106 protein-coding genes and 1 tRNA gene (2 of these 107 cut by a window edge) are annotated in these 113209 nt (G+C 63.0%); 66 read left to right on the forward strand and 41 right to left on the reverse strand.

Annotated features, from left to right (window positions below):
• The 5 genes from ACQKRQ_RS23360 to ACQKRQ_RS23380 form a co-directional block, all read left to right on the forward strand.
• Positions 1–7938: the 3' portion of a hemagglutinin repeat-containing protein gene (locus ACQKRQ_RS23360; RefSeq protein WP_427479698.1), read on the forward strand. The gene continues 1419 nt to the left of window position 1, outside the view; only the last 7938 of its 9357 coding nucleotides appear in the window; the start codon falls outside the window, past its left edge; it ends in the stop codon at positions 7936–7938.
• Positions 7939–8121: 183 nt separating this feature from the next.
• A complete protein-coding gene (locus tag ACQKRQ_RS23365; protein WP_427479700.1) occupies positions 8122–9876 on the forward strand; it encodes a ShlB/FhaC/HecB family hemolysin secretion/activation protein in 1755 nt (584 codons plus the stop codon).
• Positions 9877–9917: 41 nt separating this feature from the next.
• On the forward strand, positions 9918–10415 hold the full coding sequence (locus ACQKRQ_RS23370) for a hypothetical protein (RefSeq protein WP_427479702.1): 498 nt from the start codon (positions 9918–9920) through the stop codon (positions 10413–10415).
• Between the two features lie 623 nt (positions 10416–11038).
• Positions 11039–11962 carry a transglutaminase family protein gene (locus ACQKRQ_RS23375; RefSeq protein WP_132375322.1) on the forward strand — a complete coding sequence of 308 codons (924 nt, stop codon included), beginning with the start codon at positions 11039–11041 and terminating at the stop codon, positions 11960–11962.
• A gap of 143 nt (positions 11963–12105) precedes the next feature.
• Positions 12106–12909, forward strand: a complete 804-nt coding sequence (locus ACQKRQ_RS23380; protein WP_132375320.1) for a transglutaminase-like domain-containing protein — start codon at positions 12106–12108, stop codon at positions 12907–12909.
• Positions 12910–12999: 90 nt separating this feature from the next.
• On the opposite strand, the gene ACQKRQ_RS23385 is transcribed toward ACQKRQ_RS23380, so the two are convergent.
• The 4 genes from ACQKRQ_RS23385 to ACQKRQ_RS23400 all read right to left on the reverse strand — a co-directional run bounded on the left by ACQKRQ_RS23385 (position 13000) and on the right by ACQKRQ_RS23400 (position 17099).
• Positions 13000–14208: an MFS transporter gene (locus ACQKRQ_RS23385; RefSeq protein WP_427479705.1), complete on the reverse strand. Its 1209-nt coding sequence runs from the start codon at positions 14206–14208 to the stop codon at positions 13000–13002.
• 146 nt (positions 14209–14354) lie between these two features.
• Positions 14355–14828, reverse strand: coding sequence for a VOC family protein (locus ACQKRQ_RS23390; RefSeq protein ID WP_427479707.1), 474 nt, complete (start codon positions 14826–14828; stop codon positions 14355–14357).
• A gap of 36 nt (positions 14829–14864) precedes the next feature.
• Entirely contained in the window at positions 14865–15329 is a 465-nt protein-coding gene (locus ACQKRQ_RS23395) for a VOC family protein (RefSeq protein ID WP_132375317.1), read from the reverse strand.
• A 153-nt stretch (positions 15330–15482) separates the two neighbouring features.
• Positions 15483–17099 (reverse strand): SH3 domain-containing protein, encoded by a 1617-nt coding sequence (locus tag ACQKRQ_RS23400; protein ID WP_427479709.1) that lies wholly within the window; start codon positions 17097–17099, stop codon positions 15483–15485.
• A 264-nt stretch (positions 17100–17363) separates the two neighbouring features.
• Here ACQKRQ_RS23400 and ACQKRQ_RS23405 point away from each other — a divergent pair, with 264 nt between their 5' ends.
• The 5 genes from ACQKRQ_RS23405 to ACQKRQ_RS23425 all read left to right on the forward strand — a co-directional run bounded on the left by ACQKRQ_RS23405 (position 17364) and on the right by ACQKRQ_RS23425 (position 21463).
• Complete coding sequence (locus tag ACQKRQ_RS23405) at positions 17364–17789, forward strand: TOBE domain-containing protein (protein ID WP_408177998.1); 426 nt, start codon at positions 17364–17366, stop codon at positions 17787–17789.
• 181 nt (positions 17790–17970) lie between these two features.
• Entirely contained in the window at positions 17971–18471 is a 501-nt protein-coding gene (locus tag ACQKRQ_RS23410; RefSeq protein WP_132375312.1) for a GAF domain-containing protein, read from the forward strand.
• A 161-nt stretch (positions 18472–18632) separates the two neighbouring features.
• On the forward strand, positions 18633–19118 hold the full coding sequence (locus tag ACQKRQ_RS23415; RefSeq protein ID WP_427479712.1) for a Rieske 2Fe-2S domain-containing protein: 486 nt from the start codon (positions 18633–18635) through the stop codon (positions 19116–19118).
• On the forward strand, positions 19084–19374 hold the full coding sequence (locus ACQKRQ_RS23420; protein WP_427479714.1) for a hypothetical protein: 291 nt from the start codon (positions 19084–19086) through the stop codon (positions 19372–19374). The genes ACQKRQ_RS23415 and ACQKRQ_RS23420 overlap by 35 nt, the downstream gene beginning before the upstream one ends.
• 379 nt (positions 19375–19753) lie before the next feature.
• Positions 19754–21463 (forward strand): putative bifunctional diguanylate cyclase/phosphodiesterase, encoded by a 1710-nt coding sequence (locus ACQKRQ_RS23425; RefSeq protein WP_427479716.1) that lies wholly within the window; start codon positions 19754–19756, stop codon positions 21461–21463.
• 57 nt (positions 21464–21520) lie between these two features.
• Here the strand turns inward: ACQKRQ_RS23425 and ACQKRQ_RS23430 are convergent, their stop codons facing one another.
• Positions 21521–21736 (reverse strand): DUF2945 domain-containing protein, encoded by a 216-nt coding sequence (locus tag ACQKRQ_RS23430; protein WP_132375307.1) that lies wholly within the window; start codon positions 21734–21736, stop codon positions 21521–21523.
• A gap of 187 nt (positions 21737–21923) precedes the next feature.
• Here ACQKRQ_RS23430 and ACQKRQ_RS23435 point away from each other — a divergent pair, with 187 nt between their 5' ends.
• Positions 21924–22733, forward strand: a complete 810-nt coding sequence (locus ACQKRQ_RS23435) for a mechanosensitive ion channel family protein (protein ID WP_427479718.1) — start codon at positions 21924–21926, stop codon at positions 22731–22733.
• A 162-nt stretch (positions 22734–22895) separates the two neighbouring features.
• Here the strand turns inward: ACQKRQ_RS23435 and ACQKRQ_RS23440 are convergent, their stop codons facing one another.
• From ACQKRQ_RS23440 to upp, 11 genes are all read right to left on the reverse strand, one after another.
• On the reverse strand, positions 22896–23996 hold the full coding sequence (locus ACQKRQ_RS23440; protein ID WP_427479720.1) for an extracellular catalytic domain type 1 short-chain-length polyhydroxyalkanoate depolymerase: 1101 nt from the start codon (positions 23994–23996) through the stop codon (positions 22896–22898).
• 88 nt (positions 23997–24084) lie between these two features.
• Positions 24085–24510, reverse strand: coding sequence for a CopG family transcriptional regulator (locus ACQKRQ_RS23445; protein ID WP_408178002.1), 426 nt, complete (start codon positions 24508–24510; stop codon positions 24085–24087).
• Between the two features lie 1022 nt (positions 24511–25532).
• On the reverse strand, positions 25533–27002 hold the full coding sequence (gene rng, locus ACQKRQ_RS23450; RefSeq protein ID WP_012432329.1) for a ribonuclease G: 1470 nt from the start codon (positions 27000–27002) through the stop codon (positions 25533–25535).
• Between the two features lie 9 nt (positions 27003–27011).
• Positions 27012–27641, reverse strand: a complete 630-nt coding sequence (locus ACQKRQ_RS23455; protein WP_408315311.1) for a Maf family protein — start codon at positions 27639–27641, stop codon at positions 27012–27014.
• Positions 27642–27853: 212 nt separating this feature from the next.
• A complete protein-coding gene (gene rlmH, locus ACQKRQ_RS23460; protein WP_091795971.1) occupies positions 27854–28324 on the reverse strand; it encodes a 23S rRNA (pseudouridine(1915)-N(3))-methyltransferase RlmH in 471 nt (156 codons plus the stop codon).
• A 46-nt stretch (positions 28325–28370) separates the two neighbouring features.
• Entirely contained in the window at positions 28371–28829 is a 459-nt protein-coding gene (gene rsfS, locus ACQKRQ_RS23465; RefSeq protein WP_132375298.1) for a ribosome silencing factor, read from the reverse strand.
• A 4-nt stretch (positions 28830–28833) separates the two neighbouring features.
• Positions 28834–29583 carry a nicotinate-nucleotide adenylyltransferase gene (locus ACQKRQ_RS23470; RefSeq protein WP_427479815.1) on the reverse strand — a complete coding sequence of 250 codons (750 nt, stop codon included), beginning with the start codon at positions 29581–29583 and terminating at the stop codon, positions 28834–28836.
• A gap of 16 nt (positions 29584–29599) precedes the next feature.
• Positions 29600–30523: an oxygen-dependent coproporphyrinogen oxidase gene (gene hemF, locus ACQKRQ_RS23475; RefSeq protein WP_408178027.1), complete on the reverse strand. Its 924-nt coding sequence runs from the start codon at positions 30521–30523 to the stop codon at positions 29600–29602.
• Positions 30524–30794: 271 nt separating this feature from the next.
• Positions 30795–32093: a phosphoribosylamine--glycine ligase gene (gene purD, locus ACQKRQ_RS23480; protein WP_408287231.1), complete on the reverse strand. Its 1299-nt coding sequence runs from the start codon at positions 32091–32093 to the stop codon at positions 30795–30797.
• A 236-nt stretch (positions 32094–32329) separates the two neighbouring features.
• Positions 32330–33058 carry a YebC/PmpR family DNA-binding transcriptional regulator gene (locus ACQKRQ_RS23485; RefSeq protein ID WP_408178029.1) on the reverse strand — a complete coding sequence of 243 codons (729 nt, stop codon included), beginning with the start codon at positions 33056–33058 and terminating at the stop codon, positions 32330–32332.
• Positions 33059–33522: 464 nt separating this feature from the next.
• Positions 33523–34173 (reverse strand): uracil phosphoribosyltransferase, encoded by a 651-nt coding sequence (gene upp / locus ACQKRQ_RS23490; RefSeq protein WP_011487457.1) that lies wholly within the window; start codon positions 34171–34173, stop codon positions 33523–33525.
• A 288-nt stretch (positions 34174–34461) separates the two neighbouring features.
• Here upp and ACQKRQ_RS23495 point away from each other — a divergent pair, with 288 nt between their 5' ends.
• The 15 genes from ACQKRQ_RS23495 to ACQKRQ_RS23565 all read left to right on the forward strand — a co-directional run bounded on the left by ACQKRQ_RS23495 (position 34462) and on the right by ACQKRQ_RS23565 (position 50430).
• Positions 34462–35241, forward strand: coding sequence for an SDR family oxidoreductase (locus ACQKRQ_RS23495; protein WP_132376945.1), 780 nt, complete (start codon positions 34462–34464; stop codon positions 35239–35241).
• A gap of 63 nt (positions 35242–35304) precedes the next feature.
• Positions 35305–35694 (forward strand): methylglyoxal synthase, encoded by a 390-nt coding sequence (locus ACQKRQ_RS23500; protein WP_132375292.1) that lies wholly within the window; start codon positions 35305–35307, stop codon positions 35692–35694.
• Between the two features lie 49 nt (positions 35695–35743).
• Positions 35744–36718, forward strand: a complete 975-nt coding sequence (locus ACQKRQ_RS23505) for a quinone oxidoreductase family protein (protein ID WP_427479817.1) — start codon at positions 35744–35746, stop codon at positions 36716–36718.
• Positions 36719–36971: 253 nt separating this feature from the next.
• On the forward strand, positions 36972–37085 hold the full coding sequence (locus ACQKRQ_RS23510) for a potassium ABC transporter ATPase (protein ID WP_132375289.1): 114 nt from the start codon (positions 36972–36974) through the stop codon (positions 37083–37085).
• Positions 37082–37174: a K(+)-transporting ATPase subunit F gene (gene kdpF / locus ACQKRQ_RS23515; protein ID WP_011487462.1), complete on the forward strand. Its 93-nt coding sequence runs from the start codon at positions 37082–37084 to the stop codon at positions 37172–37174. Before ACQKRQ_RS23510 ends, kdpF begins: the two co-directional genes overlap by 4 nt.
• Positions 37171–38976 (forward strand): potassium-transporting ATPase subunit KdpA, encoded by a 1806-nt coding sequence (gene kdpA, locus ACQKRQ_RS23520; protein WP_132375287.1) that lies wholly within the window; start codon positions 37171–37173, stop codon positions 38974–38976. The genes kdpF and kdpA overlap by 4 nt, the downstream gene beginning before the upstream one ends.
• 56 nt (positions 38977–39032) lie before the next feature.
• A complete protein-coding gene (gene kdpB, locus ACQKRQ_RS23525; RefSeq protein WP_132375286.1) occupies positions 39033–41117 on the forward strand; it encodes a potassium-transporting ATPase subunit KdpB in 2085 nt (694 codons plus the stop codon).
• Between the two features lie 27 nt (positions 41118–41144).
• Complete coding sequence (gene kdpC, locus ACQKRQ_RS23530) at positions 41145–41723, forward strand: potassium-transporting ATPase subunit KdpC (protein WP_427479728.1); 579 nt, start codon at positions 41145–41147, stop codon at positions 41721–41723.
• 183 nt (positions 41724–41906) lie between these two features.
• The gene (locus ACQKRQ_RS23535; protein ID WP_408315305.1) at positions 41907–44741 is read left to right on the forward strand and encodes a DUF4118 domain-containing protein; all 2835 of its coding nucleotides are present in this window, start codon (positions 41907–41909) and stop codon (positions 44739–44741) included.
• Complete coding sequence (gene kdpE / locus ACQKRQ_RS23540; RefSeq protein WP_132375283.1) at positions 44734–45432, forward strand: two-component system response regulator KdpE; 699 nt, start codon at positions 44734–44736, stop codon at positions 45430–45432. The genes ACQKRQ_RS23535 and kdpE overlap by 8 nt, the downstream gene beginning before the upstream one ends.
• Before the next feature lie 153 nt (positions 45433–45585).
• On the forward strand, positions 45586–45906 hold the full coding sequence (sugE, locus tag ACQKRQ_RS23545; protein WP_132375282.1) for a quaternary ammonium compound efflux SMR transporter SugE: 321 nt from the start codon (positions 45586–45588) through the stop codon (positions 45904–45906).
• 256 nt (positions 45907–46162) lie between these two features.
• Complete coding sequence (locus ACQKRQ_RS23550) at positions 46163–46774, forward strand: DUF4126 domain-containing protein (RefSeq protein WP_007175644.1); 612 nt, start codon at positions 46163–46165, stop codon at positions 46772–46774.
• On the forward strand, positions 46771–49356 hold the full coding sequence (locus tag ACQKRQ_RS23555) for an ABC transporter permease (RefSeq protein WP_427479731.1): 2586 nt from the start codon (positions 46771–46773) through the stop codon (positions 49354–49356). Before ACQKRQ_RS23550 ends, ACQKRQ_RS23555 begins: the two co-directional genes overlap by 4 nt.
• Positions 49357–49382: 26 nt before the next feature.
• Complete coding sequence (locus ACQKRQ_RS23560; protein WP_310812467.1) at positions 49383–49796, forward strand: group II truncated hemoglobin; 414 nt, start codon at positions 49383–49385, stop codon at positions 49794–49796.
• Positions 49789–50430: a DUF924 family protein gene (locus ACQKRQ_RS23565; RefSeq protein WP_427479734.1), complete on the forward strand. Its 642-nt coding sequence runs from the start codon at positions 49789–49791 to the stop codon at positions 50428–50430. Before ACQKRQ_RS23560 ends, ACQKRQ_RS23565 begins: the two co-directional genes overlap by 8 nt.
• A 62-nt stretch (positions 50431–50492) precedes the next feature.
• Here the strand turns inward: ACQKRQ_RS23565 and ACQKRQ_RS23570 are convergent, their stop codons facing one another.
• From ACQKRQ_RS23570 to ACQKRQ_RS23615, 10 genes are all read right to left on the reverse strand, one after another.
• Positions 50493–51239, reverse strand: a complete 747-nt coding sequence (locus ACQKRQ_RS23570; RefSeq protein WP_408178034.1) for an SDR family oxidoreductase — start codon at positions 51237–51239, stop codon at positions 50493–50495.
• 24 nt (positions 51240–51263) lie between these two features.
• Positions 51264–51848 carry a TIGR00730 family Rossman fold protein gene (locus ACQKRQ_RS23575; protein ID WP_427479736.1) on the reverse strand — a complete coding sequence of 195 codons (585 nt, stop codon included), beginning with the start codon at positions 51846–51848 and terminating at the stop codon, positions 51264–51266.
• Between the two features lie 2 nt (positions 51849–51850).
• A complete protein-coding gene (locus tag ACQKRQ_RS23580; RefSeq protein ID WP_132375276.1) occupies positions 51851–52576 on the reverse strand; it encodes a TetR/AcrR family transcriptional regulator in 726 nt (241 codons plus the stop codon).
• Positions 52577–52920: 344 nt separating this feature from the next.
• Complete coding sequence (locus ACQKRQ_RS23585) at positions 52921–53583, reverse strand: diacylglycerol kinase (RefSeq protein WP_132375275.1); 663 nt, start codon at positions 53581–53583, stop codon at positions 52921–52923.
• Between the two features lie 20 nt (positions 53584–53603).
• Entirely contained in the window at positions 53604–54635 is a 1032-nt protein-coding gene (locus ACQKRQ_RS23590; RefSeq protein WP_427479739.1) for a glycosyltransferase family 4 protein, read from the reverse strand.
• A 30-nt stretch (positions 54636–54665) separates the two neighbouring features.
• Positions 54666–55607: a UDP-2,3-diacylglucosamine diphosphatase gene (locus ACQKRQ_RS23595; RefSeq protein WP_408178037.1), complete on the reverse strand. Its 942-nt coding sequence runs from the start codon at positions 55605–55607 to the stop codon at positions 54666–54668.
• A 364-nt stretch (positions 55608–55971) separates the two neighbouring features.
• Complete coding sequence (locus tag ACQKRQ_RS23600) at positions 55972–56493, reverse strand: RDD family protein (RefSeq protein ID WP_132375272.1); 522 nt, start codon at positions 56491–56493, stop codon at positions 55972–55974.
• A gap of 13 nt (positions 56494–56506) precedes the next feature.
• Positions 56507–57265, reverse strand: a complete 759-nt coding sequence (locus tag ACQKRQ_RS23605) for a DUF3106 domain-containing protein (protein ID WP_408315295.1) — start codon at positions 57263–57265, stop codon at positions 56507–56509.
• Positions 57266–57281: 16 nt separating this feature from the next.
• The gene (locus ACQKRQ_RS23610) at positions 57282–57710 is read right to left on the reverse strand and encodes a DUF3619 family protein (protein WP_132375269.1); all 429 of its coding nucleotides are present in this window, start codon (positions 57708–57710) and stop codon (positions 57282–57284) included.
• Complete coding sequence (locus ACQKRQ_RS23615) at positions 57707–58270, reverse strand: RNA polymerase sigma factor (protein WP_012432361.1); 564 nt, start codon at positions 58268–58270, stop codon at positions 57707–57709. Before ACQKRQ_RS23615 ends, ACQKRQ_RS23610 begins: the two co-directional genes overlap by 4 nt.
• A gap of 351 nt (positions 58271–58621) precedes the next feature.
• On the opposite strand from ACQKRQ_RS23615, the gene ACQKRQ_RS23620 reads away from it, so the two are divergent.
• The 6 genes from ACQKRQ_RS23620 to ACQKRQ_RS23645 all read left to right on the forward strand — a co-directional run bounded on the left by ACQKRQ_RS23620 (position 58622) and on the right by ACQKRQ_RS23645 (position 65725).
• A complete protein-coding gene (locus ACQKRQ_RS23620; RefSeq protein WP_427479743.1) occupies positions 58622–60385 on the forward strand; it encodes an acetolactate synthase 3 catalytic subunit in 1764 nt (587 codons plus the stop codon).
• Between the two features lie 111 nt (positions 60386–60496).
• The gene (ilvN, locus tag ACQKRQ_RS23625; RefSeq protein WP_007175629.1) at positions 60497–60988 is read left to right on the forward strand and encodes an acetolactate synthase small subunit; all 492 of its coding nucleotides are present in this window, start codon (positions 60497–60499) and stop codon (positions 60986–60988) included.
• 121 nt (positions 60989–61109) lie between these two features.
• Positions 61110–62126, forward strand: a complete 1017-nt coding sequence (ilvC, locus tag ACQKRQ_RS23630) for a ketol-acid reductoisomerase (protein ID WP_132375266.1) — start codon at positions 61110–61112, stop codon at positions 62124–62126.
• 130 nt (positions 62127–62256) lie between these two features.
• Positions 62257–62895: a phosphatidylserine decarboxylase gene (locus ACQKRQ_RS23635; protein WP_012432365.1), complete on the forward strand. Its 639-nt coding sequence runs from the start codon at positions 62257–62259 to the stop codon at positions 62893–62895.
• Between the two features lie 24 nt (positions 62896–62919).
• Positions 62920–63786 carry a CDP-diacylglycerol--serine O-phosphatidyltransferase gene (gene pssA, locus ACQKRQ_RS23640; RefSeq protein WP_132375262.1) on the forward strand — a complete coding sequence of 289 codons (867 nt, stop codon included), beginning with the start codon at positions 62920–62922 and terminating at the stop codon, positions 63784–63786.
• A 391-nt stretch (positions 63787–64177) separates the two neighbouring features.
• Positions 64178–65725, forward strand: coding sequence for a 2-isopropylmalate synthase (locus ACQKRQ_RS23645; RefSeq protein ID WP_427479746.1), 1548 nt, complete (start codon positions 64178–64180; stop codon positions 65723–65725).
• A 110-nt stretch (positions 65726–65835) separates the two neighbouring features.
• Here the strand turns inward: ACQKRQ_RS23645 and ACQKRQ_RS23650 are convergent, their stop codons facing one another.
• The 3 genes from ACQKRQ_RS23650 to ACQKRQ_RS23660 form a co-directional block, all read right to left on the reverse strand.
• Positions 65836–67416, reverse strand: coding sequence for a SulP family inorganic anion transporter (locus ACQKRQ_RS23650; RefSeq protein WP_427479748.1), 1581 nt, complete (start codon positions 67414–67416; stop codon positions 65836–65838).
• 87 nt (positions 67417–67503) lie between these two features.
• Positions 67504–68142 (reverse strand): carbonic anhydrase, encoded by a 639-nt coding sequence (locus ACQKRQ_RS23655; RefSeq protein ID WP_427479750.1) that lies wholly within the window; start codon positions 68140–68142, stop codon positions 67504–67506.
• 225 nt (positions 68143–68367) lie between these two features.
• Positions 68368–68919 carry a hypothetical protein gene (locus ACQKRQ_RS23660; RefSeq protein ID WP_427479752.1) on the reverse strand — a complete coding sequence of 184 codons (552 nt, stop codon included), beginning with the start codon at positions 68917–68919 and terminating at the stop codon, positions 68368–68370.
• A 184-nt stretch (positions 68920–69103) separates the two neighbouring features.
• Between ACQKRQ_RS23660 and ACQKRQ_RS23665 the strand changes: the two genes are divergently transcribed.
• The 30 genes from ACQKRQ_RS23665 (at position 69104) to ACQKRQ_RS23810 (ending at position 97421) form a co-directional block, all read left to right on the forward strand.
• Entirely contained in the window at positions 69104–70435 is a 1332-nt protein-coding gene (locus ACQKRQ_RS23665) for a branched-chain amino acid ABC transporter substrate-binding protein (RefSeq protein WP_427479754.1), read from the forward strand.
• A gap of 186 nt (positions 70436–70621) precedes the next feature.
• A complete protein-coding gene (gene rpsO / locus ACQKRQ_RS23670; RefSeq protein WP_011487489.1) occupies positions 70622–70894 on the forward strand; it encodes a 30S ribosomal protein S15 in 273 nt (90 codons plus the stop codon).
• A gap of 345 nt (positions 70895–71239) precedes the next feature.
• Positions 71240–73396 (forward strand): polyribonucleotide nucleotidyltransferase, encoded by a 2157-nt coding sequence (pnp, locus tag ACQKRQ_RS23675; RefSeq protein ID WP_207915644.1) that lies wholly within the window; start codon positions 71240–71242, stop codon positions 73394–73396.
• A 151-nt stretch (positions 73397–73547) separates the two neighbouring features.
• Positions 73548–74564 carry an NAD(P)H-quinone oxidoreductase gene (locus tag ACQKRQ_RS23680; protein WP_427479756.1) on the forward strand — a complete coding sequence of 339 codons (1017 nt, stop codon included), beginning with the start codon at positions 73548–73550 and terminating at the stop codon, positions 74562–74564.
• Positions 74565–74685: 121 nt separating this feature from the next.
• Positions 74686–75465, forward strand: a complete 780-nt coding sequence (gene tpiA / locus ACQKRQ_RS23685; RefSeq protein ID WP_427479758.1) for a triose-phosphate isomerase — start codon at positions 74686–74688, stop codon at positions 75463–75465.
• A gap of 82 nt (positions 75466–75547) precedes the next feature.
• Complete coding sequence (gene secG, locus ACQKRQ_RS23690) at positions 75548–75925, forward strand: preprotein translocase subunit SecG (protein WP_095419939.1); 378 nt, start codon at positions 75548–75550, stop codon at positions 75923–75925.
• A gap of 113 nt (positions 75926–76038) precedes the next feature.
• Positions 76039–76123, forward strand: a tRNA-Leu gene (locus ACQKRQ_RS23695).
• 162 nt (positions 76124–76285) lie between these two features.
• Positions 76286–76645 (forward strand): NADH-quinone oxidoreductase subunit A, encoded by a 360-nt coding sequence (locus tag ACQKRQ_RS23700; protein ID WP_013339872.1) that lies wholly within the window; start codon positions 76286–76288, stop codon positions 76643–76645.
• A 63-nt stretch (positions 76646–76708) separates the two neighbouring features.
• Positions 76709–77188 carry a NuoB/complex I 20 kDa subunit family protein gene (locus tag ACQKRQ_RS23705; RefSeq protein ID WP_006052903.1) on the forward strand — a complete coding sequence of 160 codons (480 nt, stop codon included), beginning with the start codon at positions 76709–76711 and terminating at the stop codon, positions 77186–77188.
• Positions 77189–77209: 21 nt separating this feature from the next.
• On the forward strand, positions 77210–77812 hold the full coding sequence (locus ACQKRQ_RS23710) for an NADH-quinone oxidoreductase subunit C (RefSeq protein ID WP_132375255.1): 603 nt from the start codon (positions 77210–77212) through the stop codon (positions 77810–77812).
• 9 nt (positions 77813–77821) lie between these two features.
• Positions 77822–79075: an NADH-quinone oxidoreductase subunit D gene (locus ACQKRQ_RS23715; protein WP_132375254.1), complete on the forward strand. Its 1254-nt coding sequence runs from the start codon at positions 77822–77824 to the stop codon at positions 79073–79075.
• Positions 79076–79206: 131 nt separating this feature from the next.
• Positions 79207–79692: an NADH-quinone oxidoreductase subunit NuoE gene (gene nuoE, locus ACQKRQ_RS23720; RefSeq protein ID WP_106280364.1), complete on the forward strand. Its 486-nt coding sequence runs from the start codon at positions 79207–79209 to the stop codon at positions 79690–79692.
• Positions 79689–81017 carry an NADH-quinone oxidoreductase subunit NuoF gene (nuoF, locus tag ACQKRQ_RS23725; protein WP_427479762.1) on the forward strand — a complete coding sequence of 443 codons (1329 nt, stop codon included), beginning with the start codon at positions 79689–79691 and terminating at the stop codon, positions 81015–81017. The genes nuoE and nuoF overlap by 4 nt, the downstream gene beginning before the upstream one ends.
• Before the next feature lie 123 nt (positions 81018–81140).
• Positions 81141–83474 (forward strand): NADH-quinone oxidoreductase subunit NuoG, encoded by a 2334-nt coding sequence (gene nuoG / locus ACQKRQ_RS23730; protein ID WP_427479764.1) that lies wholly within the window; start codon positions 81141–81143, stop codon positions 83472–83474.
• Positions 83475–84539 (forward strand): NADH-quinone oxidoreductase subunit NuoH, encoded by a 1065-nt coding sequence (gene nuoH / locus ACQKRQ_RS23735; protein ID WP_106280370.1) that lies wholly within the window; start codon positions 83475–83477, stop codon positions 84537–84539. It begins immediately after the preceding gene.
• Positions 84540–84554: 15 nt separating this feature from the next.
• The gene (gene nuoI, locus ACQKRQ_RS23740) at positions 84555–85043 is read left to right on the forward strand and encodes an NADH-quinone oxidoreductase subunit NuoI (RefSeq protein ID WP_012432383.1); all 489 of its coding nucleotides are present in this window, start codon (positions 84555–84557) and stop codon (positions 85041–85043) included.
• 168 nt (positions 85044–85211) lie between these two features.
• Entirely contained in the window at positions 85212–85901 is a 690-nt protein-coding gene (locus tag ACQKRQ_RS23745; RefSeq protein WP_028196947.1) for an NADH-quinone oxidoreductase subunit J, read from the forward strand.
• A 20-nt stretch (positions 85902–85921) separates the two neighbouring features.
• Positions 85922–86227, forward strand: coding sequence for an NADH-quinone oxidoreductase subunit NuoK (gene nuoK / locus ACQKRQ_RS23750; RefSeq protein ID WP_006052894.1), 306 nt, complete (start codon positions 85922–85924; stop codon positions 86225–86227).
• Positions 86228–86244: 17 nt separating this feature from the next.
• Positions 86245–88338, forward strand: a complete 2094-nt coding sequence (gene nuoL, locus ACQKRQ_RS23755) for an NADH-quinone oxidoreductase subunit L (RefSeq protein ID WP_427479768.1) — start codon at positions 86245–86247, stop codon at positions 88336–88338.
• 14 nt (positions 88339–88352) lie between these two features.
• Entirely contained in the window at positions 88353–89843 is a 1491-nt protein-coding gene (locus tag ACQKRQ_RS23760; protein WP_132375250.1) for an NADH-quinone oxidoreductase subunit M, read from the forward strand.
• A gap of 23 nt (positions 89844–89866) precedes the next feature.
• A complete protein-coding gene (gene nuoN, locus ACQKRQ_RS23765) occupies positions 89867–91339 on the forward strand; it encodes an NADH-quinone oxidoreductase subunit NuoN (RefSeq protein ID WP_132375249.1) in 1473 nt (490 codons plus the stop codon).
• A complete protein-coding gene (locus ACQKRQ_RS23770; RefSeq protein ID WP_427479769.1) occupies positions 91339–91635 on the forward strand; it encodes a DUF2818 family protein in 297 nt (98 codons plus the stop codon). The genes nuoN and ACQKRQ_RS23770 overlap by 1 nt, the downstream gene beginning before the upstream one ends.
• A gap of 42 nt (positions 91636–91677) precedes the next feature.
• Positions 91678–92262, forward strand: coding sequence for an NUDIX domain-containing protein (locus ACQKRQ_RS23775; protein WP_132375247.1), 585 nt, complete (start codon positions 91678–91680; stop codon positions 92260–92262).
• 328 nt (positions 92263–92590) lie between these two features.
• The gene (locus tag ACQKRQ_RS23780; protein ID WP_408214587.1) at positions 92591–92836 is read left to right on the forward strand and encodes a hypothetical protein; all 246 of its coding nucleotides are present in this window, start codon (positions 92591–92593) and stop codon (positions 92834–92836) included.
• 53 nt (positions 92837–92889) lie between these two features.
• Positions 92890–93414: a helix-turn-helix transcriptional regulator gene (locus tag ACQKRQ_RS23785; RefSeq protein ID WP_427479772.1), complete on the forward strand. Its 525-nt coding sequence runs from the start codon at positions 92890–92892 to the stop codon at positions 93412–93414.
• 228 nt (positions 93415–93642) lie between these two features.
• Positions 93643–94068, forward strand: coding sequence for a DUF1178 family protein (locus ACQKRQ_RS23790; protein WP_132375244.1), 426 nt, complete (start codon positions 93643–93645; stop codon positions 94066–94068).
• A gap of 48 nt (positions 94069–94116) precedes the next feature.
• On the forward strand, positions 94117–95313 hold the full coding sequence (locus ACQKRQ_RS23795) for an acyl-CoA dehydrogenase family protein (protein ID WP_427479773.1): 1197 nt from the start codon (positions 94117–94119) through the stop codon (positions 95311–95313).
• A gap of 10 nt (positions 95314–95323) precedes the next feature.
• Positions 95324–96451: an acyl-CoA dehydrogenase family protein gene (locus ACQKRQ_RS23800; RefSeq protein ID WP_427479775.1), complete on the forward strand. Its 1128-nt coding sequence runs from the start codon at positions 95324–95326 to the stop codon at positions 96449–96451.
• Between the two features lie 35 nt (positions 96452–96486).
• Positions 96487–96945: a MaoC family dehydratase gene (locus tag ACQKRQ_RS23805; protein WP_132375241.1), complete on the forward strand. Its 459-nt coding sequence runs from the start codon at positions 96487–96489 to the stop codon at positions 96943–96945.
• Positions 96942–97421, forward strand: coding sequence for a MaoC family dehydratase (locus ACQKRQ_RS23810; RefSeq protein ID WP_408315283.1), 480 nt, complete (start codon positions 96942–96944; stop codon positions 97419–97421). The genes ACQKRQ_RS23805 and ACQKRQ_RS23810 overlap by 4 nt, the downstream gene beginning before the upstream one ends.
• A gap of 97 nt (positions 97422–97518) precedes the next feature.
• On the opposite strand, the gene ACQKRQ_RS23815 is transcribed toward ACQKRQ_RS23810, so the two are convergent.
• The 6 genes from ACQKRQ_RS23815 to ACQKRQ_RS23840 form a co-directional block, all read right to left on the reverse strand.
• Positions 97519–98220, reverse strand: a complete 702-nt coding sequence (locus ACQKRQ_RS23815; protein ID WP_132375239.1) for a glutathione binding-like protein — start codon at positions 98218–98220, stop codon at positions 97519–97521.
• 143 nt (positions 98221–98363) lie between these two features.
• Complete coding sequence (locus ACQKRQ_RS23820) at positions 98364–99623, reverse strand: acyl-CoA dehydrogenase family protein (protein ID WP_132375238.1); 1260 nt, start codon at positions 99621–99623, stop codon at positions 98364–98366.
• 92 nt (positions 99624–99715) lie between these two features.
• Positions 99716–100822, reverse strand: coding sequence for a phosphotransferase (locus ACQKRQ_RS23825; protein WP_427479778.1), 1107 nt, complete (start codon positions 100820–100822; stop codon positions 99716–99718).
• Between the two features lie 21 nt (positions 100823–100843).
• Positions 100844–101560: a histidine phosphatase family protein gene (locus tag ACQKRQ_RS23830; RefSeq protein ID WP_427479779.1), complete on the reverse strand. Its 717-nt coding sequence runs from the start codon at positions 101558–101560 to the stop codon at positions 100844–100846.
• A gap of 11 nt (positions 101561–101571) precedes the next feature.
• Positions 101572–102360, reverse strand: a complete 789-nt coding sequence (locus ACQKRQ_RS23835; RefSeq protein ID WP_427479780.1) for an oxepin-CoA hydrolase, alternative type — start codon at positions 102358–102360, stop codon at positions 101572–101574.
• On the reverse strand, positions 102357–103922 hold the full coding sequence (locus ACQKRQ_RS23840; protein WP_427479782.1) for a 3-hydroxyacyl-CoA dehydrogenase: 1566 nt from the start codon (positions 103920–103922) through the stop codon (positions 102357–102359). The genes ACQKRQ_RS23835 and ACQKRQ_RS23840 overlap by 4 nt, the downstream gene beginning before the upstream one ends.
• Positions 103923–104048: 126 nt before the next feature.
• Here ACQKRQ_RS23840 and ACQKRQ_RS23845 point away from each other — a divergent pair, with 126 nt between their 5' ends.
• Positions 104049–104696, forward strand: coding sequence for a glutathione S-transferase family protein (locus ACQKRQ_RS23845; protein WP_132375233.1), 648 nt, complete (start codon positions 104049–104051; stop codon positions 104694–104696).
• 106 nt (positions 104697–104802) lie between these two features.
• Here ACQKRQ_RS23845 and ACQKRQ_RS23850 read toward each other — a convergent pair whose 3' ends face one another.
• A complete protein-coding gene (locus ACQKRQ_RS23850) occupies positions 104803–105975 on the reverse strand; it encodes a pyridoxal phosphate-dependent aminotransferase (RefSeq protein WP_132375232.1) in 1173 nt (390 codons plus the stop codon).
• A gap of 142 nt (positions 105976–106117) precedes the next feature.
• Complete coding sequence (locus ACQKRQ_RS23855; protein WP_427479783.1) at positions 106118–106615, reverse strand: putative toxin-antitoxin system toxin component, PIN family; 498 nt, start codon at positions 106613–106615, stop codon at positions 106118–106120.
• 57 nt (positions 106616–106672) lie between these two features.
• Here ACQKRQ_RS23855 and yaaA point away from each other — a divergent pair, with 57 nt between their 5' ends.
• Together yaaA and ACQKRQ_RS23865 are read left to right on the forward strand one after the other, a co-directional pair.
• A complete protein-coding gene (yaaA, locus tag ACQKRQ_RS23860; protein ID WP_132375230.1) occupies positions 106673–107455 on the forward strand; it encodes a peroxide stress protein YaaA in 783 nt (260 codons plus the stop codon).
• 35 nt (positions 107456–107490) lie between these two features.
• On the forward strand, positions 107491–108645 hold the full coding sequence (locus tag ACQKRQ_RS23865) for a M14 family metallopeptidase (RefSeq protein ID WP_427479785.1): 1155 nt from the start codon (positions 107491–107493) through the stop codon (positions 108643–108645).
• Between the two features lie 114 nt (positions 108646–108759).
• Here the strand turns inward: ACQKRQ_RS23865 and ACQKRQ_RS23870 are convergent, their stop codons facing one another.
• The 4 genes from ACQKRQ_RS23870 to ACQKRQ_RS23885 all read right to left on the reverse strand — a co-directional run bounded on the left by ACQKRQ_RS23870 (position 108760) and on the right by ACQKRQ_RS23885 (position 112696).
• On the reverse strand, positions 108760–109416 hold the full coding sequence (locus tag ACQKRQ_RS23870; protein ID WP_408432472.1) for a BspC domain-containing protein: 657 nt from the start codon (positions 109414–109416) through the stop codon (positions 108760–108762).
• Positions 109417–109582: 166 nt separating this feature from the next.
• The gene (locus ACQKRQ_RS23875) at positions 109583–110257 is read right to left on the reverse strand and encodes an energy-coupling factor ABC transporter permease (protein ID WP_132375227.1); all 675 of its coding nucleotides are present in this window, start codon (positions 110255–110257) and stop codon (positions 109583–109585) included.
• A 112-nt stretch (positions 110258–110369) separates the two neighbouring features.
• The gene (locus ACQKRQ_RS23880) at positions 110370–111248 is read right to left on the reverse strand and encodes a LuxR C-terminal-related transcriptional regulator (protein WP_427479787.1); all 879 of its coding nucleotides are present in this window, start codon (positions 111246–111248) and stop codon (positions 110370–110372) included.
• Between the two features lie 233 nt (positions 111249–111481).
• The gene (locus tag ACQKRQ_RS23885; protein ID WP_132375225.1) at positions 111482–112696 is read right to left on the reverse strand and encodes a DUF2863 family protein; all 1215 of its coding nucleotides are present in this window, start codon (positions 112694–112696) and stop codon (positions 111482–111484) included.
• Between the two features lie 270 nt (positions 112697–112966).
• Here ACQKRQ_RS23885 and ACQKRQ_RS23890 point away from each other — a divergent pair, with 270 nt between their 5' ends.
• Positions 112967–113209 carry the 5' portion of an AI-2E family transporter gene (locus ACQKRQ_RS23890; RefSeq protein ID WP_427479789.1) on the forward strand. 873 nt of this gene lie beyond the right edge of the window, so 243 of the gene's 1116 nt are visible here — the first part of the coding sequence; the start codon lies at positions 112967–112969; its stop codon lies beyond the right edge, outside the window.

The following is a 113209-nucleotide window of genomic DNA, read 5'->3' on the forward strand; positions in this document are numbered from 1 at the left end:
ACGGGCACGCTCGTCAACGACAGTGGCAACCTGTCGGGCGGTGGCGCGATGCGGGTATCGGCGGCGAACGTTTCGAACGCGGGCGGCCAGATCGTTTCCGGTTCGACGCTCGGGCTGGACACGGCGGGTGCGCTCGTCAACCGCCAGGGCGTCGTCCAGTCAGCCGCGCTCGCCGGTATCAGCGCTGCCACGCTCGACAACACGGCGGGCCGCATCGTCTCGCTGAACGGCGACGGCATGACGCTGACGACCACGGGCGCGCTCGTCAATGGCGCGGACGGCACCGGGGCGGGCACCATTGGCACGAACGGCGCGCTGAACGTGAGCGCGGGCGCACTCGCAAATCAAGGGCACATCAACGCCTCAAGCAGTGCAACCGTTCGCGCGCAGCTCATCGACAACCACGCGGGCAGCATCGTCGCGGGCAATGCACTCAATGCAACATCGGCCGGCGTACTGAACAACGCGGGCGGCACGCTGTCGGGATCGGCCACCACCGTCTCCGCTTCCGCGATCGACAACACGAACGGCGACATCAACGGCGACTCACTGGCCTTATCGACAACCGGCAACCTGGTCAATCGCGGCGGCAGGCTCACGCAGTACGGCGCAGGCAACCAGACCATCGTCACGGGCGGCACGCTCGACAACACGGGCGGTACGATCGCATCAAATGCGAACCGCCTGACTGTGACGGCGCAGGCGATTACGAACGACGGCGGCATGCTCCAGCATGCGGGCATGGCGGCGCTGGCGCTCAACAGCGGGAGCGCGGTGTCGAACGTCTCGGGCCAGATCGCCACCAACGGCGCGCTGGCGATGTCGGGCACCGCGCTGAACAACCGCCAGGGCGCGATCCAGGCTGCCGCGCGCGCAGTCTTCACGCTCGCGTCGCTCGACAACACGGCAGGCCGCATCGTCTCGCTGAACGGCGACGGGATGGCGCTCACGACCACGGGCGCGCTCGTCAACGGCGCAGGCGGCACCATCGGGACGAACGGCGCGCTGAACGTGAGCGCAGGCGCACTCGCGAATCAAGGGCACATCAACGCCTCAACCAATGCAACCGTTCAGGCGCAGGTCTTCGACAACCACGCGGGCAGCATCAGCGCAGGCGGCGCATTGAACGCGTCCACCACCGGGGCGCTGAATAACGCTGGCGGCACGCTGTCAGGATCGGCCACGACCGTGTCCGCTTCCTCGATCGACAACACGAACGGCGACATCGACGGCGATGCACTTGCCGTCTCGACAACCGGCAACCTGGTGAATCGCGGCGGCAGGCTCACGCAATACGGCACGGCGGACCAGACCGTCAGCGCGGGCGGCACGCTGGACAACACGGGCGGCACGATTGCATCGGACGCGTCGAACCTGAGCGTATCGGCGCAGACGGTCACGAACGACAGCGGCACGCTCCAGCACGCGGGCACGGGCACGCTCGCACTTAATGCAACCGGCGCGATATCGAACGCATCGGGCAAGATGCTCACGAATGGCGCGCTGGGCGCAACCGGCGCGAGCCTCGACAATACGGGCGGCACGCTGTCCGCGCAACGGGCCGCGCAGGTGAATGCGGCCTCGGGCATCGTGAACCGCAGCGGCACGCTGTACGGCGGCACTGGCCTGTCAGTCACCACGCAGGGCGACATCGACAACACGGGCGGCTCCGCGCAGACGGCGGGCGATCTGTCCGTCGCAGCGGGCGGTGCCCTGGCGAACGCACAGGGGACGATTGCGGCCAACGGCGCTCACGGTGCGGTGAAAGTATCGGCAGCGGCCATTGACAACACCGGCGGCAAGCTGACCAACACAGGCGACGGCGCGACGACCGTCACCGCGAACAGCGTCACCAACACGAACGGCACGCTCGGCGGCAACGGTGACGTGACGGTGAACGCACAGACGCTGGCCAACGACGCGGGCGGGAACCTCGTTGCGGGTGGCGCGGGCAACCTGAACGTCACGCAGAATGTGAACAACGCGGGCGGCACGATCTTCGGCGGCACGGCGCTGACCCTGAACCAGGCGAACGCGGCGGTCATCAACGACGGCGGCGCGATCCTCGGCGGGCTGGACGTGTCGGTGAACGTCGCGTCGCTGTCGAACGCGGGCGGCGCGATCCGCGCGAACCGTGACCTGTCGGCGGCGGCCGTCGTGAGCGGTGACGGCGACATGATCGCGGGCCGCAACCTGTCGCTCGCCGTTCTCGGCGACTATACGAACGATGCGGCGAACAACCTGCACGCGGACGGCGACATGACCGTCAGCGCGACGGGCACGCTCACCAATACGGGCGCACTTGCCGCAAATGGTGCGCTGACTGCGACCGGCGCGAACGTCGTGAACACGGCAACCGGCGACATCAATTCGGCCACGACGACCGTCAACGCTTCTGGCACGCTCACCAATGATGGCCGCATCGAAGGTGACACCGTCACGACGAACAGCGCGACGCTCGCCAACACCGGGACGGTGATCGGCAACGACGTGACGGTCAACGCGGCTGACGCGCAGAACACTGGCGCCACAGCGTTGATCGCGGGCGCGAACAGCGTCCACGTCTACGCGCAGAACTCCGTCACCAATGCCGATGGCGCGCTGATCTACAGTGCGGGCAATCTGGAGGTCGCGAAGGACGGCACGCGCGACGCGTCCGGCATGCTCGCGAACCAGACCGGCACGCTCACCAACAGCGCCGCGACCATCGAGGCGGACGGCGATATCGACATTGCCGCGCACACGGTCAGCAACGTGCGGACCGGTGTGCAGACCCAGGCGGGCACGCCACAAGACGCGGGCTCGACCACGCTGACCCTGTGGACAGCGGGCCTGCCTCCCGGCGACATGGGAAGCTACTACAGCCTCGACCATCCCGAATGGCGCTGGAGTGACGGAGGACTCGGTTACGGCGTGATCGGCCACCTGATGCATCCGATCACCGTGCAGGTGCCGACCTCAGAGATCACCAACCTCGACCCGAAAGCACAGAGCTTCTCGCTCACCTCGCCGCTGACGGACACGTATACAAGTGGAGCGTTGATCGGCGGAGGCGACCCGTCCACCCGCACCATCACGAACAACCCGGTGCAGTACTACCAGAGCCTCACTGACAACGGTAACGGCACCTACTCGATCACCTTCTGGCCGGACTACGACCCGGGCAAAAATATCCGCCCCGACCAGGTGGACACGCGCTCAGACCTGAACGGCACCCACGACTACGTCGAACTCTCGCGCACAGCCAGCACTACGACGACCACTGACCAGCTCCTGAGCGCGGGCAACGCAGCGACCATCCAGGCGCAGGGCGCAATCCGCATCAACGCGGACAACGGCAGCATCAACAACGAATCGTCCACCATGGCCGCGGGCGGTGACCTTGTGCGCCGTGCCAATGGCGGCAGCGTCACCGACACAGGCACGGTGCTCCAGCAAACGGTCATGCAGGACACGGCCTCGGTCTACTACTGGCACCAGAAGACGGGCGGCAGCAACGACACGACGCAGCCGAGAGAGGACGGCCAGTACGACGGTATCTCGCAGACGACCACGACCGTCGATGCCCTGCCCGCGATTGCCACGTCGAACCAGAACGTTCAGACCAGCGCGCAGACCATCAGCATCAATTCGGTGAACCGCCAGGGGCAGACCGTGAATGGCTCGGGCGTGACGGGCGGCAGCGCGGACGGCACGCAGGCCGGCACGATCAGCGGACAGAGCGGCGGCACGGCCGTGAGTGGCAACCAGATTGGCAGCGTGAGCGGCCAGAGCAGCAATCCGCAGACGGTCGGCGGCGCGACGGGTGGCATTCCGAACCTGAAGCTGCCGGTCAATGGGCTTTACACGTACAACACCGCGCCCGGTGCCACGTACCTGGTTGTGACCGATCCGCGTTTCACGCAGTACACGAAGTTCATTTCGAGCGATTACATGCTGGGTCAGCTCGGCCTCGATCCGTCGAAGATCGAGAAACGGCTTGGTGACGGGCTGTATGAGGAAACGCTGATCCGCAACCAGGTCACGCAACTGACCGGGCGTACGTTCCTCGCAGGCTACTCGGACAACCTGGACGAGTACACGGCGCTGATGAACAGCGGTGTCGCGTATGCGAAGGAATTCGGACTGGAACCGGGTATCGCGCTGACGGCATCGCAGATGCAGCAACTGACCACCGACATGGTGTGGCTCGTGTCCCAGGACGTGACGCTACCGGACGGCTCACACCAGACGGTACTTGTACCGCAGGTGTATCTCGCGCAGTCGGGTACGGTCGACCTGACGCACAGCGGCGCGCTCGTCGCGGGTAACGCGGTGAATCTGAACGCGAGCGGCGACGTAAACAATAGCGGTCACGTCTCCAGCAATCTCGCGACGACGATCATCGGCAACAACGTCGTCAACAGCGGCATCATCGGCAGCGCGGGGACGACGGCCGTGGCAGCGGTCCAGGACGTGCGCAACGTGAGTGGCCGCATTGGCGGTGGCGATGTCGTCGTGCAGGCGGGTCGCGATGTCATCAACGAGACGCAGACCTATGGCGTGTCGAAGACGTTCACCGACCGCGCCTCGACGGGTAGCGTCAGTACGACAGGCGTCGATGCGGTCGGCACGATCTCCGCGACGGGAAGTGCGACCATCATCGCGGGCCGTGACGTGAACCTGAACGGCGCACTGGTCCAGGCGGGCGGTAACGCGGCCATTGCCGCCGGTCGCGATCTGAACGTTGGTACGACGACGCTCACCGCCACGAAGGATTCGGGCGAACATGACGGGCAGAACTTCCTGCATGACTCGGTGACGCAGAACCTGGGCAGCGCGGTTGTCGCGGGTGGATCGCTCGCGACGGTATCCGGGCGCGATACGACGCTCACGGACGCGACGTTGCGCGCGGGCAGCGATGCGACGTTGATCGCGGGCGGCAATCTGACGGTCACTGCGGCGAGGGATACACACTCGCATAGCGAGCAGTCGCTGAACGACAGCACGAGCCGGTACACGAAATCATCCTACGATGAAACGGTCAAGGGTTCGGACGTCGGTGCGGGCGGGAATGTGTCGCTGGCAGCGGGACAGAACGGCAGCGGCAATCTTGCGGTGCTTGGCTCGTCAGTCGCAGCCGACGCGGGCGGCGTCAGAATGATTTCTACGGGTGACGTGACCATCGGCAGCGTGAGCGAAACGCACGACGCGCAGAGCTGGTCACATGACGAACATTCCGGCCTCCTGTCGAAAGAGAAGACCACGGACACGACCAGTTCACACCAGGTCATCGCGAACGGCTCGACCGTATCGGGCGACACGGTCACGGGTGCGGCGGGTCACGACATGACGATCAGCGGCTCGACGGTCGCGGCAACGCATGACGTGAGCCTCGCGGCGGCGAATAACCTGAGCATCAACACCACGCAGGACACGAGCGAGAGCAGCCACTTCCATCAGGACGTGAAGACGGGGCTAGGGAGTTCGGGCGGCATTGGCGTGTCTTACGGCACGGTCGATACGAAGGACACGGCGCACGACAGGTCGGTGACGAATAACGGCAGCCTGGTCGGCAGCACGGACGGTAGTGTGAACCTGTCGGCGGGTGCGGACCTTCGTGTCACCGGCAGCGCCCTGATTGCGGGGCAGAACGTCACGGGGACCGGCGCGAATGTGACGATTGATTCAGCCATCGACACGATGCACCACGACGAGACGCACGAAGTCAGCAAGAGCGGCTTCACGCTGGCGGTCAAGTCATCCGTCATCGACGCAATCACGAACGTGATCGATCAGACGCATGCCGCGAGCCACAGCCAGGACGATCGTACGGCGGCGTTGCACGGGATGGCAGCGGCAAGCAGCGCAGTGGATGCCCTCGGCGCGGGAGGCGAAGCAATGGGCGCGCTCGCAAACGGTCAGAAGCCGGACGCGAAGATTGAACTGAGTTACGGTTCGAGCCATTCGAAAGACACCTTCGCGGAAGATTCGACCACGAACAAGGAGGCGACCGTGACGGCGGGCGGCACGGCTGCGTTTGTCGCAACCGGCAACGGCACGCCGGGTAGCGGCAACGTCACCATTGCAGGGTCGAATGTCAACGCGAACGACGTGATTCTCGCGGCGAAGAATCAGGTGAATCTTCTGAACACGACCGATACCGACTCGACGCGCAGCACGAACCAGTCGAGCAGCGCGAGCGTCGGAGTGTCATATGGTACGCAGGGGTGGGGTGTGGATGCGGCGATGTCGAAGGCGCACGGCGATGCGAACAGCGACGCCGCCATGCAGAACAACACGCATGTGAGCGCCGCGAACACCGCGACGATCATTTCGGGGGGCGACACCAACATCATTGGGGCAAACGTCAATGGCCGTCAGGTGAACGCGGACGTGGGCGGCAACCTGAACATCGCGAGCGTGCAGGACACGATGTCGAGCAGCGCCCATCAGGAAAGCACGGGCGGCGGCTTCAGCATCAGCCAGGGCGGCGGCAGCGCGAGCTTCAGCCACACGAACGCGAACGTGAGCGGCAGCTATGCAGGCGTGAATGAACAGGCAGGTATCCAGGCCGGTGACGGTGGATTCAACATCAGCGTCAAGGGGAACACGGACCTCAAGGGTGCGGTGATTGCGAGCGATGCGGACGCGTCGAAGAACACGCTTTCGACCGGCACACTCACGTATAGCGACATACAGAACTCGTCGAGCTACAGCGCACATACGGGCGGGATCAGCGGCGGCGTGACAGCAGGCGACGGCGGCTCGAACTACACCACACATGGCAATACGTCGGGCAAGAACACAGGCGGCGGTGCGCCGATGCTGAGCCAGAACGACAGCGGCAGCGATAGTGCGACCACGCGTAGCGGCATCAGCGCGGGCACCGTCAGCGTGACCGACGCGGCTCACCAGACGCAGGACATCGCGAGCCTGAACCGGGACACGTCGAACACCAATGGCACGGTGGCAAAGTTGCCGGACGTGAATAATCTGCTCGACCGGCAGGCCGACATGATGGCGGCGGCAAGCGCGGCCGGTGAAGCGGTGTCGCGGCGCATCGGTGACTTTGCAAACTCGAAATTTAAGGAGGCGAGGGACAATGGCGACCAGGTAGGAATGGACGCGTGGAAAGAAGGTGGCACCGCTCGCGCCGAGATGCAGGCTGCGGGCGCGGCGCTTGTGACCGGACTAGCAGGCGGCAACGCGATCGGCGGGGCGGCGGGCGCTGGCATCGCGTCAATTGCAGGCGGCAGGCTGAATGAACTGAGCGGCGCGATTGCAGGTTCGAATCCGACAGGTAACGCCGACATGAATATGGCGCTGGGTAACATCGTGGCTAACGCGATTGCTACCAGCGCGGGCGCGGCGGTTGGCGGCGACGCAGGCGCATTCGAGGGCTACAACACCGACCGCTTTAATCGCCAGCTGAATGTCGATGGCAAGCCGGAGAAGCAGAGAGATTTGGTGTCGCAAGCGTGCCCCCCTGGTGCACAGTGCAGCGATGCGGTCTATCAGGCCGCGATCCAGGCGCAGATGGCTAATGGTGACGCTGCTACCGGTAGTCTGCAGCCAAACTACGCGACAGTGAGTGCCACTAGTCTGTCCGGCACTGGAAGCGTTGCCGTAAATTTATATGATGGGTCCACGTATTTGTCCGGTGGAGTCACACAATCAAATCCATCGTCAGTTTCATGGAAGCCTGGGGTTGCCGGTACAGTCGGTTGGGTATTTGGTGTCAATGGGGCGAAAGGAACGAGCAACTATCTCAACGGAGATGCCACGCAAGCATATATTTCCGTTCCTACATGGCTCGGATTCAATGCAAATGCCGCGATAACTCACGGATACGGCGGGGCGACTGGCATTGAACTGGGCATAGGAGCGCCTGGAGGATTGTCCTATGGGGTAGCGCCATGGTCGCATGCAACGCAAGTGAGTAAGCCTATCTATTAAGGAGGATTTATGGTCGCGGGTGGTGGACCTACCCAGGAGCAATGGGAAAAAATGAGCCGTAAGTCAAAAACTGCTTACTGGCTCGCAGTTGCGATAGTTTTTTTAATTTTGGGTGTAGCTATCGCAAAAAGATTCTTCTTCTAAAATAACCCCGGCCATGCGGCCGGGTTCGCTTCGAATCCTATGAAACTCCGAAAGAGGCTGGCGGCGCTGCCGCTCACAGCCCTGGTATCGCTCGCGTCGAACGCCCAGCACGCGTCGACGCCAGCCGATGAAGCTGCCGCAGCGCGGGCCAATGCCGAGCAGAACCAGCAGATAAAGCAACAACGCGATGCACAGCAGCGCGACGCAACCGTGCAGGCACCCGCCGTGCGTTCGACCCTCCCGACATTCGAGGGCTATCCGCTGCTGCCGGTCGAAACACCATGCTTCCGCATCGGCAAATTCGCGCTCGATGTCCCAACAACGCTGCCCGCTGGCGTGCGCAGCAAGGGCGCGTCGGCCCTATCACTGGACCCGTTCGCCTTTGCGCGCGAATGGCTCGATCACTACAGGGGCCAATGCATCGGCAAGGCCGGCATTGACACACTGACGAAGGGGCTGCAGCAGGCCATCCTGAGCCGTGGCTATGTCACGACGCGCGTACTCGTCCCGGAGCAGGACCTGTCCAGCGGCACGCTGGACCTTGCGCTTGTTCCTGGCGTCGTCCACCAGCTCCGTTTTGCGGACGCTGAGACACGAGGCACCCTTAAATCTGCATTCCCGGCCCGTGATGGCGACCTGCTGGACCTGCGCGACCTTGAGCAGGGCCTGGAGCAGATGAAGCGCGTCGCGTCGCAGGACGTGGACATGAAGATCGAACCGACCAATACACCCGGCGAAAGCGATGTCGTGGTGAGCGTGAAGCGCGCGAAACCGTGGAGCTTCGTCGCATCGGTTGATAACTCGGGTACGGATGCGACCGGCAAGTGGCAGGGCAACGTGAGCCTCGGCATCGACAATCCGCTGGGACTCAACGACATTTTCACGGTCGGCGCAAATCAGGACCTGTCGTTCGGCAACAAGGCGCTCGGCTCGCACGGCTTCAACGGCTCTTACTCGCTGCCGTGGGGATACTGGACGGCCACGCTGTCTGGCAACACGAACACCTACTACCAGAACATCGCGGGCGTGAACCAGACGTTCGTGTCCAGCGGTAACTCGCAGACAGCCGCACTGAGGCTCGCGCGCGTACTAAGCCGCAGCCAGACCGGCGTATTCGGCGTGGAGTTCCAGCTATCGAAGCGTTTCGGTGAGAGCTTCATTGATGACACGGACATACCGCAGCAGCGGCGCAACAACACGTTCATCGAAGCGGGCCTGACCGACCGGCATTACTTTGGCGCATCCCAGTTCGACGGTACGCTTGCGTACCGTCAAGGCATCGGCGGCCTGGGCGCGACGCCTGACCCGTATCCCGAGGGTCCGACCTACCGTTACCACATGGCGGTACTGGATGCGAACCTGTCGGTGCCGTTCGCGGTCGCGCAACAGAGCTTGCGCTACGTGACGGCCGTTCACGCGCAGTTCACCAACGATACGCTGTTCTATCTGGACGACCTGACCATCGGCAGCCGCTACACCGTGCGCGGCTTTGACGGCGAAACCATGCTGGCGGCAGAGAAAGGTTTCTATTGGCGCAATGAGTTGCAATGGCCCATTGGCCAGACGGGACAGGCGCTGTACGCGGGGATCGACTATGGCCGCGTGTTCGGGCCGAACACGGCGTTTCTGGCCGGGACACAACTGGCGGGTGCGGTGATCGGCATACGCGGTGGTCTGCCTTCCCGCTTTGTCGGTCTCTCCTACGACCTGTTCGCCGGGACGCCGGTCTACAAACCCAGCGGTTTCCCGGCCTCGCGCGTGACGGTGGGAGTGCAGGCTATGGCTCAGTTCTGAGTGGGACCAAATTTTTATTCATGCTCTTTTGCGAGCCAACCATGTTAAGTAAATTTGCGATTGCGGCGTTGTGCGTCTCGTTGTCGGCGTGCGCGATTGACTATTCAAAATTTCCCATACTCGATACGAAAATGTCGGGAAATCTAGAGGAGATGCCAAGACTGTACGGTAACTACAAGGTGACGGATGCGAGCAATTTCCAGAACAGAATTGGCCGCGTAGAGATTTATGCGAGCGACAAGAACAAACCTCTTTTTAAGCTCTATGACAAGAGCGGAAAGCTGCTCGGTGGCTTCAGTCCACGATCGTGCACACTAGCATCCGACGAACTTTCTTGTGGAAAAAGTGCGTTCGTCTTAGGCGACTACCCTTACGTTTCGTTGAAGGAACTTCCCAATGGCGAAAATTATCCGCCTCCGCCCACTGGCTTGTTCAAACCGGCGCGGACGATGTCCGTCCTGCCGGGCGCTTATCGGATGGCTTTTCGATGGCATTACCAGGATCGGCTTGGCTATCTTGCCCTTCAGAAACTCGAATAGATCGCGGCTGCATTGCATGTTCCCGCGTCACAGCCGGAGTGTAGGCTACGGCGCAGTTCTAGTGTGCCGTGGGGGAACGCGGGGACCATTCCCCGCCCGATGTGCACCGCAGCATCGACAACTCACATGTATAGACTTTAGACAAGTCACTTGTCTTGTTGATCGGCGTTAGCTTGAATCTCAAACGAGACACATGTCTAATATGTAGGGCAGTCCCCCGGTGGGGGACGAAGGTTTCCCCGCACCGCAGCGTATGGGGAAACGTGGGGGAATGGATGTTTGAGGGTGCGCGGGGGACGGAATTTTCCCCGTCCCTCGCCTGCAAAGCCTTGTGGGGCGGTGCTGTTTATCAGAGTGTGATTTGTCCACAGCCTTGCGAACAGATTCTGTTGATAACTTCTCCCGCGCGACGCCGCGGCCAAATGAGTGCTTTCAACCAATATGGCGGGTGTATGCTGAACCCGTCAGTTTGTCGTGCAGAGCACTCGACCACACCGCAAGCCGGCCGTGGCTCATTAGGATCAAAACCGCGTCGCGCGCTTTTCGCCTGCGGCGGCCGCGGCTTTTTAAAAGCGTGAACGCGATGGACAGGATGAACCCGGCGGCATCCATCGGGCGGTCGGATGAATGAGCCGCAGCGCTTCACGGTGCGCCACGTCAGTGTCTACCGCTACTCGGAACCCGTGCGTTTCGGCGAACATCGCATGATGTTCAGGCCACGCGCGAGCCACGATTTGCGACTCGTCACGAACAAGCTGGTGATCACGCCCGCGCCGTCGCGGCTGCATTGGCTGCACGACGTGTTCGACAACTCGGTGGCGGTCGCGAGTTTCGCGGAGAAGGCGAGCGAATTGCGCTTCGACAGCGAAGTGACGCTCGAGCACTTCGAAGCGCCCATGCCCGACTACGCGCTCGAACCGTACGCGGTGAACTGGCCGTTCGCGTACACCAACGAGGAGGCTTCCGATCTCGTGAACGCGCGCAGCCGCCAGTATCCGGACAGCGACGTGGACGAGTGGGCGCGCCGTTTCGTACCGACATCGGGTGTCGCTGCAAAGAGCGGCGAAGGCGGCAAGAACGGCAAAAGCGGCGGCACGGGCAGCGGCACGATGGCGCTCCTGCGCGCCATGACGCTCGAAATCAAGAGCTCGTTTTTCTATGTGCGCCGCACGGAAAAAGGCGTGAACCGTCCCGGCGACACCTTGCGCAGCCGCAGCGGCAGTTGCCGAGATTTTGCCGTGCTCATGATGGACGCGGTGCGCTCGCTCGGCCTCGCGGCGCGCTTCGTGAGCGGCTATATATTCGTGCCCGAGCATGACGCCACCCAGGGCGGCGGCGCGACGCACGCATGGTTGCAGATCTATTTGCCGGGCGCCGGCTGGGTCGATTTCGATCCGACCAACAGCATCGTCGGCAACCGCCATCTGATTCGCGTGGCGGTGGCGTGGAACGCCTATCAGGCGCTGCCGTTGTGGGGCACGTGGCACGGCGCGCCGCATTCGTTTCGCGGCTTGCAGGTGGACGTGAGCGTGACCGAAGGCGAATGACGGCGAAGCAAGGCGGATAAGAACGAATGAACGCGCGCCGAAGATCGCGGCGTGTCGAATTAAAACGCGTATGCGGGGAGTGCCGTTTCGGGCGGCTCGCCGTGCGCGTCAACTGAACGTTTCAACTGGAAGAGGGCGTTGCGATGAAATTGCGCGTTGGCTACGAGCTGGTCTATGAGTGCGTGCAACCGACGCCGATGATGCTGATGTTGAACACCCACTATTCGCATGCGAAAGAGGTGCTGAACCCCGATCTGCTGGTGGTCGATCCACCGGTGCCGATCAGCCAGTATCGCGATTCGTTCGGCAATCTGTGCAGCCGGCTGGTGGCGCCGCCGGGAAAAATCGCCTTTTCGACGAGCGCGGTGCTGGAGGTGTCGTCCGAGCCGGAGATGCGCCCGCCCTACACTGAACAGCATCCGGTGGAAATGCTGCCTGACGATACGCTGGTGTTTCTGCTCGGCAGCCGCTATTGCGAAACCGATCTGCTCTCCGAATTCGCGTGGCAGACCTTTGGCAAGTTGCCGCTCGGCCGTGGGCGCGTGGATGCGATCTGCAATTACGTGCACAACCACATCGTGTTCGGCTACGACTTTGCGCGGCCGACCAAGACCGCATGGCAGGCGTGGCAGGAGCGCAAAGGCGTGTGCCGGGACTTCGCGCATCTGGCGGTGGCGCTATGCCGGGCCATGAATATTCCGGCGCGTTATTGCACAGGCTATATCAGCGATGTCGGCTTGCCACCGCCGTACGCGGCGATGGATTTCGCCGCATGGTTCGAGGCGTATATCGGCGGATGCTGGCAGACCTTCGACCCGCGCAACAACGCGCCGCGCACGGGGCGCGTGCTGATGGCGCGCGGGCGCGACGCGGCCGACGTGGCGCTCAGTAACGCGTTCGGGCCGACGCAGTTGCTAAAGTTCGCGGTGGTGTGCGAGGCTGTCTAGCTGCGTTGCGGATAAAGACCTAAAGCTGCCCGAGCGCTGCGCAACCCGCACTCGATATTAACAACGGCATTCAGGCATGCCGGCGCGGCGTCATTCCCCGAGCGCCAGCGCGCGCTTCCTTCGCACCAGCGCCGCACCGATCGACACGGCCGCGCCGATGCCGCCCATCGTCAGCGACAGGGTCACGATCAGCGGGCCGGTTTGCGTGCGCGCCGAGAACACGCTGACCAGCAGGCCGGCGAGCGGCTGTGTCATGTTGTTGAGAAGGATCACCACGCCGGTTGTCTTGCCGTAGTCCTGCGGCGGAATGATTTGCTGCCGCGCGCTGCGGATGTAGACGTTGAACATCTTGTCGAAGCCGACGATCAGCAGGAAGCCGAGCGCATAACCCCACGGCGCCGCGCTCGCGCCGGCGATCACGCCGCCCGCGCAGATCGAGACGAAGGCGACCAGGCCCAGGGCGCGCGCCGGCCATGCGGCGCGTGCGATCGTCAGCAGAATCAGCACCGTCGCCACGGCTCCGGCTGTTTGCAGTCCGGCATAGTAGTGATTCGATTGCGCGTGAAGGCCGGTCACCATGGCGGCGGACGTGGCGAGCGTCACGCCGATCACCAGATTTTCGGCGGCGGCGAGCAGCACGACTTTCTTTAGGCCAGGCAGCACCAGCACATGACGCAGCGCGATGCGCAGCGGCAACGTCCAGTGACCCGGAGCCAAGGCCGGCGGCTCGGCGGCGCGAAAGCCGCTCGCGCGTTGCCACAGCAGTAGCGCGCCATCGGCGAGGAGAAACAGCACGCCGGTTGCACCGACAACCCATTCCCAACGCCACAGGCCAAGTAGCAGCGCGGCGAACATCGGACCGAGCACGAACCCCAACTGGTCGGCCAATTGCGAGTAGGCGAGCACGCGCTGAAACTGCTGCGTGCTGAAGATTTGCGGCAGCATGACTTCACGCGCGACGAGACCCTGGCTCGTCAACACGCCGCACACGGCAGAGAGTGCGATCAACCAGCCGATGCCGCCGAACAGCGCGTAAGCGAGTACACCGCCGAAGCACGCCAGCGCCCGCACGGTCTGGCTCACGCGCATCAATCTGAGCGGCGAGATGCGGTCGCACAAGGCGCCGAAGAAGGGAAACACCAGATAGCGGGGCAGCGTTTCGATAAAGAACGCGAGCCCCGACCACGAGACCTGGTGCGTGGTCTGGAAGACGACGAGCGGTACGAGAAACAGCAGGATCTGATCGGCGAGACGCGCGACAAACAGCGAGCAGAAGAAAGCCTGATAATTGACGCGCACCGTTCATGTCCCGCCGATTATGGGTCGAGACCGATCCTATCAAAGATAGCGCTCTCGCGCCCCTTGCCTGCTTGCCGCGCCGTGAATTCTCAATGCAACGGCAAGCAGGCCGCGCGCCGCCGGCAGCGCGCGTTCAGGGTTGCACTTCAATCGCCGCGATAAGCCGCTTCGAGCGGCGCGATTTCCAGCTTGACCATATTCATCATGGCCTTCATCACGCGGCTCGCCTTGGCCTCGTCCGGGTCGCGCAGCATGTCGCCGAGCACGTCGGGCGCGATCTGCCACGAGACGCCGAACCGGTCCTGAAGCCAGCCGCATTGCCACTCCTTGCCGCCGTCCAGAAGTTTCGTCCAGTAACGGTCGATTTCCTCCTGCGACTTGCAGTGCACGAACAGCGAAATGGCCGGCGTGAAGGGGAACTGTGGGCCGCCGTTCAGCGCCATGAACTCCTGGCCTTCGATCTCGAACGTGATGGCCAACACGCCGCCCTTCGGTCCGGGTCCGGCGTCCGTGTAATGCAACGTGGTGGCGATGCGGGAATCGGAAAACACGGACGTGTAGAAGCGGGCCGCATCTTCCGCATTACCGTCGAACCACAGGCACGGCGCAATCTTTTGCATGACGTTTCTCCTCCTTCTCACCGGACGGACCGCGCCTTACTTCATGCAGTCCATGGCTTTCTGGATTTCTTCCGGGCTCAGGTCGCGCTTGTGCGTGGCCAACGACCAGCTATGCCCGAACGGGTCTTTCACCTGACCGTAGCGATCGCCCCAGAACATGTCGGTGACGGGCATCACGACGGTCGCGCCGGCGTCGACGGCCTGCTTGAAGCTGGCGTCGACATCTTCCACATAGTAGTGAATCGTGACCGGTGTGCCTTTCAGCGAATTCGGGCCGAACGACTGGTGCTCGGGCCATTCGTCGGTCAGCATCAGCATGGAATCGCCGATCTTCAGCGTGGCGTGCATGACCTTGCCGCCGGGGCCGGGCAGGCGGACCTGCTCGACGGCGTTGAAGGCCTTGGTGTAGAACGCGATGGCGTCCGCGGCGTTGGCGCAGATCAGATACGGGGTGAGCGAGTGCATCCCGTCCGGGATCGGTTTGACAGCGTTGCTGGACATGACGGCGACTCCTTGAAGTAACAGGTTCGTGAGGTGAAAGACCGACTCGTCGAGTCAGGTCTTCAACGTTACGACGAGTACATGACCGTTGAATCGACACTCCGGAAAAAATATTTTTGGTCCGGGCGTCCGGCGACCACCCGGGCGCCTGTTTCAACCGGCCGGATTGTCCTCGTCCGGCGGCGGGGCGGACGGCGCCGGGGCGCCGCCACGTGGTGCGCCGAGGATGCTGATCTGGAACGTCGGCGTCGCCGCGAGCGATTGCAGCGTGGCGTCTTCGGGAATGTGTTCGAACAGCGGCAGAATCACCGAGCCGCCGATCACCGCGCGTCGGCTATCGTCGGCGGGCCGCAAGCCCCATACGTCCTGATAGACGACCGGCACCGCGCTGCCGTTGCGGGTGGTGTTGCCGATATACAGCATCACATGGCCGCCGATGTAGACCAGCGTGCGCAATGGCTCGCCGTGCTGCGCCAGATAGTCGAGCCGCTGGGCGGGCGTGGACGACGACAGGTCGATCATGCGGCCGGCGTTCATCTGCGTGGACGAATGGCGCGGCAGCCAGACGCCGAACGCGGCGAAGATGCTTTGCAGTTCCGACGAGCAATCGTTGTAGAGGCCGCTATTGCCCCAGCCGTAGGGGCGGCCGATCAGCGTTTTCATCAGCATCGCCAGATGGCGCGGCGTCGCGGCGAGCGGCATCGGCGCGATTTGCGCGTCGTTCAGGGCGGCGGTGCGGATCAGTGCCTGGCCTTCGGCGTCGCGCGCCGGGACGAGCACCTGACGCGCAACGGCCGGCTCGGCTGTGTTGCCGGTGTTGCCGGGGTCGCTCGCCACGGGTTTTGCTTGCGCCGGCCGCGCGGCGCTGGCTGGGACGATCGGCAGCAGTGTGCCGGCCGGCGCGTCGAAGCGGAACACGCCGCGGCTGTCGCGCACCGGCGCAGACGCCACGATCACCGCACCGAGCGATTTGCCCGCCGCGGCGCGCCATGTATCGACGAAGCGGTCGTCGGCCATGCCGACACCCTCGCTGCGCACCCAGCCCTGCACGTCGGGCGTCTGCACGTAATGCCACGCGCCGTCGAGGCTGCTGCCGAGCACATACAGCGGCGTGCCGGGCCGCGCGGCCGAGATCTGCAGGTTGTCGAACGGATAGCCTTCGCCGGCCAGATGATGGTCGTAGAACGATGGGTCGGTGGTCGGCAACTCGCGCACCATCAGGTTGCCGGTCGCGATTGCGCGGCGCTGCGGCTGATAAACGGCGATCTGCGTGAACTGCGCGACGTTCATGTTTTGCGCGATGGCGTCGATCCATGCCTTGTCGTGCGGCCGGAAATTTTCTCCGTAACCGATGTCCGCGCCGCTCTTGCCGGTATTGTCGAACTTGCCGATGCGCCGCTGCTGCAGTGCCGCAATGTCCGCGCCTTGCTGGCGATATACCAGCATTGTCACGAAGTTGACATTCCACGGCGAGGGCGCCGCGGTGCCAGTGCCGAAGTAGCGCGCGTAAAGGGCCTTGAAGTGCGCCTGCTGGTCCGCAGGACTCAGGAACGGCTGGTCGTAGCCGGGGCTGTCCGGTTCGAGCCAGTGATCGACGTCCTGATCGTAATGTGCGATGGGGAAGAGCGTGACGGTGTCGACCGGCGCGTGCGCGTCGTGCGTCGGCGACGGATTGCTGCAGGCAGTGATCGCCGCGAGCGCGGCACACAACGCGGCGGCGCGGCAGGCGTTCGGCCAGGCGGCGAGGCGGGATTGAACGGCAACGGGCATGAGGTTCGGCGAAGAAGGTCCAGGGCACGATGATACGGTGTCGGCGCATTGTGCAGCATGTCGTACCGGCGCCGCGTTTGCACTCCCAAACACAACGCTTATGTGGTTTCATTGGGGTTCGCGTCGTCCATAGCGGCTGCGCGATACCGCGCTTCACGCGCAGGCTGCCGCAGCCGGCGAGCGTTCCACCACGCTCACTGCTTAATCCCAACGGATGGCCTCGAAAGAACGCTCGCTCGAGGCCGCCCAACCAAGGAGAACAACATGCAAACCAGCGCACGCAATCAATTCGCCGGCGAAGTCACCGAGCTCAAACATGGCGCCGTCAACGACGAAGTCACGCTGCGCACCCAGGAAGGTCTCGAGATCGTGTCGATCATCACCCACGGCAGCGCGACGTCGCTCGGCCTCGCGGTGGGCAAGAAAGCCTTTGCGCTGGTCAAGGCGTCGTCGGTGATCCTGATGGTCGACATCACGAAGGACCAGGTGTCGGCGCGCAATTGCATCGCCGGTACGGTATCGGCGGTCACGAAGGGCGCGGTGAATTCCGAAGTGTTGATCAGCGCCGGCGGCGCGCAGATTGCGGCGATCATCACCAATGAGAGCGTCGATCGCCTCGGCCTCGCAAACGGCAAAGCGGCGACGGCGATTTTCAAGGCATCGAGCGTGATTATCGGCGTCGATCAGTAATCGTCGTGTGGTTTTGCCCGTTGGCTTCATGTCCGCGTGGACGCCGACGGGTCTGACGGAACCGCAGGGAAAGAGGGCTTTGCTTCGTGCACGTTGCGCCGCGCGCCGTGAAGGAAACGGCGGCTTGCTTTAAACTGCACGACTCGCTGTTCCTCTTTCCGCTTTCATCACGGACGCCGTCATGTTCGAAGTCTCCTCCGCCTCGCATCTGCCCAAAGCCGCGCACTACGAAGAACTGGTCGCCCAGGCGCGCTCGCTGCTCGCCGACGAAACCGACTGGATCGCCAACGCCGCGAATTTTTCCGCCTTCGTGTTTCATTCCCTCAGTGATCTGAACTGGGCTGGCTTCTATTTCCACGACGGCCGCGAACTGGTCGTCGGACCGTTTCAGGGCAAGCCCGCGTGTGTGCGCATCGCGCTCGGCAAGGGCGTCTGCGGCACGGCCGCGCAAACTCGGCAGACGCAAGTGGTGCGCGACGTGCACGAGTTTCCCGGCCATATCGCCTGCGATTCGGCGTCGCAATCGGAAGTCGTCGTGCCGCTCGTCGCGCCGGACGGCACGCTGATCGGCGTGTGGGATGTGGACAGCCCGATCGTCGCGCGCTTTGACGAAGAAGACGCGAAGGGCATGGAAGCGCTGTGCGCGGTGTTCATCGAAGCGGCGTTGCCGCGCGCCGCGTAAAAAGCGCGGTCGCGGTGCGGCGGCTCGCTATGCTTTTCCGTACATAGAGTCAATGCATTTCAGGGGATGGGTCGGCGGACCTCATCCCGCTATCGTTCTCTCCAACGCGCTCGAGACAGCTCATGAGCGCGACGAACCCCCACCAGGTTCTGGAGACACGCATGAGTTCCGCCACTGCTTTTGCGAACGCTTCGGCCACCACCAGTCCGCTGACATTTCAACGTTCACCCGCGTTACCCCGCAATTGCACGTTCGATAGCCACGCCTGGGAGATTCTCAGCCGCTACTGGCATCCGGTGGCGTTTGCCGCCGAAGTCACCGACAAACCCATCAGCGTGACGCTGCTCGACGAACCGCTCGTGGTGTTCCGCTCGAACGGCCAACTGGTGAGCGCGCGCGATATCTGTCCGCATCGCGGCGCGCCGCTCAGCCAGGGATGGGTCGATAACGGCAACATCGTGTGCCCGTACCACGGCCTTGCCTATAACAGCGAAGGCAAGTGCAAGCACATTCCATCGCAAACGGACGGCCCGATTCCCGAGCGGCTGCATCTCGTCACTTATGCGACGCAGGAAGCGTACGGACTCGTGTGGGTGTCGCTGGGGTGGCGGCATGGAAGCCTTGCCCGCGTTTCCGAACTGGAATGATCCCGACTTCCAGCAGATCCTGCCGCCTTCGATCGACATCAACGCATCGGCGGGACGGCAGACCGAAGGCTTCATCGACGTCGCGCATTTTGCGTGGATTCACCACGACAGTTTCGCCGACCGGCACAACCCGGTGGTGCCGCAGTATGGCCGTGGGAGGCGTGAACTAGCCCATAACAATCTTCCGTCTGACCGACCTCACTTTGTGATCGCTCGGTGTCTGAAAGGGGCCGGTCACCTCGAAGGTATCCGATGATTGCATTCGCGCCGCAAGCTTTCTCGCTCGCTGCTTTTTTTGCCGACAAGGATAGTACGGCGTAGGCTGGAAAAGTTTGCTTAGGAAGCCAGATATTTGGCGACGCTCATGAAGAATCGAATATCCCGGCAATAGCGAGGCTCGTATGGCGCGCGCAAGCGCGAGCGAGCCGGTCGGGAGGATTGGGGATTACACCAAGGGAAACGAGTGGCGCGAAGAATGGGGGGCTCGCGAATTCGGCGAGGGCACGAAAGCCCGTTATCATACGCACGGTTGCCCGAAACATCGGACCGGAACTCGGGGTTTCACTATTTGCGCCCGCGCGCAAGAATACGTCCGATCGCTTTCACTACTCAGGAAAAAACAAAAGGCCGGCGCGATGCAAGTCCCCCTCTACGCCGACATGCGTACGCGCGATGCCGCGCTTGCCTCGGCGCCTTACGGCATGTTCATCTGCACCACGGACGGCACGTTCGAGACCGTCAACGCCGCTTTCGAAAAGCTGACTGGATTTGCAGCGGAAGAACTGATTGGCCGGCGGACTTTCGAGTCTTTGTTCGATCCCGCCGAACTCGCCAAGCGCCGCGGAGAACTGTCGCCGCTTGCCACGGTGACTTCGCGCTATGAAGCCGAATGGAGTTTTTTGCGGCGCAATGGCACGCCGGTTCGCGTGGTGCTGGCGTTGGCGCCGCTCATCGCCGAGCCCGCGCATCCGGGTGGCCTCGCCAGCAGGCCGGCGCGCTACGTGGGCATCGCCATCGACATGACGCGTTACGCGCAATCGGAAGCGCGTCTCTGGTACGTCGCGCATCACGACGGCGTGACCCGTCTGCCCAACCAAACGCTATTTACTGAGCGCCTGGAACTGACGATCGCGCGTTGCCAGCGTAGCGGCAGCGGTTTTACCGTGCTGATCGCCGAGCTCGATCATCTGCGCAAACTGCGCGATGCGCTCGGGTTGCATGCGGCCGAACTCGTGCTGCAGATTGTCGGTGAACGGTTGCGCGGTCTCTTTCCGAACGACGGCACGATCGCCTCGATCGGCGGCACGCAGTTCGCCTTGCTGGTCAACGAAACCGGCGCGGCCGCCGATGCCTTCGCCGCCGAAGCACTGGGCCGAATCGCCGAGCCGATCGACTACGCCGGCACTGCCTTGAACATTACCGCGAGCATCGGCATCGTGGCTTATCCGGCCGACGGCGGCGATGCGCCTACGCTGATGCGTCGCGCGGGCGTGGCGTTGTCGGCGGCTTCGACGGTGAACGGCAATGCGGTGCGGCGGTTTTCCACCGCGCTGGAAGGTCAGGCGGCGCGCCGCTTCGAGCTGCAAACCATGCTGCGCGATGCGATCGAGCGTCAGCAATTGCATCTCGTGTATCAACCGCAGGTGACGCTCTCCAACGGCCGCATCGCGCAAGTGGAGACGCTGCTGCGCTGGAACCATCCGCAGCGCGGCTTGATCAGTCCCGTCGAATTCGTGCCGGTCGCGGAGGAGGCGGGGTTGATCGAGCAGATCGGCGAATGGGTGATTCGAACCGCGTGCCGCGATGCAGGCAAATTATTGAGGCTGACCGGCACGTTGCCGCGCTTCGCGGTGAACGTGTCACCGCAACAGTTCCAGCGGCATAATCTGTTCGAGACGATCCGCGAGGCGTTGGAAGATGCCGCGCTCGACCCTTCATACCTCGAGGTGGAAATCACCGAGGGCGTTTTGCTCGGCGACACCGAACAGGCTGCGCAGACACTTTTTGCGTTGCGCGATCTGGGCGTGGAAGTCGCTGTGGACGACTTCGGCACCGGCTATTCGAGCCTTGCGTATCTGACGCGCTTTCCGCTGAATCGCCTGAAAATCGACCGCTCGTTTGTGATGCGCATGAGCACCGATCCGCAATGCGCGGCGCTGGTGGGCGCCATCATCGCGATGGCGCATGCGCTCAAACTGCGCGTGACGGCCGAAGGCGTCGAAACGGCCGAGCAGGCCGCGCAACTGGAAGCGCTCGGCTGCGACGAAGCGCAAGGCTTCTGGTTTTCGCGTCCGATCACCGTCGCGGCACTGCGTAATTTGCTGAGGCCGTTGGGCACTCTTTGACGCGCAGGTTTGCCGGCGCCATGGATGCATGCTCACGCGCATGCTTAGCCATCCCTATCAATTCTTGACCCGATGCAATGCATCGCCGCGATGAACGGCATGCTTGCCGCTCTTCTCGCTTTGTACTTCGTAATGTGGATCGGATGTCGACGCATCGATGGTTCTGCCGTCCATAGTCGTATGGGTAGAAATGACTCGCACGATCTTGCCGTGCGTGACGCCTTGCGGCGTGTTCCAACTGACACGGTCGCCAGTCTTCAAATGTTGGGACATGAGGTCCTCCTTTGCCTGTACTAATGACAGCGTAAACTCCCTTGCTGTAAGGCTTTGCATGATTGCACTGCCCCTGTTCGCATGTTCGAGCAAGCAGCGTGCCTCTGTGCATGAAATGTAGAGGGCGGGAACGTATCCTGCTTCGTTGCGTCAAGACTCCTATACCGTAACGGAACGAAGACTCAAGATGAACGATCTCCTCACGCGACTCTTTCACTTCCAGCCGTCGTTGCTCGTCACGCTGACGCACGACGCCCTTCATATCGTGCTGGCCGTGCTGATCCTCATGGTTGGCTGGTGGCTCTCGAATCGCGTCGGCGCGATGTTCGCCCGCGCGCTCGCGCGCACGCACGCGGATCCGACGCTCGCGCCGATGCTGGCGGCGATGAGCACCTGGGCCGTGCGAGTGCTCGTGTTCATCGCGGCGCTCAGCGAAGTCGGCATCGCGACCGCGAGCGTGCTGGCGGTGCTCGGCGCCGCCGGCCTCGCGATCGGACTCGCGTTGCAAGGCACGCTGCAGAATATCGCGGCCGGCATGATGCTGTTGATGTTGCGGCCGTTTCGCGTCGGCGACGTGATCGAAGGCAGTGGCGCGGCGGCCGGCATCGTGCGCGAAGTGGGACTCTTCACCACGCGCATCGAGCGCGGCGACGGCAACGCCGTGTTCGTGCCGAATAGCCAGATCTGGAGCAATCCGGTGATCAACTACAGCAGCGGCGGCACGCAGCGCATCGAGGTCGAAGTGGGCCTCGCGCAGCGCAAGGACGTCGACGCCGCGATCGGCGAATTGAAGAAGCTGGTCGCAGACGAACCGCGCGTGCTGAGCGGCGCCACGCTCGCACCGATCGTCACGGTAGCGGACTATCCGGACGATGGCGGCGCGACGCTGCGCATCGCGGCGTGGGTGCGCACACCGGACGCGTCGCTCGCCAGCGGGGACCTGCACGAGCACGCGCAGGCCGCGCTTGAACAGGCGGGTTGCCCGGTCGCGGCGTAGGCCGCCGCGCGGCATTTACCGGGGCCTTTTATCGTTCGCCCGCGCTGCTATAGCGCACGAGGCGCCTCGTGCAGAACGCGTCTCGCCCAAGCGGCTGTATAACCCGCAGTCCGGTCATTCATATTCAACCAAACTTGCCTGGTCCGGCGCCGATGTGCCGACTCAGTGCAGGCGCGGATGAGCGAGGAAGAATCGCACCATTTCCGCGGCGGCGTCGGGACCGGACGGGTCCGTGTACGAACCGTGCTGACTGCCGCCGGACCACGCGTGACCCGCGCCGTGAATCGACCAGGACTCCGCTTCGACGCCGTTGGCCGCCATGTGCCGTTGCTGTGTATAGGTGCGCCGTCCGCTTGCAGCGCCGGATTGCGTGCTGACGGTGGTGGTGCCGGCGTCGAAGGGCGCAACGATCTGCGCCGCGTTCGACGGATGGACTGTCGTGTCAGCGTCGCCATGAAACACGATCAGCGGACGTTGCGGCGCGGCATGTGTGCGATTGCGTGGCGCCTTGCCGCCTTTCATCGCGGCGAGCGCCGAAGGCAGGCCTTTTGCGCATCCATAGGCGAGGCCCGAGTGCACACCCGCTGCCGCGTAAAGATCGGGCGACGTTTTCAGCATGACGTCCGCCATCGCACCGCCCGCCGACAGACCCGCCACATACACGCGCGCCGGATCGACGCGATAGCGCGCCATCACCTCGCGCGTAATGCCGGCGATCAAGGACGGCTCGCCTTGATCGCGCAGCTGATCGGCAGGTTTGAACCAGTTCCAGCACTTCGAATGATTGGCCGCTTGCGCCTGATTCGGATACACGACGATGAAGCCGTGACGCTCGGCCATTTCGTTCATGCGCGTGCCGGCGGCGAAGTCGTCGGCGTTCTGCGTGCAGCCGTGCAGCATCACGATCAGCGGCAATGGTTCGGTCTTGTAGACAGCGGGCACGTAGAGCTTGTACTGGCGTTGTCCGGCTGCGTTGCTGAACGTGTGCGTGCTGAAGGTGCCCGGTGTGTCGGCGTCGAAAGTCGGCGCGGCAGGGGCGTGCGGAGCGGGGCTCGCTGGCGTTTGTGGCTGCGTCCACGCTTGCGCCCATTCGCTGGCATTCGAAGGCGTGTGCGGTGTTTGCACCGGGTCCACGTGGACATTGTTCGCGTTGTGGCCCGAGAGCGCGCGCTGAACCGCCGCCGTGGCTTCTTTGGGACCCTTCGTGCGCAATAGCTCGAAGGCGTCTTTCATCGATTTCAGGAAGTCTTCGTTCATTTTCATGATGGTTTGTATTGACCTGTGTGGGGCGTGGTTGGGAGTCGACTGATGGGTCGCCCGTTCAGCCACGGTAATGAGTCGAGCGTCGCGCCTAGCTGATGCGGCCGGCGAGCGCCGCCTTGACCGCGGGCGACGCATGAAAGGCACCGAGCACCACCACCGATGCAATCGTGGCCGCCGCGAGTTCGGGCGGCACATCGGCTGCGATGCTGGCGAGGCCGAGCACGTGAATGTCGAGCTGTTCGTGCGCGGCCTGAGCGGCTTCGAGATCCTGTCGCGAGAAGTGCTGCAGGCCGAGCACCATGGCACGCCGGGTCACCGTTTCCGTGACGACCTGGGCGTGCACCGCGAGCTGGTTGCGGATTGCCGTGCGGATCAGGTCGGTGCGGTTCGAGTAAAAGCCTTCTTCGACCAATAGATCGATCTGGCCGAGGTCGATCGGGCCCAGGTTGATGGTGATTTTTTCGGTCTCGCCGCCTTTGGGGCGCGAGGTGTTGATGAGGTTGAGTTTGGGCATTTGCACTCCGGGAGGCATCTAGGTGCCATCCAATTAACATCCAGTGGGATGGTTATACGCCTCTCGATGGGGTGCGGTCAATGAGGAAATTGGGGGTTCGTTCGGGAGTGGGTGTGGGCGCTGGGCTCGGTGGCGAGGCCTATTGCTTCAATGCTGGGTTGGGTTTGGTCACCGGATTACTCCCGGTGAGCTTTGCGGACCCCGCGGCTGGATGGCTGGCGCGGGACGTCGGCTAGGGCAGTTTGGCTAGCAGCCGGTCGTATAGCGATGACGGCAGACGAATCGTTCCCAAGTCGGCACCGCTCTCGTCTCCGCCCTCGTAACGCAGTGCATCGCGTTCCCAATAAAGCCTGGCGGCGTCGTCGGTGTAGCTTCTATATGTTCTCTCAGCCAGAAGTTGCTGGCTTGGCTGCTCATAGAGCCGCAAGACAATTTGCGATCCAAGGTAACAGACGCGTGCCGTATAGCGGCCATCGGCCGATTGCGCATCGTCGCAGTCTGTCGGCTTAACGATCGAACGTAGTCTCGCGCCGTCCCAATAGCTCCAAGCGGAAACGAATGCCGCCACAACGCAGATACCGACAAGGGTTCGTTTGACCGAAGTCATTGCAATCAGTTTGGCCCGCTCATTGCGTCCGTCGCTGCTGGTAAGGCTCGGGTGCGGGCGGAATCGATAAGCCCGGCGGAGCTTTGTTCATCGAGATAATCAGATCTGGGACGGGAAGGCACCCGTTCTCAGCGTCACACCGGCGCCAGCGCCATAGAATCTTGTTGATTCTGTAATACGGGATTTTTCGTAATCAGCGGTCGACATGTTTGTTATTGCCGGGCAATTTTCGAGTTCCGATTAGTGGCCGTTCTCTCGTTTCCGTCATATCGGGAAAGCCATCCTAATCGGTAACCGCGTCTCGAAAAACTGCTTTATGTCGTTTCGCCTAGCACAAACCAATGGAACCGCCAGCCGCGCACGATACCTTGGGCGACATCAATAAAAAGCCGGCCATTGCGCGACGTCAACCAACCTACATCAGCACAATATCGTACTGCTCCTGACTCAAATTCGACTCGACCTGCAGCGACACCGGCTTCCCAATAAAATCAATCAGCATCGCCAGATGCTGCGACTCTTCCTCGAGAAACAGATCGATCACCTGCTGCGACGCCACCACGCGGAACTCGCGCGGATTGAACTGGCGCGACTCACGCAGAATCTCGCGCAGCACGTCGTAACACACCGTTCGCGGCGTCTTGACCTGCCCCTTCCCCTGGCAAACCGGACAAGGCTCACACAACACATGCGCGAGAGATTCACGCGTACGCTTGCGCGTCATCTCGACAAGCCCGAGCTGCGAGAACCCATTCACCGTCACACGCGTGCGATCGCGCGACAACGCCTTCTTCAATTCGCCCAGCACCTGATCACGATGCTCGACATTCTCCATATCGATGAAGTCGATGATGATCACGCCACCCAGATTGCGCAGACGTAACTGCCGCGCAATGGTGTGCGCGGCTTCGAGGTTGGTCTTGAAGATCGTATCGTCGAAGTTGCGCGCGCCGACATAGCCGCCGGTATTCACGTCGATGGTCGTCATCGCTTCAGTCTGGTCGATCACGAGATAACCGCCTGACTTCAGATCCACCCGGCGCGACAACGCGCGCTGGATTTCCGCCTCGATGTTGTATAGATCGAAGAGCGGCCGCTCGCCGGTGTAGTGGTGCAGCTTCGACGACACTGCCGGCGTGAACTCGGCCGCGAAATCGGCCAGCATCTGATACGTCTCGCGCGAGTCCACCTGAATGCGCGACGATTCGTCGTTGACGAAATCGCGCAGCACGCGTTGCGCGAGATTCAGATCCTGATACAGCAGGCTCGTCGGCGGCATGCGCTGCCCTTGAGACAGAATCGTCGCCCACGTCTTGCGCAGATACGCGACGTCGCCGGCCAGCTCTTCGCTGGTCGCATCTTCCGCGATGGTGCGCACGATGTAGCCGCCTTTCTCGTCGGCGGGCAGCACGGCGGTCAGACGCGCACGCACGGCTTCACGTTCGGCTTCGCTCTCGATCTTCTGCGAGATGCCGATATGCGGCTCCTGCGGCAGATACACGAGCGTGCGCCCGGCAATGCTCACTTGCGTGGACAGGCGCGCGCCCTTGGTGCCGATCGGATCCTTCACGACCTGCACCATCAGCGTCTGCCCTTCGAAGACGATTTTCTCGATCGGTTGATGCGGCGTCTGATGCTGCGGTTCGCCGGCAATGCGCGGATGCCAGATGTCGGCGACGTGAAGGAATGCGGCGCGTTCGAGACCGATGTCGATGAAGGCGGATTGCATGCCCGGCAACACGCGTACGACCTTGCCGAGATAGACGTTGCCGACGCGGCCACGCGACAGAGTTCGCTCGACGTGAAGTTCCTGGACGGCGCCTTGCTGGACCAGCGCGACGCGCGTTTCCTGCGGCGTGACATTGATCAGGATTTCTTCATTCATGGTGTTATTTTAGAAGTCGATGCGCGCTGCACGCAGGAGGGCAGCACATTCAAAAAGCGGCAAACCCATGATACCTGAATAGGACCCGTCGATATGCTCGATAAACTCCGCGGCGCGCCCCTGCACTCCATACGCGCCCGCCTTGCCGAGCGGCTCGCCGCTCGCCGCATAGCGGCGAATCGCGTCTGCGTGCAGTGCAGCAAAACGCACCTTCGACACGGATAGCGCGGCCGGCAGCAATGCGCCCTCGGCATCGACAACGGCCACGGCCGTCAGCACTTCGTGGTCGCGGCCGGCGAGGCGCTTGAGCATCGCGACGGCGTCGTCGGCATCGACGGGCTTGCCGAGAATCGCGTCGTCGATCGTGACGGTTGTATCCGCAACCAGAATTGGCCGCGCCGCATGGCCGCCGGCCACGAGGCGCGCGCGTGCCGCATGCGCCTTGGCGACGCACACCCGCTGCACATAGTCGTGCGCGCGCTCGCCGGGCAGCTCGGCTTCGAGCGCTTCCGCGTCTTCATCGGGACGCGGCAGCAGCAGTTCGAAACGCACGCCGAGCTGTTGCAACAGCTCCTGGCGGCGCGGACTCTGCGAAGCGAGATAGACGAACGGATGCAGCGAAGCGGCGGACGTTGACATGAACAGGTCTCGATGAAGCGGATTGTATGAGGGTTCGGCGAGCGTGCCGGTCGAGCGTCGATCAGCGTGTCGTGAACGCTATCGCCGCGCGCACAAAAACACGTGCGTCGACATGCGATTCACTCAGCGCAGGCGATGCGGCGGAAAGCGCCCGGAAAGCGCGCGCGGCAACACGCGACAAAGCCGCGTGCTACACACGCCGCCTCGTTCGCTCACACGCGATGATAGGGGTGATTTTGCGTGATGGTCCACGCGCGGTAAAGCTGCTCGGCAAGCAGCACGCGGACCATCGCGTGCGGCAAAGTCAGGCTGGAGACGCGCAGCAGCATATCGGCGCGCGCTTTCAGATCGGGATCGAGCCCGTCGGCGCCGCCGATCAGGAACGCCACGTCGCGGCCGTCCTGCTGCCAGCCGGGCAGGGCGCCGGCGAGCTGCATGGTGGTCCAGTCCTTGCCGCGTTCGTCGAGCGCGACGATCCGCGCGTTCTTCGGCAACGCGGCTTCGATCTTGAGCCGCTCGGCGGCCATCACGCTTTCCGCCGGCCGTCCCGACGAACGCTGCTCGGGTTTGATTTCGCGCAGTTCGATGCGCAGCTCGGGCGGCATGCGCTTCGCGTATTCGTCGAAGCCTGTGGCGATCCAGTCCGGCATCTTGTGGCCGACGGCGAGGATATGCAGTTTCATGACGAAGAGAGTCGCGGACGACTACCGTAAGCCGGCCAAAGCCCGCTTACTTGCGGCGCACGGCCGTCTTGCGCGCGGGCTTCTTTACGGCCGGCGCTGCTTCGTCTTCGTCCTCGTCTTCATCGGGCTCACTCGAGCGCGCGCCACCGAACGGGTCCGGCGTGGACAGCTTGATGCGCACCGGCTTGTCGCCCCAGATTTCTTCGAGGTTGTAGTACTGGCGCAGGGCCGGCTGCAGGATGTGCACGATGGCGTCGCCGCAATCCACCAGCACCCATTCGCCGATGTCCTCGCCCTCGGTGCTGATGATGTCGCCGCCGGCCTCCTTGACGCTCTCGCGCACGCTCGAAGCGAGCGCCTTGGTTTGCCGGTTCGAGGTGCCGCTCGCGACGATCACGCGATCGAACAGCGCGGTCAGGTGGCTGGTGTTGAACACCTTGATGTCTTGCGCCTTGACGTCTTCGAGAGCGTCGACGATCACGCGTTGCAGTTTGCGAATATCCATGAGGTTACCGGTGGTACAGATGATGTTGAAGAATATAGTCCCACACCGCGGTGGGGACATGGCTCGCCGCCTGGTCTTGCTGTTCGCCGCCCGCGAGGGCAAGCCGCCGGTTCACCTGCTCGCGCAGATGCGCGCGAATGTCGGTGGCCGAAACGTTGAACGCAAGCGTCGTATCGATCAGCAAGTGGCCGCAGGGCGTGGCTTGCAGAACGTCGGCGCGGGCACGGCGCGCGTCGATTTCTTGAGCGACCACCGGCGGAATCGAAGCGAGGTCGAATCCGGGCCGGGTGGCCGCGCAGATATGGGCGAACTCGAACAGGCGCCGCCAGTCGCGCCATGTGTCGAGATGCACCAGTTGATCCGCGCCGATCAGGAGCGCAATCGATGCGTCCTCACCTTCGCGTTCACGCCAGCGTTGCAGCGTGTCGAGCGTGTAAGTCGGGCCTTCGTGATCGATTTCGTCAGTCGCGACACGCACGGTCGCGCCCGGCAGCACCAGTTCGCTCGCCGCCGCGCGCGTCATGGCAAGGCGATGCACGGCCGGCGAAACGTCCGATTTTTGCCAGGGCTGGCCGGCCGGCAGCAGCACGAGTTCGGTCAGTTTCAGCACATGCGCGAAACGCCGCGCGAGCGCGAGGTGGCCGTCGTGGATCGGATCGAAAGTGCCGCCGAGCAGTCCGATCCGGCGAGGCAGGGCAACAGGATGAGCGTTCGGCTTCAGGTGAAGATCCTTTGTCGTGACGATTCGAGTGATGCGCGGGCGCGGCCCGTCACAGCCACTCGCGCGGCACGAGAAAATCGCTATAAAGACGCGCTTCCGGCGTGCCCGGTTCGGGCTGCCAGTTGTAGCGCCAGTTCACCACAGGCGGCATCGACATCAGGATCGATTCCGTGCGTCCGCCGCTCTGCAGCCCAAACAGTGTGCCACGGTCGAAGACCAGATTGAACTCGACGTAGCGCCCGCGCCGGTAAGCCTGGAAATCGCGCTCGGCTTGACCGTACGGAATGTTGCGGCGCTTTTCGATGATCGGCAGGTACGCTTTGAGGAACGCGTCGCCGACACTCTTGAGCATCGCGAACGATTGGTCGAAGCCCGGCGCCGAGAAATCGTCGAAGAAAATCCCGCCAATGCCACGCGCTTCGTTGCGGTGCTTGAGGAAGAAATATTCGTCGCACCAGCGCTTGAAACTCGGGTACAGGTCCTCGCCATAAGGCAGCAGCGCGTCGCGGCAGGTGCGATGGAAATGCTGCGCGTCTTCCTCGTAGCCGTAGTACGGCGTGAGGTCCATGCCGCCGCCGAACCAGAACACCGGCTCTTCGCCGGCCTTGGTCGCGATCAGCAGACGCACGTTCATATGCACGGTCGGACAGTGCGGATTGTGCGGGTGCAGCACGAGCGACACGCCCATCGCTTCGAAACCCCGCCCGGCCAGTTGCGGCCGCGCCGCGCTCGCCGAACCCGGCAAGGCGTCGCCCGCGACATCCGAGAAACCGATGCCGGCCCGCTCGAAGAAATTGCCGCCTTCCAGAATCCGCGTGCAGCCGCCGCCGCGCAGCTTCTCGCCGGGGACGCGCTGCCATGCGTCGGTTGCGAACGGCGTGCCGTCGAACGCGCCGAGCGTGTCCGCGATATGCGTTTGCAGGCCTTGCAGCCAGCTGCGCACGGCCTGTGCGTCGTAGCTCGAATCGGTCATGAATGCAGATGCTGAGGGCGGCACGCTCGTCGTGCCGCGGGTTCTTCGTGAAGGGCGACGGCCGGGCCCGCGTCAGGGTGGAACCTGCGAAGGCGCGGCCATTCAGTTTTTCGCGCGGGGCGGGATACTGCCGCCCTGGTCAGGCCACGTCGGGCCTGCATCGGCCCATATCGGCCCACATGCTGCGGTGGGCGCGGTGACCGGGGTCAAACCGGCCGAAACCCGCAGTGTAGCGCCGTTGGCGCCGCACGCGGGCGAGTGGGGTCATGGCTTAATGCTTGCCTTCGGTCTTGGCGTCGTGCTTGCGGTTCAACGCACGGTAGCCGATGTCGCGACGATACTGCATGCCGTCGAACGAGATCTGGTTGATCGTTTCGTACGCGACCGACTGCGCGCTGCGCACCGAATCCGCCAGACCGACCACGCACAGCACGCGGCCACCCGAGGTGGTCAACTTGCCGTCCGCCAACGTGGTGCCGGCGTGAAACGTGACCGAATCCGCGGTTTCAGCCGGAATGTCGTTGATGCGGTCGCCCTTGCGCGGCGTGTCCGGATAGTTGTACGCGGCGAGCACGACACCGAGCGCGGTGCGGCGATCCCACTCCAGTTCCACCGTGTCGAGCGTACCGGCGATGGCCTGCTCGACCACCTTCGAATAGTCGCCCTTCAGACGCGCCATGATCGGCTGCGTTTCCGGGTCGCCCATGCGGCAGTTGAATTCGAGCGTTTTCGGGTTGCCTTGCGCGTCGATCATCAGACCAGCGTACAGGAAGCCGGTGTAGCGGATGCCTTCCTTCTCCATGCCGCGCACCGTCGGCAGGATGATTTCGCGCATCACGCGGGCATGCAGTTGCGGCGTGACGATCGGCGCGGGCGAATAGGCGCCCATGCCGCCCGTGTTCGGCCCCTGGTCGCCGTCGAGCAGGCGCTTGTGATCCTGGCTCGAAGCGAGCGGCAGCACATGCTTGCCGTCGACCATCACGATGAAGCTCGCTTCCTCGCCGGCGAGGAATTCCTCGATCACGACACGCGCGCCGGCATCGCCGAGCTTGTTGTCCGACAGCATCATGTCGACCGCGGCGTGCGCTTCTTCCAGCGTTTGCGCGACCACCACGCCCTTGCCCGCGGCGAGGCCGTCGGCCTTGATGACGATCGGCGCGCCCTTGGCGTCGAGATACGCGTGCGCGGCGGCGACGTCGGCGAAGGTTTCGTATTCGGCCGTCGGGATCGCGTGGCGCTTCATGAACGCCTTGGCGAAGTCTTTCGAGCTTTCGAGCTGAGCGGCTTCTTTGGTCGGCCCGAAAATCTTCAGGCCGCGCGAGCGGAACAGATTGACGATGCCGGCCGCCAGCGGCGCTTCCGGCCCGACCAGCGTGAAGGCGATCTGTTCTCTTTCGACGAAATCGGCGAGCGCAGCCGGCTCGGTGATGTCGACGTTGCGCAGACGCTCGTCCTGGGCGGTGCCGCCGTTGCCAGGAGCCACGTAGACGAGCTGAACCCGCGGCGATTGCGCGAGCTTCCATGCGAGTGCATGTTCGCGACCGCCGGAACCGACGACGAGTAACTTCATGTGAATCCCCGAGACTTAAAAACCATAAACGGCTGACGCAGCACGCTCAGCCGTGGAATAACAACGAGGTTCGCATTGGGCCCGCAGCCGGTGGTGGCGCAGGGCATAGTGCGAACCCGGGTGGAAGCGCGGTGCAAAACCACACGCACGTCCGCTCAGCAACGACGCGAGGGTCAACCGGCAGAGGGTGGCGCGGCTCGACACGAGCCCGCGCGCCACGCGCCGCCGTGGCGCGCTCATTCGTCGGCGATCGCGGCGTTTGTATAGACTTCCTGCACGTCGTCCAGATTCTCCAGCGCGTCGAGCAGCTTCTGCATTTTCACCGCGTCGTCGCCGGTGAACTCGACTTCCGTCTGAGGTTTCATCGTCACCTCGGCCAGCTCGGCCTTGAAGCCCGCGGCTTCCAGCGCGGACTTCACCTTCGGGAAATCGTTCGGCGGGCACAGCACTTCGATACTGCCGTCTTCGTTCGTGACGACGTCGTCGGCGCCGGCTTCGAGCGCGGCTTCCATCAGCTTGTCTTCCGGCGTGCCGGGCGCGAACAGGAACTGGCCGACGTGATCGAACATGAAGGACACCGAGCCGTCCGTGCCCATGTTGCCGCCGTTCTTCGAGAACGCGTGACGCACTTCCGCCACCGTACGCGTGCGGTTGTCGGTCATGGTGTCGACGATCACCGCCGCGCCGCCGATGCCGTAGCCTTCGTAGCGGATTTCTTCGTAGCTTGCGCCATCAACACCGCCCACGCCACGCTGGATCGCGCGGTTGACGTTATCTTTCGGCATGTTGGCGTCGTACGCCTTTTCGACGGCGAGCCGCAGGCGCGGGTTCGAGTCGATGTCGCCGCCGCCCATGCGAGCCGCGACCTGGATTTCCTTGATGAGCCGCGTCCAGACCTTGCCGCGCTTGGCGTCGGCCGCTGCTTTCTTATGCTTGATGTTGGCCCATTTCGAATGACCCGCCATACCTTTCTCCATCGCGCGCGCCAGTGGGGCGCACGCATTGTGCAATTGTCGTTGCGATGCCGGGCGCTTGCGCGTGTTTGCGTGTTTTGCGCCTCGATGTCAAACCGTCCGCTGCCTGACTGTCCGGCTCAACCGTTCGTGGCTACCGCCTGTGACTAGCCCTCCGCAACCAGGCGTTTCAAGCCTGATCACGCCCAGCCGAGCCCGGCTAGCGGGCCCGCGGGTTGGCAGCGCGATTGGAACGGGGCGGTGCGGCTGGCACGCGGCAAACGCCGCGCCGGCCTGCCAGGCCCCGCGAAAGGCGCGGTGCGCCAGGCGGTGGTGCGAGTTGAGCCGCTCTTTGAGCGGATTCGAATTTTATCACGCCGCAGGGGTGCGGCAGAGGGCGAGATAGTGGCAAACGCTGCGAAAAGTGCGCAACAGCGGCGTCTGATGCTCGCCGTCACGCAGTTTTCAGACCGCTTTCAATTTTTCGTGCCGAACAGGCGGTCGCCGGCGTCGCCGAGACCCGGCACGATGTACGCGTGCTCGTTTAGATGCGAATCGAGCGAGGCGACATACAGCTTGACGTCCGGATGGGCGTCCTGAAACACCTGCACGCCTTCGGGCGCGGCGACCAGCGCGAGGAACAGGATGTTCTCGCCGGCCACGTTGCGGCGCTTGAGCACGTCGACCGCGTGCACGGCGGAGTAGCCGGTCGCGACCATCGGATCACACAGAATGAACACGCGATCTTCGAGGTCGGGCAGGCGCACCAGATATTCGACCGGCCGATGGTCCTCGGCGCGATATACGCCGATGTGGCCCACCCGCGCCGACGGCACCAGCTCCAGCAGGCCGTCCGACATGCCGATGCCGGCCCGCAGCACCGGCACGATCGCCAGCTTCTTGCCGGCGATCACCGGCGCGTCGATCTCGACGAGCGGCGTGGTCAGGCGGCGCGTGGTCATGGGCAGATTGCGGGTGATTTCGTAGCCCATCAGCAACGTGATTTCGCGCAGCAGTTCGCGGAACGTGCGAGTCGAGGTATCCCGGTCGCGCATATGCGACAGCTTGTGCTGGATCAGCGGGTGATCGAGGATGAAGAGATTGGGAAAACGGCTGTCCTGGGTCATGGCGGGTGCGCACGGGGCGGCTAGAGGGATCGGTTCGGCGCGCCGCACGGCCGGTGAACCGGCTGGCTGGCGGACGCGCCACGGCGCAAGTTTACCGAAAGAGTGCCGCCCGAAGATACCGGAGATTGCAGCGGCCCGGCGCAGTCCGGCACCGATTCTTCTAGAATCGGGGAAACTTTGCCGCGAGAGGGCATCCAGAGCTGTCGCTTCGCGCCTGACGCCGAGGCGCAGAAAACTTGGGACGGCCCGGCGTTTCTCACGAGGCACACTTTCACGAGGAGAACACTGATGGACATGGGAATCGCAGGACGCACCGCGCTGGTCTGCGCGGCCAGCAAGGGTTTGGGGCGCGGCTGCGCGGAAGCGCTTGCCGCCGAAGGCGTCAACTTGACGATCGTCGCGCGCACCGCCGAGACGCTGGAGGCGACCGCGGCGGAGATTCGCAAGCAAAGCGGCGTGGAAGTAAAGACGGTGGCCTGCGACATCACCACGCCGGAAGGCCGCGCCGCGGCGCTCGCCGCCTGTCCGCAGCCGGACATTCTGGTCAACAACGCGGGCGGTCCGCCGCCGGGCGACTTCCGCAACTTCACGCATGACGACTGGATCCGCGCGCTCGAGAGCAACATGCTCACGCCGATCGAGCTGATTCGCGCGACCATCGACTCGATGAGCGCGAACGGTTATGGGCGCATCGTCAACATCACGAGTTCGGCGGTGAAGGCGCCGATCGACGTGCTCGGTTTGTCCAATGGCGCGCGCTCCGGGCTGACCGGCTTCGTCGCGGGACTCGCGCGCAAGGTCGCGCCCACCGGCGTGACCATCAACAACCTGCTGCCGGGTCTGTTCGACACCGACCGCATCGGCGTCACGTTCGAGGCGCAAGCCAAGGCGCAAAACATTTCCGTCGACGAGGCGCGCGCGCAGCGCACGAAGACGATCCCCACCGGCCGCTTCGGCACCCGCGAGGAATTCGGCGCCGCCTGTGCCTTCCTGTGCAGCGTGCATGCCGGCTATATCACCGGGCAGAACTTGCTGATCGACGGCGGCGCCTATCCGGGCACCTTCTGAACGGCCCGCATTCAAGCACCACCACAACAACGACAATCACAACGGTTTCAGGAGTCTTACGTCATGACCACCCGTATCGCGCTGATCGCGCACGATCATAAAAAAGACGACATCGTCAAACTGGCCGGCGAATACGTCGACACGCTGCGGCGCTGCGACATCGTGGCGACCGGCACGACCGGCGGGCGTATCGCCGACGCGCACGGGCTCTCGGTCGAACGCATGTTGTCCGGCCCGCACGGCGGCGACCTGCAGATCGGCGCGCAACTCGCGGAAGGACGCGTGGACATGGTGATCTTTCTGCGCGACCCGATGACGCCGCAGCCGCACGAGCCGGACATCAACGCGCTGGTGCGCGCGTGCGACGTGCACAACATTCCGTGCGCGACCAACATTTCGACGGCGCGCATGGTGCTCGACTCGTTGACCTTGCGTCTCACGCAACAGATTTGAGCTCGCACTCTCGACCCGAGCAAGCGACACCCAACCTCAAGGAGACATGATGGTCAAAGCAATCCGATTCGATAAAACCGGCGGCCCCGAAGTGATGAAGTGGGTCGACGTCGAAGTCGGTGAGCCGGGCGCGGGCGAGATCCGTGTCCGGCAGACGGCGGTCGGGCTGAACTATATCGACGTGTACTTCCGCAAGGGTCTGTATCCGTTGCCGTTGCCGGGCGGTCTCGGCATGGAGGCGGCCGGCGAAGTGACGGCGCTCGGTTCGGGCGTGACCGGTCTGAAGGTGGGCGATCGCATCGCCTACGTGGGGCGTCCGCCCGGTGCGTACGCGCAGGAGCGCGTGCTGCCGGCCGCGCAGGTCGTGAAGGTGCCCGACGCCCTGAGCGACGAGCAGGCCGCCTCGGTGATGTTGCAAGGCCTGACCGCGCAATATCTGCTGCGCCGCACGTATCCCGTGAAAGCCGGCGACACGATCCTGATTCAGGCCGCGGCGGGCGGCGTGGGTCTGCTGGTGTGCCAGTGGGCGAAGGCGCTCGGCGTGACGGTGATCGGCACGGTCGGCTCGGATGAAAAAGCGGAGATCGCCACGGCGCACGGCTGCGATCACGCGATCGTCTACACGCGCGAGAACTTCACCAAGCGCGTGCGCGAGATTACCAACGGCGCGGGCGTGCCGGTGGTGTACGACTCGATCGGTAAAGACACGTTTACGGCCTCGCTCGATTGCCTCGCGCCGCTCGGCATGTTCGTGAGCTTCGGCAATGCGTCGGGGCCGTTGCCGCCGATCGATTCGTCGGAGTTCGCCGGACGCGGTTCGCTGTTCTTCACGCGCCCGACCCTCTTCACTTATATAGCCAAACGCAGCGACTACGAGGCGATGTCCACCGAACTGTTCGACGTGCTGGTGTCGGGCAAGGTCAAGACGAGCATCAATCAGCGTTATGCGCTTGCGGATGTCGGCCGCGCGCACGCGGACCTCGAAGGGCGCCGCACGACGGGCTCGACGGTGCTGCTGCCGTAACGCCCATGACATGAGCGCGACGGCAGCCGTCGTATAAAAACCGTGCTCATTCGAGCTCGCGCCAGGGCCGCAGCCGAACCGGCGCGGCATGCCGCAAAACCATGCCCAGCAGGCACAAGGCCGTTCCATCGCAGGATGGAACGGCCTTGTCCGTTTACGCGATTTTTATATACGCCCCCCCATCTTTGACCAGCCCTTTACACGGATCGGCATAACGTTGCGGCTATCCAAAGTCCGTGAATGGAGACCAAAAATGGATGTGCTGTATGTCGGGGGGCTGGTGCTGTTTTCCGCGCTGACCTTCGCGTTGATTATCGGCTGCGAGAAGTTGATGCAGTTTCGCCGTGGGCAGGGAGCGCGCTCATGAACTGGATTCTCTGGTTGTCCGGCGCCGCGACCGCGTTGCTGTTTGTGTACCTGGTCTATGCGCTGTTGCGCGCGGAGGACATTGAATGAACTCGAACAATGTCCTGCAAGCGGGCCTCTTCATCGTCGTGCTGCTGGCAGCCGCGGTGCCGATGTCCCGCTATCTGAGCGCCGTGATGGACGGCAGCTCGCGCGTGGTCCGCTTCGGCGGCCCCGTCGAACGTTTCCTGTATCGCATCGCGGGCGTCGATTCGTCGACGGAAATGAGCTGGAAGCACTACGCGATCGCCACGATCGCGTTCAACGTGCTCGGCGTGGCGTTCCTCTATGTGTTGTTGCGCGTGCAAGGCTGGCTGCCGGCCAACCCGCAGCAGTTCGGCCCGATGACGGTCGACGGCGCGTTCAACACGGCCGTCAGTTTCGTGTCGAACACGAACTGGCAAGACTACTCGCCTGAGCAAACCGTCAGCTATCTGACGCAGATGCTCGGCTTCACCGTGCAGAACTTCCTTTCGGCGGCCACCGGCATCGTAGTGGTGATCGCGCTGATTCGCGGCTTCGCGCGTCACACCGCGCAAACCATCGGCAACTTCTGGGTCGATATCACGCGCGTGACGCTCTATGTCTTGCTGCCGATGTCGGTCATCGTCGCGGCTCTGCTGATGAGCCAGGGCGTGGTGCAGAACTTCAAGGCCTATCAGGACGTACCGACGCTGCAAACCACCACGTATGCCGCGCCGAAGCTCGACGCGCAAGGCAATCCGGTGAAGGACGCCAAGGGCAACCCGGTGACCGTCGATACGCCGGTGAAAACGCAGACGCTCGCGATGGGCCCGGTTGCTTCGCAGGAAGCGATCAAGATGCTCGGCACCAATGGTGGCGGCTTCTTCAACGGCAACTCGGCGCATCCGTATGAAAACCCGACCCCGTTCTCGAACTTCCTGCAGATCTTCTCGATCCTGATCATCCCCGCGGCGCTGGCGCTGGTGTTCGGCCGCATGATCGCCGACCGCAAGCAGGGCGTGGCCGTGCTCGCCACCATGACGATCGCGTTTGCGGTCTGCGTGTTCGGCGAGATCAGCTCGGAGCAGGGCGGCAATCCGGCCATCGCCGCATTGCATGTCGACCAGTCGGCCAATGCGCTGCAGTCGGGCGGCAATGCGGAAGGCAAGGAAACGCGCTTCGGCATCGCGCAGTCGGGCATCTTCACGGTTGCGACCACCGCGGCTTCGTGCGGCGCGGTTGCCAACACGCATGACTCGCTGACGCCGATCGGCGGCCTCTATCCGATGCTGCTGATGCAACTCGGCGAAGTGATCTTCGGCGGCGTGGGTTCCGGTATGTACGGGATGCTCGTGTTCGCGATGCTGGCCGTGTTCGTGGCGGGCCTGATGATCGGCCGCACGCCGGAGTACGTCGGCAAGAAGATCGAAGCGTACGAGATGAAGATGGTGTCGATCGTCGTGCTGCTCACGCCGCTGCTGGTGCTGGTCGGCACGTCGATCGCGGTGTTGAGCGACGCGGGCAAGGCGGGCATCGCCAACCCCGGCGCGCACGGTTTCTCCGAAATCCTCTACGCGTTCAGCTCGGCGGCCAATAACAACGGCAGCGCGTTCGCGGGTCTCACGGTGAGCACGCCGTTCTACAACTGGCTCACGGCGATCGCGATGTGGTTCGGCCGCTTCGGCACGATCATTCCGGTGCTCGCGATTGCCGGCTCGCTGGCCGCGAAAAAGCGCATCGGCGTGACGGGCGGCACGCTGCCCACGCACGGCCCGCTGTTCGTCGTGCTGTTGCTCGGCACGGTGCTGCTGGTCGGCGCGCTGACTTATGTGCCTGCGCTCGCGCTCGGTCCTGGTGTCGAACATCTGATCATGATGGGCGCGCATTGAGGCGACCCTTGCGATCCAACGACTGAACAGGCGCAAACGGGAAATTCGAGGATTCAATGACTGAACATAATGCAACCCGGTCCATGTTCGACCCGGCGCTAGTGCGCCCGGCGATCGTGGACTCCTTCAAGAAGCTCACGCCACGCACGCAGTTCCGCAATCCGGTGATGTTCTGCGTGTACGTGGGTAGCATTCTCACGACCATTCTCTGGATCGCCGCGCTCGGCGGCCAGGCCGAGGCGCCCGCGGGCTTCATTCTCGCGGTCACCTTGTGGCTGTGGTTCACGGTGCTGTTCGCCAACTTCGCGGAAGCGCTTGCCGAAGGCCGTTCGAAGGCCCAGGCGGCGTCGCTGCGCAGCGCGAAGAAAGACGTGATGGCCAAGAAGCTCAACGAGCCGCATCCGAAGTCGCCGATCCGCATTCTGACGGCTTCCGATCTGCGCAAGGGCGACGTCGTGCTGGTCGAAACCGGCGACGTGATCCCGGCGGACGGCGAAGTGATCGACGGCGTCGCGTCGGTCGACGAATCGGCGATCACGGGCGAATCCGCGCCGGTGATCCGCGAGTCGGGCGGCGACTTTTCGTCGGTGACGGGCGGCACGCGCGTGCTGTCGGACTGGATCGTGGTGCGCGTCACGGCGAATCCGGGCGAGGCGTTCCTCGACCGCATGATCGCGATGGTGGAAGGCGCGAAGCGTCAGAAAACGCCGAATGAAATCGCGCTGACGATTCTGCTGGTCGCCTTGACGATCGTGATGCTGTTGGCCACCGCCACGCTGCTGCCGTTCTCGATGTTTTCGGTGGAAGCCGCGAAGGCCGGCCACGTGGTGGCGATCACCGCGTTGGTCGCGCTGCTGGTGTGTCTGATTCCGACCACCATCGGTGGCTTGTTGTCGGCGATCGGCGTGGCCGGCATGAGCCGCATGATGCAGGCTAACGTGATCGCCACATCGGGCCGCGCGGTCGAAGCGGCCGGCGACGTCGACGTGCTGTTGCTCGACAAGACCGGCACCATCACGCTCGGCAATCGCCAGGCTTCGCAATTCGTGCCGGCGCCGGGTGTGACGGAAGAAGCGCTCGCGGATGCCGCGCAACTGTCGTCGCTCGCCGACGAAACGCCGGAAGGCCGCAGCATCGTCGTGCTCGCGAAGCAGCGCTTCAACATCCGCCAACGCGATATGGCCTCGTTGCATGCCACGTTCCTCGCGTTCACCGCGCAAACGCGCATGAGCGGCGTGGATTTGCCGGGCCGTGAAATCCGCAAGGGCGCGGCCGATGCGGTCAAGAACTATGTCGAAGCCAACGGCGGCCGTTTCCCCAACGAAGTCAGCAACGCCGTGGCCGAAGTCGCACGGCGCGGCAGCACGCCGCTGGTGGTCGCCGAGAAAGGCGAGCAGGGCGCGCGCGTGCTCGGCGTGATCGAGTTGAAGGACGTGGTGAAGGGCGGCATCAAGGAACGTTTCGCCGAACTGCGCAAGATGGGTATCAAGACCATCATGGTGACGGGCGATAACCGCCTGACTGCGGCGGCGATTGCCGCGGAAGCCGGCGTCGACGATTTCCTCGCCGAAGCCACGCCGGAAGCGAAGCTCGCCACGATCCGCGCGCACCAGGCCGAAGGCCGCCTCGTCGCGATGACCGGCGACGGCACCAACGATGCCCCGGCGCTCGCGCAGGCCGACGTCGCGGTGGCGATGAACACCGGCACGCAGGCCGCGAAGGAAGCGGGCAACATGGTCGACCTCGATTCGAATCCGACCAAGCTGATCGAGATCGTCGAGATCGGCAAGCAGATGCTGATGACGCGCGGTTCGCTCACCACGTTCTCGATTGCCAACGACGTCGCCAAGTACTTCGCGATCATTCCGGCCGCATTCGCCACGACCTATCCGGCGTTGAATGCGCTGAACGTGATGCACTTGGCCACGCCGGCCTCGGCCATCATGTCGGCGGTGATTTTCAACGCGCTGATCATCGTGCTGCTGATTCCGCTAGCGCTCAAGGGCGTGCGCTATCGCGCGCTGGGCGCGGCGATCCTGCTGCGCCGCAATCTGCTGATCTATGGTTTGGGCGGGATCATCGTGCCGTTTATCGGCATCAAGCTGATCGATATGGTGCTGGCCGCGTTCGGTTGGGTCTAAGCGCTAGTTCAAGAGGAATTATTCATCATGAAAAATCTGTTCCGTCCGTTGATCGTGATCTTCCCGGTGCTCACCGCCGTCACCGGACTTGCCTATCCCGCGGTGATGACTGCCGTCGGTCAGGCGGCCTTCAACGATCAGGCCAACGGCAGCATCCTCGAGCAGGACGGCAAGGTGGTCGGTTCGAAGCTGATCGGCCAGCAGTTCGATGCGCCGCAATACTTCTGGGGCCGCCTGTCGGCCACCAGCCCGATGCCGTACAACGCGCAGGGTTCGAGCGGTTCGAATCTCGGCCCGACCAACCCGGCGCTGCTCGACGAAATCAAAGGCCGTATCGACGCGCTGAAGGCAGCCGGCACGGATATGTCGAAGCCGGTGCCGGTCGATCTGGTGACGTCGTCGGGCAGCGGGCTCGATCCCGAGATCAGCCCGGCGGCCGCGGCTTATCAGATCGAGCGCGTCGCCAAGGCACGCAAGCTCGCTGCGAACGACGTGCAGGCGCTGGTGGATCGCTATACGAGCGGCCGTCAGTTCGGCATTCTGGGTGAGCCGCGTGTGAACGTGCTGGAACTGAATCTGGCGCTGGACGAGATGAAGCACGGTTGATCGACGAAACGCGGCAGCGCTTCGCTTCGCAAAGGCGGCGTCCGCGCGACTCCGCCTTTGCCTTTTGACGGCGCAACGCCATGTACGGTGACCGCGGTGTACGGTGGCCGCTATTTGCGGCCGGGCCGCCGCCGTGCCACCATGCATACACCGCCGCTCGCCCAACGATGAAAACCATTGAGCATGAACCGCCCCGATCCCGATGAGTTGCTCGACAAGCTGCAACGCGACGAAGAAAAACGTCAGCGAGGCAGGCTGAAGATTTTTTTCGGCGCGTCGGCGGGCGTCGGCAAAACCTATGCGATGTTGCAGGCCGCGCGCCGGCGTCACGATGAAGGTGCGGACGTGGTGGTCGGCATCGCCGAAACGCATGGCCGCACTGAAACCGCGGCATTGCTCGACGGTCTCGACGTGCTGCCGCTCGCGCATATCGAATATCGCGGCCGCAAGCTCGGCGAGTTCGATCTCGACGCCGCCCTCGCCCGCAAGCCCCAACTGATTCTCGTCGACGAACTCGCGCACTCGAACGTGCAGGGCGCGCGGCATCTGAAGCGCTGGCAGGACGTGTATGAACTGCTGGACGCGGGCATCGACGTCTATACGACGGTCAATGTCCAGCACCTCGAAAGCCTGAACGACGTGGTCGGCCAGATCACCGGCATTCGCGTCTGGGAGACGGTGCCGGATCGCGTGTTCGATCGCGCCGACGAAGTCACGCTGGTCGACTTGCCCGCCGAGGAACTGCTCGACCGGATGCGCGACGGCAAGGTGTACATGCCGCAGCAGGCCGAGCGCGCGGTGCGCAACTTCTTTCGCAAAGGCAATCTGATCGCGCTGCGCGAGCTGGCGCTGCGCCGCACCGCGGATCGCGTCGATGCGCAGATGCGTGAATATCGCGCCGACCGTTCGATCCAGCGTATCTGGCAGGCGCGCGAGCGCTTGCTGGTGTGCGTCGGCCCCGGCCCGGAAGCACCCATGCTGGTGCGCGCGGCGGCGCGTCTCGCCGCCAGCCTGAAGGCCGACTGGATTGCAGTCTATGTCGAGACGCCGGCGCTGCAGCGTTTGCCGGATGCGCGCCGCGAACGCACGCTGAACGCGTTGAAACTCGCCGCCGAACTCGGCGCCGAAACCGCCACGCTGGCGGCCGCCGACGCGGCCGTCGCGTTGATCGGCTACGCGCAGGCGCGCAACGTGTCGAAGCTGGTGGCCGGCGCGTCGGCGCGCACGGGCGTGAAGCGCTGGCTGCGCCGGCCGCTCGGCGAACGTATCGCCGAGAAAACGGCCGATCTCGATCTCACGCTGATTCGCGCCTCGTCCGACCGCGACGGCGGCGAGCATCGCCATCTGTTGAACACCACCGCGAACGCATGGCGCGAGGCGCTGAGCGCGGCGCGCGAACGCCGCTCGCCGCCGCGCGCCTACGGCTTCGCGCTGTTGATCTGCGCGGCCATCACGCTGCTGTCGAGCCAGTTGATCGACCATATCGATCTGACCAATCTCGTCATGCTGTACCTGCTCGGCGTGATCTTCGCCGCGGTGAGGCTGGGACGCGGACCCGGCGTAGTGCTGTCGTTCATGAGCGTGGCCGCGTTCGATTTCTTCTTCGTGCCGCCGCGCATGTCGCTGTCGGTCTCCGACACGCAGTATCTGTTGACCTTCCTGGGCATGCTGCTGACCTCGTTGGTGATCAGCCATCTGACTTCGAGCCTGCGCCGCGAGGCGAGCGTGGCGCGCCGCCGCGAGCAGCGCACCGGCGCGATGTACGCCATGGCGCGCGAACTGGCCGCGGCGTTGACCACGGAACAGATCGTCGGCATCGGCAGCCGTCATGTGAGCGAGGTGTTCGGTGCGCGCGTCGCGATTCTGTTGCCGGACAGCGTCGATCAGGTGAAGCAGAAGATCGAGGATCCCGACGCGGCGATCACGCTCGAAGGCGAGATGCTCGATAGCGACGTCGGTCAATGGGTCTACGATCAGCAGAAGCCGGCCGGCCACGGCACCGACACGCTGCCGGCCGCCGCCGCGCTCTACCTGCCGCTCAAGGCGCCGATGCGCACGCGTGGCGTGCTCGCGGTGGTGATGCGCGACGAGGGCGAGCTCGACGTGCCCGAGCAGCAGCGCATGCTCGACGCGTTCGCCGCGCAGATCGCGCTTGCGCTGGAACGGGTGCATTACGTCGACATCGCGCGCGATGCGCTCGTCAACATGGAGTCGGAGCGCTTGCGCAACTCGCTGTTGTCGGCGATCTCGCACGATCTGCGCACACCGTTGACGACCATCGTCGGCTTCTCGTCGATGCTGGCCCAAGCGCCCGAGGCGCAGCCCAACAGCGAGCTGGTCGAAGCGATTCACGAGGAAGCGCTGCGCATGACCGGCATCGTCACGAATCTGCTCGACATGGCACGTTTGCAGGCGGGCAGTCTGCAACTGAACCAGCAATGGACGCTGCTCGAGGAGACGGTGGGCGCCGCGCTGCGCGCGTGCAAACGCGTGCTGGCGAATCATCCGGTGCAGGTGAAACTGCCCGCCGATCTGCCGCTCTTGCACCTCGACGCCGTGTTGATGGAGCGCCTCTTCTCCAATCTGTTCGAAAACGCCGCCAAATATACGGCGCCGGCCACGCCGCTGACGATCGGCGCGCAGCGTCTCGACGCGGACGGCAAGTCGTTCGTCCGCGTGACCGTCGACGATAGCGGCCCGGGCCTGCCCGCGGGCATGGAAGCGCGCGTGTTCGAGAAATTCACGCGCGGCGAGAAGGAGTCGGCCAAGCCGGGCATCGGCCTGGGGCTCGCAATCTGCCGCGCGATCGTGGAAGCGCACGGCGGTACAATCGGCGCGCTCAATCGCGTGTCGGCGGACGGCCGTGTCGAAGGCGCGCGCTTCTGGTTCACGCTGCCGGTGGAGACGCCGCCCGACGCACCAGATTCCATGGAAGACGAGGGCGCCGATTCCTTGACTCACGTCGATACCGGCAGCGATTCAACTCTTAACCCGCTTTCCAAGCCTAGCCATGAGTGACCCCAGCATCACCGTCGTCCTGATCGAAGACGAAAAGCAGATTCGCCGCTTTGTGCGAACGGCGCTGGAAGGCGAGGGCATCGTCGTGCACGATGCCGAAACCGGCAAGCAGGGTCTCGTCGAAGCCGCGACGCGCAAGCCCGATCTGGTGATCGTCGATCTCGGCCTGCCCGACACCGATGGACTCGACGTCATTCGCGAACTGCGCGGCTGGAGCGAGCTGCCGGTGATCGTGTTGTCGGCGCGCACCCAGGAAAGCGAAAAAGTCGCCGCGCTCGATGCCGGCGCGGACGACTACCTCACCAAGCCGTTCGGCGTGTCCGAACTGCTGGCGCGGATCCGCGCGCATATGCGGCGGCGCAATCAAGGCGGCGCCAACGAATCGCCGCAGGTGCGCTTCGGCACGGTGACAGTCGATCTGGCCCTGCGGCAGGTGAGCCGCGACGGCGCTGTCGTTCATTTGACGCCGATCGAATACCGGCTGCTCGCCACGCTGGTGCGCCATGCCGGCCGCGTGCTGACGCACCGCCAGTTGCTGCGCGACGTGTGGGGGCCGTCGCATGTCGAGAGCCATCACTACCTGCGCATCTATATGGCGCATCTGCGCGGCAAGCTGGAGCGCGACCCGGCGCAGCCGGAGCACATCATTACGGAAACGGGTGTCGGATACCGGCTGGTGGGCGCGGTTTGAGGCTGTGTGGCTAATTTGCGACGGCGCGGCGCGCTTGCTTGCGGCGGCCCGCTGCCGGCGGCGCCTGAACGGCTTTGGTATAATTACAGTTCGTAAGGACGACCTTGCGGTTTCACAAACGGGGACGGCCCCATCTGACCATGGAGCTGTCTCATGTCCTGGATTCTTCTGTTGATTGCCGGTTTGCTCGAAGTCGCGTGGGCGGCCGGTCTCAAGACCTCCGAAGGTTTTACCCGGCTCTGGCCGTCCGTGTTCACGGTGGTGACTGCGCTTGGCAGCTTTGTGCTGCTCGCCATGGCCATGCGCCAATTGCCGCTCGGCACGGCGTACGCGGTGTGGACCGGGATCGGCGCGGTCGGCGCGTTCATCTTCGGGATCGTGATGATGGGCGAGGCCTTGACCGTCGCGCGGGTCGCCAGCGCGGCGCTGATCGTGGTCGGACTGATCGGATTGAAGCTATCTTCCGGGCATTGAGCCCCGCATTGCATGCCGCTGCCGGGCCCATTCGCCGAGTCCGCCGATGCCCGGCCGGCGCCCAATCAGTCTCGCCATTTATTCTCCGCTCTGCGTTCTGCGAATTAACGTGGCTATAATGAGATCGAATCCAACCTGAAATTGTCCGCGGCCCATTTGGCGCGGCCGGCTTGGCGCGGGTCTGACGACTTCAGTGCGGCTCCCCTTTCGTGGCCCGTCGAAGCGCCCGGCACGCACAGCGCGCCCGGAGGCGGCCATGCTTGAATCACTTTCGCTCGCTGCGGGCCTCTCATGGGGCAGCGGTCTGCGCCTCTATCTGACGGTCCTGCTGGCCGGCGTATTCGCCCGGCTCGGCCTCGTCCATCTTCCCGATACGCTGTCCGCGTTGTCCTCGCCGTGGGTCATCGGCGTGGCGGGCGTGCTGACCGTCACCGAATTCCTCGCCGACAAGATCCCCGCGTTCGATTCGCTGTGGGACGCGGTCCATACCTTCATCCGCATTCCGGCGGGCGCCGTGCTGGCAGCCGGCGCGCTCGGCCATGCCGATCCGGCGCTGTTGACCGTGGCCGCGCTCGCGGGCGGCACGCTGGCGGGCACGGCGCACCTTGCTAAAGCGGGCACGCGCGCGTTGATCAATCTGTCGCCGGAACCGGTGTCGAATGTCGTGACCTCGACCGCTGAAGACGGGCTCGTGTTCGGCGGCATGCTGCTCGCGCTGTTCGTGCCGCTCGTCTTTCTGGTGTTGATGGTGGGCTTCCTGATGCTGGCCGGCTGGGCATTGCCGCGGCTCTGGCGTGGGGTGCAGGGCGGTTTTCGCGGCATGGCGACGCACATGGTGTCGCGCTTTGCCAGGAGCAGGCACGATTGAGCGATACGGTACGGGGTTCCACGGCGCGCAGGGCTTTACCGACGACGACGCGCCGGTTCGGTGGCATGGATCTGGTGCGCCAGTCCATTCGCATGACGGCGCGCGACTGGCGCGCGGGCGAGCTGACGATGCTGCTGCTGGCGCTGGTGCTGGCCGTGGCGGCTTTGTCGAGTGTCGGCTTTCTGGCTGACCGTCTGCACCAGGGGCTCGAACGCGACGCGCGGCGCATGATTGCCGCCGACTTCATCGTGCGGGCCGATCATCCGGTCGATCCGCAATTCGCCGGGCAAGCCAAAGCGCTCGGTCTGAATACCGCCAGTACGGCGATCTTTCCCAGCATGATCAATTCGACCGGCGCACAGCCGGTCTCGCGGCTTGCCGCGATCAAAGCCGTGTCGCCCGGTTATCCGCTGCGCGGCGCGTTGCGCATCGCGTCGGCGCCGGGCGCGGCGGACCACCCGGCGCAGTCGATTCCGCCGCCGGGCGTCGTGTGGGTCGATCAGGCGCTGCTCGACGCGTTGAAGGTGCGTGTCGGCGACGCGGTGAAAGTCGGCGGTCGCAACTTCACGATCGGCGCGGTGATCACGCGCGAACTCGACCGCGGTTTCTCGTTCGTCAACTTCTCGCCGCGCCTGATGCTGCGTGCCGACGACGTGCCGTCGACCGGCCTCGTCACCTACGGCAGTCGCGTGACATACCGCTTGCTGGTCGCGGGCTCGGACGAATCGGTGGCGCGTTTCGCGCAGTTCGCGCATGAGCGGGTGGACGGCGGCAAGATGCGCGGCGTCGCGCTCGAATCGCTGCAGGATGGGCAGCCGCAAGTGCGCCAGACGCTCGACCGCGCGAGTCACTTCCTCACGCTCGTCTCGCTGCTCACGGCCTTGCTGGCGGCCGTGGCGATTGCAATGGCCGCGCATCGGTATATGCGCCGGCATCTGGACGGCTGCGCGGCGATGCGTTGCCTCGGCGTCAGTCAGTCGACGCTGCGTGCGCTCTTCACGCTTGAATTCGTGGGACTCGGTTTGATTGGCGGCGCGCTGGGCGTGGCGCTCGGTTACCTCGGGCATCTCGCGCTGCTCACGTGGCTCGGCAGTCTGATCGACGTGGTGCTGCCGTATCCGACGGTATGGCCGGCACTCGAAGGCATCGCGGCCGGTCTCGTGCTGCTCCTGGGCTTCGCGTTGCCGCCGCTGTTGCCGCTCACGCGCGTGCCGCCGGTGCGCGTGCTGCGCCGCGAATGGGGCGAAGCGGGGCGCACGGCGTGGGCGGCCTACGCGCTAGGCATCGCGCTGTTCGCCGCGCTGCTGATCATCGCGGCGGGCGAGTTGAAGCTCGGCGGAATCGTCGCGGGCGGCTTCGCGGGCGGGATGCTGGTTTTCGCATGCATCGCGCGGCTCGCGCTATGGGGCGCGGCGCGCGTCGTGCGCAGCGAGCGTGTGAATGCGAGCATCGGCTGGCGTTATGCGCTGGCGTCGCTCGAACGGCGCAGCAGCGCGAGCGCATTGCAGATCACCGCGCTCGGCATCGGCCTGATGTGTCTGTTGCTGATTGCGATGACGCGCAACGACCTCGTGGCCGGCTGGCGTAAATCGACGCCGCCCGATGCGCCCAACGAATTCATCATCGACATCCAGCCCGACCAGCGCGACGCCGTCACGCAATATCTGAGCACGCATGGCGTGCCCGGTACGGTGCTCGCACCGATGGTGCGCGGACGGCTGACGGCGATCAACGGCAAGCCGGTCAATCCGGATGCGTTCAAGGGCGACGACGCCAAGCGTCTCGTGGATCGCGAGTTCAATCTGTCGTACACGACCGAGCTACCCGACGACAACCGTCTCGCCGCCGGCACATGGTACGGCGACACGAAAACGCCGCAGATTTCGATCGAGCAGGGGCTCGCCAAGCTGATCAACGTGAAACCCGGCGACATGCTGCGCTTCGACGTGACCGGCTTGCAAATCGACGCGCCGGTCACGAGTGTGCGCAAGCTCGACTGGGGTTCGTTCAAGGTCAACTTTTTTGTGCTGATGCCGCCCGCGGCTTTGCAGGATTTCCCGGCGACGTTCATCACGAGCTTCCATTTGCCGCAGGAGAAACAGTCGACCATCGACGGCCTGATCTCCACTTATCCGAACCTCACCGCCATCGACACCGGGCCGATTCTCGCGCAGGTGCAGCGCGTCTTGCAGCAGGTGATCGGCGCGGTGCAGTTCCTGTTCGCGTTCACGCTCGCGGCGGGCGTGCTCGTACTGTACGCGGCGCTTGCCGGCACGCGCGATGAGCGTATGCGAGAATCCGCGCTGCTGCGCGCACTGGGCGCGTCGCATCGACAGGTGCGGGCGGTGCAGATCGCCGAGTTCGTCGCGGTCGGCGCACTGGCGGGTCTGATGGCGGCGGCCGGCGCGCAGGCCATCGGCTACGTGCTGGCGACGCGCGTCTTCGAGTTCTATCTGAGTTTCAATCCCTGGTTGTTGCCGGCGGGCATTGCCGCCGGCATCGCGTGTGCCGGCGTGGGCGGCTGGCTGAGCTTGCGGCATGTGCTGGCGCGGCCGGCGTTGCAATCGCTGCGGGACGCGTGATTTTTCTTATCGGTTAGTGAGCAGGTATGAGTGATTTGAACGACGAAGTGTCCGCGGCGCAGCCGACGGCCTTCGAACTGGTGGGCGGCGAAGCGCGTGTGCGTGAACTGGTCGACCGCTTTTACGACCTGATGGATCTCGAAGCGGATTTCGCCGGAATCCGCGCGTTGCATCCGGAATCGCTCGACGGTTCGCGCGACAAGTTCTTCTGGTTCTTGTGCGGCTGGATGGGCGGCCCGGATCACTACATCAGCCGCTTCGGTCATCCGCGTTTGCGCGCACGGCATTTGCCGTTCGCGATCGCCTCCAGCGAGCGCGATCAGTGGCTCAGGTGCATGGCGTGGGCGATGGAAGACGTCGGTCTTGCCGAGCCGCTGAGGGAGCGCCTGCTCGGCTCGTTCTTCGAAACGGCTGACTGGATGCGTAATCGGAATGGCTAACGGGTTGGGGTTGGGCTCGACACCCGGCGCGGCAACTGCGGATTACGCCGACTTGCCTCAGGAAGCACGCGAAGTCCTCGACTGCTGGTTCGGCGTACCGGGCGCGCCGGAGTTCGGCACGGAGCGAAGAATCTGGTTTTCACGCAATGCGGCTTTCGACACGATGCTGCGGGAACGCTTCGGTACCTTGATCGATGCGGCCCGCGAGTCCGCGCTCGACAACTGGACGCAAACACCGCTCGGCGCGCTGGCGCTCGTCATCGTGCTGGATCAGTTCTCGCGCAATTGTCACCGTAACACGGCGCGCGCGTTCGCCGCCGACCAGAAAGCCTTGCTCACCGCGCAGCAGATGATCGCTAGTGGGGCCGACCGCCGGTTGCCTACGGTGCACCATCGCGCGTTCGCCTATCTGCCGTTCGAGCACGATGAAACGCTCGCAAGTCAGCGCGAGTCGCTGCGTCTGTTCAAGCAGTTGGACGCGGAGCGGGGCGGCAAGTCGTATTACCGGTCCGCGGTGCGGCACGCGGAAATCATCGAGCGTTTCGGACGCTTTCCGCATCGCAATGCGCCGCTCGGGCGTTCATCGACGGCGGAAGAAAGCGCCTTCCTGCGCACACCCGGTTCATCGTTCTAGGCCCACAGGCACTCGCCGCTCGGCTGACGCGCACGCGCGCGTAGCGAGCAGGAAAGCGAGACCTAGCGTCCGCCGGATACATCGAGCAGCGCACCCGTCACATACGAAGCAGCGTCGCTCAACAACCAGACGATCGTTTCCGCCACTTCGTCGGCCGTGCCGGGGCGGCCGAGCGGTGTGGTCGCGCCGAGTTGCGCGGCGCGCTCGGGCTTGCCGCCGCTCGCGTGGATCTCGGTGTCGATCAACCCAGGGCGCACCGCGTTCACGCGCACGCCTCGCGGGCCGAGTTCCTTGGCGAGGCCGAGCGTCATCGTATCGACGGCGCCTTTCGAGCCGGCGTAGTCGACATATTCGTTCGGCGAACCAAGACGCGACGCCGCCGACGACACGTTGACGATCACGCCGCCCGCGCCGCCGCGATCGGTCGACATGCGCCGCGCGGCTTCGCGCGCGCACAGATACGCGCCCAGCACGTTGACGTCGAACATGCGCTTCAGGCGCGCGAGGTCCATGTCGGCGAGTTGGCTCGACGGCGCGACGATCCCGGCGTTATTGACGAGCGCATCGAGCCGGCCGAATTTCTGTTGAAGCGCGTCGAACATCGCCAGCACGTCGGCTTCATTCGCGACATCGCCCGCAATCGTCAACGCGCGGCCACCCGCGCGTTCGACTTCGGCGGCGGTGTCCTGCGCCGCGGCGAGATTTTGCGCGTAATTCACGCCGACCGACCAGCCGCGCGCACCCAGCAAACGCGCGGTCGCGCGGCCAATGCCGCGGCTGCCACCGGTGATCAGAACGGCTTTCGTCATCGCAACCTCAACGTTAGGGGAAACTCAGACCGCGTCGCGCTTGATCGCCCACTTGTCGCTGACGGGCGGCTGGTAGCGTTGCAGCTTGCCGATCAACCCGGCGGGATCGGTGTCGATCTGCAGGATGTCGAAATAGGTCTGGCGCATGAAGCCTTCGTCGACGGTGTGCTGAAGCATATTGATCAACGGATCGTAGAAGCCGTCGATATTCAGCAGCGCGACCGCTTTCTGGTGGTAGCCGAGTTGCGCCCACGTGTAGACCTCGAACAGCTCTTCGAGCGTGCCCGCGCCGCCAGGCATCGCGACGAACGCGTCGGACAGGTCGGCCATCATCTTCTTGCGATGATGCATATCGGGCACGACATGCAGTTCGGTCAGGCCGTTATGGCCGACTTCCTTGTTGACCAGCAGCTCGGGAATCACGCCGATCGCGCGGCCGCCTTCGGCCATCACCGTGTCGGCGATCACACCCATCAGACCGACCTTGCCGCCGCCGTACACCAGTGCGAGATCGGCTTGCACCAGCGCGCGGCCGAAGGCGCGCGCCGCTTCCGCATACAACGGTTTGACTCCGTTGGAGGAGCCGCAATACACACACACCGACTTCATGCTCAAACGTCCTTCGGTTCGTTGCGGGGCGCGGCGCCTTCCTTGGGCGGCAGGTAGTCGTAAAACTCGCGCTTGGGCAGCTTGCCCGACACGAGGTCGTCGAAAATCTGCCGCGAGCGGCCGCGCAGATAAGGCGCCATCAGCGACACGATCTGCACGCTCACCTGATGCAGCTCCGCGCGCATCGCTTCCTGCTCGTTGTATTTGCGCGGGTTCATCACGAACTGGTACGAGAGCCAGTACGTGCCGATCACGCCGACGTTGGTGGCGATCACGTGCAGCTCTTCCGGCGTGACGACCATTTCGCCGTCGGCGACGAGCTGTTCGCAGAACTGGCTCGCAAACCGCACCTTGTGGCTGATGATCTGCTTGAAATGCGTTTCGAGCGTGCGATTGCGCGCCAGCAGATCGTTCAGGTCACGATACAGGAAACGATAGCGCCACGTGAAATCGACCATGTACTGCAGATACGACCACATTTCGTCGATGGTCGCGCGATGGTCGTCGGGAAAACGCAGACGCTTTTCGATCTCCTGCTCGAACTGGCTGAAGATGCTGTTGATGATGTCGTCTTTGTTGCGGAAGTGGTAGTACAGGTTGCCTGGACTGATTTCCATTTCCTCGGCGATCGTCGTCGTCGTGACGTTCGGCTCGCCGATTTCGTTGAACAGCTTCAACGACAGTTCGAGAATCCGTTCGCGCGTGCGGCGGGGAGGTTTGGCTTCCATGTCGTCCGGCCCTGGTTACGCCGGGCTGGGGCACACGGCGGCGTGCCGCTCTTTGCGTGATCCACCCGGACGCGGTTGGTATATGAGCGCCCCCAACCTGTCGCAGTTCGACAGGCCTCCGCGAGGGCAATTCCCCGAGCCCCAAAGGGGACTGCCTTCGGAACGGGGACTTCCTGCGGAGCGGAAAACTTGGGGCGGCCCAGCGTTTTCCTGTGAGACTGTCGGACGATTATAAACCGAGCGTTCTTATACCAAGCGGATAGTCAGGATTTTCATTGCTCAAGGCGGTTTCGCGCGCCGTTCGACGGCGGCGTGAGCGCATTAAAACGCGCTGACGCGCGCCTTCACAGCCATGCCTTGACCCAATGCACGACCAGTGGCCCGACGATCAGCAGCCACGTCATCAGGCACATGCCGAGCGCGACCATCACGGCCGCGCTGCCGAGATCCTTCGCGCGGCGCGAGAGTTCATGGCGTTCGAGCGAAATCCGGTCGATGGCCGCTTCCACGCTCGAATTCAGCAACTCGACGATCAGCACCAGCAGCACGGAACCGAGCAGCAATACGCGCGACACCGGCTCGACCGGCACCAGCACGCCGCAGGGAATCAGGATCGCGGCGAGCGTGAGCTCCTGGCGAAAGGCGCTTTCCTCGCGAATCGCCACGCGAAATCCGGCGAGCGAATTTTTCATCGCGTGCCAGGCGCGCGTGAGGCCGCGATTGCCTTTGTAGGGATTGAAAGGCAGCGGTGCGAGTGGATCGTCGGGACTGAGCGGTTCGTTCTGTGTGTCGGATTGCGTGCCGTTCTGTCGCGTGCCGTTCGCGGCACTCGCTCCGTTCATGCCGTTCAAACCATGCGCGTGATCCGCATGATTCGGCGTGCCTGGCTCGCTCACGTCGTCGAAGGGTTCGATGCTCGCGTTGTCGTTGTCGTTGTCGTTCTCGGCATCGACGGCACGCAGCGCGCCGTTCGGCGCGCGCCCCACGGTGGATGGTCTGGTTCGCATGGACAACTCGGCACACCGCGTCACGCGGCGGCGCTTTCCTCGCGATATGAAGCGCGCGGCAGCGGCTTCAGATGCGCGGCGAATTGCTCGGAGGCCGCCGCCCAGGAGAAGCGTTCGGCCCACGCGCGCGCGTGGTTGCGATCGATCTTCAGCGCTTCGAGGCAGGCTTCGCGCAGGTCTTCGTGCATCGCACCCGCGCCGCCGTCGCCGAGGACGTCGATCGGACCCGTGACGGGATACGCCGCGACCGGCGTGCCACAGGCGAGCGCTTCGAGCAGCACGAGCCCGAACGTATCGGTGCGGCTCGGGAACACGAAGACGTCGGCCGCCGCATAGACCTTCGCCAGCTCGGCCTGCGTCAGCACGCCCAGGTAATTCGCTTGCGGATAGCGCGACTTCAGTTCGGCGAGCGCCGGACCTTCACCGGCAACCCACTTCGAACCGGGCAGATCGAGCTTCAGAAACGCCTCGACGTTCTTCTCGACTGCCACACGTCCCACGTACAGAAAGATCGGCCGTGCGCTGTTGAGCACCTTCGAGTCCATCTGGTGAAAGATGTCCAGGTCGACGCCGCGCGTCCACAGCACGACGTTGGTGAAGCCGAATTTTTCGAGGTCGCCCTTGACGACCGGCGTGGGCGCCATCACAGCCAGCGACGGCTTGTGAAACCAGTGCAGGAACTTGTAGGTCGCGGCGAGCGGAATGCCGAAGCGCGCCTGCACGTACTCCGGAAAACGCGTGTGATAAGCGGTGGTGAACGGCAGCTTGTGCTGGATCGCGTAGGCGCGCGCGGCCATGCCGAGCGGACCTTCGGTGGCGATGTGCAACGCGTCGGGCGAGAAGGCATCGATACGCTCGCGCAGCTTGCGGCGCGGCAGCAGCGAGAGGCGGATCTCAGGATAAGTCGGGCAAGGGATCGTTTTGAATTCGAGCGGCGTCAGCAGATCGACGTGATGGCCGAGCGCGCTGAGTTCGCGCGTGGTGTTTTTCAGCGTGCGCACGACGCCGTTGACCTGCGGTTCCCATGCGTCGGTGACGATCATGATCTTCATCGGTTTTGGCCCAATAGAAGTTAAGAGGGACTACGCGGTCGCCCGGGCCTTTTGCACGCCCACTTCCGGGGAGCGCATCACGGTCCAGTAGATCACCTTCAGTTCGCCTTCATAGGTTTCGACGAGTGCCGACAGGCTTTCCACCCAGTCGCCGTCGTTGCAATACAGGACGCCGTCGATATCGCGTATCTCGGCTTTGTGGATGTGCCCGCAGACCACGCCGTCGCAGCCGCGGCGGCGTGCTTCGTCGGTCATCACGCGTTCGAACGAGGAGATGAAATTCACCGCGTTCTTCACCTGATGCTTCAGGTACTGCGACAGCGACCAGTACGGAAAACCGAGCCGGCTGCGGATCCGGTTGAACCAGCGGTTCAGGATCAGGATCATGGTGTAGAGCGTGTCGCCGAGATAGGCGAGCCACTTGGCGTGCTGGATCACACCGTCGAACAGATCGCCGTGCACGATCCACAGACGCTTGCCGGCGAGCGTGGTGTGAAACGCCTCGCCGCGCACGTGGATGTCGCCGAACGCGAGATCGCAGAACTGGCGTGCGGCTTCGTCGTGATTGCCGGGCACGTAGATCACTTGCGTGCCTTTGCGCGCCTTGCGCAGCACCTTCTGCACGACGTCGTTGTGGGCCTGCGGCCAGTACCAGCCTTTCTTCAACTGCCACCCGTCGATGATGTCGCCCACGAGGTACAGATACTCCGACTCGTTGTGGCGCAGAAAATCGAGTAGATACGGCGCCTGGCAGCCGCTCGAACCGAGATGGATGTCGGACAGCCAGATGGTGCGGTAACGGTGCGGCTCGGCGTGATCGTCGTCGTGATGACTTGCGTTGGCGTCGAGCGGCAGTGGCGGCACGGGCAGCGGCAAGCCGTGACTATGGTTGGGTTCCGGGCGGAACGCGACAGGGTCGACGCTCGGGCCGGTCTGGCGGAACAGGGAAGTCGCGGACGTTTTGGGGTCCATGGCTCACGCGTCGAGTTGCGGTGCCCGTATTGGGCCAAGTGTGCGTGACTGTGCCGTGACAGTCATGAGAAGTTCTTATTACTGCGCGGCGGGGAGGTGGGGCGGTGGAGGTGACGGGCGGGGGATCAGAATATAGACGGCCGTGATGGGCGCGGCTCGCGCGGCGTCGCGGTGGGTCGAAGGGCGCGCGAAGTCATGGACTGGTCAGCTCGGCCGCGACTGGCGTGGCTCGCGTAGTGTGGTAACGACCCGACAGGAGAGCGAAATAATTGTCCGGCCGGCACGGTCGCGCTCGGCATGACGCGCGCCGGGAGATAGCGGCCCAACAGTTAAGCGAAATATCGACCGGGTAGCTCGAGGCGGATCAGCGCGAGACGCTGACGATCCGTGTACCCGCGAGGCGGTCGTGCAGGAACTGACGCTGCGGATCGAAGCGGCCGGTGGCCGCCCACAAGACGAACCAGATGCCGGCGATCAGCAGCGTCTGCGGCAGCTTGAGTCCGAGCAGCGGATGCAGCGCGAGCGGCGGCAGAAACCACAGCCACGCGAATACGTAGCGGGCGACCGCGCGGCCGGTGGAGAGCGGCGTGCCGTCCGCGGCGACCACGCGCAGACGCCAGGTTTTCATCGGCAGGGTCTGGCCGCTGTGGGTCCAGAACCAGACGAAATACACGCCGACCACGAGGCCGATCCAGGTTGCCAGCAGGTTGTGATGAGTCAGACCATTGCGTTGCTGCGTCAGCGTGCTGAACAGGTAGCCGGCGATGAACACCACGCCGAACAGGATCACCGCTTCATAGAGCAGCGCCGCGAGGCGCCGCCGGACGGTGGGTGCGTTGCCGTTGGTATCGGCGGTCAATGCTGAGGACGCGAGCGGTTGGGACACGGCGCGGCCAGGCTCAGGAGCCGTTGAAGATCGACGGCGCTTCAGCCGGCGAAACCGGCAGCGGCGTAGCGGGCACGAAACTGCCGGCGGCGGGAATCGGCGGCGCGGCGACCGGGCTCGGCAACGACGCCGCGGCTGCCGCGCTCACCGCTGCAGCGCCGCTTGCGCCATGCTCACGCGCATTGACCAGGCGATCGAGCCCCTTGATTTCGCTGCGGCCCGAGGGCGGCGCGCTGACCACGCTGGGGCGCCGCTTGCGCTCGCTGGCGGCGAGCCGTTCCTTCTGTTCTTCGGGCAGCTGCTGATACGCCTTCCACGCGTTCTGACGGGTTTCGCGCGGCAATTCCTTCGACACCTGGTAATTTTCACGCGCGACGCGCCGCTGATCGGGCGTCATACGGGTCCATTCAGTCATGCGCTCATGCAGGCGTTTTTGCGCATCGGCCGACATCTTCGGGTAACGCGACGCGATCTTCAGCCATTTGCGTTTACGTTCGTCGCTGAAGGAATCCCATTGGGCTTCAAACGGCGCGAGCGCGATATGTTCGGCCGATGTCAGGCGCGACCATGCCATCGGACTGTTGCTGCCGGGCAGGCTGGGCAATTCGACGGCGAGCGTCGGCGCGGGCGCCTTGGCGGTCGCGTTGGCGCCCGCGACAGGCGCGCTGACGGGCGACGGGCTCGGATAAAAGCGCGGATAAGTCGCGGCAAACGACACCAGGGCCGCGATCGTGCATCCGAAAACAACGGCCAGGCCGCGCTTGTAACTCACCCGAAGAATCTCCCGCTCAGTGGGCGCGTGAAAGGTACGCGTTGAAACCGTGGTCGAGATAGGCATTGAGCGGCAGGTCGTCGCTTAGCATGGCGGCATCGATATCGGCGAGTTCGGCGGTGCGTTGCTGGTCTTCCCAGTAGGCAATGCCCACGAGGCTGACGACAAGCGCGGCGAGCGGCCACGCGAGCGCAAAGCGGCGCAGCGGCGAACGGCGGCGCTGCGGCAGTTCGACCGGTGGCATGCCGGAGGCCATGCCCGCGCCGGCGAGGGCCGGCACGAACACCGGCGCGCTCACGGTTTCGGGCTTCTTGCGGGCGAGCGCGGCACGGCGCGCCGCGGCGAGTCGATCGACGGTGGCGGGCGCAATGCTGGCGGCGTTTTCGTCGAGCGCGCGACGCACCTGGCGGGCGAACTCGAGTTCTTTAGTTTCGAGGGAGCTCATAGCGTGATTCCTTTGGCCTTGAGCGCTTGCGCCAGCGTGTGGGTGGCCCGCGAGCAGTGCGTTTTCACACTGCCTTCGGAGCAGCCCATTGCGGCGGCAGTCTCGGCGACATCCATATCTTCCCAATAACGCATGAGAAACGCCTCCCGTTGACGTGCCGGTAACTTTTGGATCTCGTCGTCGATTAACTGCAGAACCTGTTCGCGTTCGAGTTTCTGTTCGTTGCTCTCGGAACCCGCCGAGCCTTGCTGGGCCTCGAAGGTTTCGAGGGGGTCGAAATCCTCGTCGTCGGCGTTGCCGAGCGACGAAAAAAGACTCACCCAAGTATTGCGCACTTTCGCACGACGGAAATAGTCGTGCATCGCATTCTGCAGAATACGCTGAAACAGCAGCGGAAGTTCGGCGGCCGGACGGTCGCCGTATTTTTCGGCGAGCTTGATCATCGCGTCCTGCACGATATCCAGCGAGGCGTCGTCGTCCCGCACGGCGTAGACCGTCTGCTTGAATGCGCGCCTTTCGACGCCCGCCAGAAAATCGGCGAGTTCCTTGTCTGATGCCATCCGTTGGGGGTCGGCGCAGCGAGCGTGCGCGTAATCGGTCGAAAAATGTCGTAAAACTCGCGGATGCTAACAAACTTTTGCGCCGCCGGGGCGAAACGTGATTCACCTTGCATCTCTATAACAGGCTTTCGGTCATTTTCGAGATTCGGCGGAAGGCGCCAAGGCAATATTTGCTTGACCGCGCGGGCGTCTGCAGATATCGTCGCTGGTTCGCAACATAAGTGACTTGTCTCAATTGAGGTGTGGCCCAAGAAGCTCACCTGTCAACTGGACGCGCCGCTTGAACCCGAGCCACAAGCCCGGCAGAGAGCACCCGATCAAATTTTTGCCGAAATTTCGAAAGGTGAATTAATGAATATGCCCAGCGCGGAATTCTCCACGTCGGATACGACTCCCCATCTCGAAGCTGACTCTATCGGCGCCACCGTGCTCATGAAGGCACTGGCCGACGAAGACGTCGAGTTTGTGTGGGGCTATCCCGGCGGCTCGGTACTCTACATTTACGACGAGCTGTACAAGCAGGACAAGTTCCAGCATATCCTCGTGCGCCACGAGCAGGCCGCTGTCCACGCCGCCGACGCTTACTCGCGTTCCACCGGCAAGGTCGGTGTGTGCCTCGTGACCTCCGGCCCCGGCGTCACCAATGCGGTGACCGGCATCGCCACCGCCTACATGGATTCGATCCCGATGGTGGTGATCAGCGGCCAGGTGCCGACTGCCGCGATCGGCCAGGATGCGTTCCAGGAGTGCGACACGGTCGGCATCACGCGTCCTTGCGTGAAGCACAACTTCCTCGTGAAGGACGTGCGCGACCTCGCCGCCACCGTCAAGAAAGCCTTCTATATCGCCCGTACCGGCCGTCCTGGCCCGGTGCTGATCGACATTCCGAAAGACGTGTCGAAAGCGCCTTGCCAGTACGAACCGCTCAAGACTGTTTCGCTGCGCTCGTACAACCCGGTCACGAAGGGCCACTCCGGCCAGATCCGCAAGGCCGTGGCGTTGCTGTTGTCGGCCAAGCGTCCGTACATCTATACCGGCGGCGGCATCATTCTCGCGGACGCCTCGCGTGAACTGAACCAGTTCGCCGATCTGCTCGGCTATCCCGTCACCAACACGTTGATGGGTCTGGGCGGCTACCGCGCGAGCGACAGGAAATTCCTCGGCATGCTCGGCATGCACGGCACGTACGAAGCCAACATGGCGATGCAGCACTGCGACGTGCTGATCGCGATCGGCGCGCGTTTCGACGACCGTGTGATCGGCGACCCGGCGCACTTCTCGTCGCGTCCGCGCAAGATCATCCATATCGACATCGATCCTTCCTCCATCTCCAAGCGCGTCAAGGTCGACATTCCGATCGTCGGCGACGTGAAGGAAGTGCTGAAGGAATTGATCGAGCAGCTGCAAACGGCCGAACATGGCCCGGACACCGCGGCGCTCGCCGACTGGTGGAAGGACATCGAAGCCTGGCGCGCGAAAGACTGCCTCAAGTTCGACCGCAAGAGCGAGATCATCAAGCCGCAGTACGTGGTGGAAAAGGCGTGGGAACTGACCGACGGCAATGCCTTCGTGTGTTCCGACGTCGGCCAGCACCAGATGTGGGCGGCGCAGTTCTATCGCTTCAACAAGCCGCGCCGCTGGATCAACTCCGGTGGTCTCGGCACGATGGGCTTCGGCCTGCCGGCGGCGATGGGCGTGAAGATGGCGCACCCGGACGACGACGTGCTCTGTATCACGGGCGAAGGCTCGATCCAGATGTGTATTCAGGAGCTCTCCACCTGCAAGCAGTACGAGACTCCGGTGAAGATCATTTCGCTGAACAACCGCTATCTGGGCATGGTGCGTCAGTGGCAGCAGATCGAATACAGCAAGCGCTATTCGCATTCGTACATGGATGCGCTGCCGGATTTCGTGAAGCTCGCCGAAGCATACGGCCACGTCGGCATGCGTATCGAACGCACGGCCGATGTCGAGCCGGCGCTCAAGGAAGCGCTGCGTCTGAAAGATCGCACGGTGTTTCTCGATTTCCAGACCGATCCGACCGAAAACGTCTGGCCGATGGTTCAGGCCGGCAAGGGCATCACCGAGATGCTCATGGGTTCGGAAGATCTATAACGACGGAATTTGCGTCGGCTTCGTCATGCGCGCCTTCATGAAAGGCGAGGGCGGACGAAGCGGCGCGACTCCGCTCGCAGACATCGACAAAACATCTGGAAGAAGCGAATCATGAGACACATCATTTCCGTCCTGCTGGAAAACGAACCGGGCGCGTTATCACGCGTGGTTGGTCTGTTCTCGGCACGCGGCTACAACATTGAAACCTTGACGGTGGCTCCGACCGAAGACCGTTCGCTGTCGCGCATGACCATCGTCTCCATTGGCTCGGACGACGTGATCGAACAGATCACGAAGCATCTGAACCGCCTGATCGAGGTGGTGAAAGTGGTCGACCTTACCGAGGGCGCCCACATCGAACGCGAGCTGATGTTGATCAAGGTGAGGGCGGTCGGCAAGGAACGTGAGGAGATGAAGCGGATGTCGGATATTTTCCGCGGCCGCATCATCGACGTCACCGAAAAGACCTACACGATCGAACTGACGGGCGCGAGCGACAAGCTCGACGCCTTTATCGAAGGGCTCGACGCCACGGCGATTCTCGAAACGGTCCGCACGGGCAGCTCGGGGATCGGTCGCGGCGAGCGCATTCTGAAGGTGTGACGCGCGAGCGTTCAACCGTCTCGATCCAGGCCGGGCCGTGCCTGCACCAACCCGGCCACGCAACACACTATTTGCAGCATTTGAATTTCACTGAATCATCGAATTTAGCCAAGGAACCGACATGAAAGTTTTCTACGACAAGGACGCTGACCTCTCCCTCATCAAGGGCAAGCAAGTCACCATCATCGGCTATGGCTCGCAAGGCCATGCGCACGCGCTGAACCTGAAGGAAAGCGGCGTGAACATCACGGTCGGTCTGCGCAAGGGCGGCGCATCGTGGAGCAAGGCTGAGAACGCCGGCCTGCAAGTCAAGGAAGTGGCGGAAGCCGTCAAGGGCGCGGACGTCGTCATGATGCTGCTGCCGGACGAACAGATCGCTGAAGTCTATGCCAAGGAAGTGCACGCCAACGCCAAGCAAGGCGCGGCGCTGGCATTCGCACACGGCTTCAACGTTCACTACGGCCAAGTGATTCCGCGTGCCGACCTCGACGTGATCATGATCGCGCCGAAGGCACCGGGCCACACGGTTCGCGGCACCTACACGCAAGGTGGCGGCGTGCCGCACCTGATCGCCGTTGCGCAGGACAAGTCGGGCGCAGCACGTGACATCGCACTGTCGTACGCGGCAGCGAACGGCGGCGGCCGTGCCGGCATCATCGAAACGAACTTCCGCGAAGAAACGGAAACCGACCTGTTCGGCGAACAAGCCGTGCTGTGCGGCGGTACGGTCGACCTGATCAAGGCCGGCTTCGAAACGCTGGTGGAAGCGGGCTACGCGCCGGAAATGGCGTACTTCGAATGCCTGCACGAACTGAAGCTGATCGTCGACCTGATCTACGAAGGCGGCATCGCGAACATGAACTACTCGATCTCGAACAACGCCGAATACGGCGAGTACGTGACGGGTCCGCGTATCGTGACGGCTGAAACGAAGAAGGCGATGAAGGCCGTGCTGACCGACATTCAGACGGGCGAGTACGCAAAGAGCTTCATCATCGAAAACAAGGCTGGCGCACCGACGCTGCAATCGCGCCGCCGTTTGACGTCCGAGCACCAGATCGAACAGGTCGGTGCGAAGCTGCGCGCGATGATGCCGTGGATTGCGAAGAACAAGCTGGTCGACCAGTCGAAGAACTAAGCGGGTTCTAGCTGTTGTCCGGCGCGGCGCCGTGCCGCAATAGCCGGACAGATCAAAAAGCCGTCCAAGGGTGCTGAACCCTGGGCGGCTTTTGCTATCCTACGGTTTTACAAAAACACAGAAGCCATTCATGAATTACCCTCATCCGATCATCGCGCGAGAAGGCTGGCCGTTCATCGCCATCGCGGCCGTCGTTGCACTCCTGGTTCACTTCATCGCGGGGTTCGGCTTTTCATGGCTGTTCTGGCTCCTCCTGATCTTCGTCGTGCAGTTCTTCCGCGATCCGGCGCGCCCGATCCCCACGCAGGCGAATGCCGTGCTGTGCCCGGCCGACGGCCGTATCGTCGCGGTCGAGACCGCGCACGATCCGTATGCCAACCGTGAAGCGCTGAAGATCAGCGTGTTCATGAACGTCTTCAACGTCCACTCGCAACGTTCGCCGGTGGATGGCGCGATCTCCAAGGTCGAATATTTCCCGGGCGCGTATCTGAATGCCGCGGTGGACAAGGCTTCCACCGAAAACGAGCGCAATGCGGTGGTGATCGAAATGGCCGGCGGACAGACGGTGACCTCGGTGCAGATCGCCGGTTTGATCGCGCGGCGCATTCTTTGCTACGTACGGGCAGGTGAGCCGCTCACCCGTGGTCAACGGTACGGATTTATCCGCTTCGGTTCGCGCGTCGACGTGTATCTGCCGGTGGGCAGCCGTCCGCGTGTGTCGATCGGCGAGAAGGTTTCGGCGTCGTCCACGATCCTCGCTGAACTATAAAGCGGCACCAAGGAGGTTTTCCGAATGGCCGCATTCAAACCGCGTCGACCCCGTAACAGCGGACCGCTTCCGCGTCCGTTCCGCCGTAACAAGCCGATGGTGACGGAGGCGGCGGTCGACAGCCGGCGCGCCCAGCGTCAGCAGTTCCTGAGAAAGCGCGGCATTTATCTGCTGCCGAACGCCTTTACCACCGCGGCCCTGTTCTGCGGCTTCTTTGCCGTGGTGCAGGCCATGAATGTGCGCTTCGAGGTCGCGGCCATCGCGATCTTCGTGGCCATGGTGCTGGACGGCATGGATGGGCGCGTCGCCCGCATGACGCATACGCAAAGCGCGTTCGGCGAGCAGTTCGACAGCCTGTCGGACATGGTGTCGTTCGGTGTGGCGCCGGCGCTCGTGATGTACGAGTGGATTCTGAAGGACCTCGGCCGCTGGGGCTGGCTCGCGGCGTTCGTCTACTGTTCGGGCGCCGCGTTGCGTCTCGCGCGGTTCAACACGAACATCGGCGTGGTCGACAAGCGTTTCTTCCAGGGCATGCCGAGCCCGGCCGCAGCGGCGCTGATCGCCGGTTTCGTGTGGCTCGCCACCGACAACCGCGTGCCGCTCAAGCTGGTCTGGCTGCCGTGGGTTGCCTTCGTGCTGACCATCTACGCCGGCGTGACGATGGTGTCGAACGCGCCGTTCTATAGCGGCAAGGCGCTCGACGTGCGGCATCGCGTGCCGTTCGGCGTGATTCTGCTGGTTGTGGTCGCGTTCGTGCTGGTGTCCTCCGACCCGCCGCTGATGCTGTTCGGCCTGTTCGTGCTGTACGGCCTGTCCGGTTACGTGTTCTGGGGTTATCAGGCGATGCGGGGCAGGGCGAATCCGGCTCGCTCGGTGACAGGCGACAGGTAACGGTTCGCTCGCGTGCGCTGATGTGCATGACACAGGAAAACGGCGGCCTTCGGGTCGCCGTTTTTCGTTGGCGAGCCCGTTTGGCGGTGCCCCGCAACGCTCCGTAGGCAGGTCCGGCGCTAATTGCACGCCGGCGGGAATGTCGCTATAGTCGTTGGATCAATGCGTTCACGTTCCTTGTCGAACCGCGCAACGAGCCTCAACAGGCGGCGCGCCGCTGAGCGTGCCCATGCTGGAGCGTCCGCCGCGCTGATGGCCACGCTTCGGGTCACGCTGATCGTTTTTACCCTCCGTCCGCCTTCTCCGTGATCGAGTGTCGCCAGCGGTGGCGCAGACAGCCGAATTCCAATATCCCATCCCTACAATTGAACGACTCCGCAGGAGACTCGACATGTCCGACAAACTGATCATATTCGACACCACGTTGCGAGACGGCGAGCAATCGCCCGGCGCGTCAATGACGAAAGAAGAGAAAATCCGTATCGCCAAGCAACTCGAGCGGATGAAAGTGGACGTGATCGAAGCGGGCTTCGCGGCAAGCTCGAACGGCGACTTCGATTCGATCCATACGATCGCGGGCCTGATCAAGGACAGCACGGTCTGCTCGCTCGCCCGCGCCAACGACAAAGACATTCAGCGCGCGGCCGACGCGCTCAAACCCGCCGATCGCTTCCGCATCCACACGTTCATCGCAACTTCGCCGTTGCACATGGAAAAGAAGCTGCGCATGACGCCGGACCAGGTGTTCGAACAGGCCAAGCTGGCCGTGCGTTTCGCCCGCAAATTCACCGACGACGTCGAGTTCTCGCCGGAAGACGGCAGCCGCTCGGATATGGACTTTCTGTGCCGCGTGCTGGAAGCGGTGATCGCCGAAGGGGCGACTACGATCAACATCGCGGATACGGTCGGTTATGGCGTGCCGGAGTTGTACGGTCAGCTCGTCAAAACGCTGCGCGAGCGCATTCCGAACTCGCATAAAGCGGTGTTCTCGGTGCATTGCCATAACGACCTCGGCATGGCGGTGGCGAATTCGCTGGCCGGCGTGCAGATCGGCGGCGCGCGTCAGGTCGAATGCACGATCAACGGCCTCGGCGAGCGCGCGGGTAACACGTCGCTCGAAGAAATCGTGATGGCGGTGAAGACCCGCAAGGATTACTTCGGCCTCGATATCGGTCTCGATACCACGCAGATCGTGCCGGCTTCGAAGCTGGTGTCGCAGATTACCGGTTTTGTCGTGCAGCCGAACAAGGCGGTGGTCGGGGCAAACGCGTTTGCGCACGCTTCGGGCATCCATCAGGACGGCGTACTGAAGGCGCGCGACACCTACGAAATCATGCGCGCCGAAGACGTGGGCTGGAGTGCGAACAAGATCGTGCTCGGCAAGCTGTCGGGCCGTAACGCGTTCAAGCAGCGTCTGCAGGAACTGGGTATCGCGCTGGATAGCGAAGGCGAGTTGAACACAGCGTTTGCGCGCTTCAAGGAACTGGCCGACCGCAAGTCGGAAATCTTCGACGAAGACATCATCGCGATCGTCACGGAAGAATCCGCCGAGGCGCAGGAGAGGGAGCACTACAAATTCCTGTCGCTGTCGCAACATTCGGAAACCGGCGAGCAGCCGCACGCGAAAATCGTGTTCTCGGTGGAAGGCAAGGAAGTGACCGGCGAAGCGCGCGGCAATGGCCCGGTCGACGCCACGCTGAACGCGATCGAAACGGAAGTGGGCAGCGGCTCGGAACTGCTGCTTTACTCGGTGAATGCGATCACCACCGGCACGCAGGCGCAAGGCGAAGTGACCGTGCGTTTGTCGAAGAGCGGGCGCATCGTCAACGGCGTAGGCACTGATCCGGATATCGTCGCGGCTTCGGCGAAGGCGTATATCTCGGCGCTCAACAAGCTGTACTCGAACGCGGACAAATTGAATCCGCAACGTTCGGAGTAAGCGGTGTGGTAGCAGCGCGTTGACGGCGCGACTGCGTGGCCATCGTTTTCGTATGAGTCGGGAAAGCCCCGTGCCTCGATTGGCACGGGGCTTTTTCATTGCGAGCGGCGTTACTCCGTCGCCGTGCGTCGCATCGACCAGCCGCGTGACGCGCGCGCCTGTGCCTGCACCTGATGCCGCACTTCGACAGCGATGCCGCGGCGTGGCGCGTCGTCCACGAATGTGTCGAGCAGTTCGCGCACGTCGTGGTCGACGAAATCGGCGCGCGTCGCATCGACGATCAAGGTGGCGCCGTCAGGAACCTGCTGCAGGTAGTGCTTGAGCGCCACCTTGCCGAGAAACGACACGTCCTTGCGAAACGACAGCAGATAGTGATCGCCGTGTTGCGCGAGCACGATCGGGCTGCGCAGATTCGCGTACAACGCGAGCAGCACGCTGCACAGAATGCCGAGCACGATGCCGATCAGCAGGTCGGTCGCGAGCACGCCGACCAGCGTGACGATAAACGGCGCGAACGGCGCAAAGCCCTGTTTCGCGACGGCGACGAATAGCGAAGGCTTGGCGAGCTTCAAGCCCGTGAAGATCAGGATCGCCGCGAGACAGGCCAGCGGAATCAGGTTGATGACGCTAGTGAGTGCAAACACGCTGACGAGCAACAGCACGCCGTGAATGATCGCCGAGAGCCGGCTTTGCGCGCCCGCATGCACATTGGCCGAACTGCGCACGATCACCGACGTGATCGGCAAGCCGCCGATCGCGCCGGCAATCAGGTTGCCCACGCCTTGCGCCTTCAACTCGCGATCCGGCGGCGCGGCGCGTCGTTCAGGATCGATCTGCTCGACGGCTTCGAGGCTCAGCAGCGTTTCCAGGCTCGCAACGATCGCCAGCGTGATGGCGACGCGCCAGACATCGGGATTGACGAGCTGCGCGAAGTGCGGCCCGAAGTCGGCCCATTCCAATGCGAGTTGCAATGCCGCGAACGATTCCAGCGGCGGCAGGGCGACCCGATGTTCGGCGGGCGGCGCGAGCGACGGCGCCAGCACGCTGAGCAGCAACGTCGCGCCGATCCCCAGCAGAACGACGGCGAGCGGCGCCGGTACGCGGCGCACCAGTGCGAAGCGCCGAAATGCGCGCGTCTCCCAGCCGATCAGAATCGCCAGCGACAGCAGGGTGATCACGCAGGCTGCGAGCGAAATCGAGCCGAACGGCGTGGCAACCGCTCCGGCCGCCAGCGAGGCAGCTTGCGTACCCGACGCCGCATGCACGCCGGACAGCCCGAGCGCGAGCGGAAACTGCTTGACGATCAGCAGCACGCCGATGGCCGCGAGCATGCCCTTGATCACCGGCGACGGCACATAGGCTGCAAAACGGCCGGCTTTGAGCATGCCGAAACCGAACTGGATCGCGCCGGACAGCAGCACGGCCAGCAGGAACGCGGAGAAGCTGCCAAGCTGTGCGATCCCGTCGACGACGATCACGACGAGGCCCGCCGCCGGCCCGCTCACGCTCAAGCGCGAGCCGCTCAGCACGGCCACCACCAGTCCGCCGACGATGCCCGAGACGAGTCCGGCAAATGGTTCGACGCCCGATGCGTTAGCGATACCCAGACAAAGCGGCAGGGCCACTAGAAAAACGACCGTGCCCGCAAGCAGGTCGCGCTGAAACGTGGAGAAGAAAGCTCGAAGGTTCATGGTTGCGGTGCAGTGAGGAGTGGGGCCTGGTATGCGGCGAAAGCCGAACCGGATCGGATTCGCATGAAGTGCCGCGTGGGTGTCGCGTCAAGCGGCGGCGCTGTGGGCGGCGGTCGTGCAGGTCATCGCGTCGTCGGCTTCGTAGCCGGACGTGAGGACCTTGATGCGCCCGTCTTCGAGCGCGAAGATCCAGCCGTGTACGAGTGGCGCCGTATCGGCCTCCCGCACGACGGGGTGCGCGCGCAACCCACGCACCTGTTCGAGCACGTTCAGCTCGGCGAGGCGGTTGACACGCTCACGTTCGCTTTCGTGGTCCTGCAGTTCTTCGTGATGCGCTTTGGCGAGCGTGCAAAGCGGCGCGATCCGCCGATTCACATGCGGCAGGCTCGGCTCGGGCGGCAGCAGCGCGGCGCGCACGCCGCCGCATCCGTAATGGCCGCAGACGATCACGTGGCCGACCTTCAGCACCTTCACCGCATATTCGAGGACGCTCGCCGAATTGTCGTCGTCGGGCTGAAAGAGGTGGGCGATGTTGCGGTGGACGAACAGGTCGCCCGGTTCGCAATGCGTAATGGTCTCGGCGGGCACACGGCTGTCCGAGCAGCCGATCCACAGGACGTGGGGATTCTGGCCGCGCACCAGATCGCGGAAAAACTCGGGGTTGCGCACGGCGGTTTCATGCGCCCAGGCGACGTTGGCGACCAGCAGGCGTTTGGGACGATTCATCGATAGCGGCTCCGTAGTGGGGCGCATTCATCCGGCGCCGAATTCACGGCTGCGCTCGTGCGGCCTCATGAGAGGCCAGCACCGAATCAATGCTTACGAAAGCCTTTCTATCAAAAAATAAATCCGCTGTGCGCGAAATAAAATTCGCCGCCATGCGTAATAAATAAAAAAAAGCCGCCCGGGAAGGCGGCTTCGTAGATGCATGCGAATCGGATCAGGCGGCGCTCAGAACAGGCTGCGGCGATCCGGATCGTGCAACGGATCGGGCGTTTTCTGCGTCAGGCGCACGATGCCCTGCTCGTCGAAATAAAAGCTGTACATCATGTACCAGACGTTGTCTTCCAGATAACGGTAGGTCCAGACTTCGCGCTTCATCAACGGGAAGTACGACGTTTCGACCGGGCGGCCGAAGTTCACCAGCACGTCGCTCTTGGTCCATCTGCCGATTTCGGCGCGGTAGAACTCGTTGGGCTGCAGCACCTGGCGCACGTTGACGATCTTGCCGGATGCGTCGATGTCGGCCGCGGTGGTGGTTTCGCCCATCGGCTGGGTGGGCCACATCAGCCGCTTGCCGCCGTTCGGCAGGTCATAGCTTTCGCGCGGCGGGCCGAGGCGCGCGACGATGGTCGATTCGTCCGCGCCTTGGGTGTATTGCTGCCACGGCTGTACGCAGCCGGCAAGCGCCAGCGCGCTCAGGCAGACGAGCGCCGCGCGGCGCAAGCGCCCCGCGGCCGGCGCTCCGATCGAGGCCGCCGTGGTGTGATGGCGGTTGAACATGTATTCCTCCGATGGCGTTTGAGTAGCGGTTTTTATCATCGAGACGCATTATTTTGACACGCGCTGTGGCAAAAGATTTGCGCTTCATGAAGAGCCGGCCGGGCAATACGATAACGCTTGCGCCGGCTTGCTTATTCCGTGCTGAACGCCCTATGATCCGCGCTTTCACCAATCAGGCGGGGCGATGACGATGGCGAAGTGGCAACGGACGGCGGCAGCGGTGCTGGCGGCGATGTCGATGGCGGCGGTGGCGGTGGCGTATGCGGCGAGCGAGCCGGCAGCCAATCCCGCGGCCGGCCTTGGAACAAAGCCGGCGAGCAAACCCACCGGCGCGCCGATCCAGCTGGCGCTGATCGAAGGCATGTCCGGCCCGTTCGCCAACGCGGGCGCGGCGGTGGAGCGCAACCTGCGCTTCGGCGTCGAGCAGGTGAATGCGCACGGCGGCGTGAAGCTGGCCGACGGCGCGCATCCGTTCGAGCTGGTCGTGCTCGACAGCAAGGGCGGCACCGAAGAGGCGCTCACGCAATTGCGCGCGGCCGCCGACCGTCATATCGGCTACATCATGCAGGGCAACAGCTCGGCGGTCGCCGCCGCGCTGATCGGCGCGATCGACAAGCAGAACAGTCGCGAACCGGGCAACCGCGAACTGTTCCTCAACTATTCCGCCGACGACCCGGCCCTGACCAACGCCAACTGCAGCTTCTGGCATTTCCGCTTCGACGCGCACGCGGGTATGCGCATGGACGCGCTGGCCGATGTGATCCAGCGCGACAAGGCGGTGAAGAAGGTCTATCTGCTGAACCAGGATTACAGCTTCGGACACGACGTCAGCAGCCTCGCGCGTTCGACGCTGGCGACGAAGCGTCCGGACATCGCGGTGGTCGGCGACGAATTTCATCCGATCGGCCGCGTGAAGGACTTCGCGCCGTACATCGCGAAGATTCGCGCAAGCGGGGCGGACGCCGTGATCACCGGCAACTGGGGCAACGACCTGACGCTGCTCGTCAAGGCCGCGCGCGAGCAGCGGCTGGACACGAAGTTCTACACGTTCTACGGCAACAGCCTCGGCGCGCCCGCCGCTTTGGGCGACGCCGGCGTCGGCCACGTGATCGCGGTGGCAGACTGGCATCCGAACGCCGGCGGCGCGGCGTCCGACGCCTGGTACGGGGCCTTCCGGGCGCGCTTTCCGGCCGCGCAGGACGACTACCCGGTGTTGCGCATGCCGCTGATGATCGAAACTCTGGCTGCGGCAATGACGCGCGCCGGCAGCGCCGATCCGATGGCGGTGGCGAAAGCCCTCGAGGGAATCAAGTTCGACAACGGCTTTCACGCCTCGTGGATGCGCGCCGACGATCATCAACTGATCCAGCCCCTTTACGTGATGGAGATGGACAAAGCCGGTACGCCGGGCGTGCATTTCGATAACGAAGGCTCCGGCTACGGTTTTCGCACGGTGCTGGCGCTGCCGCCCGAGCGCACCGTCCTGCCGACCGTCTGCAGGATGAAGCGGCCGTGATCGAGGCGGGGCGCGCCATCGCCCGGCACAGCGGGGTTCGCGGCCGGATTGGGCTGTGCTACAATACGCGTCCCGTTGTGAGGCAAGCCTTTGTCCAAGGCCTGTCAGCAATATTTAAAGCACACGGGTAACCCACGGCACGGCCTTTCTTCCGTGACCGCCTGTCTAGTTCTTAAGGAAATCGACATGTCCGCAGTTGAAACAAGCAAGAAGTCCGAAGTCGTTGCGCAATTCGCACGCGCCGCTAACGACACCGGCTCCCCCGAAGTTCAGGTCGCGCTGCTCACGACCCGCATCAACGAACTGACCGTTCACTTCAAGGCACACACGAAAGATCACCACAGCCGCCGCGGTCTGCTGCGCATGGTGAGCCGCCGTCGTAAGCTGCTCGACTACCTGAAGGGTAAGGACGCGGATCGTTACCGCGCACTGATCGAGAAGCTGGGTCTGCGTAAGTAATCGGCCAGTCGTTCAGCAAGATGCCTGTGTCAGTTTCACTGATACAGGCATTTTGTTTTTGCACGGTGCGCTTCATGTGATGCGCGCCGGCTGTTCTCCGCAGTGGCGTGCCGGTTCATGCGGCGGGAGCAGGCAGCAGTAATCAAGCAGTAGAGCAAGCAGTAAAGAAGAGATTCATGGCCGGGCTTCAGGGGCGGAGCTTTGTGTCATTCCAGCGGTTCGCGCGCGTACTCGACGTAGGGCGTGGTTCTCTGGAATGGCATAACACTACTCTTCCCATGCGGCGCCGGTCCTGGCGTTGCCGCGCCGCTTCTGGTCCGCGCGGCATTACGAAGAGGAAAAGCAATGACTATGTTCAATAAGATCGTCAAAGAATTTCAGTGGGGACAACATAAGGTCCGCCTCGAGACCGGCGAAATCGCTCGTCAGGCGAGCGGTGCCGTAATCGTCGACGTCGAAGATACCGTGGTGCTGGCCACCGTGGTCGGCGCCAAGACGGCCAAGCCGGGTCAGGACTTTTTCCCGCTGACCGTCGACTACCTCGAAAAGACCTATGCCGCCGGCAAGATCCCGGGTGGCTTCTTCCGCCGCGAAGGCCGTCCGTCGGAAGGCGAAACGCTGATCTCGCGCCTGATCGATCGTCCGCTGCGCCCGCTGTTCCCGGAAGGCTTCTACAACGAAGTCCAGGTCGTGATCCACGTCCTGTCGCTGAACCCCGAAATCCCCGCTGACATCCCCGCGCTGATCGGCGCGTCGGCGGCGCTCGCCGTGTCGGGTCTGCCGTTCAACGGCCCGGTCGGCGCAGCACGCGTGGCCTACATCAACAACGAATACGTGTTGAACCCGACGCGTCCGCAAATGAAGGAATCCGCGCTCGACCTGATCGTCGCCGGTACGGAACGCGCGGTGCTGATGGTGGAATCGGAAGCGCAGCAACTGAGCGAAGAAGTGATGCTCGGCGGCGTGGTGTTCGGCCACGAACAAATGCAGATCGCGATCGACGCAATCCACGAACTGGTCCGCGAAGGCGGCAAGCCGGAATGGGATTGGCAACCGGCGGCGAAGAACGAACCGCTGATCGCACGCGTGACGGAACTGGCGCAAGCCGATCTGCTCGCGGCTTACCAACTGCGCGACAAGCAAGCCCGTTCGACCAAGCTGAAGGAAGTCTACGCAGCCACGTCGGCGAAGCTGGAAGAAGACGCCGCAGCAGGCGGCACGGTGGCGGCCGACAAGGCAACCGTCGGCAACGTGCTGTTCGACATCGAAGCGAAGATCGTCCGTACGCAGATCCTGAACGGCGAACCGCGTATCGACGGCCGTGACACGCGCACCGTGCGTCCGATCGAAATCCGTACCGGCGTGCTGCCGCGTACCCACGGTTCGGCACTGTTCACGCGCGGCGAAACGCAAGCGCTGGTGGTGGCCACGCTGGGCACGAAGGGCGACGAGCAGAACATCGACGCGCTCGAAGGCGAGTACCGCGAACGCTTCATGCTCCACTACAACATGCCTCCGTTCGCGACCGGCGAAACGGGCCGCGTCGGTTCGCCGAAGCGCCGTGAAATCGGTCACGGCCGTCTCGCCAAGCGCGCGCTGGCTGCCTGCCTGCCGAGCGCCGACGAATTCGGCTACTCGATTCGCGTCGTGTCGGAAATCACGGAATCGAACGGTTCCTCGTCGATGGCTTCGGTGTGCGGCGGCTGCCTCGCGCTGATGGACGCCGGCGTGCCGATGAAGGCGCACGTCGCCGGCATCGCCATGGGCCTGATCCTGGAAGGCAACAAGTTCGCCGTGCTGACCGACATCCTCGGCGACGAAGATCACCTCGGCGACATGGACTTCAAGGTGGCGGGCACGGAACAAGGCGTGACCGCGCTGCAGATGGACATCAAGATCCAGGGCATCACCAAGGAAATCATGCAGGTCGCCCTCGCGCAAGCGAAGGAAGGCCGTATGCACATCCTCGGCAAGATGACCTCGGCGGTGTCGGGCGCGAACACGGTGCTGTCGGACTACGCACCGCGCATGATCACCATCAAGATCAATCCGGAGAAGATTCGCGACGTGATCGGCAAGGGTGGTTCGGTGATCCGCGCGCTGACCGAAGAAACCGGCACGACGATCGATATTTCGGACGACGGCGTCGTCACCATCGCCAGCACGAGCAGCGAAGGGATGGCCGAAGCGAAGAAGCGTATCGAGAACATCACGCTGGAAGTCGAAGTGGGCCAGGTGTACGAAGGCACCGTGCTCAAGCTGCTCGATTTCGGCGCGATCGTGAACATCCTGCCGGGCAAGGATGGTCTGCTGCACATCTCCGAAATCGCCAACGAGCGTATCAAGGACATCAACGACTACCTGAAGGATGGCCAGCAAGTGAAGGTCAAGGTCATCCAGACGGACGAAAAGGGCCGCGTGCGTTTGTCGGCCAAGGCGTTGCTGAATGAAGGCGCGAATGGCGCGAGCGGCGCGCCGCAAGGCGAACCGACGCCGCAGTAATGCGGTAGCGGCACAACGGCCGGCAGCGTGAATGCGCGCCGGCCGTTTTTTATGAAGGGTGCAGGGTGGATTGCGTTGCAGGTGGACAGAAACGGGTACTCTATTTGTTCATTCCGGCATGCAACGCAATCCAATCTTGGAGTTGACGCAGATGAAAGCGATCGAAATCACCGAATTCGGAGCGCCGGACGTCCTGAAGCTGGCTGAGCGGCCCACGCCGCAGCCGAAAGTAGGCGAGGTGCTGATCAAGGTGGCCGCATCCGGCATCAACCGTCCGGACGTGTTCCAGCGCAAGGGCGGCTATGCGCCGCCGCCGGGCGCGTCGGATCTGCCGGGGCTGGAAGTGGCGGGTGAAATCGTCGAAGGGTCGATCGACGAGAAGAACAACCCGTTCGGTCTGAAGGTAGGCGATCGCGTGTGCGCGTTGCTGGCCGGCGGCGGCTACGCGGAATACGCGGTCGCGCCGCTGCTGCAGTGCCTGCCGGTGCCGGCCGGTTTGTCGGATGTCGAAGCGGCTTCGCTGCCGGAAACGTTCTTCACGGTGTGGAGCAATGTGTTCGACCGTGCGCAACTCGGCAAGGGCGAAGGCGCGCCGAACGAAACGCTGCTGGTGCAGGGCGGTTCCAGCGGCATCGGCGTGACGGCGATCCAGATTGCGCATGCGCTCGGCTTTCGCGTGTTCGCGACCGCTGGCTCGGACGAGAAGTGCCGCGCCTGTGAAGCGTTGGGGGCGGAGCGGGCGATCAACTACAAGACTGAGGATTTCGTCGAAGTGATCAAGTCGCTGACCAACGATCGCGGCGTCGACGTGGTGCTCGACATGGTGGCGGGCAGTTATGTGTCGCGCGAACTGACGGCGTTGGCAGATGGCGGCCGCATCGTGCTGATCGCGTTGCTGGGTGGCGCGAAAGCGGAGCTCAATCTGAACGAGGTGCTGCGCCGCCGCTTGACGCTGACCGGTTCGACGCTGCGTCCGAGGCCGATCGAATTCAAGGCGAAGATTGCCGCGCAGTTGAAAGAGCATGTCTGGCCGCATCTCGAAGACGGCCGCATCAAGCCGGTGGTGCATCGCGTGTTCCCGGCCGCGCAGGCTGCCGACGCGCACGCGCTGATGGAGAGCAGCACGCATGTCGGCAAGATCGTACTGTCTTGGGGTCAGGACGCTTGACACGGTCGGTTTGACCCGATCCACCCCACGCAGTAAAATTGCGCGTTTTGCGCACGCCGCATGAAACCGAAAGGCGGACTGTAAGCGCAAACAAAGTCCGCCGCCAAGACAAGACGAGACGATGTCGAAACAACGAGCCAAACTGGTAGTCGGTAACTGGAAGATGCACGGGCGCCTCGCCGAGAATGCCACGCTGTTGCAAGCCGTGGCGCAAGGCGCGGGCGAATTGCCGGCCGACGTGCGCGTCGGCGTCTGCGTGCCGAGTCCGTACCTCGCGCAGTCTCAATCGTTGCTGGAAGGCAGCCGGGTCGTGTGGGGCGTGCAGGACGTGTCAGCGTTCACGCATGGCGCCTATACCGGCGAAGTGGCCGCGCCGATGGTGGTGGATTTCGGCGCCACGCTCGCGATCGTCGGACACTCGGAACGCCGTGCCTATCATCGCGAAAGTGCTGAACTGGTCGCGGTGAAAACGCAGCGCGCGCTGGAAGCAGGCTTGACGCCGATCGTCTGTGTCGGCGAAACGCTTGAAGAGCGCGAAGCCGGTTCGACCGAGCAGGTGGTCGGCACGCAACTGGACGAAGTGCTGGCCAAGTTGTCGGTGCAAGAGGCGGCGCGGCTTGTCGTCGCGTATGAGCCGGTTTGGGCGATCGGCACTGGCAAGAGCGCAAGCTCGGAGCAGGCGCAGGCCGTCCATGCGTTCCTGCGTGCGCGTCTGGCGGCAAAGGGTGCGGCGGTGGCGGATGTACCGCTGTTGTACGGCGGCAGTGTGAAACCGGAAAACGCGGAAGAATTGTTCCGTCGGCCGGATATCGACGGTGGCCTGATCGGCGGCGCGTCGTTGAAAGACCAGGATTTCCTGGCGATCTGCAAGGCGGCGGCCGCAACGAGCGTCGCCGGTTAAGCAGGGCGCCTTGGCGAGGATGACCCCATCCCGTGCAACACGCAGTGTGTGGCGCGGTTAAATAAAGACTCAGGTGAGTGTGATGCTGTATTTGAAAACATTGATTATCGTCGTTCAGCTGTTGTCGGCACTCGGGGTTATCGGCCTCGTCTTGCTGCAGCACGGCAAAGGCGCCGATATGGGCGCGGCTTTTGGTAGCGGCGCGTCGGGAAGCCTGTTCGGCGCGACCGGTTCGGCAAACTTTTTGTCGCGTACAACGGCGGTGCTCGCAGCGGTGTTTTTTGTCACCACGCTGACGCTCACTTACCTCGGCGCGTATCGTGCAAAACCTTCCGCAGGCGTGCTGGGCGCGGCTGTGACTGCGCCGGTCGCGGCTTCGGCTGCCTCGGCACCGGCAGGTGGCTCGGCTGTTTTGCCGGCATCGGCTGCGTCCGTCCCGGCGACCGACGTGCCGAAATAAATTTTCGTTCAAACGTGCTTTTGTGCGTTGAACAATCTGTTTAGACCAGTTACAATCTAAGTCTTGAAGCGATTCGCGGGTTTTATAAGTTGTTTTCCCGGATTGCATGCAGTGCCGACGTGGTGAAATTGGTAGACACGCTATCTTGAGGGGGTAGTGGCGAAAGCTGTGCGAGTTCGAGTCTCGCCGTCGGCACCAAAATGTTATCTAAATGCCAGCCGCTTGCTTCGCTTCGGCTGGCATTTTCACTTCTGACGTGCGGCTTGCGTTGGGCTTGCGGCATGTGCGTTTCGGAAGTGATTTCGCGTCAGGAGTGCTATGCTCCTGACGGCACTCAGAACCAACCGATTGAGGATAGTCTTGAACCTCGCAGCCTATTTCCCCGTCTTGTTGTTCCTCGTTGTGGGCACCGGTTTAGGCGTAGCACTGGTCAGTATCGGCAAGATCCTCGGTCCCAACAAGCCCGATACCGAGAAAAACGCACCGTACGAGTGCGGCTTCGAAGCATTCGAAGATGCGCGCATGAAGTTCGACGTGCGCTATTACCTCGTCGCCATTCTCTTCATCATTTTCGACCTTGAAACCGCGTTCCTGTTCCCGTGGGGCGTTGCTCTGCGCGACATCGGCTGGCCGGGTTTCATGGCAATGATGATTTTCCTGCTCGAATTCCTGCTGGGCTTCGCCTATATCTGGAAGAAGGGCGGCCTCGACTGGGAATGATGGATTAATCGCCGGTTTGCGTGGGTGGCCAAGGCTTGCCGCCCCGTCTGGAGTGGAAAGCAAATGAGTATCGAAGGGGTCTTGAAGGAAGGGTTTGTCACCACCACGGCTGACAAACTGATCAACTGGACGCGCACCGGCTCGCTGTGGCCGATGACGTTCGGTCTTGCGTGCTGCGCGGTCGAGATGATGCATGCGGGCGCTGCCCGTTACGACCTCGACCGTTTTGGCGTGGTGTTTCGTCCGAGTCCGCGTCAGTCGGACGTGATGATCGTCGCCGGTACGCTGTGCAACAAGATGGCGCCGGCTCTGCGCAAGGTCTACGACCAGATGGCCGAGCCGCGCTGGGTGATTTCGATGGGCTCGTGCGCGAACGGCGGCGGCTATTACCACTACTCGTATTCAGTGGTGCGCGGCTGTGACCGGATCGTGCCGGTCGACGTCTATGTGCCGGGTTGTCCGCCCACGGCGGAAGCGCTGGTGTACGGCGTGATCCAGTTACAGGCCAAGATTCGCCGCACCAACACAATCGCCCGTCAATAAGGCCAACGCCTCCCCCACAATATGGCAAGCAAACTCGAGACCCTGAAAGCGAACCTCGAGGCGGCCTTTGGCGGCCTCCTGCTGAACATCACCGAAGCAATCGGTGAGTTGACGATCGTCGTGAAAGCTGGCGACTACCTCAACGTGGCAACCCGTTTGCGCGACGACCGCTCGCTCGGTTTCGAGCAATGCGTGGATCTGTGCGGCGTCGACTATCAGACCTACGCCGACGGCGCTTACGACGGTCCGCGTTTCGCGGCCGTTCTGCATTTGTTGTCGGTGCAGAACAACTGGCGTCTGCGTCTGCGCGTGTTCGCACCGGACGACGAAGTGCCGATCCTGCCGTCTGTGGTCGAAATCTGGAATTCGGTCAACTGGTACGAGCGCGAAGCATTCGACCTGTACGGCATCGTCTTCGAAGGCCACCCGGATCTGCGCCGCATCCTGACCGACTACGGTTTCATTGGTCACCCGTTCCGTAAAGATTTCCCTGTCTCCGGCTACGTCGAAATGCGTTACGACCCGGAAGAGAAGCGCGTCGTCTATCAGCCTGTGACGATCGAGCCGCGGGAAATCACGCCGCGCGTGATCCGCGAAGATCGCTATGGCGGTCTGAAACACTAAGAGAACGCCATGGCAGAGATCAAGAACTACACGCTCAACTTCGGCCCTCAGCACCCGGCAGCGCACGGTGTGCTGCGCCTCGTGCTCGAACTCGACGGGGAAGTCATCCAGCGCGCCGATCCGCACATCGGCCTGCTGCATCGTGCGACTGAAAAGCTCGCCGAAACCAAAACATTCATCCAGTCGGTGCCGTACATGGACCGTCTCGACTACGTGTCGATGATGGTCAACGAGCACGGCTACGTGATGGCGATCGAAAAGCTGCTCGGCATCGAGGTGCCGGTACGCGCGCAATACATTCGCGTAATGTTCGACGAAGTCACGCGTGTGCTGAACCACCTGATGTGGATCGGCGCGCACGCGCTCGACGTCGGCGCCATGGCGGTGTTTCTGTACGCGTTCCGTGAACGCGAAGATTTGATGGACGTGTACGAAGCGGTGTCCGGCGCACGGATGCACGCGGCTTACTATCGTCCGGGCGGCGTCTATCGCGATCTGCCTGACGCAATGCCGCAATACAAGGCGTCGAAAATTCGCAATGCGAAGGCATTGTCGAGGATGAACGAGAACCGCCAGGGCTCGTTGCTCGACTTCATCGACGATTTCTTCACGCGTTTCCCGAAGTGCGTCGACGAATACGAAACGCTGCTCACCGACAACCGGATCTGGAAGCAACGTCTGGTCGGTATCGGTGTGGTCAGCCCGGAACGTGCGCTGAATCTCGGCATGACCGGCGCGATGCTGCGTGGCTCGGGCATCGAATGGGATCTGCGCAAGAAGCAGCCGTACGAAGTCTACGACAAGCTCGATTTCGACATTCCGGTCGGCGTGAATGGCGATTGCTATGACCGCTATCTGGTGCGTGTCGAAGAAATGCGCCAGTCCACACGGATCGTGAAACAGTGCATTGAGTGGCTGCGCAAGAATCCCGGCCCTGTGATGGTCGACAATCACAAGGTTGCGCCGCCGTCGCGCGTGGGCATGAAGTCGAACATGGAAGAGCTGATTCACCACTTCAAGCTCTTCACGGAAGGCTTCCACGTGCCGGAAGGCGAGGCGTATGCCGCGGTCGAGCATCCGAAGGGCGAGTTCGGCATCTATCTGATTTCCGACGGCGCGAACAAGCCGTATCGCCTGAAGATCCGCGCACCGGGCTACGCACACCTGTCCACGCTCGATGAAATGGCGCGCGGTCACATGATCGCCGACGCCGTGACGATCATCGGCACGCAGGACATCGTGTTTGGCGAAGTGGATCGCTAGGACGTATTCATCAGAGCGCGCCTTCAGATTGCATCGAAGCGCGCGTCAAGCAAAGGAACGCCGGGTCTGTCGCATCATGCAGCGCGCGACAGGTTTTCGTTCGGTAGGAATTGAAAGAGTCGTGTCTGAAAATGATCTCAGCTGAAGGCCTGAAAGAAATCGATCGCGCGATCGCGAAGTATCCCGCCGATCAGAAACAGTCCGCCGTGATGTCGGCGTTGGCTACTGCTCAGGAAGAGCATGGCTGGCTGACGCCCGAACTCATGCAGTTCGTCGCGGACTATCTCGGCATGCCGGCAGTCGCCGTGCAGGAGGTGGCTACCTTCTACACGATGTACGAGACCTCGCCGGTCGGCAAGTACAAGATCACGCTCTGCACCAACCTGCCGTGCCAGCTCGGCCCGGACGGCGGCTCGGACAGCGCCGCTGAATATCTGAAGCAGAAGCTCGGCATCGACTTCGGCGAAACCACGCCCGACGGCAAATTCACCCTGAAAGAAGGTGAGTGCATGGGTTCGTGCGGCGACGCGCCGGTGATGCTGGTGAACAACCATCGCATGTGCAGCTTCATGAGCCGCGCGAAGATCGACCAGCTGCTCGAGGAACTTTCGAAATGACGTCTTTACACGATCGTCACATCAAACCGCTGATTCTCGCCGGCCTGAACGGCGACAACTGGCATCTCGAAGATTATGTGGCGCGCGGCGGTTACGCCCAGCTGCGCCGTATTCTGGAAGAGAAGATTCCGCCCGAGCAGGTGATCGCCGACGTCAAGGCGTCGGGTCTGCGTGGCCGTGGCGGTGCGGGCTTCCCGACCGGCCTGAAGTGGAGCTTCATGCCGCGTCAGTTCCCCGGCCAGAAGTACCTCGTCTGCAATTCGGACGAAGGCGAACCGGGCACGTTCAAAGACCGCGACATCCTGCGCTTCAATCCGCATTCGCTGATCGAAGGCATGGCCATCGGCGCGTACGCGATGGGCATCACGGTTGGCTACAACTATATCCACGGCGAAATCTGGGAAGTCTACAAACGCTTTGAACGAGCGTTGGACGAAGCTCGCCGCGCCGGGTTCCTCGGCGAAAATATCATGGGCTCGGGCTTCTCGTTCGAACTGCATGCGCACCACGGTTACGGTGCCTATATTTGCGGCGAAGAAACCGCGCTGCTCGAATCGCTGGAAGGCAAGAAGGGCCAGCCGCGCTTCAAGCCGCCGTTCCCGGCGAGCTTCGGCGTGTATGGCAAGCCGACCACGATCAACAACACCGAGACGTTCGCCGCAGTGCCGTTCCTGCTTGCGATCGGTCCGCAGAATTACCTCGAGATCGGCAAGCCGAATAACGGCGGCACGAAGATTTTCTCCGTCGCAGGCGACGTCGAGCGTCCGGGCAATTATGAAGTTCCGCTCGGCACGCCATTCGCCACGTTGATGGAACTCGCCGGCGGCATGCGCGGCGGCAAGAAGATCAAGGCCGTGATTCCCGGCGGCTCGTCGGCACCGGTGATTCCGGGCGACATCATGATGCAGACCGACATGGACTACGACTCGATCGCCAAGGCTGGCTCGATGCTCGGTTCGGGCGCGGTCATCGTCATGGACGAGACGCGCTGCATGGTGCGCTCGTTGTTGCGTCTGTCGTATTTCTATTACGAAGAATCGTGTGGTCAATGCACGCCTTGCCGCGAAGGCACGGGCTGGCTGTACCGCGTCGTGCATCGTATCGAGCATGGGCTCGGCCGTCCGGAAGATCTGGATCTGCTGAACTCGGTCGCTGAAAACATCATGGGCCGCACGATTTGCGCGCTCGGCGATGCAGCGGCCATGCCGGTTCGCGGCATGCTCAAGCACTACTGGGACGAATTCGAATACCACGTCGCCCACAAGCATTGCCTCGTCGGCGGTCATGCCGGCGCGGCAGCGGCGTCGGAAACCGTAGCGGCTTGAGTCTGCGGATAAACAAGCAGATAAGCACGCAGAAGAACATGCCATCCGCGGGGTTCATCGCCTGAAACAGGCGCTGAACAGGCGAACGATTGAGCGGTAACAGGTTAAGGAAGATTGACCATCATGGTTGAACTTGAAATAGACGGCAAGAAAGTCGAGGTGCCCGAAGGCAGCATGGTGATCCAGGCTGCGCATAAGGTCGACACATACATTCCTCACTTCTGCTATCACAAGAAGCTGTCGATTGCGGCCAACTGCCGGATGTGTCTGGTCGATGTCGAAAAGATGCCGAAGGCGGTGCCCGCATGCGCCACGCCGGTATCGGCCGGCATGATCGTGCGCACCAAGTCGGACAAGGCGGTGAAGGGCCAGCAAGCCGTGATGGAATTCCTGCTGATCAACCACCCGCTGGATTGCCCAATCTGCGACCAGGGCGGCGAGTGCCAGTTGCAGGATCTGGCCGTGGGTTACGGCAAGTCGGCATCGCGCTACAGCGAAGAAAAGCGCGTGGTGTTCCACAAGAACGTCGGCCCGCTGATCTCCATGGAAGAAATGTCGCGTTGCATCCACTGCACGCGTTGCGTCCGCTTCGGCCAGGAAGTGGCCGGCGTGATGGAGCTCGGCATGCTGGGCCGGGGCGAGCATTCGGAAATCACGTCGTTCGTCGGCAAGACGGTGGATTCGGAACTGTCGGGCAACATGATCGATCTGTGCCCGGTCGGCGCACTGACCAGCAAGCCGTTCCGCTACAGCGCCCGTACGTGGGAATTGTCGCGCCGCAAGTCGGTGAGCCCGCACGATTCCGTCGGCGCGAACCTCGTGGTGCAAGTGAAGAACAATCGCGTGATGCGCGTTCTGCCGTTCGAAAACGAATCCATCAACGAATGCTGGATTTCGGACAAGGACCGCTTCTCGTACGAAGGCCTGAACAGCCCCGAGCGCCTGACTCAGCCGATGCTCAAGCAAGGCGGCAAGTGGGTCGAGACCGACTGGCAAACCGCGCTCGAATATGTGGTGAAGGGTTTGAAGGGCATCAAGGGCGACCACGGCGCGAACGCGCTGGCCGCACTCGGCAGCGCCCACAGCACGGTTGAAGAACTGTTCCTGTTGAAGCAACTGGCGCAAGCGGTCGGCACGTCCAACGTCGACTTCCGTCTGCGTCAGTCGGATTTCTCCGCACCGGTTAACGGTACGCCGTGGCTCGGCGCCGCTATCGCCGATCTGTCGAACGTCGACGCCGCACTCGTGATCGGCTCGGATCTGCGCCGCGATCATCCGTTGTTCGCCGCGCGTCTGCGTCAGGCTGCGAAGGGCGGCGCGAAGCTCACGCTCGTGCAGTCCACCAGCGACGACGCGCTGATCCCGCAAGCGGAGCGCGTTGTAGCAGCGCCGTCGGCATGGCTGGAAGCGCTGGCTGGCATCGCCGGCGCAGTGTCGGAAGCCAACGGCGTGGCACTGCCGGAAGCTTTCGCCGGCACGCAGCCGACGGACGCCAACAAGCGAGTCGCGAAGTCGCTTGCCACGGGCGAACGCCGCCTCGTGTTGCTGGGCAACAGCGCGGTCCGTCATCCGGACTTCGCGGTCATTCACGCCGCGGCGCAATGGATCGCGGACGCGACCGGCGCGACGCTGGGCTTCCTCACGGAAGCGGCCAACACGGTCGGCGCGCATCTCGTGAACGCGTTGCCGGGCGAGGGCGGTCTGAACGCTCGCGAAGTGTTCGAGCAACCGCGCAAAGGTTATGTGCTGCTGAACGTCGAACCGGAGTTCGACACGGCCAATCCGGCGCAGGCTTTGGCCGCGTTGAAGCAGGCTGAAATGGTCGTCGTGATGTCGCCGTTCCAGACCGGCGCGGAATACGCCGACGTGCTGCTGCCGATCGCTCCGTACACGGAAACGGCCGGCACGTTCGTCAACGCCGAAGGCACGGTGCAGACGTTCAACGGCGTCGTGCGTCCGCTCGGCGATACGCGTCCGGCATGGAAGGTATTGCGTGTGCTGGGCAGCCTGCTTGGCGTGCCCGGTTTCGAATTCGACACCTCGGAAGAAGTGCGCACGGCCGCCCTCGGCGACGGCGAACTGACCTCGCGTCTGTCGAACAAGACGGGCGTCGCGGTTGCGCGCGGCAAGGCGGCAAAAGCGTCGGAAGGCAAATTCGAGCGTATTGCGAACGTGCCGATCTACCACGCCGACGCGCTGGTGCGTCGCGCTGAGTCGTTGCATCTGACCGCAGCGGCACGTGCAGCGAACTCGGTCGGTCTGCCGGCTGGGCTGTTCGACAAACTGGGTTTGAAGGAAGGCGACGCGGTGCGCGTGCGCCAGGGCGAGCAATCGGTGCAGTTGCCGGCCGTGCGCGACGCAAATCTTGCGGAGACGGTCGTCCGCGTATCGGCGGCTACGCCTGCCGGTGCAGCGCTGGGCAGCCTGTTCGGTGAACTGGTGGTGGAGAAGGCGTAAATGAGCTTGTTCGATACGATCAACTCGGGCGGCACCCAGCTTCTCGGTGTGGCATGGCCCACGGTGTGGGCACTGGTGCGCATCCTGGTGGTGGCCGTCGTGATCCTGCTGTGCGTGGCTTACCTGATTCTGTGGGAGCGTAAGCTGATCGGCTGGATGCACGTGCGTCTCGGCCCGAACCGCGTCGGCCCCGCAGGTCTCTTGCAGCCGATCGCCGACGTGCTGAAGCTGTTGCTGAAAGAAGTGATTCAGCCGGCGCAGGCGAGCCGCTGGATCTACCTGATCGCGCCGATCATGGTGGTGGTGCCGGCCTTCGCGGTCTGGGCGGTGATTCCGTTCCAGGCGGGCGCTGTGCTTGGCGACATCAACGCGGGTCTGCTGTACGCGATGGCGATCTCCTCGATCGGCGTGTACGGCGTGATTCTGGCGGGTTGGGCGTCGAACTCGAAGTACGCGTTCCTCGGCGCGATGCGCGCCGCGGCGCAGATGGTCTCGTACGAAATCTCGATGGGCTTCGCGCTCGTGGTCGTGCTGATGACCGCTGGCACGCTGAACCTGTCGGGCATCGTCGCTTCGCAGGAACATGGCATCTTCGCGTCGTACGGCTTGAACTTCCTGTCGTGGAACTGGCTTCCGCTGCTGCCGATGTTCGTCGTGTACTTCATCTCGGGCATCGCCGAAACGAACCGTCACCCGTTTGACGTGGTGGAAGGGGAGTCGGAAATCGTCGCGGGCCACATGATCGATTACTCGGGTATGGCGTTCGCGCTGTTCTTCCTTGCCGAGTACATCAACATGATCGTGATCTCGGCATTGGCTGCAACACTGTTCCTCGGCGGCTGGAGCGCACCGTTCGGCTTCCTGTCGTTCGTCCCGGGCATCGTATGGCTCGTCGCCAAGGTTTTCTTCCTGTTGTCGGTGTTCATCTGGGCGCGTGCCACATTCCCGCGCTATCGCTATGACCAGATCATGCGTCTGGGCTGGAAGATTTTCATTCCGGTCTGCGTGGTGTGGCTGGTGGTGGTCGGCTTCTGGATCATGTCGCCGTTGAACATCTGGAAATAAAGGGCGGATGAACCCATGACCGCAATCCAAAACTTTTTCAAGACCTTCTTCCTCACGGAACTGCTCAAAGGCCTCGCGCTGACCGGACGTTATACGTTCCAGCGCAAGGTGACCGTGCAATTCCCGGAAGAGAAGACTCCGATCTCGCCGCGTTTCCGCGGGCTGCACGCGCTGCGCCGCTATGAAAACGGCGAAGAGCGCTGCATCGCCTGCAAGCTGTGCGAAGCAGTGTGCCCGGCGCTCGCCATCACCATCGAGTCGGAAACGCGCGCGGACAACACCCGCCGCACGACGCGCTATGACATCGACCTGACCAAGTGCATCTTCTGCGGTTTCTGCGAAGAGAGCTGCCCGGTCGATTCGATCGTCGAAACGCACATTCTCGAGTATCACGGCGAGAAGCGTGGCGACCTGTACTTCACGAAAGACATGCTGCTGGCCGTGGGCGATCGCTATGAAGCGGAGATCGCCGCGAACAAAGCAGCCGACGCACCGTATCGTTGAAGCGCTTCAGTTAAAGCAGTAAATGCAGCAATCACGGCCTGTTGTCGGGCCGGGCGCCGCGGCCTGAACGCCGCGGCACGGCGCACCTGTGCGGCTGTTCTGGCGTTATGCCAGCCACAAGTGCCAAAGAACAATGCCTGACGATGGCCTAACGATGAACCGGTAATCATGGAATTCACGACCGTACTGTTCTACATCTTCGCGCTGCTCCTGGTGGTTTCAGGGCTGAAGGTGATCACCTCGCGCAACCCGGTGTCGTCCGCACTGTTTCTGGTGCTGGCGTTCTTCAACGCAGCCGCGATCTGGATGCTGCTGCAGGCCGAGTTCCTTGCGATCCTGCTGGTGCTGGTCTACGTCGGCGCGGTGATGGTGCTGTTCCTGTTCGTCGTGATGATGCTGGACATCAACATCGACGTGCTGCGCAAAGACTTCAAACGCTTCGTGCCAATGGCCACCCTGGTGGGCGCGATCATCGTGATCGAAACCGCGCTGATTCTCTGGCACGGTTACGGCGCGACCGCCACGGCGCTGCGCGACACCACCGCCGCCGCGAACGGCATGGGCGACTGGTCGAATACGCGTCTGATCGGCAAGGTCATCTACACCGACTACATCTTTGCGTTCGAAGTGGCCGGTCTGGTGCTGCTGGTCGCGATCATCGCGGCGATTGCGCTGACCACGAGCCACAAGAAAGACAGCAAACGTCAGAACGTCAGCGAGCAGGTCAAGGTACGTGCCCAGGACCGTGTGCGCGTCGTGAAGATGGCGTCGGAAAAGACCGCGGCAACCGTCGCGGCGGAAGAAGCCGCAGCAGCGGCAGCAGCAGCGGCCGACTCGGCACCGGCTAAGAACAGCTGAGCGGACAGGAGATAGAAATCATGTTGACCCTTGCCCATTACCTTGTCCTCGGCGCGATCCTGTTTGCGATCAGCATCGTCGGCATTTTCCTGAACCGTCGCAACGTCATCATCATCCTGATGGCGATCGAACTGATGCTGCTGGCGGTGAACACCAATTTCGTCGCGTTCTCGCATTACCTCGGGGACGTGCATGGTCAGATCTTCGTCTTCTTCGTGCTGACGGTTGCGGCAGCCGAAGCGGCGATCGGACTCGCAATTCTGGTGACCCTGTTCCGTAGCCTCGACACGATCAATGTCGAGGACCTCGATCAGCTCAAAGGTTAATTTCAGGTAAAGCGGTTATGTCAACGACACTCAATGAAAACCTGCTGCTGGCGATCCCGCTGGCACCGCTGGCTGGCTCCCTGATTGCGGGGCTGTTCGGGAAAGCGGTAGGGCGAGCCGGTGCACACACGGTTACGATCCTCGGCGTCGCGATCGCGTTCATCCTCTCGTCAATCGTCTACTTCCAGGTGATGGACGGCGCGAGCTTCAACGCGACCGTCTACGAATGGATGTCGATCGGCAAGACGAAGTTCGAGATCGGCTTCCTGGTCGACTCGCTGACGGCGATGATGATGTGCGTGGTGACCTTCGTGTCGCTCATGGTGCACATCTACACGATCGGCTACATGGCCGACGACGATGGCTACCAGCGCTTCTTCTCGTACATCGCGCTGTTCACGTTCTCGATGCTGATGCTCGTGATGAGCAACAACTTCCTGCAGCTGTTCTTCGGCTGGGAAGCGGTGGGTCTGGTGTCGTACCTGCTGATCGGCTTCTACTTCACGCGTGAGAGCGCCATCTACGCGAACATGAAGGCGTTCATCGTGAACCGCATCGGCGACTTCGGGTTCCTGCTCGGCATCGGCCTGCTGTTCGCTTTCGCCGGTTCGATGAACTACGGCGACGTTTTCGCGAAGCGCACCGAACTCGCGGCATTGAGCTTCCCGGGCACGGACTGGGGTCTGCTGACGGTCGCCTGCATCTGCCTCTTCATCGGCGCGATGGGTAAGTCGGCGCAGTTCCCTCTGCACGTCTGGCTGCCGGATTCGATGGAAGGCCCGACCCCGATCTCCGCACTGATTCACGCGGCAACCATGGTGACGGCCGGTATCTTCATGGTCGCGCGCATGTCGCCGCTGTTCGAATTGTCGGATAGCGCGCTGTCGTTCATTACCGTAATTGGTGCGATTACAGCGTTGTTCATGGGCTTTCTCGGGATCGTCCAGAACGACATCAAACGCGTGGTGGCTTACTCGACATTGTCGCAGCTCGGTTACATGACGGTTGCACTGGGCGTGTCGGCATACCCGGTTGCCATCTTCCACCTGATGACGCACGCGTTCTTCAAGGCGCTGCTGTTCCTCGGCGCGGGTTCGGTGATCATCGGCATGCACCACGATCAGGACATGCGCAACATGGGCGGCCTGCGCAAGTACATGCCGATTACGTGGATCACGTCGCTGGTCGGTTCGCTGGCGCTGATCGGTACGCCGTTCTTCTCGGGCTTCTACTCGAAAGACTCGATCATCGACGCAGTGAAGCTGTCGCATCTGCCGGGCTCGGGCTTCGCGTACTTCGCCGTGGTGGCGAGCGTCTTCGTGACCGCGCTGTATTCGTTCCGTATGTACTTCATGGTGTTCCACGGGAAGGAGCGCTTCCGCGATCCGAAGCATCCGGAATCGCCGATGGGCATCGAAGCCGCAGCGCATGCACATGACGCGCACGGCCACGATTCGCATGGTCACGATTCACATGGCCATGGTCACGGCCATGGTCACGACGACCACGCTCACGAGCCGCACGAAACGCCGTGGGTGGTGTGGCTGCCGCTGGTGCTGCTGGCGATCCCCTCGGTGGTGATCGGTGCGATCGCCATCGGCCCGATGCTGTTCGGCGACTTCTTCCAGCACGGCGTGGCGTTCGACAAGGTGATCTTCATCGGCGAGAACCATCCGGCGCTGCATGAGATGGCCGAAGAGTTCCAGGGCTGGGCGGCGATGGGTCTGCACTCGGTCGCGGGTCTGCCGGTCTGGCTGGCGCTCGCGGGTGTGGTGGTCGCGTGGTTCCTGTACCTGGTTCGTCCGGATCTGCCCGCTGTCATCAAGCGCGCCTTCGGTCCGATCTACACGCTGCTCGATAACAAGTACTACATGGACAAGATCAACGAAGTCGTGTTTGCGCGGGGCGCCGTGGCAATTGGCCGTGGTCTCTGGAAGGAAGGCGACGTCGTGGTGATCGACGGCATCGTCAACGGCAGCGCACGCTTTATCGGCTGGTTCGCCGGCGTGATCCGCTTCCTCCAATCCGGCTACATCTACCACTACGCGTTTGCCATGATTGTCGGCATGTTGGGGCTCCTGACCCTGTTTGTAACGCTCGGCGGCAAATAAGGCGAGGGACACTAATGCACGCTTATCCGATTCTCAGTATTGCGATCTGGTTGCCGATCCTCGTCGGCCTCCTGGTCCTGGCCATTGGTTCCGACCAGAACCCGGCTCCCGCGCGCTGGATTGCGCTGATCGGTTCGGTCGTCAGCTTCCTCGTGACGATCCCGCTGATTACCGGTTTTGATTCGAGCACCGCCGATCTGCAGTTCGTCGAAAAGGCGAACTGGATCGAGCGCTTCAATATCACGTATCACCTGGGTGTCGACGGCATCTCGATGTGGTTCGTCGTGTTGACCGCATTGATCACGGTGATCGTCGTGATCGCCGCGTGGGAAGTGATCACCAGGAACGTGGGTCAGTACCTGGCCGCGTTCCTGATCCTGTCGGGCATCATGGTCGGCGTGTTCAGCGCGGCCGACGGCATGCTGTTCTACGTGTTCTTCGAAGCGACGCTGATTCCGATGTACATCATCATCGGCGTGTGGGGCGGGGCGAACCGCGTGTACGCGGCGTTCAAGTTCTTCCTGTACACGCTGATGGGCTCGCTGCTGATGCTGGTCGCGTTGCTGTACCTGTACGTCGAGACCGGCACGTTCGACCTCGCCACGTGGCAGCATGCGCAGATCGCCATGACGCCACAGGTGCTGCTATTCATAGCGTTCTTCCTGGCCTTCGCCGTGAAGGTGCCGATGTGGCCGGTTCACACGTGGTTGCCTGACGCCCACGTGGAAGCGCCGACCGGCGGCTCAGTCGTGCTGGCCGCGATCATGCTGAAGCTGGGCGCATACGGTTTCCTGCGCTTTTCCTTGCCGATCACGCCGGACGCCAGCCACTTTCTGGCGCCGGTCGTCGTCACGCTGTCGCTGATCGCGGTGATCTACATCGGCCTGGTCGCGATGGTGCAGACGGACATGAAGAAGCTGGTCGCGTATTCGTCGATCGCGCACATGGGTTTCGTGACGCTCGGCTTCTTCATCTTCAACCAGCTCGGCGTGGAAGGCGGGATCGTGCAGATGATCTCGCACGGCTTCGTGTCGGGTGCGATGTTCCTGAGCATCGGCGTGCTGTACGACCGTATGCATTCGCGTCAGATCTCCGATTACGGCGGTGTCGTCAACGTGATGCCGAAGTTCGCGGCGTTCGTCATGCTGTTCTCCATGGCGAATTGCGGCCTGCCGGGCACCTCTGGTTTCGTCGGTGAGTTCATGGTGATCCTGGCTGCTGTCCAGTACAACTTCTGGATCGCGGGCGGCGCGGCAGTCACGCTGATTCTCGGCGCGGCCTACACGCTGTGGATGTACAAGCGCGTGTACTTCGGCGCGATCGCCAACGATCACGTGAAGGGCCTGCTCGACATCAACCGTCGCGAATTTTTCATGCTGGCAGTGCTTGCCGCACTGACGCTGTTCATGGGCCTGTATCCGAAGCCCTTTACCGATGTGATGCACGTATCCGTGGAAAACCTCCTCGCCCACGTTGCGCAGTCAAAGCTGCCGTTGCCTCAGTAACGCCGAGCGAGGAATTAAAGACCATGCAAAACGCCCCTATGACTGCTCTGTTGCCCGACGCGCTGCTGATGCTCGCGGTTGTCGTCGCGTGGCTCAACGACACGTTCGTCGGCCAGGCCGGTCGCCGTACCACGTACTTCATCGCGTTCTTCTCGTCGCTGGTCGCCGGCGTCTGGTTCGCAATGAACGCGTTCGACCCGCAAGTGCGCTACTACTTCGGCCACATGTACGTGGTGGACTCGTTCGCCAACGTGATGAAAGCGGTGGTGACGCTCGGCTACGCGGTGTCGATCGTCTATTCGCGACGTTACCTCGAAGATCGCGGGCTGTTCCGCGGCGAGTTCTTTCTGCTGGGCATGTTCTCGTTGCTCGGCCAGCTCGTCATGATCTCGGGCAACAACTTCCTGACGCTGTATCTCGGCCTGGAACTGATGTCGCTGTCGCTGTACGGTGTGATTGCCTTGCGTCGTGACGCCGCGCCGTCGAACGAAGCGGCCATGAAGTACTACGTGCTCGGCGCGCTGGCTTCCGGCTTTCTGTTGTACGGCATTTCCATGTTGTACGGTGCGACCGGTTCGCTCGACCTGAACGAAGTGTTCAAGGCGATCGGCACGAGCCACTACGACCCGAGCGTGCTGCTGTTCGGCGTGATCTTCATCGTGGCGGGCGTGGCGTTCAAGATGGGCGCGGTGCCGTTCCACATGTGGGTGCCCGATGTCTATCAAGGCGCACCGACGGCAATGACTCTGCTGGTCGGCGGCGGTCCGAAGGTTGCCGCGTTTGCCTGGGGTCTGCGCTTTCTCGTGATGGGTCTGCTGCCGCTCGCGGTCGAATGGCAGGAAATGCTGGTGATCCTCGCGGCGCTGTCGCTGATCGTCGGCAACATCACCGGTATCGTGCAACGCAACGTCAAGCGGATGCTCGCGTACTCGGCGATCTCGAACATGGGTTTCGTGTTGCTGGGTCTGCTGGCCGGCGTGGTTGATCACAAGACCACGGGTGCGGCCAACGCGTACGGCTCGGCCATGTACTACAGCATCGTCTACCTGATCACGACGATGGGCACGTTCGGCGTCATCATGCTGCTGGCGCGCCGCGATTTCGAAGCGGACACGCTCGAGGACTTCAAAGGCCTGAATCAACGCAGCCCGGTGTTCGCGTTCGTGATGATGATCATGATGTTCTCGCTCGCCGGCATTCCGCCCGCGGTCGGCTTCTACGCGAAGCTCGCGGTGCTGCAGGCCACCATGAATGCCGGTTTGACCTGGCTGACGGTGCTGGCCGTGATTACCTCGCTGTTCGGTGCGTTCTACTACCTGCGTATCGTCAAGCTGATGTATTTCGACGATCCGCAAGACAAGTCGCCCATCCTTGCCGACACCAGCACGCGTGCTTTGCTCGCGTTCAACGGTGTGGCCGTGCTGGTGCTCGGTATCGTGCCGGATCCGCTGTTGAAGGCCTGCCTGCAGGCTATCCAGCACACGCTGCTGCTCTGATGTCGGCAGCGGGTTGGTTTATCGTGCTGTTGGCGCTGGTCGGCGCCAACCTGCCGTTCCTGAATCAACGCCTCTTCGCCGCCGTGCCGTTGAAAACGGTGAAGAAAAGCGCCTGGATCCGGATAGCCGAATTGATCGTGCTGTACTTCGTAATCGGCGCGCTCGGTTTTCTGCTGGAAGCGCGTGCGGGTAACCGCTTCGAACAGGGTTGGCAGTTCTACGCCATCACGTTCGCGCTCTTCGTGGTGTTCGCGTTCCCTGGCTTCACCTTCCAGTATCTCGTCAAACGCCGCTGACGGCGTCTCGCCGTCGGCGCACCATGTCCCCAAGGTCCGCATATGGCTGAACTTCCCGATCACGACGCCGCGCTTACCGAGACCTGTCTCGAGAGCAAAACGATCCATCAAGGGCCGTTTCTGACGCTCAAGTGCGACACCGTTCGTCTGCCGGACGGCAAGCACGCCACGCGCGAATATGTTCAGCATTCCGGCGCCGTGATGGTGATTCCATTATTCGACGACGGCCGCGTGCTGCTGGAAAGCCAGTATCGCTATCCGATGGGCAAGGTCATGGTCGAGTATCCGGCCGGCAAGCTCGATCCGAACGAAGGCGCGTTGGCCTGCGCGAAACGTGAGTTGCGGGAAGAGACGGGTTATACCGCGCGCGAGTACGTTTATCTGACGCGCATTCACCCGATCATTTCCTATTCGACCGAATTCATCGACATCTACCTCGCGCGCGGTTTGACCGCCGGTGAGCGCAAGCTCGACGAAGGCGAATTTCTCGAACTGTTCACGGCGACAGTGCCTGAGATGTCCGAGTGGGTGCGCACCGGCAAGGTTACTGACGTGAAGACGGTGATTGGCACATTCTGGCTGGAGAAGGTGTTGTCGGGTGCGTGGCCGTTGGCGAAGCCGGAATAACGTCGGTAGCGAAGAAGCTGCGCGCCGCTTCGGAAGTCTGAGAAAAGCCCCTGCCGGTCTAAGACCGGCAGGGGCTTTGTCATTGCAGGTTGCGAAATCTCTGCAACCGCGTGTGTGTTTGCCGGCGCCTTGAAATGTGTCCTTTGTCTTATGCCATCCGGCGGACTCGTCGCACAGCCGCCGTCGCTCTAGTATCGACCTTTGAGAGCGGGCACCACGATCTGTTTATTTCGGATAGCGAAGTTGTGGGGACTCTCGATTCTTTCGAGTGGCGATCAGGTTGTCACTTGACAACCTGATCGCCACTCGCTAAATTGGAGGACATTAGATGGTTCGAGGAACCCACTCTAAGAAAGAGGTCGAAGCGGCGTTGGCGTATGCCGAAAGAAATGGCTGGCGTGTTCAGGGCGGCGGCAAAGGTCACGCCTGGGGAAAAATGTACTGTCCTGATAAAGACGCGGAGTGTCGGTGCGGCGAGTTCTGCATATCGAGCGTCTGGAGCACGCCGAAGAATCCCGGCAACCACGCCCGACATCTGCGGCGCATCGTCGACAACTGTACGGCTCGCCGGTAGCAGAAGCGTTCTGTTGGCGAAAGCCTTGGGCTGAACGAAGGCAGGAGTAACTTATGGAATATGTGTTCACCTTGAAGTACCGGCTCGCGGCGCAAGACTGCGATCTTGACGCGATCGTCGAGCGCCTGGGCGAGGCCGGGTGCGACGATACGACCGTCGGCGTCGGGCAACCGGGCCGCATCGCGCTGTTTTTTACGCGCGAAGGCGAGTCCGCATTCGAGGCGCTGGTCAGTGCTCTGCAGGACATCAAGCGCGTGGTGCCGACAGCACGTCTCGTCGAGGCGGGCCCCGATTTTGTCGGCCTCACCGACGTCGCCGAAGTCGCTGGTGTGTCGCGGCAAAACATGCGCAAGCTGATGCTGAGCCACGCAATTGATTTTCCGCCGCCGGTCCACGAGGGCAGTGCATCGGTATGGCATCTGTCGGACATCCTTGATTGGCTCGCTGCGCGCGGCGGTTATGAAATCAAGGCAGACGTGTTCGACATCGCGAGAGCGGTCAAACAGATCAACCTCGCTAAAGAGGCACGCGAGCTCGAACCGCGGCTTGGTCGTCAACTGGAATGTCTCGTGGCATAGAAGCAGCGCGGCGGCCAGCGTGCGAAGGCGCACAGACGTTTGTGACCGGCAAGCCCATTTGCCTTCCGGAACACCTTCGGCAGGCGTTTGCGCAAAGCGTTAAAATCGCCCACCGCGTCCGAATTGTCAGCAACCTCCGGCGTCGGCGCCCTCGTCCGTAAATTTTTGCGAACGATCGTTCACAAATTTCCGTTTTGCGCTAAACTGGCACGCAAGCCCTGATTCCACATGAAGGTCCTCGATTTACAGTGTCCGCATGGCCATCGGTTCGAAGGCTGGTTCGCTTCGGCTGATGACTTTGAATCGCAGCAGTCCCGCAAGCTCGTCGAATGTCCGATCTGCGGCGCGAACGAGGTGAGCCGTTTGCCGTCGGCGCCGCGCCTGAACCTGTCGGGTGCGACCGAAACGAAAGCGCCAGCGGGCGCAGGGGAAATGCAGGCGCGTGTGATGCGTGCCTTGCGCGAGGTACTGGAAAAGACCGAGAACGTGGGCGACCGCTTCGCCGAGGAAGCACGGCGCATTCACTACAATGAAGCGCCTGCACGCAATATTCGCGGTGTCACGACACCGGAAGACGCGCGAGCCTTGGTCGAAGAAGGCATCGAAGTGATGCCGCTACCGGTCCCGGCTGCCTTGAAGGAACCGCTGCAATAGCGCAGTGGCTCACTGGCGGCGGGTGGTGGCGGCCAGGAGACACGACGCATGAATCTGGACTATTCTGCCGCTGATAACGCGTTCCGCGCGGACATCCGCGCCTGGCTCGAAGCGAATCTGCCTCGCGAACTGAGCGACAAAGTACTCAATCACAAGCGTCTGGCTCGCGAAGACTTCGCAGGCTGGCACAAGCTGCTCGGCACGCGCGGCTGGTCGGCAATCGCGTGGCCGAAAGAATATGGCGGCCCGGGCTGGGACGCGACTCAGCGGCACATCTGGGACGAAGAGTGTGCGCGTATCGGCGCGCCGTCCGTGCTGCCTTTCGGTGTCTCCATGGTGGCGCCCGTGTTGATGAAGTACGGCAACGAGGCGCAGAAGCGCCATTATTTGCCGCGCATTCTCGATGGCACGGATTGGTGGTGCCAGGGCTATTCCGAGCCGGGCTCGGGTTCCGATCTGGCCTCGCTGCGCACACGCGCCGAGCGCGTCGGCGACCATTACGTGGTCAACGGTCAGAAAACATGGACCACGCTTGGCCAGTACGCCGACATGATGTTCTGCCTCGTGCGCACGGACAGCGGCGCCAAAAAGCAGGAGGGCATCTCGTTCCTGCTGATCGACATGAAAACGCCGGGCATCACTGTGCGGCCGATCATTACGCTCGACGAAGACCACGAAGTCAACGAAGTCTTTTTCGAAGACGTGAAGGTGCCAGTCGAGAATCTGGTCGGCGAAGAAAATCGCGGCTGGACTTACGCGAAGTATCTGCTCGGCCACGAGCGCACAGGCATCGCGCGGGTCGGCCAGTCGAAGCGCGAACTCGTTTTCCTGAAACGGCTTGCATTGAATCAGAAAAAGAACGGCAAGCCGCTGCTGCAAGACCCGGTGTTCGCCGCGAAAGTCGCGAGCCTCGAGATCGAGTTGATGGCGCTCGAAGTCACCGTGCAACGCGTGGTCGCGAATGAAACCGGCGGACGTGGACCGGGACCGGAAGCGTCGATGCTGAAGATCAAGGGCACGGAAGTGCAGCAAGCGCTGACCGAACTGATGTTCGAAGCGGTCGGCCCACTCGCCGCACCGTTCGACGTACCGTTCCTCGAAGGCGAACGCGAACACAGCGTGGCCGGCGACGACGATGCCGCGCCCTTGGCCGCGTACTACTTCAACTTCCGCAAGACGTCGATTTACGGCGGCTCGAACGAAATTCAAAAGAACATCATCGCGCAGATGATTCTCGGACTTTGAGGAGCGGCGCATGGACTTCACTTTCAACGACGAGCAACAGCAATTCGCCGACGCGCTGCGCCGCTATCTGGACAAAAGCTACGGGTTCGAAGCGCGCCAGGCGATCGTGAGATCGGAAACCGGCGTGTCGGACGCGCATTGGGCCGCGTTTGCCGAACTGGGCCTGACAGCATTGCCGGTGCCGGAAGCGCAAGGCGGCTTCAACGGCGGCCCGATCGACATGCTGGTGGTCATGCAGGAACTCGGTCGCGCGCTGGTCGTCGAGCCTTATTGGGCGACTGCGGTCGGCATCGAGGCGTTGCGCCTCGCGGGTAGCGATCAGGGCGAAGACGCGTCGCTGCTCGAACGCGCGGCACAAGGCGAGATCAAACTGGCGGTGGCATTTCACGAACCGCACGCACGCTACGACCTGTTCGCGGTCGAGACAACCGCAAGCGGCCACGGCGAGCAGTTGACACTGACCGGCACGAAGTCTGTCGTGCAGCATGGCGCGCAAGCGGATCACTGGATCGTGCCGGCCCGGCTGAACGGCGAGATCGCGCTTTTCGTCGTGGCGCGCAATGCGGCGGGCGTCAAGATCGCGGACTACCGCACGATCGACGGCCAGCGTGCCGCCACACTCGAATTCAACGGCACGCCCGCGCGCCGGCTTGCCGGCCAACACGCCGGCGCGGCCGCGCTCGAACATATCGCGGATTACGGCACGGTGCTGTTGTGCGCCGAGGCGATCGGCGCGCTGGATGCCTTGAACCTCGCCACCGTCGACTACACCAAGACGCGCCAGCAGTTCGGCCAGCCGATCGCGCGGTTTCAAGCGTTGCAGCACCGTATGGTCGAGATGCTGATCCACGCCGAACAGGCGCGTTCTGTCACGTATCTGGCCGCGATGCGCTATGCCAGCACGGATGCGGACGAACGTCGCCGCGCAGTTTCCGCCGCGAAGGCGCGGGTCGGTCAGGCCGCGCGGTTCGTCGGCCAACAGGCGGTTCAGTTGCACGGCGGCATGGGCGTCACGAACGAAGTGGCCGCGGCGCATCTGTTCAAGCGGCTTGCAATCATCGAAACCACATTGGGCGATGTCGATCACCATCTCGCGCGGTTCGCCGCGCTACCCGGCTTCGTGACTGCCGAAGCCTGATCAGACATTCGAATCGGATACAAGGAGGTGCGGCGATGGGTTTGAGTTACGAGGACTTGATAGTCGGCACGAGCGTCGAAATCGGCAAGCATACGTTCACGCGCGAAGAGATCGTCGAGTTTGCACAGAAGTTCGATCCGCAGCCGTTTCATCTGGATGAAGCCGCGGCTGCCGAATCGCCGTTCCGCGGCTTGGTGGCGAGTGGCTGGCATACCTGTTCGGTCATGATGGGCATGCTGGTGCGCAACGCGTTCGCGGGTTCCACGTCGATGGGCTCGCCCGGTATCGACGAAATTCGCTGGTTGAAGCCGGTGCGTGTCGGGGACACGATCACCATGATTAACGCCGTGCTCGACAAGCGCGTCTCGGAGAGCAAGCCGGATCGAGGTATCGTGTCGACGCAGTGGGAGGGCATCAATCAGCATGGCGAAACCGTGATCACGGTGCGCTCGAAGGGACTGTTCGGCCTGCGCAATCCGGGCGCCGCGTCATGACGGACAGCGCGGCGCCTGCCGCCGCAACGTTCGGCAGCGCCACGGCCCTGGGCGCGTTGGTGGGCGCCGAGCCGCTCGTGAGCGAATGGCTGACGGTGGATCAGGCGAGCGTCGATCGTTTCGCCGAAGCGACCGGCGATCATCAATGGATTCACGTCGACCCGGAGCGGGCGCGGCGCGAGTCACCGTTCGGCGGTCCTGTGGCGCACGGTTTCCTGACGCTGTCGTTGATCCCGGCGCTACTCGGTAAGACGGTGGCGCTCGAGCAGCGCATGGGCGTCAATTACGGCTTGAATCGCGTGCGGTTTACGTCGCCGGTGCCGGTCGGCTCACAGTTGCGCGCGAAGTTCGCGGTCGAGTCCGTGACCGAAGTCGAAAACAACGGTGTGCAAGTGGTGTGGAATGTGACGCTGGAGCGGCAAGGCAGTGAGCGGCCTGTGTGTGTCGCGGAGTTCATCACGCGGCACTATTTCTAGCGTTGCAGCGGGCGCATGCAAGGCAAAACAAGCGCGAGCGGCATTCATGCCGGCTCGCGCTTTTTTTGATATTTCAGATTCAGATGCCGCGCTGAGATCAGTGTTTCGCGTACTGCGTCGCCCCGAACAGTATTTCCTTCGCCTTGTCGTCCATGAGCGGTTGGCGTGCGGACGCCAGCACTTCCACACCACGCACCACTGCCGGACGCGCGGCGATCTCTTCATGCCAGCGCTTCACATTCGGAAACGCATCGAGTTCCAAGCCCTGGTTTTGCCACGAACGCGTCCACGGGAAGGCGGCGATGTCCGCAATCGTATAGTCGTTGCCCGCGAGATATTTCGTCTTGCCGAGTTGCGTGTCCATCACGCCATACAGACGCTTCGTCTCGTTCGTGTAACGGTTGACCGCGTATTCAATCTGTTCCGGCGCGTAGTTGCGGAAGTGGTGCGTTTGACCGAGCATCGGACCCAGACCGCCCATCTGGAACATCAGCCATTGCAATGTCGAATAGCGCGCGGCTGGATCGGTCGGCAGAAACTTGCCGGTTTTCTCGGCGAGATAAATCAGAATCGCGCCCGATTCGAACAAGGCGAACGGCTGGCCGCCGGCGCCCTTGGGCCCCTCGGAATCGACGATTGCCGGGATCTTGTTGTTCGGGCTGATGGCGAGAAACTCGGGTTTGAACTGGTCGCCCGCGCCGATATTCACACCGTGCACGTTGTACGCGAGGCCCGTTTCCTCGAGCATGATGTGAACCTTGTGGCCGTTCGGGGTCGCCCAGCTATAGACGTCGATCATCGTATCTCCTTTGTTTCGTGAAAGCGGCGCCTCGAAGGGCGCCGCAGTTGACGAAAATTAGAGCATAGATCGCGCGATGCTGCTTGCGGCGCCGCGAGTCGGTCGCGACCGCGCTGCGCCGGGCGTGACGGTTCGGCTCAGCATCAAACCCGCGTGATCGGCGTCTCCACACGAGCGGCCGCGCCGGCATCCATATAACGCGCGAGTTCGAGCTTGGCGATCGCGTTGCGATGCACCTCGTCGGGACCGTCGGCGAAACGCAGCGTTCGTGCCGACGCGTAGGCATACGCGAGCGGGAAGTCGTCGCTGACACCGCCGCCGCCGTGCGCCTGAATTGCCCAGTCGATCACCTGACACGCCATGTTCGGCGCAACGACCTTGATCATGGCGATCTCGCCGCGCGCGCCCTTGTTGCCGACGGTGTCCATCATGTAGGCGGTTTTCAGGGTGAGGAGGCGCGCCTGTTCGATCATGCAGCGCGCTTCGGCGATACGCTCCTGCGTGACGCCTTGCGCGGCGACCGGCTTGCCGAACGCGACACGTTGCAGCGAGCGTTTCGCCATCAATTCGAGCGCGCGTTCAGCAAGACCGATCAAACGCATGCAGTGATGGATGCGTCCCGGTCCGAGTCGGCCCTGCGCGATTTCGAAGCCACGGCCTTCACCGAGCAGCATGTTGCCGACCGGCACGCGCACATTCTCGAGCGTGATTTCCATGTGCCCGTGCGGCGCGTCGTCGTAACCGAAGACGGTGAGCGGGCGATGCACGGTGATGCCGGTGGCGTCGGCGGGAATCAGAATCATCGACTGCTGCTGATGGCGGGGCGCTTCCGGATCGGTCTTGCCCATGACGATATAGATCTTGCAGCGCGGATCGCCCGCGCCGGACGACCACCACTTGTGGCCGTTGATCACGTAGTAATCGCCATCGCGCACGATGCTGGTCTGGATATTGGTCGCATCCGACGACGCCACTTCAGGTTCCGTCATCAGAAACGCCGAACGGATCTGACCTTGCAGCAGCGGTTCGAGCCACGCGCGCTTGTTGTCGTCGCTGCCGTAGCGCTCGATCGTTTCCATGTTGCCGGTGTCGGGCGCGTTGCAGTTGAATACTTCAGGCGCCCAAGGCACGCGGCCCATGATCTCGCACAACGGCGCGTATTCGAGATTCGTCAAGCCCGCACCGCGCACGGAGTCGGGCAGGAACAGGTTCCATAAGCCGGCGTCGCGCGCTTTCTGCTTGAGTTGTTCGATCAGTTCGGTCGGCAGCCACGCGTTGCCGTTCTGGCGATTGCGTGCGATTTCCGCGTAGAACGCCTGCTCGTTCGGATAGATGTGCTCGTCGAAGAATGCGAGCAGTTTCTCGCGCAACGCCTGAACCTTCGGGGTGTAGTCGAAATTCACGTAGGACCTCGCGGATGATGAGTAACGAACGACGTTTGTTCGGGGCGCAGCACGATGCACACCCGGACGCGCGACTTAGCGCGCGATTCCGGTCAGCGCACTTTCTGCGCGTAGCGCCAGGCGAGTTCGGCCATCGGCTTCGCGCGACGGCCGGCGTCGAGTGCCTGAGCGCTGGCCGCGGTGCCGTCGACGACGCGTTTCATGATGCCTTGCAGGATCGCGGCAATGCGAAACATGTTGTACGCCAGGTAGAAATTCCAGTCGCCGTGAATCTCGAAGCCAGTGCGTTGACAATAGCGCTCGACGTACTCGCGCTCGTCGGGAATGCCGAGGGCCGCCCAATCGAGGCCCGCGATGCCGCGGAATTGCGTTGGGTCGACGTGCCACGCCATGCAGTGATACGCGAAGTCGGCGAGCGGATCGCCGAGCGTCGACAACTCCCAGTCGAGCACCGCGAGCACGCGCGGCTCGTCGGGATGAAAAATCAGATTGTCGAGCCGGTAGTCGCCATGCACGACCGATGCGCGCTCACCCGTTTCGGCCGGCATATGCTGCGGCAGCCATTCGATCAGGCGCTGCATCGCGTCGATCGGCTCGGTCTCGGATGCGATGTACTGCTTGCTCCAGCGGCCGATCTGGCGCACGAAGTAATTGCCTGGCTTGCCGTAGTCAGCGAGGCCCACAGCCGCGACGTCCACACTGTGCAGCGCCGCGATCACGCGGTTCATTTCGTCGTAGATGGCGGCGCGCCCGGCGGGCGTCATGCCGGGCAACGATTGATCCCACAGCACGCGGCCTTCGACGAACTCCATCACATAGAACGCGCGGCCGATCACGCTTTCGTCCTCGCACAAGGCGAGCATGTTTGCGACCGGCACGTCAGTGTCGCCGAGCGCATGCATCACGCGGTATTCGCGTTCGACGGCGTGCGCTGACGGCAGCAGTTTCGCCGCCGGCCCTGGCTTCGCGCGCATCACATACGAACGCGACGGCGTGAGCAGTTTGAACGTGGGATTGGACTGACCACCGGCGAATTGCTCCAGCGTGAGCGGCCCGGAAAATCCGTCGACATGCTGGGTCAGCCAGCTGGCGAGCGCATCGGTGTCGAAGCGTTGCCGCTCGCTGACCGGGCGCGTGCCCTCGAAGTCCGAATAGTCCGGTTGGTGTTCTGGTTCGCCGGTCTGTGTGGCTTGCACCATCTGTCTCCTCCAGTTCGGGGTTCAGCTACGCTTGTAATGAATGAATTGTGCGTAGAGCATTTCCATCGTGGTGTTGCGGACGTCGCGATGCAGCGGCGACGGCGGTGAATAGTTGATCGTGCGCAGCACCCAGTCGCGCGGGGCAGCGCCCACGTCGAGCGCGTTGATGCAGCCGGTGGCTTGCGCCAGATGGCCGAAGAACGTGCGGCCACCGGCGGTGAGCGCATGCGACAGGATTGCCCGATTCACACCACCGTGCAGCACGAGCAGCACGGTGTCCCACGACGTGTCTTCTCGCAACGCCGCAACCGCGGGCAAAACGCGATCGAACAGGGCGCCGATGGTCTCGCCGTCGAGAAAGCGCGTGCTGTCCGGCACGATGCCGTCGAACACGCCGAGAAACGCGGCCTCGATATCCTGCGGCGGAATATTGCCGAGCTTGCCGCCGCGAATCTCTTCCCAGGCAGGTTCGATTTCGAGTTCGATCTGCTGGCCGGTCTCGGCCAACACGCGCCGCGCGGTTTCGATGGTGCGCGGCAAGCCACTGACGATCACGCGGTCGAAGCGGACCTGCTGTTCGGCGAACACGCGGCCCGCCGCGCTGGCCTGCGCGCGGCCGTTGGCGTTCAGGGGCACCGTTTCGGGATCGATCGCGCGGCCGGAGTCGTCGAAGTAGGTGACGTCGCCGTGACGCATCAGAAAGATGCGGCGGCGCTTGGGCAGCTGGTAGTCAGGCATCGTCCCTTCGCTCACTTGTAGACCGGCGCGCGTTTTTCGAGGAACGCGGAAATGCCTTCCAGCCCTTCACGGTGATGCAGCGAGGCCACAAAGCTGTCGCGCTCCGCCACGAGATGATCGGCGAGCGGCTGCGTGCCGGCTGCGCTGATCAACCCCTTGATGCGCGCGACCGAGTTAGGCGAAATCTTGCCGAGCTCGTCGGCCCATGCAATCGCGGAATCGCGCACGGCACCGGTCTTGACCAGTTTGTTGACGACGCCGAGTTCATGCAGACGCGTGGCGCCGATCGGTTTGCCTTCGATCAGCACTTCGGTGGCCAATTGACGCGGCAGGGCTTGAGCGAGAAACCACGAACCGCCGCCGTCGGGGGTCAGGCCGACACGTGCATACGACATGACGAACTTGGCATCGTCCGCGGCGACGATCAGGTCGCACGCGAGCGCGAGCGAGAATCCCGCGCCGGCTGCGGCGCCATCGACGGCGGCGATCACCGGCTTCGACGATAGACGCAGCGCCGAGATCCATTCGCCGAGCAGATCGATGCTTTCGGCTTGCACGGACGGATCTTTCGCACGGTTTTCCAGCAGGCGGTTCAGATTGCCGCCCGCGCAAAAGAAGTTGTCGGCGCCGGTAATTACGACGGCGCGAATCGACGGATCGCGCTCCACCGAGTCGAGCGCCTCGATGCCGGCGGCGTACATGTCCGGATGCAGCGCGTTGCGTGCGCCGGGGTTCGAAAGCGTAAGGACCAGCGTCGATTCGCTTTCGTTGGGGCGCGAGGTCAGCAGCTCGGCGCTCATTGTTGCGTCTCCAGTGTCTGCGTTTCGGTATCGGCCGCGTCGCGCTGAGTGAGCGACAGGCCAAGCTGGGCGCGTCGCGCAAGCCAGGGCGACGGACGATAGCGCGGATCGCCGAGCACGCTGAACATGTTGCGCAAGATCGCGAGAATGGTCGTCGAGCCTAGCGCGTCGCCGAGGGCAAGCGGGCCGCGCGGGTAGCCGAGGCCGAGCGTGACGGCAAGGTCGATATCGTCCGGCGTGGCGATCTGTTTTTGCGCGATGTCGCAGCCGATATTGACGATGGTCGCCACCACCCGTTGCGCGACGAAGCCGGTCGAGTCGCGGATCACGGTGACGGGCACGCCGTCGGCGGCAAAGAGCGCGTGCGCCGTGTCACGCGCGGCGCGCGTGGTGGCGGGTGTGGTCATCAGCGTGCGGCGTTGCGCTCCGACGAGCGGGAAGAGCGTATCGATGGCGACGACGCGGCTGGCGTCGAGTGCTTCGTCGACAGCGGCCGTGGTCGCATCGTGGCCGAACGGTGTGACGACGATCAGCGAATTCGCTGCGGGCGTAGCGCCGTCGTCGAGTTTCACGCCGGCTTTCTCAATGAGTTGCACGACGGCATCGTGAGCTTGCGGATAACGCTTGCTGACCCACACGCTGGCCGGCAATTCAGTCGGCGCGGGCGCTTCGGCAGGCACTTGCTGCTTGCCCTCTTCGTAGCGATAAAAGCCTTCGCCCGTCTTGCGGCCGATCAATCCGCCCGCGAGCCGCGTGCCGGTGATGGGCGACGGCGTGAAGCGCGGCTCTTCATAGAACTGGTGATAGATCGACTCCATCACCGGATGCGAGACGTCCAGCGCCGTCAGATCGAGCAACTCGAACGGTCCGAGGCGAAAGCCTGCCTGCTCGCGCATGATGCGGTCGATGTCGGCGAAACTGGCCACGCCTTCACCCGCCACGCGCAAGCCTTCGGTATTCATGCCACGGCCCGCGTGATTCACGATGAAGCCGGGCATATCTTTCGCGCGCACCGGCGTGTGACCCATGCGGCGCGCGAGATCCATCAGCGCGTCACCGGCCGCGGGGTCGCTGCGCAGACCGTCGATCACTTCGACGACCTTCATCAGCGGCACGGGGTTGAAGAAGTGATAACCGACCACGCGCGACGGGTCACTGCAGCCGGCGGCAATCGCCGTGATGGACAGCGAAGACGTATTGGACGCCAGCACGCAGTTGCCGCTCACGACGGTTTCGAGTTCGCGGAACAGTGTCTGCTTCACGTCGAGTTTCTCGACAATCGCCTCCACGACCAGATCGCAACCGGCCAGCTCGCCGATGCTTTGCGCGCCGCTCACGTTCGCGAGCGCCGCAAGCGAGCGCGCCTGGTCGAGCTTGCCTTTGGCGGTCAATTTGGCGAAAGTCTCGGCAAGGTAGTCGCGCGCGGCGCCGATCGCAGCAGGGTTGGTGTCGTACAGACGCACGGTGAGCCCAGCCAGTGCGGCGATCTGGGCGATGCCGCGGCCCATTGCTCCGGTTCCGACAATGCCAATAGTCTCGATGCTGAAATTGCGAGAGGTCATTGTGATGCTCGACTCCATGGTTATTTTAGAATAGCACGATCGTGCAATTTACTGGATGATTGAACGAAGGCCGCTGCTTTGACGTTGACGGGCGGTCGCATACAACTCAAGGGAAGGAGACACCTGATGATCAAGCTGTGCGGTTTCGCGCTCTCTAACTATTACAACAAAGTGAAGTTCGTGCTGCTCGAACACGGCATTCCGTTCGAGGAAGTGTCCGTGAAGCCGAGTCAGGACGAGGCGATGCTCGAGCATTCGCCGCTCGGCAAAGTGCCTTATCTGCAGACTGAAGACGGCGATCTGTGCGAATCGCAATGCATCGTCGAGTATCTGGCCGCGCGGTTTCCCGACAAGGCGATTTTCTCCGCCGACCCATGGGAAGCGGCCAAGGAGCGCGAACTGATCATGTTCGTCGACGTGCATCTCGAACTGACCGCGCGCAACCTCTACAAGGAAGCGTTCTTCGGCGGCACCGTGACCGACGCGACCAAGGGGCGCGTGGAGAAACTGCTCAAGCACCACATTGCCGGCTTCAAACGGATCGCGAAGTTCGGGCCGTATCTGATGGGCGAACGCTTCAGCGTGGCGGATACGGCCGGTTATGTGAGCTTGCCGCTGGTGGGCATGGCAACGCAGACCATTTACGGCAGCGATTTTCTGGTCGACGCCGGCATTGACTGGAAGAGCTATGTGAAAGCGATCAACCCTAGGCCGGCCGCGCAGCGTGTGACCGAGGACCGCAAGGCGCATATCGCGGCATCGCGCCCTGCTTGACGGGCGTTGCCCCGAAGGAAGCGGACCGGCGCGTGCCGCGCACGCCCCGGCCGCTGCGCGCGATGGCGAGGAACGTAGGTTCGTTCGCGGCATCGCGCGGGACATGCTAGAGGCGCGCCAGCCGCTCGAGCGCGGTGGCGAGTGTGTTTTCCTGCTTGGCGAAGCAGAAGCGCACCACGCCCGACTCATGGGCCTCGTGATAGAACGCCGAGACGGGAATGGCCGCGACGCCGATCTCGCCGGTCAGCCATTGCGCGAATTCGGCTTCGGGCAAGTCGCTGATCGCCGAATAGTCGACGCACTGAAAGTACGTGCCCGTGCACGGCAACAGCTTGAAGCGCGAATTCGCGAGGCCGGCGCGGAAGAAGTCGCGCTTCTTCTGATAAAACGCCGGCAAGTCGAGATACGGAGACGGATCTTTCATGTAGTCGGCGAGGCCGATCTGCATTGGCGTGTTCACCGTGAACACGTTGAACTGGTGCACCTTGCGGAACTCGGCGGTGAGCGCGGCGGGCGCGGCCACGTAGCCGACCTTCCAGCCCGTCACGTGGTAGGTCTTGCCGAAGCTCGACACCACGAAACTGCGTTGCGCCAGTTCCGGATAGCGGGCCACGCTCTCGTGCGGCGCGCCGTCGTAGACCATGTGTTCATACACTTCGTCGGACAGGATCAGCACGTTGGTGCCGCGCACGATCTCTTCGAGCTTGCGCATGTCATCCGCGCGCCAGACCGTGCCGGTCGGATTGTGCGGCGTGTTGATCAGCAGGAGCCGCGTTTTCGGCGTGATCGCGGCGGCCAGCTTGTCGAACGGGATCGCGTAGTCGGGCGCGTCGAGCGTGACGAATACCGGCTTGCCGCCCGCCAGTTCGATGGACGGCAGGTAGCTGTCGTAGGTCGGCTCGACCACGATCACTTCGTCGCCCGGGTGGACCGTGCACAGAATCGCGGTCAGCAATGCTTGCGTCGCGCCCGCTGTCACGGTGATTTCGGTGGTGGCGTTGTAGCGGCGGCCGTACAGGTTCTCGATCTTGTCCGAGATCGCCTGACGCAGCGGCGCGGCGCCGGCCATTGGCGGGTACTGGTTATGGCCGTCGCGCATGGCGTTCGCGACCGCGTCGACGATCCGCGGATCGCAGTTGAAATCGGGAAAGCCCTGACCGAGATTCACCGCGCCTTTTTCGGCGGCGAGCGCGCTCATCACCGTGAAAATCGTCGTGCCGACATCCGGCAGGCGAGACGGAAACGTGGGACTCGTGGGCGTGTCGTGCGGTGCATTCATGGCGCTGTCCGGAGCGTGGGCAAGTGGGTTGGGCAAAGGCGTCGTTTGAAACGGGCGAAGCCTGATTGTAGGGAATCGCGGCGTGGTGTGCGCGCCACGGAACTCACGTTAGCCGTCCGGCCAGGGCCATGCGGCTGAAGAGTCATGCTGTTAAAGGCTCGCCGGCGGCGCTCAGGGACATGCCGATGGCGGCGACGAACGGCGCCGGCTGCGCGATCTGAAAGCCGAAGTCACGCGCAATCCGCTTGGCCAGCTTCAATACCGCGCGGTCCTTCGAAACCAGCCAGTGGGCCTGCGCGGCGTGCGCGAGCTCGAGAAACTTCTGGTCGTCGCGGTCTTTGCATTTGGGCAACGGCTTGGCGTCTTCCGCTTGCGCCTCGGGTTCGACCAGCTGCGCGAGCCGCGCGACGACCGCCAGCGCCGCGGCCTTGTCCACGTTCCGATGCACGAATTGCGGATAGTCGAGCACGTAGGCGAGTTCGGCGAGGCAGCGCGCGTCGATCAGCGCGGCCAGCGCGCCGCTTTCGAGCGCGGCCGCGATCGGCCGCGTGTGCGGGTCGTCGAACACGAGTATGTCGATCCACACATTGGAATCGAGGACGACGCGCAAAGCGTCGGGTGAGGCATGGGAACCGGGCATTCGTTACAATCTGGCTTTCGTCTTTGACCGCCAGGCACGGCGTGCCTGCAAGCCTCTATGATAATCGTTCTGTCGCCGGCGAAATCGCTCGACTACGAAACCCCGCCTCACGTCAAAAAGCACACGATCCCCGATTTTGTCGACGATGCGGCCGAATTGATCGGCGGATTGCGTCGTTTGTCGCCGCAGCAGATCGCCTCCCTGATGGACATTTCGGATCAGCTCGCGCACCTCAATTTCCAGCGTTACGCGCAGTGGTCGCCCAAGTTCGGCACGCACAACGCCAAGCAGGCGGTGCTGGCGTTCAATGGCGACGTGTACGAGGGCTTCAACGCAAAGACGCTCTCGTCGGCGGATCTGGACTATGCGCAGAATCACGTGCGCGTGTTGTCCGGCCTGTACGGTTTGCTGCGTCCACTCGATCTGCTGCAGCCTTACCGGCTCGAAATGGGTACGCGTTTCGTCAACCCGCGCGGCAAGGATCTGTACGCGTTCTGGGGCGAGCGCATCACGCAGGCGTTGAATGCGCAATTGAAGAAGAACGCCGCGGCATCGCGCGTGCTGGTGAACTGCGCATCGGGCGAGTACTTCAAGTCGGTCAAGCCGAAGCTGCTCGAAGCGCCGATCATCACGCCTGTTTTCGAGGACTGGAAGGGCGGCCGCTACAAGATCATCAGCTTTCATGCAAAGCGCGCGCGCGGCCTGATGGCGCGTTATGCCGTGGAGAACCGCCTCGACAGGCCTGAGCAACTGAAGGACTTCGACGCCGACGGCTATGCGTTCGACGCCGATGCTTCGAACGATTCCACTTACGTATTCCGCCGCCGCGTCGCTGAATAAGCGTTGCGCCGCGCATAGAAGCAGGGAAGAACATCATGACGTTATCGATTACAAGCAACTTCGACGCGGGTGCGATCGAAGTGCTGTCCTGCGAAGACGCGGGCAATATCCGCTTGCGCGTGCGGCCGGACAGCCATGCCGAGTTCGCGCAGTGGTTTTATTTCGGTTTGTCGGGCGCGGCGGGCGAGCGCTGCGTGATGACCTTCGAGAATGCGGCCGCGTGTGCCTTCGCCGAAGGCTGGCGCGACTATCAGGCGGTGGCGAGCTATGATCGCGTGAACTGGTTTCGCGTGCCCACGTCCTACGACGGCCGTGTGCTGACGATCGATCACACGCCGGATTTCGACCGTATTTACTACGCGTACTTCGAGCCGTACAGCGAGGAGCGTCATTCGGAGTTTCTCGGGGCGGTGCAGCAGATGCCGCAGGCCACGCTCACCGAATTGGGCACGACCGTCGAAGGCCGGCCCATGTCGCTGCTCACGCTCGGCACGCCGCAAAGCGGCGACACGCCCAAGAAGAAAATCTGGCTGATCGCGCGCCAGCATCCCGGCGAGACGATGGCCGAATGGTTTATCGAAGGTCTCGTGAAGCGGCTCGCGGGTTGGGGCGATTGGGCGGGCGACCCGGTTGCGCGCAAGCTTTACGATCACGTCGTCTTCTACATCGTGCCGAACATGAATCCGGACGGCAGCGTGCACGGCAATCTGCGCACCAATGCGGCCGGAGCGAATCTGAATCGCGAGTGGATGGAGCCGGATGCCACGCGCAGTCCTGAGGTGCTGGTGGTGCGCGACGCGATTCATGCCACCGGTTGCGATCTGTTCTTCGATATCCACGGCGACGAGGCGCTGCCTTACGTGTTCGTGGCCGGCTCCGAAATGCTGCCGGGCTTTACCGAACGGCAAGGGCAGGAGCAGAAGGCGTTCATTGAAGCGTTCAAGCAGGCGAGCCCTGATTTTCAGGACAAGTACGGCTACGCCGCGAGCAAGTATCGCGAGGACGCACTGAAGCTGGCGTCGAAGTACATCGGCAACGAATTCGGTTGTCTGTCGCTCACCCTGGAGATGCCATTCAAGGACAACGCCAATCTGCCCGACGAACGGGTGGGTTGGAACGGTGAGCGTAGCGCGTCGCTCGGTGCTGCGATGCTGCAGGCGATCTTGCGGCACGTGGAAACATTTGCCTGAACATCGCCGCGCATAAAAAAACAAGGCACACACTTCACGGTGTGTGCCTTGTTTTCATTGGAGCGCTTGTTTTGACCTATGGCACCGGCGGCCCGATGCCGCAAGCGTGACCCGTTATTGAGTCTTTTTCTTCGCCGGTGTCTTCTTCGCGGTTGCTTTGTTCGAACTCGTTCGCGACGATTTGCCCGAACTCGGTTTGGAAGACTTCGTGGTCGCCTTCTTCGTCGTTTTGCCGCTCGCCGAGTGCTTGCCTTTGGCGCTTTTATGCTTGCCTGACGACGCTTGCGACCCCGATGGTTCAGCGCTGCGTGCACGGGTCGGCGGCACCGGATCGTTCCAGCTGAACGCCAGCATCTGCGCGCCGACATAGCCGCAGCGGAACTTCAGATCGGCAGGATCGCCGCCGCCACTCTGGCGGATGCCGAGCCCTTCGACGGTGACGATGTTATCTACCTTGACGCGCTGCTTGCCCTCGTCGAACGAATCGTTCCATGGCGTGACCGACGCGTGCGCGCTGTCGAACGAACTAGGTGGAAATTCGACATGGTCGAAGGCGGTCGACGTGCTGGCAACAAAGTTGCCATGCGCCGCGCAGTCCGCGACCAGCGGGTCCGCGTGCATATCATTGACAAATTTGTTGACGAGATCGTTGTGCTGCTCGAGTTGATCGGCGAATGCGGGAGCAGAGCATATGAGCGAGAGACTCGCCGCACATGTTGCCAACCGGCCGACCAACCGCAGCAATCGGCGCGGTACGTTGGTGCGATCCATCTAGTTCGTTAGACGCTAATGAGATGAGGCACGTAAGATGCCCGGCGAGAGGGTGGAGTTCAATCCTGACACAAATATTTTGTCCTGTTGATGGCGTGTCCGCTGGCGGCTCGATGTTGTCGAGTCGCCAATTGCCGCAAGTACGCGTTCGGTGCCCGCGCAAGTGTCAGGTGCGTGGGCCGCCTAGCCGGTATCGCCGCACATCATAAGTGGTGACCCACGCAGGGCGGTAGACCGCGATCAATGCCGTCGACATGCCAGTGAACCAGGATTCCCCGATGGCAAGTAGAAACACGCTGAACGCGTAGCCCGCAGGCACCACGGTCATCGAACCGTCGGCGAGCGCGATGTGAATGCCGAGGGCGGCGGCGGCCGTGAGCGACACGGCGATGGCAGGCGAGACAAAACCCTGGCCGAGGATGAACATGAAGAGATTGCGTGGCAGCCACGCGATGCTGATGCGCTGGAGCAAAGTGGAAATGCCGACCGGCAGTGCACCGTAGACGAGGAAAGTTAGCGCGATGCCCTGCCACGGGGCATCGAAGATGACGGCGGCAAGACCGGTGACCACCGCCATGGCGATCAGCGCCAACGCCCAGTCGAACAACGTGACGACTAGCGTGGCGCCGAGCAGATGCATGACGGTGCCGTCGTCGAGCCATGCATTACTTGCCCACAGCACCGACACTGCGACGATGATCGCAAGCCAGACATGCTGCAGTGTGCCGTCCTGAAGTCGTTTGAAAGGATTTTTCCACAGCGCGAGCGCGACCACTATCGCAGTGGCGATCCAGCCACCGACAGCGACCCAGAACGGAAGCGGTGTGTAGAGGAAACCCATGAGTCTCATATTACTCGTTGGACGAGAAAAGGTGTGAGCGGATTCCATGCCAGCACGCGCAAACGCTGCCGGAAAGTGCTCGCCCGGATTCTGTTGCGCGCGCCGGCTGCACTCATGCAGGACCTTGTGCGAGCGGGTCCGGTGCCGCTCCGGCGGGCGCCGCGTCGCCATATGGCGCGCCTGGTTCGGCAGCCATGGGCAGCAAGGCGGCCGTGTCGTTAGCCGGCAACGGATATTGGAAGCGGCGCCGCGCGCGGCGCCGCAACGGCACCACGCCGGGTTGCCCCATGATCGGGCGCAGCAGGCCATCGCCGCCATTGCGCAGCACTTGCAAATGGTTCGACAGCCAGCCGTTGTAGAGCGCGACCGCGGCGGCGCGATTCGGCGCACCGAGCTGCTGGAATATGCTGGTCAGATGGATCTTGACGGTGCCTTCGCTGATGCCGAGCGTGCGCGCGATCATCTTGTTGGTGCTGCCCATGTGGACGCAGCGCATGATCTGCTGCTGACGGGGCGAGAGTACGTTGGCCAGTCTGGTGCGGCGCGGCGGTGGGCTCTTCTCGTCGAACAGCCGGATCGCGGTGTCGGGCGGCAGCGGAGGATCGAGCGCCAGCGCGCCGGGCGGCACGTAGTGACCGCCCAGCAGCACCATTTCAAACGCGCGCACGATCAGACAAGGATCGGTGTCGCGCGGCACGACGCCGAGCACGCCTTCGTCCATCAGTTCTCGCACGGCGACCGGCGAGATCTGATCGGTGAGCACGGCAATGCGCAGATCGGGGTAATGGCTGAGCAGATGGCGAATGTCGGCGATCGACATCCAGTCCTGCCAATCGATCAGGAGCAGGTCGGGCCGTTGACGTTTGAGCGTGCGTTCGACCTGACGCCAGTCTTGTGCCTCGTTGAAACGCGCCAGCCGGTCGATTTGCCGCAGCAGCGCTTTGAGCCCATCACGTCGTTCCGCGTCTGAGTTGAGTATCGAGAATCGCATGCATGTCTCCAGATGAGTCGGGCGAAGTGGCGCGATGCGCGCGCACGGCACGTGAGGAGCCGGATGCGTTCGCGATGCGTCGCCGTTCCTATGATGACAAATTCCCTTCAACTTGACGGCCTGTCCAAAAGGCATAAGAGGAATGACGTAAAAATGAACCGGCAAAAAAAGCCCCGCGCGTGGCGGGGCTTCTTTATGTCGACTTCGACGCGCGAGCGCGCCGGCGAGGATGGTCAATGGAAGTGCGGCTGCGCAGGTTCTGCGTCTTCCGGCATTTCAGCGTGGACGATTTCGCCGAGCGGATCGGCATACAGCGGCACGCCGCAGTCGTCGCAGTATTCCGGCTCGAAGCGGCCGGCGTGGCGGCGCACTTCGGTCACGCCGGTCTCCTTGAGCAATGCGACGATTTCTTCGAGCGGATCGTCCGAGGCGGGGGTTTCCTGCGGTTCCTCGTCGATGCCGGGTTCGCCGTTCTCACGGCCGTACAGCGGCCACACGACGCCGTAGATCACGTCGTTGCTGCCGCGGCGCGTGAAGCCGACGCGGTATTCGTCGATGCGGCGTTCGCCGAAGCCCGCGACAACCGCGCGCAACTCCTGCGGCGCCGCGCCGATCGTGTCGAACAGATAGCGCACGGCGGTGCGCACCGTGTGGGGTCGCACGCGTTCGTCGGCATCGCGGCAGGCCGAGTAATAGGCATCCGGCAGCAGGCACTCGAATTCGCAGCCCGGCAGCACCAGCGACAAATTGGCGCCGCCTTGCGTGGCCCATTGTTCGAGGCATTGCCCGCGCTCGATCCGGCTGCCGTGTTCTTCTTCCTGCCAGCGGAACGTCGGCTCGCCGACCGGCGCCGCGACCACGGCCAGCAGGAAGCGCGGGTCGGCCAGAATCGGCGAAGTCTCCGGCAACTCGCCGAAATTCAGCTTGACGTTGCCACCGGCCATGGCCGCCTGTGTGAGTTGCTGGGCAATGCGCCAGGTTTCGACGTGATGACGCGGCAGTTGATCGATGCTGTATAGGAACGGCGCCATGGCGACCCGCGTGTTGGCCGCGAGCACGTGCGCCTGCAGGTGCGCGCGCAGGGCGTCGGCGGCGTCGGTCTTGAGCGGACCGGACGGAATCATGTAGCGCGTCCAGGCGAGTACGGGTGCGGCGATCAGCAGCGCCTCGTACGGCACGCCTTCGTGTTCGACGATGAAAGACTCGCTATGGGTTTCCGCCATATCGGCGAGCGCGCCGTAGGCATCGGGATGATTTTGCTGCAGATGATCGAGCGCGGCGTCCAGCGTAGTCTGGTTGGCGTTGCGGACGATCTTGGCCAGCAGCGCATCGAGTTTCGCTTCCCAGAAGCGGTCCTCGGTGCGGCTGCCCGACGCGAAAAGCGCGAGCGAGAGACCGACAAGCTTGTCGGCATCGGGGGGGAGACGTTTGGCGATTCGCGAGCGCATAAATCCGGAAATTGGGGTGCACAGAACCTTATATTCTAGTCTTTTCTATGCCGCCATATTGTTTGGCCGGCAATGCCGGATGAATTAGGACGTTTCTACGCGAAAAATCAGCGCTGTTTAGCGTGCCTGTGGAGCCGTTGCGGGGCGACCTGGCTCGATGATATAAGACGCCCCAGGCGCATGACTCGCTTCTATACTGACCCTTTCAGCGGGCGCCCGACAAGCTTATGTCCGCTCGTCACTGGGGTTTGGCGCAACAGGAGATTCATTGTGAAATCGGACCAACTGATCGAACGCCTTGCCGCAGTGTTCGCGCTGATTATTCTGGTGGGCGGCTCGCTGCTGGTGCTGGCGCCTTTCACGACCGCGCTGCTGTGGGGCGCCATTCTCAGCTATAGCTCGTGGGGCTTGTACCGGCGGCTGACCGCGGCCATGGGCGGCCGACGCAAAGGGGCCGCCACCTTGATCGTGTTGATCATTCTGATTGTGGTGCTCGGACCGTTCGTCTATGCG

This window comes from Paraburkholderia sp. NPDC080076, assembly GCF_050281145.1.
GTDB lineage: Bacteria > Pseudomonadota > Gammaproteobacteria > Burkholderiales > Burkholderiaceae > Paraburkholderia.

What these genes read in the sequence shown, in the direction of transcription:
- ACQKRQ_RS23435 (WP_427479718.1), top strand. Translation starts at nt 21,924, where the DNA reads ATGAACGATCTCCTCACGCGACTCTTTCACTTCCAGCCGTCGTTGCTC.
- purD (WP_408287231.1), bottom strand. Translation starts at nt 32,093, where the DNA reads ATGAAGTTACTCGTCGTCGGTTCCGGCGGTCGCGAACATGCACTCGCA.
- ACQKRQ_RS23495 (WP_132376945.1), top strand. Translation starts at nt 34,462, where the DNA reads ATGGACATGGGAATCGCAGGACGCACCGCGCTGGTCTGCGCGGCCAGC.
- ACQKRQ_RS23610 (WP_132375269.1), bottom strand. Translation starts at nt 57,710, where the DNA reads ATGAGCTCCCTCGAAACTAAAGAACTCGAGTTCGCCCGCCAGGTGCGT.
- ACQKRQ_RS23375 (WP_132375322.1), top strand. Translation starts at nt 11,039, where the DNA reads ATGAATGAGCCGCAGCGCTTCACGGTGCGCCACGTCAGTGTCTACCGC.
- nuoI (WP_012432383.1), top strand. Translation starts at nt 84,555, where the DNA reads ATGACCGCAATCCAAAACTTTTTCAAGACCTTCTTCCTCACGGAACTG.
- ACQKRQ_RS23655 (WP_427479750.1), bottom strand. Translation starts at nt 68,142, where the DNA reads ATGAATCGTCCCAAACGCCTGCTGGTCGCCAACGTCGCCTGGGCGCAT.
- ACQKRQ_RS23365 (WP_427479700.1), top strand. Translation starts at nt 8,122, where the DNA reads ATGAAACTCCGAAAGAGGCTGGCGGCGCTGCCGCTCACAGCCCTGGTA.
- ACQKRQ_RS23830 (WP_427479779.1), bottom strand. Translation starts at nt 101,560, where the DNA reads ATGCCTGACTACCAGCTGCCCAAGCGCCGCCGCATCTTTCTGATGCGT.
- ACQKRQ_RS23565 (WP_427479734.1), top strand. Translation starts at nt 49,789, where the DNA reads ATGGCTAACGGGTTGGGGTTGGGCTCGACACCCGGCGCGGCAACTGCG.
- ACQKRQ_RS23855 (WP_427479783.1), bottom strand. Translation starts at nt 106,615, where the DNA reads ATGCCCGGTTCCCATGCCTCACCCGACGCTTTGCGCGTCGTCCTCGAT.
- ACQKRQ_RS23560 (WP_310812467.1), top strand. Translation starts at nt 49,383, where the DNA reads ATGAGTGATTTGAACGACGAAGTGTCCGCGGCGCAGCCGACGGCCTTC.
- nuoK (WP_006052894.1), top strand. Translation starts at nt 85,922, where the DNA reads ATGTTGACCCTTGCCCATTACCTTGTCCTCGGCGCGATCCTGTTTGCG.
- ACQKRQ_RS23870 (WP_408432472.1), bottom strand. Translation starts at nt 109,416, where the DNA reads ATGGATCGCACCAACGTACCGCGCCGATTGCTGCGGTTGGTCGGCCGG.
- ACQKRQ_RS23645 (WP_427479746.1), top strand. Translation starts at nt 64,178, where the DNA reads ATGTCCGACAAACTGATCATATTCGACACCACGTTGCGAGACGGCGAG.
- ACQKRQ_RS23850 (WP_132375232.1), bottom strand. Translation starts at nt 105,975, where the DNA reads ATGAATGCACCGCACGACACGCCCACGAGTCCCACGTTTCCGTCTCGC.
- ACQKRQ_RS23815 (WP_132375239.1), bottom strand. Translation starts at nt 98,220, where the DNA reads ATGATCGACGTCTATAGCTGGGCGACCCCGAACGGCCACAAGGTTCAC.
- tpiA (WP_427479758.1), top strand. Translation starts at nt 74,686, where the DNA reads ATGTCGAAACAACGAGCCAAACTGGTAGTCGGTAACTGGAAGATGCAC.
- kdpB (WP_132375286.1), top strand. Translation starts at nt 39,033, where the DNA reads ATGACTGAACATAATGCAACCCGGTCCATGTTCGACCCGGCGCTAGTG.
- ACQKRQ_RS23835 (WP_427479780.1), bottom strand. Translation starts at nt 102,360, where the DNA reads ATGAGCGCCGAGCTGCTGACCTCGCGCCCCAACGAAAGCGAATCGACG.
- rpsO (WP_011487489.1), top strand. Translation starts at nt 70,622, where the DNA reads ATGTCCGCAGTTGAAACAAGCAAGAAGTCCGAAGTCGTTGCGCAATTC.
- ACQKRQ_RS23410 (WP_132375312.1), top strand. Translation starts at nt 17,971, where the DNA reads ATGTTCGAAGTCTCCTCCGCCTCGCATCTGCCCAAAGCCGCGCACTAC.
- ACQKRQ_RS23510 (WP_132375289.1), top strand. Translation starts at nt 36,972, where the DNA reads ATGGATGTGCTGTATGTCGGGGGGCTGGTGCTGTTTTCCGCGCTGACC.
- ACQKRQ_RS23865 (WP_427479785.1), top strand. Translation starts at nt 107,491, where the DNA reads ATGACGTTATCGATTACAAGCAACTTCGACGCGGGTGCGATCGAAGTG.
- ACQKRQ_RS23380 (WP_132375320.1), top strand. Translation starts at nt 12,106, where the DNA reads ATGAAATTGCGCGTTGGCTACGAGCTGGTCTATGAGTGCGTGCAACCG.
- ACQKRQ_RS23775 (WP_132375247.1), top strand. Translation starts at nt 91,678, where the DNA reads ATGGCTGAACTTCCCGATCACGACGCCGCGCTTACCGAGACCTGTCTC.
- ACQKRQ_RS23780 (WP_408214587.1), top strand. Translation starts at nt 92,591, where the DNA reads ATGGTTCGAGGAACCCACTCTAAGAAAGAGGTCGAAGCGGCGTTGGCG.
- ACQKRQ_RS23620 (WP_427479743.1), top strand. Translation starts at nt 58,622, where the DNA reads ATGAATATGCCCAGCGCGGAATTCTCCACGTCGGATACGACTCCCCAT.
- ACQKRQ_RS23760 (WP_132375250.1), top strand. Translation starts at nt 88,353, where the DNA reads ATGCACGCTTATCCGATTCTCAGTATTGCGATCTGGTTGCCGATCCTC.
- kdpF (WP_011487462.1), top strand. Translation starts at nt 37,082, where the DNA reads ATGAACTGGATTCTCTGGTTGTCCGGCGCCGCGACCGCGTTGCTGTTT.
- ACQKRQ_RS23680 (WP_427479756.1), top strand. Translation starts at nt 73,548, where the DNA reads ATGAAAGCGATCGAAATCACCGAATTCGGAGCGCCGGACGTCCTGAAG.
- rng (WP_012432329.1), bottom strand. Translation starts at nt 27,002, where the DNA reads ATGAATGAAGAAATCCTGATCAATGTCACGCCGCAGGAAACGCGCGTC.
- ACQKRQ_RS23595 (WP_408178037.1), bottom strand. Translation starts at nt 55,607, where the DNA reads ATGGACCCCAAAACGTCCGCGACTTCCCTGTTCCGCCAGACCGGCCCG.
- ACQKRQ_RS23505 (WP_427479817.1), top strand. Translation starts at nt 35,744, where the DNA reads ATGGTCAAAGCAATCCGATTCGATAAAACCGGCGGCCCCGAAGTGATG.
- ACQKRQ_RS23840 (WP_427479782.1), bottom strand. Translation starts at nt 103,922, where the DNA reads ATGACCTCTCGCAATTTCAGCATCGAGACTATTGGCATTGTCGGAACC.
- kdpA (WP_132375287.1), top strand. Translation starts at nt 37,171, where the DNA reads ATGAACTCGAACAATGTCCTGCAAGCGGGCCTCTTCATCGTCGTGCTG.
- secG (WP_095419939.1), top strand. Translation starts at nt 75,548, where the DNA reads ATGCTGTATTTGAAAACATTGATTATCGTCGTTCAGCTGTTGTCGGCA.
- ACQKRQ_RS23705 (WP_006052903.1), top strand. Translation starts at nt 76,709, where the DNA reads ATGAGTATCGAAGGGGTCTTGAAGGAAGGGTTTGTCACCACCACGGCT.
- ACQKRQ_RS23370 (WP_427479702.1), top strand. Translation starts at nt 9,918, where the DNA reads ATGTTAAGTAAATTTGCGATTGCGGCGTTGTGCGTCTCGTTGTCGGCG.
- nuoN (WP_132375249.1), top strand. Translation starts at nt 89,867, where the DNA reads ATGCAAAACGCCCCTATGACTGCTCTGTTGCCCGACGCGCTGCTGATG.
- ACQKRQ_RS23785 (WP_427479772.1), top strand. Translation starts at nt 92,890, where the DNA reads ATGGAATATGTGTTCACCTTGAAGTACCGGCTCGCGGCGCAAGACTGC.
- kdpE (WP_132375283.1), top strand. Translation starts at nt 44,734, where the DNA reads ATGAGTGACCCCAGCATCACCGTCGTCCTGATCGAAGACGAAAAGCAG.
- ilvN (WP_007175629.1), top strand. Translation starts at nt 60,497, where the DNA reads ATGAGACACATCATTTCCGTCCTGCTGGAAAACGAACCGGGCGCGTTA.
- nuoH (WP_106280370.1), top strand. Translation starts at nt 83,475, where the DNA reads ATGAGCTTGTTCGATACGATCAACTCGGGCGGCACCCAGCTTCTCGGT.
- ACQKRQ_RS23615 (WP_012432361.1), bottom strand. Translation starts at nt 58,270, where the DNA reads ATGGCATCAGACAAGGAACTCGCCGATTTTCTGGCGGGCGTCGAAAGG.
- ACQKRQ_RS23500 (WP_132375292.1), top strand. Translation starts at nt 35,305, where the DNA reads ATGACCACCCGTATCGCGCTGATCGCGCACGATCATAAAAAAGACGAC.
- ACQKRQ_RS23415 (WP_427479712.1), top strand. Translation starts at nt 18,633, where the DNA reads ATGAGTTCCGCCACTGCTTTTGCGAACGCTTCGGCCACCACCAGTCCG.
- ACQKRQ_RS23405 (WP_408177998.1), top strand. Translation starts at nt 17,364, where the DNA reads ATGCAAACCAGCGCACGCAATCAATTCGCCGGCGAAGTCACCGAGCTC.
- ACQKRQ_RS23875 (WP_132375227.1), bottom strand. Translation starts at nt 110,257, where the DNA reads ATGGGTTTCCTCTACACACCGCTTCCGTTCTGGGTCGCTGTCGGTGGC.
- yaaA (WP_132375230.1), top strand. Translation starts at nt 106,673, where the DNA reads ATGATAATCGTTCTGTCGCCGGCGAAATCGCTCGACTACGAAACCCCG.
- ACQKRQ_RS23485 (WP_408178029.1), bottom strand. Translation starts at nt 33,058, where the DNA reads ATGGCGGGTCATTCGAAATGGGCCAACATCAAGCATAAGAAAGCAGCG.
- ACQKRQ_RS23795 (WP_427479773.1), top strand. Translation starts at nt 94,117, where the DNA reads ATGAATCTGGACTATTCTGCCGCTGATAACGCGTTCCGCGCGGACATC.
- ACQKRQ_RS23790 (WP_132375244.1), top strand. Translation starts at nt 93,643, where the DNA reads ATGAAGGTCCTCGATTTACAGTGTCCGCATGGCCATCGGTTCGAAGGC.
- ACQKRQ_RS23400 (WP_427479709.1), bottom strand. Translation starts at nt 17,099, where the DNA reads ATGCCCGTTGCCGTTCAATCCCGCCTCGCCGCCTGGCCGAACGCCTGC.
- ACQKRQ_RS23535 (WP_408315305.1), top strand. Translation starts at nt 41,907, where the DNA reads ATGAACCGCCCCGATCCCGATGAGTTGCTCGACAAGCTGCAACGCGAC.
- rlmH (WP_091795971.1), bottom strand. Translation starts at nt 28,324, where the DNA reads ATGAAACTGCATATCCTCGCCGTCGGCCACAAGATGCCGGACTGGATC.
- kdpC (WP_427479728.1), top strand. Translation starts at nt 41,145, where the DNA reads ATGAAAAATCTGTTCCGTCCGTTGATCGTGATCTTCCCGGTGCTCACC.
- ACQKRQ_RS23430 (WP_132375307.1), bottom strand. Translation starts at nt 21,736, where the DNA reads ATGTCCCAACATTTGAAGACTGGCGACCGTGTCAGTTGGAACACGCCG.
- ACQKRQ_RS23455 (WP_408315311.1), bottom strand. Translation starts at nt 27,641, where the DNA reads ATGTCAACGTCCGCCGCTTCGCTGCATCCGTTCGTCTATCTCGCTTCG.
- ACQKRQ_RS23710 (WP_132375255.1), top strand. Translation starts at nt 77,210, where the DNA reads ATGGCAAGCAAACTCGAGACCCTGAAAGCGAACCTCGAGGCGGCCTTT.
- ACQKRQ_RS23445 (WP_408178002.1), bottom strand. Translation starts at nt 24,510, where the DNA reads ATGCCCAAACTCAACCTCATCAACACCTCGCGCCCCAAAGGCGGCGAG.
- sugE (WP_132375282.1), top strand. Translation starts at nt 45,586, where the DNA reads ATGTCCTGGATTCTTCTGTTGATTGCCGGTTTGCTCGAAGTCGCGTGG.
- ACQKRQ_RS23650 (WP_427479748.1), bottom strand. Translation starts at nt 67,416, where the DNA reads ATGAACCTTCGAGCTTTCTTCTCCACGTTTCAGCGCGACCTGCTTGCG.
- ACQKRQ_RS23580 (WP_132375276.1), bottom strand. Translation starts at nt 52,576, where the DNA reads ATGGAAGCCAAACCTCCCCGCCGCACGCGCGAACGGATTCTCGAACTG.
- upp (WP_011487457.1), bottom strand. Translation starts at nt 34,173, where the DNA reads ATGACCCAGGACAGCCGTTTTCCCAATCTCTTCATCCTCGATCACCCG.
- ACQKRQ_RS23800 (WP_427479775.1), top strand. Translation starts at nt 95,324, where the DNA reads ATGGACTTCACTTTCAACGACGAGCAACAGCAATTCGCCGACGCGCTG.
- ACQKRQ_RS23825 (WP_427479778.1), bottom strand. Translation starts at nt 100,822, where the DNA reads ATGGTGCAAGCCACACAGACCGGCGAACCAGAACACCAACCGGACTAT.
- ACQKRQ_RS23420 (WP_427479714.1), top strand. Translation starts at nt 19,084, where the DNA reads ATGGAAGCCTTGCCCGCGTTTCCGAACTGGAATGATCCCGACTTCCAG.
- ACQKRQ_RS23550 (WP_007175644.1), top strand. Translation starts at nt 46,163, where the DNA reads ATGCTTGAATCACTTTCGCTCGCTGCGGGCCTCTCATGGGGCAGCGGT.
- pssA (WP_132375262.1), top strand. Translation starts at nt 62,920, where the DNA reads ATGGCCGCATTCAAACCGCGTCGACCCCGTAACAGCGGACCGCTTCCG.
- ilvC (WP_132375266.1), top strand. Translation starts at nt 61,110, where the DNA reads ATGAAAGTTTTCTACGACAAGGACGCTGACCTCTCCCTCATCAAGGGC.
- ACQKRQ_RS23660 (WP_427479752.1), bottom strand. Translation starts at nt 68,919, where the DNA reads ATGTTCAACCGCCATCACACCACGGCGGCCTCGATCGGAGCGCCGGCC.
- rsfS (WP_132375298.1), bottom strand. Translation starts at nt 28,829, where the DNA reads ATGGATATTCGCAAACTGCAACGCGTGATCGTCGACGCTCTCGAAGAC.
- nuoG (WP_427479764.1), top strand. Translation starts at nt 81,141, where the DNA reads ATGGTTGAACTTGAAATAGACGGCAAGAAAGTCGAGGTGCCCGAAGGC.
- hemF (WP_408178027.1), bottom strand. Translation starts at nt 30,523, where the DNA reads ATGACCGATTCGAGCTACGACGCACAGGCCGTGCGCAGCTGGCTGCAA.
- ACQKRQ_RS23770 (WP_427479769.1), top strand. Translation starts at nt 91,339, where the DNA reads ATGTCGGCAGCGGGTTGGTTTATCGTGCTGTTGGCGCTGGTCGGCGCC.
- ACQKRQ_RS23575 (WP_427479736.1), bottom strand. Translation starts at nt 51,848, where the DNA reads ATGAAGTCGGTGTGTGTGTATTGCGGCTCCTCCAACGGAGTCAAACCG.
- pnp (WP_207915644.1), top strand. Translation starts at nt 71,240, where the DNA reads ATGACTATGTTCAATAAGATCGTCAAAGAATTTCAGTGGGGACAACAT.
- ACQKRQ_RS23395 (WP_132375317.1), bottom strand. Translation starts at nt 15,329, where the DNA reads ATGTCCAGCAACGCTGTCAAACCGATCCCGGACGGGATGCACTCGCTC.
- ACQKRQ_RS23715 (WP_132375254.1), top strand. Translation starts at nt 77,822, where the DNA reads ATGGCAGAGATCAAGAACTACACGCTCAACTTCGGCCCTCAGCACCCG.
- ACQKRQ_RS23635 (WP_012432365.1), top strand. Translation starts at nt 62,257, where the DNA reads ATGAATTACCCTCATCCGATCATCGCGCGAGAAGGCTGGCCGTTCATC.
- ACQKRQ_RS23440 (WP_427479720.1), bottom strand. Translation starts at nt 23,996, where the DNA reads ATGAAAATGAACGAAGACTTCCTGAAATCGATGAAAGACGCCTTCGAG.
- ACQKRQ_RS23805 (WP_132375241.1), top strand. Translation starts at nt 96,487, where the DNA reads ATGGGTTTGAGTTACGAGGACTTGATAGTCGGCACGAGCGTCGAAATC.
- ACQKRQ_RS23665 (WP_427479754.1), top strand. Translation starts at nt 69,104, where the DNA reads ATGACGATGGCGAAGTGGCAACGGACGGCGGCAGCGGTGCTGGCGGCG.
- ACQKRQ_RS23745 (WP_028196947.1), top strand. Translation starts at nt 85,212, where the DNA reads ATGGAATTCACGACCGTACTGTTCTACATCTTCGCGCTGCTCCTGGTG.
- ACQKRQ_RS23425 (WP_427479716.1), top strand. Translation starts at nt 19,754, where the DNA reads ATGCAAGTCCCCCTCTACGCCGACATGCGTACGCGCGATGCCGCGCTT.
- ACQKRQ_RS23845 (WP_132375233.1), top strand. Translation starts at nt 104,049, where the DNA reads ATGATCAAGCTGTGCGGTTTCGCGCTCTCTAACTATTACAACAAAGTG.
- ACQKRQ_RS23880 (WP_427479787.1), bottom strand. Translation starts at nt 111,248, where the DNA reads ATGCGATTCTCGATACTCAACTCAGACGCGGAACGACGTGATGGGCTC.
- ACQKRQ_RS23585 (WP_132375275.1), bottom strand. Translation starts at nt 53,583, where the DNA reads ATGCGAACCAGACCATCCACCGTGGGGCGCGCGCCGAACGGCGCGCTG.
- nuoL (WP_427479768.1), top strand. Translation starts at nt 86,245, where the DNA reads ATGTCAACGACACTCAATGAAAACCTGCTGCTGGCGATCCCGCTGGCA.
- nuoF (WP_427479762.1), top strand. Translation starts at nt 79,689, where the DNA reads ATGACGTCTTTACACGATCGTCACATCAAACCGCTGATTCTCGCCGGC.
- ACQKRQ_RS23390 (WP_427479707.1), bottom strand. Translation starts at nt 14,828, where the DNA reads ATGCAAAAGATTGCGCCGTGCCTGTGGTTCGACGGTAATGCGGAAGAT.
- ACQKRQ_RS23810 (WP_408315283.1), top strand. Translation starts at nt 96,942, where the DNA reads ATGACGGACAGCGCGGCGCCTGCCGCCGCAACGTTCGGCAGCGCCACG.
- ACQKRQ_RS23570 (WP_408178034.1), bottom strand. Translation starts at nt 51,239, where the DNA reads ATGACGAAAGCCGTTCTGATCACCGGTGGCAGCCGCGGCATTGGCCGC.
- ACQKRQ_RS23885 (WP_132375225.1), bottom strand. Translation starts at nt 112,696, where the DNA reads ATGCGCTCGCGAATCGCCAAACGTCTCCCCCCCGATGCCGACAAGCTT.
- nuoE (WP_106280364.1), top strand. Translation starts at nt 79,207, where the DNA reads ATGATCTCAGCTGAAGGCCTGAAAGAAATCGATCGCGCGATCGCGAAG.
- ACQKRQ_RS23590 (WP_427479739.1), bottom strand. Translation starts at nt 54,635, where the DNA reads ATGAAGATCATGATCGTCACCGACGCATGGGAACCGCAGGTCAACGGC.